Source organism: Cupriavidus sp. GW821-FHT07C08 (assembly GCF_059419025.1).
The window spans coordinates 1-115,343 of sequence record NZ_JBWKQZ010000021.1; the positions used below are offsets into that span (position 1 = coordinate 1).

Here is a 115,343-nt window from a genome sequence, read left to right on the forward strand (position 1 = left end):
CCCACACATGGCCCACGCCGCCGACCACGGCCATGAACAGGTACTCGATGCCGTAGTTCAGGCCAAACGGCGTCGGGTTCACCGCGCGCTGCAGGTGCGCGTACAGGAAGCCGGACACGCACGCCAGCACTGCCGCCACCACGAAGATCACCACCTTCATCCACGCGGTGTTCACACCCATGGCCTCGGCCATCACGCCGCCGCCCTTGAGCGCGCGGATGGCGCGGCCCGGGCGCGAGTTCAGCAGGTTCTGCATCGCCAGCACGGCCAGCAGCACCACCGCCCAGATCAGGTAGAACATCGAGCGGCCCGACTGCAGCTCGATGCCGAAGAACGACAGCACCGGGATCCCGTTCAGGCCGTCATACTTGCCCAGGAACTCCAGGTTGCCGAACAGGAAGAACAGCGACAGGCCCCAGGCAATGGTCGCCAGCGGCAGGTAATGGCCGGACATGCGCATCGTGATCAGCCCGATCACATAGGCCGATGCCATCGTGATCACCAGCCCCACCAGCAGCCCGAACCACGGCGACAGCCCGAACTGCGTGGTCAGGTACGCAGTGCTGTACGCGCCCAGCCCCACGAACGCGGCCTGCCCGAACGAGGTCATGCCACCCACCCCAGTCAGCAGCACCAGCCCGATCGCCACGATGCTGTACAGCCCGACGTAGTTGCCTAGCGTGATCCAGAATTCCGGCGTGGGCAGTACCGGCAGCAGCAGGAGCATCGCCAGCAGCAACCAGCAGACGATGCGCCGTGCGCCGATCGCGTAGGCACGCGTGCCGGGTAGACCACCGACACGCTGGTCTTTGTTCGTCGCGATTTCCATGGTTTATTCCTCCTCCGCCGGCTTGCTGACGACCGATCGCCACAACAGCACCGGGATAATCAGCGTGAAGACAATGACCTCCTTGTAGGCGCTGGCCCAGAACGAGGAATAGGATTCGAGCAGGCCGACCAGCAGCGCGCCGGCCGCCGCCAGCGGATAGCTGACCAGTCCGCCGACGATGGCGCCGACAAAGCCCTTCAAGCCCACCAGGAAGCCCGACTCGTAGTACACGGTGGTCAGCGGTGAAATCAGGACTCCGCACAGTGCGCCGATCGCCGCGGCCAGCGTGAACGACAGCCGCCCGGCCTGCGTGGTGCCGATGCCGACCAGCCGGGCACCCAGCCGGTTGACCGCCGTGGCACGCAGTGCCTTGCCGGGAAGGGTCCGTTCGAAATAGAAGTAAAGCGCCGCGATCAGCAAGCCCGCCACGCCCACCACCCACAGGCTCTGGCCGGAGACGTTGATGGTGCCAAGTTCGAAGAACGCCTCGGAGAATGAAGCGGTGCGCGAGCCCTCCGCGCCGAACATCACCAGGCCCAGCCCCACCAGCGCAAAGTGGACGCCGACCGAGACGATCAGCAGCACCAGGGTGCTGGCTTCGGCCAGCGGCTGGTAGGCGACCCGGTACAGCATCGGCCCCAGCGGGATGATGATCAGCAGCGTCAGCGCGACCTGCACCGCCATCGGTACCTGCTGGCCGCCCCAGGTCTGCGCCGACAGGTGAACCGCGACAGGGAACAGCAGGTACTTCACCGCCAGCACGCCGATGCGGCGCGGCGCCGCCCGGCGCAAATCGTGGCTGCGCATCACGGCCACGACATCGAAGATAAAGGTCAGCACACCCATGCCGACCAGCAGCAGGCTGGTCTGCGGTGCATGCCCCGCCTGCATCGCGGCCAGCGTGAGACCGCCATAGGCAACGAACTCGCCCTGTGGCAGGAAGATGACCCGCGTAACGGAAAACACCAGCACCAGGGCCAGCGCGAGCAGGCCGTACACCGCGCCTGAAGTGATGCCGTCCTGCGCCAGCAGGGCGGCGGTTGTGATATCCATGTTGTCTCCTCGTACCTCGGTCAGGCGCCCGGCATGGGCGCGCTGCTATCGAAAGCTGAGTCCTTCGGCGCCATCCGGGAGCCTGGACTTCTGGTGGTACTTGCTGATGCCCGCGCGGCGGGCTATGGTGCGGGCCTGGGGTCGGTCACCGCGGTAATGAAGGCATCGCTGAAGAAGGACCCGTCCGGCAGGGCATGATCGCGCGTGAAGGTTGCGCGGGCGGCGTCCACCATCAGCGGGTTGCCGCAGGCATAGACCTCCAGGCCACTCATGTCCGGGAAGTCATGCGCGACCGCTTCATGCACGAAGCCGCTGCGCCCCTGCCAGTCGGCATCCGGCTCGGACAGCACCGGAACAAAACGCAGGCGCGCCGCGAGCGCATCCCACTTCTGTGCCTCGTCGATGGCATACAAGTCCTCGCGTCGGCGGCCGCCCCAGTACAACACCGCGCCGCGTGCCTGCAGCGCCTGGCCGTGGGTCTTCATCAGGGATGCGATCGGCGCGTAGCCGGTGCCGGACGCCAGCAGGATGACGGGCTTGTCGGTTTCAGACAGCACGAAGGCGCCGAACGGCCCCTCCACCCGCAACATGTCGCGGGGCTTCAGCGCCTGGTACACATGCGTCGAGAACCGCCCCTTGGGCAGCGCCCTGACATGCCATTCCATCGTCCCGCTGCCGTCCGGCGCGTTGGCCATGGAGTAACTGCGGCGGGTGCCGTCGCGCAGCAGCACGTCACAGTACTGCCCCGCCTTGAAATCGAAGCCCGCGTTTGGCGGCACCTGCAGCCGTACCACGGTGACGTCATGGCTGACGCGGTCCGCCGACAGCACGCGGGCACCGGCCTGCACGACACGCCGTCCGGGGACCGCCGACACCTCAGGCGCCTCGATGACCACATCCCCCTCCGGCCTGGCCATGCAGGTAAGGCAGTGCCCTTCCGGGACGCCTTCCGGCTCGAATCCCTCCGGGTAGGACACGGACCCGCTCTTGATCGGCGCGCAGCAGGCGTGGCATTCGCCGCGCCGGCAACTGTGCTTCGGGAAGAAGCCCGCGCCCAGGGCCGTTTCGAGCACGGACTGGCCCGGTGCGCAGTCGAGCGTGACCCCGGCCGGTGCGAAGGTGATACGGTGTTCCGCGTGGGACCTGGCTTCTGCCGCCACGCCCGGGCGCTCGAGGGTCTGTTCCTGCGACATGGGATTATCCGGCTGCGTTCTGTTGCGACTTCAGGTCGAGGGCCACGTCCACGATCATGTCCTCCTGGCCACCGACCATGCGGCGCCGCCCGAGCTCGACCAGGATGTCGACGGTCTTCAGCCCATAGCGCTCCGCGGCTACCTCCGAATGGCGCAGGAAGCTCGAATAGACCCCGGCGTAGCCCAGCGCCAGGGTCTCGCGGTCCACGCGCACCGGCCGGTCCTGCAGCGGGCGCACCAGGTCGTCGGCGGCGTCCATCAGCTTGTACAGGTCGGTGCCGTGGTTCCAGCCCATGCGTTCCGCCGCGGCGATAAAGACTTCAAGCGGCGCGTTGCCGGCCCCCGCGCCCATGCCAGCCAGGCTGGCATCGATGCGGTTGCAGCCCTCTTCCACGGCGACCATGGAGTTGGCTACGCCGAGGCTCAGGTTGTGGTGGGCGTGCATACCGGTGTGCGTGGTGGGATCGAGCACGTCCTTGAACGCACGGAAGCGCTCGCGCACGCCGTCCATGGTGAGTGCGCCGCCGGAGTCAACGACGTAGATGCAGGTGGCGCCATAGCTTTCCATCAGCTTTGCCTGCTGCGCCAGCACCTGGGGCGTGGTCATGTGGCTCATCATCAGGAAGCCGACCGTGTCCATGCCAAGCTCGCGGGCGTACTCGATATGCTGGCGCGAGATGTCGGCTTCGGTGCAATGCGTGGCCACGCGCACGATGCGGGCGCCGGCGTCATAGGCGGCACGCAGGTCGTGGATGGTGCCGATGCCTGGCAGCAGCAGTGTGGCCACCTTGGCATGCGTAACGGTTTCCGCCACGGCTGCGATCCATTCCAGGTCGGTATGCGCGCCGAATCCGTAGTTGAACGATGATCCCTGCAGTCCATCACCGTGCGCCACTTCGATCGAATCGACGCGAGCATCGTCCAGCGCCTTGGCAATTGCTCGGACCTGCGGAACACTGTACTGGTGACGGATAGCGTGCGAGCCATCGCGCAGCGTCACGTCCGAGATATAGAGCTTGGTAGTCATCTTGGTGTCCTGTCTGGAGTTCAAGCGGCAGCGCCGGTGGCAGCGATCTGGCGCTCCGCCAGCTTTTCGGCAGTGGCGAGCGCGGCGGAAGTCATGATGTCGAGGTTCCCCGCATAGGCCGGCAGGTAGTGCGCGGCACCCTCCACCTCCAGGAACACCGTCGTCTTGAGACCCGGCAGCCTGCCTACGCCGGGGATGTTCAGCGGGCGGTCCGCACCGTAGGTTTCGAACTGCACGCGCTGCTTCAGGCGATAGCCCGGTACATAGCGGTTGACGGCCGCCACCATCGCCTCCACCGCGCGCTCGACCTTGTCGGTATCGGCCGGTTCTGAGAGCGTATAGACGGTGTCGCGCATCAGCAGTGGCGGCTCGGCGGGATTGAGCACGATGATGGCCTTGCCCTTGGTGGCGCCGCCCACCACTTCGAGCGCGCGCGAGGTGGTTTCCGTGAACTCATCGATATTGGCGCGCGTACCCGGGCCGGCCGATTTGCTGGAGATCGAGGCTACGATCTCGGCGTAGTGCACCTTGGTTACCGCAGCGATCGCAGCCACCATGGGGATAGTCGCCTGGCCGCCACACGTCACCATATTGACGTTGTTCGCGTCGAGATGTGCTTCAAGGTTGACGACTGGCACGCAGTAAAGGCCGATCGCGGCCGGTGTCAGGTCGACCATGCGGATTCCGGGCTTGGCTTCACGCAGAAGCTTGTCGTTCTGCACGTGCGCACCTGCCGAAGTGGCGTCGAACACGATGTCGATATCAGCGAACTCCGGCATCTCCTTCAGGCCTGCCGCGCCAGTGGCACACGTCGCCACGCCCATGCGCGACGCCCGGGCAAGGCCATCCGAAGCGGGATCGATACCGACCATGACTCCCATCTCGATATGGCGCCCGTGGCGGAGGATCTTGATCATCAGGTCAGTGCCGATGTTGCCGGAGCCAATAATGGCGGCCTTCAGTTTTCGAGTCATGACTGCTTCCTTATTTGTTCCTGTCTGTTCCAGACCGGTTTCAGAGGGGATAGATGACCGACGTGCAGTCGGAGTAAAGCCGCTCGACGTCATCGGCGCGCAGCGTCAGCACGGCGCGCTGGTTGATATAGCCCTTGTCGGTGATCTCGCCCTGCTCGATCGAGGGCGGCGTGGAGAGCAGCACCGCGCGGGCCGGCCGTTGCGAACTGCCGGCGCCCTTGCACAGGGCGGCCAGGATCTCGCTGAGCACCTGTCGCACGGCCGGATGCTGTCCCAGCGACTTGCCGCACAGGCTGCCTCCGCCGTCGCCGGCCAGCGCACGCAGCGCCGCCGTCGGGAAGATCAGCAGGCCCACCTCCGCCCTGTCATGGCCTGATACGACTGCGTCCTGGGCATAAGGCGTCATGGCCGACACCGCCGCGATACGCAGCGTACCGACCGAAACCCACGTGCCGGTGGTGAGCTTGAAGTCCTCCGATACGCGCCCGTCGAAAATAACCCCGGCGCTCGGGTCCGCTGGATCGACAAGCTTGCCGGCGTCTCCCATGCAATAGAAGCCCTCTTCGTCGAAGGCCTCGCGTGTCTTCGCCTCGTCGCCGATATAGCCGGGAAAGATCGAGGGGCCGCAGACGCGCAGCTCGTACTTGTCCTGGCAGGGAGCGAACTTCAGTTCCACGCCGGGCACCGGAACGCCGATATTGCGGGTCGACGTGGTCTGGAAGTGCGCGCTGGTGACCACCGGCGAGGTCTCCGTTGAGCCCCACTCGGTGGTAAAGAACAGCGGTACGTCGCGAACCCTGGCAGCGACCGCTCGCAGCCGTTCCGCGCATTGCTGAGGCAAGGCCGCGGCGGCGAAGAACAGCATGTCGAGGCGCTCGAACAGCGCCCGGGCCAGCGATTCGTCGGCTTCCAGATACGGCAACAGTACGTCATAGCCGCGCGGGACATTGAAGAACAGCGTAGGCCTGACTTCGCGAATCCCTTTGAGCGTGGCCTCGATTGCCCCCGGTGCCGGACGACCGCTATCGATGTACAGTGTGCCGCCATTGCGCAGCACCAAGTTGAAGTTGTGGTTGGCCCCGAACGTATGGCTCCACGGCAACCAGTCGAGTACAACGGGATGCGCCTTGTCGACGAAGGGCCAGCACTGCGCGATCATTTGCTGATTGGCGCACAGCATGCGGTGGGTGTTCGGCACCAGCTTGGGCACACCGGTCGAGCCGGAAGTCAGCAGGATGCGGGCAATCGCATCGCTGCCGACTGCCGCGAACGCCGCATCGACCGCAATGCCAGGGGGGGTATCGAGCAACGTGCTGAACGGCAGCGCATCGCCTTGTGCCCCATGCGTGAAGACCACCGGGCACGCGGGCTTCCACGAAGAGATCGCCCCACCATACTGCGTGAAATTTTCCGCGTAGAGCATGCCGGGCTGGAGCCGGTCGAGGATGGCGTGCAGCTTTGCATGGTCCCTGGCGACCACGGTGTACGCGGACGACACCACGGCAATGCGCCGACCCACGTGCATGGCGCCCAGCGAGAGCAAGGCCAGGTTGATACTGTTCTCGGAAAGCGCCACGATCGGGGCGTCCTCGGCGATGCCCAGGTCCAGGATCGCCTGGCCGATCCGGCGGACGGCCGCCAGCGCGTCACTGTAGCTCACGCGGCGCCAGTCGTCGCCTTGTCGCTCGGCGAGGAACGTGCGGGTGCCCTCCTCCTGCGCCCAGTATTGCAGCCAGTCGCCGATGCAACGCACGTATGGCTGCAGCGCCTGGGTGGAGCGCAGGACGAAGCTGCCGTCCTCGCGTCGATCGATCGTGATATCGGGGGTGGCCAGCTTCACAGGACTGCGCTGGCCCGTGGCATCAGGCGGGCAGTCGGCCAGCATGCGGCAAGCTACTGCATTCATTTCACGATCCTCCAGCCGCCATCCTGGATTCTGACCACCACGCGGCTCGCACTGTCGTAGACGGAGTGCTCGGTCTTGCTGACGCTGATCACGCCGTGCGTAGCGGGCAGGTTAGTGGTTCCTTCGATGGCGTCGCGCAATGCCTGGCGGAATGCCGGCGTGCCAGGCTGCGCCGCCTTGGCAGCCGCGCCCGCTGCCTTGTCCAGCAGCAAGTAGGCGTCATACGCGTAGCCGGCAAACAGGTCCCGCGTGCCAGCACCGTACTTGGCTTCATAACGGGTGACGAAATCCGCCGCTACCGCTTTGCTTGGGTGCGACGGCGGCAACTGCTCGGCCACCAGCAGTGCGCCCGCAGGCAGCACCACACCATCGGCCGCCTTGCCGCCCACGCGCAGGAAATCGTTGTTGGCGACTCCGTGCGTCTGGTAGATAGCTCCCTTGAAGCCGCGGTCCCGTAGTGCCGACATCGGCAACGCCGCCGGCGTGCCGCTGCCGGCGATCAGCACGGCGTCGGGCCGGGATGCTACGACCTTGATCGTCTGTCCGGCCACCGACTGGTCGGTGCGGGCGAAGCGCTCGGTCGCTACCAGCTTGATGCCGGCTGCTTCGGCGCGCGGCTGGATATCCTTCAGCCAGGCCTCGCCGTAGGAATCGTTGTAGCCGATGAACGCCAGCGAGCGCACCTTCTTCGCAGCCATATCGTCGAGCAGCGCGGCAGACATGAGGCCTACCGGCTGGGGCAACGAAAACGACCATGCCACCCAGCCCGGCTTCGGCACGAACGGGCTGAGTGCGATCGCCGGGGTCTTGCCCTCGGCCGCCACCGTGGCCACGGCGATGGAGGTCGGCACCGTTGACGAACCAATGATCGCGTCAACCTTGTCTTCCTCAATCAGGCGGCGCGCATTCTTCGATGCCGCGGCAGGATCAGTGCCATCATCAAGGATCACATAGCGCACGGGCTTGCCGCCCAAGGTCTTGGGCAGCATACCAATCGCCTGCTTCTCCGGGATGCCCAACGACGCACCTGGACCAGTTGCCGACAGCGTTACCCCAATAGTGATCTCGCCCGATTGCGCTTGCGCCGTACCCGAAAAAAGGGTGAGCGCTGCCGAGGTGGCCAGCACGATGGCTGCCGCCTTGAAGATTGCCTGTTTCATATTGTCTCCAGCGTCCCGCTCTGCGAGGCGGGAACGACGATCGATTTACTCGGTCTGGCAGTTCACCCGCCCGAGCCCCTCCACTTCAAGCTGCAATGCCTCACCCGCCTTGATCGGGAACATCGGCCCCAACGCGCCGGAAAGCACAACATCGCCGGCCCGCAGCGGCGCACCTGCCTTCAACATGGTGTTTGCCAACCACCAGGCTGCGTTCAGCGGGTGGCCCAGGCAGGCAGCGCCGCTGCCCTCCGAACTCGTCTCGCCATTGCGCAGGAAGCGCATGCCGCATTCCGGCAGGATCACGTCGGTCAGGCGCTTCGGGTCTGCACCCAGCACGTAGAGACCACAAGAGGCGTTGTCCGCAACGGTGTCGACCAGCGTGATGCGCCAGTCCTGAATCGCGCTGTCAACGATCTCGATCGCCGGCAGCGCATACTCGATTGCGCTCAGGAAACGGCCCCAGGTCAGGTCGCCTTCGAGGTCTTTGCCCATCACGAAGGCCACCTCCCCTTCCGCCTTGGGCTGGATCAGCGTGGAGACGGGCACGGCCATGCCGCTGACGTACTCCATGTCGGCGAAGAGCACGCCGAAGTCGGGCTGGTCGACGCCGAGCTGCTTCTGCACGGCAACCGACGTCAGGCCGATCTTCTTGCCGCTGATGACTCGGCCCGCGTCGACGCCACGCCGGGTATTGACCTCGGCAACGGCATAGGCGTCGTCAAGGCTGGCAATCCCGTAGGACTCGGAGATACGCGGGATCGGCATGCGGTCTTGCCGGGCCTGGTGCAGCGCGTCGGCTGCCTGTTGGATTCGAGGGGCTGTCATCCTGTGTCTACCTTATGGTTTGATTCCGGGGACGTCGCGCGTGTGCGTCTGTCCGTCCCGCTACTGCACTTCGGGATACGTCAGGCCGGTTCAGGCCGACGCGGGGCTGCCGGTGTAACGGTGCATCAGCGCAGCCGTGGCAGCCTGCTCGCCACGCAGGCAAGCGATATAGTCCGTCTCCAGCTCCGCCACCACCTGTGCGACAGTGGCCACCGTGCGCACCGCGCCGACGCCATGCCCGGCAGACCAGACGTCCTTCCAGGCCTTTGGTGCCGCCACGATATCGCCGGAAAAATCGATCCTGCCTTCCGCCTTGAGTTGCTCGGACGTGAAGCCGGCGGCCTTGAGCGTCGGCTTAAGCCAGTTGGCCGGCACGCCGGAGACGGCGCTGGACAGCGCGAGATCCTCCATGCGGCTTGCCACCAGCAGGTCGCGGTATTGCTGGGGCACCATGCTTTCCGGCGTTGCGATCAGCCGGGTGCCGACCACCACGAAATCGGCACCGAGTAGCTGTGCCGCGCGGATATGTGCGCCGCTGGAGACGGCGCCGGCCAGGCCGATGGGGCCGTCCCAGAACTCGCGCACCTCGGCCAGGAACGAGAACGGGTGGTATTGGCCGGTATGACCGCCGGCACCGCTGCTCACCAGCACCAGGCCATCCACGCCAGCCTCGATGGCCTTGCGCGCCAGCGCCGGCGAAATGACATCGGCCATCACCAGCCCGCCATAGGCGTGCACCCGGTCCAGCACCCGGCGTGGGCTGCCCAGGGCAGTGGTGACGATGCCGGGCCGGTAGCGCTCGACCAGCGCCATCTCGGCGTCGAAGCGGTCGTAGCTGCTGTGCACGATCATGTTCAATGCCCACGGCACGGTCGGGCTATCCTTGGCATGCGCGGAGATCTGCGCAAGCGCTTGGTCCAGCGCCTCGATATTGCGAGCGTTGGGCGCGGCATAGGTGCCGACGATGCCCGCGCTGAGGCTGGCGCACACCAGTTCAGGGCCGGAAACCAGGAACATCGGTGCGGCCATCACCGGCAGGCGCGCAGCGGAGAAGGTCGCGCGCAACGCTGCGTGCGCCGAGGCGGAGTTTGGAATGGGGGCGTTCATTTTTTCGTTGTTTCGTTCAGTCGCGTGGTCGTCGCGCGGGCCGCCCACGCACTTCCCAGCCGCCATCGCTTTGCAGGATGGCTGCCGTGGTGGCCGGCGAATTGGTACGGGAGGCGAGCAGCACGTAGTGCCCGGTGTGGTCCTCCGGCTGCGCAATGAAGCCGAGCGGCACCGCTCCAGCCACGGCATCGCTGAAGCCTGGAATCTCTGACAGCTTTGCGTCCTGCTTGCCCAGCGACTCCGGCCCCTTCAGCGGCGTCACCGTGCCACCTGGCGCAACGCCATTGACGCGCACATCCGGTGCCAGCTCATACGCGAGTTGCTTGATCAGCCCAACGCAAGCATGCTTCGACGCCACGTATGCCGGCCCGCCGCCACCGGCATAGAACGCCGCATTGGAAAGCGTGAAGATCATGCTGCCTTGGCTTTCGCGCAGCGCAGGCGCCGCTGCATAGGCCGCCAGCAGGTAGCCCAGCACATTGATATCGAAGACTTCCCGGTAGGTTTCCGCGGCCTGCTGCCCGTCAGCGAACTTGCGCAGCGGCGCAAAGTAGTCCCACACACCCGCGTTGCCGATCAGCGTATCGAGCTTGCCGAAGGCCTTTAGCGTATTGGCCACGGCTTCGGCGTTGGCCTCCGGCGAGCGCACGTCGCCGACCGTGATGGCCACGCCTTCGCCAAACTCTTCGCGCAGGCTGTCGGCGCCGCTGGCGCTGCGAACCAGCACGCCGATCCCCCTGGCCCCTTCGGCCAGGAAGCGCCGCACCACTGCCAGTCCGATCCCGGAGTTTGCCCCGGTGACCAGCGCCACATCGTCATTTAGCCAGCCCATGGTCACAGGAAGGTGTTGAGATTCTTGGACATGAACAGGGACTGCGTAATCACGATCTTGCGACGCGCGATTCGAAGGTCACCGTCCACCAGACGCAGCAGATCTTCGCGCCGGCCCAGCAGCAGGTCGTTGTCGGCCTCGCCGCGGCTGCGGTAGTTGACGAAGACCGAATGCACGATGAACTCGTCCTCTGCCCCACCGTGCAGCGCTTCGATGTTGCTGATCACGTGCACGTGACGCGTCGGCGGATCCTCGGCCCAGGCCGAAGGCTGCTTGAAGCGCGCCACCCGCCGTTCCAGGTCAAGGTGGTTGTCGTCGAAGAAGGCGCCGCGGCCCGGCGAATAAGCGCCCAGCTTGTCGGCGCGGCGGCGGTTCTCGATCGCCGGCATCCAGTAGTGGATATCGGGGGTCACCAGGGCGAGCCATTCCTCCCAGGCTTCGCTATCCAGCAAGCGCGCCTCGCGGAACAGGAACTGCTCGATGCGGTGCGCGGTCTCGCGATCCACCGGCTGCTCGCCCGTCGCCTCGGGCAGGGATTGCGGCAGCGCGCTCATGCGACCTCCTTGGCGTTGCTCTGGTAGGTATAGGCGCTGTCTTCCAGACTAGCCTGGTCGCGTACCGGCACTTCGGACCAGTTGCGCGAGCGCATCAGGTCGAGCCAGCGCTGGTAGAACGCGCGGTGGTTGGCCTCGTTCACCTGGTTGCGGTAGACGTTGCCCGGCAGTTCGCTATCCTCTACGCGCGAGCCACGGCCCAGGCCCATGTACAGATCCTGCTGGCGCGTCACGAACCCCGCGTTGGTGCGCGTCGAGAACTCGAAGTTCTCGCCATCATCCATCTCGAACACGCCCGACGGCGAGAAGGTCATCATGGTTCCCTTGAGCCAGCGGTCCTTGATGTCCTGCGGCGCGCTCTTGTTGACGATGGTCCAGGTATGCAGCTCGATCTGTCCCGGGCCGCGCGGATGCCAGACCCGGAATGTGTTCTGGCCAGGCAGGAAGGACAGGTTCGGGAACACGCTGACCGACGAGATCGAGCCGATCATCTTGGAGCGGAACTCGCCCAGGCGTTCCGCAACCTTCGGCTGGATGCTGTACAGGTATTTGCGGATTTCCTTGTCGCCCAGCGTCGCGGCGTTCCCCACCACGTCCAGGTTGAACTCCCAGCCATGGCCGTTGAAGTTGACGTGATAGGAATCGGGATCCTTGTAGACCTCTGCAACCGGCCCGCCCAACATGGCGCGCGCGGCCGAGTCGTGCGTCCACAGTGCGTGGTAGATGTCGCCGATGAAGTTCTCGACGGGGACCTTCCAGTTGCAGTTGATCACCGACTTCACGCAACCGCCGACAAACTCCGTGCCCTGCCCGTCCATGTCGAGCATCACATCGAGGTAGTAGCGGAAGTCGCCCAGGTAAGATTCGAGCGAAGGCGCATCGGGATCCATGTTGCCGAAAACAAGGCCCTTGTAGGTCGCTACCTGTGCCACTGGGTGCAGACCGTGTTCGGCCCGGTTCATGCCGCTGTCCTCGAACAGTTCCTGCCCCGCCATGCCGCGCAGCGCGCCATCGATTCCGAAGGCCCAGCCGTGGTAGTTGCAGACAAAGGTCCGGGCGTTGCCGGCGTCGGTAAAGTTCAGCTTGTTGCCGCGATGCGGGCAAGTGTTCAGGAACGCCTTGACCGATCCGTCCTTCTGGCGCACGACGATGACATTGTCTTCCGCCATGTAGGTGGTCACGTAATCGCCGGACTTGGGGATCTGGGACTCATGCGCCAGGAACAGCCAGCTACGCGAGAAGATCTTCTCCAGCTCCTGCTCATAGATTCGGTGGTCCCAGTAGACCCGGCGCGACAGGCGGCCGACGTCGAGGTCGATCAGTCGGTCGAGCCCACTCAGCGGTTCGCTGACGGGGTCTTTTCGCAGGCGTTCGCAGTTGCCCGTGCAGTCGTGTGTCATGTCGCTTTCCTCAGATTGCCGACGTAGCGGCTTCGGACTCCTGCTCCAGGTCAGCGTAGATCTCGTCGCCTTCCTCGATCACCTTGTAGGTGCGCAGGTCCACCGTGCAGGGAAATGCCATGGCCTGGCCGGTGGGAATATGGAACTGCCCGTCATGCAGCGGGCACGCGATCAGGTCGCCATCGACGATCTCGCCTTCGGACAACGATGCGGTCGCGTGGGTGCACACATCGCTGGTGGCATAGAAGGCACCGTCGACGTTATAGACCGCCAGCGGGCAGCCATCGGTCTCGACCTTGCACACCTGGCCAGGCTCTAGCGCTTCGCGCTTCAGGAGGAATACTTTCTTGCTCATGTCTGCTATCCGTCTGCGTGCCTTACTGCCGATGCAGTTGCACGAAACCAAGGCCTGTCACCCATTCCGGGACCGCCTCGTAGGCAATGACCTCGCCGCGCGCGCCCTCGAGGGCGCCCATGGCGCAGGCCCAGTTGCGGATCTCCATGCCGCCGTTGCCGCCATTCGCGAGGATGTATTCGTCGCTGAGTGCGGCCAATGCGGCCAGGTCGCCACGCTGGGCGTAATCCAGGATCTGGTGGTCGAAGTCCGCGTTGACTCGGCCCATTTCTGCCGTGCCAACCCAGTGGCTGATGCCCCCGCTGCCAATCACGGCTACCCGCTCACTGGCGTCGAACGACTCCACGGCTTCGCGGATCTGGCGTCCGACTTCGATGGCTCGTGCAATCCGGATGTACGGGTCCACGCCGGCTGCCAGGTAGACCGGAACGGTGCCGACGCTGCGGCCGGCTTCGCGCATCGGCTGGACCATCAGTTGATTCGGGATGGCGATGGCGTGGTCTACCGTCAAGGCACGCGCCACCGCCCAGTCGAACCCGCGCGCATGGCCATCGGCCGCGATATGCGCAGCCAGGCCTTCGCTGTTGGGGATATGCCCGCGCTTCAGCCCCGGCATCGCGTCCAGCGGGCCGTCAACGTCGCCAGTCCCGATCAGGTAGCTCGGCAGGCAGGTTGTCCCAAACAGCATGTAGTGGTCGGCGCCCACCACGATGACGCTGGTCGGCTCCAGTTCAGCCAGGCGCTGGGCGCAGGTGGCGAACGCCCCCCACATACGATCCTGTACGGCCGGTGCCGGGGCCTGCGGGGCCACGAACATCACCGGGTCGTGCGGCACCAAAAAGCCGCCTACGATTTGTCCCATCTCTGCCTACCTATTGCTTCAGGGCAGCGCTGTGAAGCGCCTCGGACGCGCCCACCGGGCGCAGTTTCTTCATGTAGGCGCGCATGTCGCGCTCGGGCGAGAGCTCCTGCCAGAACCCCATGGTCAGCATCGGGTTCACGCCGGCCCGCTGCAGCCCGAGCACGTCAAAACCGGTCAACATCGCGCGCTCACCCTCAGTCAGCGCAAAGCGCTGCAGGAAGGCTTCCGGGTCATCGCGGAAGCGCTGCTTGGCGGACCGGTCGACGGTCAACTGGTGCAGCACCCGCTCGAGTACGTTGCGGCTCATGGCGTCAGGCGATGAAGTCGGAAACCAGCTTCAGGAAATCGGCCCGTCGCTCGGTTTGCACCCAGTGGCCGCAGCGGCCGAACAGGTGCAAGTCGGCATTCGGAATCGCGCGCGCCAGCAGCTGACCGCACGCCGGCGGCACCACGCGGTCTTCGCGGCCATGCAGGACCAGCGTGGGCGCCTCGATCTTTGCCACCACATGCGCCGGAAAGCCCTTGACCATGGTCGGACCCTCGGCATTCGGCTGCGGAATCAGCTTGCGCAGCGCCTCCTGGGCGCCGGGACGGGCGCTGGCCTCGTAGCGGGACTGCACCATTTCCGGCGTGATGATCGACTGGTCGTACGGGAACAGACGCATGGTCTTTTCCATGTTTTCCAGCGATGGCTCGTATTCCCAGGCCGAGCGCAGCCCCGGGGTCTGCTCGAACTCTCCGGCCGGTGCGCCCAGCAGCACCAGCTTCTCGACGCGCTTCGGGTCGAACACCGCCAGGCCCAGCGACAACGCGCCGCCGAACGAGTTGCCGACGAACGAGGCGCGCTCGATATCCAGCGCGTCCATGATCCCGACCAGGTGGCCGACCCACAGCTTGATGTCGTACTTGGTGCCGTCCTTGAACTCGGTGAAGCCGAAGCCGGCGATGTCCGGCACGATCACGCGGAACGACTGCGCCAGCTCGTTCATCACGCCCTTCCAGTTGCCCCAGCCGGACACCCCCGGACCCGAGCCGTGCAGCAAGAACAATGGCTTGCCAGAGCCCTGGTCGAAGTAATTGGTCTGGTGGCCGGCGGCCACCAGGGTTGAACCCACACCCTCAAACTTGCTCATCGCGTTTCTCCATACACATACGTATGTGTATGGTATGAAGTGAGTTGAGGTAGGTCAAGGCGGAAACTCGTGTATTTCGTGAGGGTATACGCGCAGAACCCACGAAGGAAATTCCATACACAAGTGTATTTTCCCTGAGGAGTAGAATCGTGCACGTTGCTGATGGAGACCCTATGACGAAAGCCACGCCAGGTGGAACAGCCCCTGTGCGCAACCAACTTACACCCGAGGATTGGATCAAGGCCGCCCGCAACCTGCTGGTCAGTCGAAGCGTAGACGCAGTTCGCGTGGAAGTGCTCTCAAAAGAACTCGCCGTTACCCGCGGCAGCTTCTACTGGCATTTCAAGGACCGCGACGATCTGCTGCGCCGGATGCTCGAATCCTGGCGCGACGAAGCCACGGAGCAGATCATCTACCGCTTCGAGCGGCGCAACCTGACCCCGCGCGACCTGATCCGGGACCTGCTATCGCTGCCTTTCCGTGGCGTGTCGGCCCAGGAAGCCGCCTCGACGGAACTAGCCATCCGCGCCTGGGCGCGTCGTGACGAGCGTGTGCGCCAGGTACTGGACGAGGTAGATGCCAAGCGACTCTCTTATATCTCACAATGCTTTAGCGCTTTGGGCTTCGGCATTGCCGAGGCAAGGGCAAGGGCATTCGCACTGTACAGCTATGAATTGTCGGAGTCGTTGCTTTCGCATCAAGGCAATGACGAACAGAAGGCGGAACGTCGGGCCGTCATGGAAAAGCTCTTGTTGACACCGAGCTAGGGGAACGGCTGCTTCCCCAATTGTCGCGACTTCCAACGTCCCAAAATCCACTTGGTTGACGAGCATTCGCGTCCGTTCAGATGGTAGTACCGGAGGTTCACAGGTTGGAGCGAGGGACTGGCCAATGTCCGCTTTTCACGTGAGGATACCCGCGCGGACACAACTGGCAACGTGGCTCGGGAAGTACTATCCTCCCATGGGCACAGGTAAGGAGGCCAAATGTCGCAAGGTTCTCGGCATTTTCGCAAAGCGAATCTCACTGTACTCTGCATGGCAGGCGTGCTCGTTTCGTGTACCACACCGAGGACATCGGCTCCGCCCGAACTCCAACCCACCGACGCGCGTGGAACGATCGCGGTGCTGCACGCATCCGGTGTACAGATTTATCAGTGCAAGCGTGCGAACGACGGCCGGTTGTTATGGAGCTTTTCGGCCCCGGAAGCAACCCTGAAGGATGACACCGGACAACTCGTCGTCAAACACTACGCTGGGCCAACCTGGGAAGCGCCTGACGGCAGCAAGGTGACCGGCAAGGTATTGCGACAGACGCCCAATGCTCAAGAGCCGGACAGCATTCCACTCTTACTGTTGCAGGCAACCAGCACCGGCGGAACTGGCCTGCTTGCGAGGACGCGTTACGTGCAACGGCTGAATACGCAAGGCGGACAAGCCCTCCCTCAGGCCTGCACACAGGAGGGACAGGAGAATCGCATGCCGTATCGGGCGGACTACGTCTTCCTGGAATAGCCAAGGTGACGCTGGCAGATACCGTGCCGGTTTAGTACTCCCCGCTGGCGGTGGCCTGCTGGTGGTAAGGAAAGGCACTCCCCACTCTGGCACAGCGATGCCGTTTCGTGATGGGGGGCACGCCTACCTGCCTCGCTTCCCAGATCTGAATGGAACCGCTCCCGCTTCGTGGGTGCGGGGGCGCGTTCATTCCATCTTTTTCTCCCTCTCAAGTAAGCGGACGATCGGGTAAGTCAGTGGATGCTTGGGCAGCCATCGGAAGGCGGATTTCGTACAACATCGTGTGCCACGAAACTTGGAGAATCGAGCGTGCACACGGTTGTGAAATTTGACTCCGACGGGCTTCGCCTGGCCGGAGCCCTGCATTTACCCCCCGATCTTGCCGAAGGCGAGCGACGTCCCGCTATCGCCGTGCTGCATGGGTTCGGCAGCAACAAGGACGACGGCATGGTGCAGTTGGCAACGCGCCTGTTTTCGTCACTGGGCTATGTGGTCCTGCGCTTCGACATGCGGGGCTGCGGTAACAGCGAAGGCGAGCGCGGCAAGGTACTGTGCGAGGACCAGGTGAGCGACACCCGCAACGCGGTCAGCTACTTGCAGAGCCTGCCCGAAGTGGAGCCTGCGAAGATTGCTGTGATGGGTCACAGCTTCGGTGCGGCCGTGGCGGTCTATGCGGCTGGCGTTGACCCTCGCATCGTGGCCTGCATCTCATCGGCCGGATGGGGCGATGGGGAAGTAAAGCTGCGTCAGCAGCATGCCGGTTCGGCCGCCTGGCAGCGCTTCGAGGCAATGGTGGAAGAAGGCCGTGCCCGGTTGGCCACGGGCCAGTCGATGCAGGTCTCGCGCTTTGACATCGTGCCCATTCCCCCCGAGATGCGCAGCAGTCTGCCCGCGGGAAGCTTCATGGAGTTCCCGTTCGAGGTGGTCGAAAGCATGCTGCGCTTTCGGCCGAACGCAGTGGTCGGCAACATTGCCCCGCGTCCGCTCCTGCTGCTGCATCCGGCGGACGACTCGGTCACCCCTACAGACCAGTCGATCGGGCTGTTCCGCAACGCCAGGATGCCGGCCGAACTGCATCTGTTCTCGGAGATCGATCATTTCATCTTCTCCGATGACAACCGGGCCGTCATGAACCTGGTCACGGACTGGCTGCACAAGTTCTTCCCGGCCCGCCAGGCGTCTTTGGGGGCCGCATGACTGCGCGCCCATCGACCATGATCAGCGCAGCCGGGCTGCAAGCCTTCGCACAGGCACTACTTGCATCGGCCGGGCTGCACGAACCTGGCGCCTCACTGGTGGCGGAGAGCCTGGTGTGGGCTGACCTGCGCGGTTCGCCAGGACATGGGGTTTCGCGCATCCCGCAGTACACTGCGTGGCTGGCCTCGGGCGACATGAATGGCCAGGCACAACCGCGCCCGGGGCTAAGCCTGCCAGCCCTGACCGTGGTCGAGGGCGATCGCTGCGCCGGTGCGCTGGGCATGCGCATTGCCGCCGGGCAAGCTCTCGCCGGGGCGCGCCAGGCCGGGGCGAGCCTGGTGCTCTTGCGGGAGACAACGCATACCGGCGCGCTCGGCTTTCACACCGCGCATGTGGCCAGTGCAGGAATGTTTGCCATGGCAATGGCCGCTTCGGCACCGCTGATGGCCTACCATGGCGCCTCGGTGGCGGGCGTCTCAACTGCTCCGCTGTCCATGGCCTGCCCGGGGCTCGGCGAGCCGATCGTGTTCGACATGGCTTCGGGAGCCGTTGCCTTCGGCAAGCTGATGCAGGCTCGGGCCACCGGCCGGCCGCTCGAGCCGGGCTGGGCCATCGATGCCATGGGTAATCCCACCACGGACGCGCGCCAGGCGACAACGCCGCTGCCACTGGGCGGCCCGAAAGGGTCGGGCCTCGCGCTGATGGCCGAGATCGCCTGCAGCCTGCTGACCAACCATCCGATCCTGGCGCCCGCGCTGCTGGCCCCCACTGCCGGTCATCGCCACACGCAGAACGCGTGGTTGCTCGTGATCGATATCGCCCAGGTGGTGGACCCTTCCCTGTTTCAAGCGCAGTTGACCGAGCTCGCTGGGGCCATCCACAACCTGCCGGCCTCTGTCGAAGGTCCTCCGCGGCTGCCGGGAGAACGCGGCTACGCGGAAGCTCGGGAGCGCGGCGCGAACGGGATTGCCTTGGCGCCTGTGACTGCTGACGCGCTGGAGGCACTTGCCAGCCAGGCTGGCATCCGCGCCCCCTGGGCGTAGCGTGGCCGGAAAGTCACCTTCAGGCGCGCCGAGGAATCGTTAGCAACGCCCTGCCCGTTCCGTTCCCGTGTGGACCTTGTTTCACGTTCGGCCGAATCGACGGGGCTACACTGTCTTTCCCTTGACGGCTGCCACGCGCATGACATAATCCTGACTGACTGCAAACGTTTGCAATTTTTGGGGTTATCGACTGGTTCGCCGAAGCGTGTGGAACTGACGGGTCCTCTGTCTCCTGTACGACTTCTTCGGCATCGATTGGTCGGGCGCCGGTTGACTGAGAGTGAAATCGCACTCCGCCACCTGCAGCGCATCGGCACGATTCCCCTTTGGCTTGCTTGAGGAGACACCTTGCATGGCAAAGGACCGCCAGATACGCATCGTCCACGGCAGCTTCGGCCGTGCCACCCTCCATCGGATATCGGGGCCGCTCGTCGCGCATGCCCATGCGGAGTTCCATCTGATCTTCAAGGTCGGCGGCACGGATGCGACATTCAAGATCGACGGCCAACCGGCGACACTGACCGACGGCTGCGCGCTGCTGATCAATCCGTGGTCGACGCATACGAAGAGCGCTAAGGAGGGCTCGCCTTCGCTGCTGCTCGCCTTGCTACTGGAGCCGGAATGGCTCGGGCGCACGCTCGGCGTCGACAATCCTGCCGGCGGCCTGCGCTTCAGTAAAACACTGGTGCGCATGGATGCGGATACCGTCGCATCGCTGACGGCGCTGGGTACCTGCCTGGCTCGGGATTTGGCCGACGATTCGGCAATTGGCTCGGCAGATTGCGAGGCCGCCGTCGCGAATCTGGCGCGCAGGGTGTCGGCCTGCCATCTTCAGCGGCGGTCGATGACCGAAGTGCTGGCAAACACCAGGCCGCTTGACTACCGGATCAAGCGCGCGACCGAGTACATACGCAGCCACGCCGGGGAAAACCCCAACGTTGAAACGGTCGCCAGCGCGGTGGGCATGTCCCGCAGCCGGCTCTTCCACCAGTTCAAGGCCTGCATGGGCATCTCGCCGCAGCAATACCTCGACTGGATCCGAATCGGCATCGCCACACGCCTGCTGGCGGAACGGCATGCCAGCATCGGGGACGTGGCACACCAACTCGGATTCAGCGCGCAAGGACACTTCACGCGCTTTTTCGTCCAGCACCTGGGGCTTAGCCCGTCGGAGTTCCGCCGCACCGGCATGCCGGGCGGCGCGCACGGCGACTGAGGCGCCCCACGCCGCCCGGCGTCCGCTGCCGGTCAGCCGCGCAGCGAGCGCGACAGCTTGTCCTGGATGACCGCGTCGAATACCGCCTTGGGCAGCATGCCGTGCACGGTCTTGGCCGGAATCGACGTGTAGTTGCTGGCCGTCTGGTTGGAGTACTGCGTGATGCGGAAGTCCGAGGTGATGCTGGCGAGCGAGTACACGTCATGCGGATCCATGCCGGTCGCCGCGCTCACCCAGTTGAGCATCTGCCGCAGGCAGGCGACGAGCGCCTCGTCGAGATTCTTGCCAAAGCCGAGAATGATCCAGTGGCTGGGCGTCTCCGCCATCGGCAGGGCCAAGGGCCGCTGCTTGTGCAGGAAATACTGGATCTGCATGTCCTCCATCGCGGTTTCGATGGCGGTCTGATTGACCACGCCGTCGCCTTGGGCGGCATGCGAGTCGCCGGTCCAGATCATCGCGCCCGGCCGCTGGACTGGTAGGAACAGTGACGTACCCTCAACCAGCTCGCGCAACACGAGATTGCCGCCATACGGACCGCTGAGGATGCCGCTGATCGGTTCGTCGCCGGCGGGCTGCACCGCCATCACGCCCTGGAACGGCGCCAGCTTGATGCGGATACCCGGCGCGAACTCGGTGTACTGCCGGCTCTCGTCAAACTTGAAATAGCGCAGGTACGGCTTCGCAAAGTCGTTCGGCAGTGCACCGACCCCTTTTGGTGCCGAGTTCCATCCCCAGCCGATCGGGCGCAGCCTGACCATCCGGCACTCCACCACGTCGCCGGGCATCGACCCGCGCAGCTCCACTGGCCCGACGTTCGAGTACGGCCCTTGCGGAAATCGCTTGCGCACGGGTTCGCGATCCTCGTAGCTCATGCCGTACGAGGCGCCGTTGGCCCAGTTGACCCAGGTATTGGGATACATCACGAGGTCGCCCGACTCGATGCTGGCGACCGGCGTCGCCTTGGGGTCGAGAATGCCGACGCGCACGGTCTCGGTGGCGGACTCGATCCGGTGGATCTTGCCCGGTTTGACTACGGGGAGCGGAGCGGCGCCCGATGCAGCAAGCGGCGTGTTCCGCCCCGCCGTCACCTGTGCCGCCGCCTTCAGCGACGCGGCCCCCAGGCCGAGGGCGCCGGCAGCCTTCAGCCAATGTCTCCTGTCGATCATCATCTTTTTGGTTCCTTTCGATTGGGCCGTCCGCGGCACCACCCCCCTGGACGGCGAAATGCAGCACATCAGCTCAGTGCATTCTCACAACAAGGCATTGCCCGATCTAGTTCAGGTAGCCACCGGTCTTGGTGACGATCTGGTGCGCGCGCTGCGTTTCGCTGGTCAGACGGGTGCTCAGGCCGGTCACGCCGGTCTGGCTGAAGGCGGTGTCAACACTCAGGCCGGTCAGCTTGGCGCGGATCCCGGCATCGCTCATGATGGCGCGGATCTCGCCGCGCAGCCGCTCGACCACGGGCGCCGGCGTGCCCTTGGGGGCAAACACGCCATACCAGACGGTAGTGTCGTAGCCGGGAATACTCTCGGCCACAGTGGGCACGTTGGGCAGAGCCTTGAGCCGGCTCGCGGTGCCGACGGCCAGTAGCTTCAGCTTGCCGGAGTTCACATGGGGCATGTACTCCAGCAGCGGTCCCGTCGCCAGGTCGATATGGCCGGCGATCATGTCGTTGATCGTCGGGCCGCTGCCCTTGTAAGGAATATTGGTGATGTCGACACCGGCCATCGTCTTGATCATTTCGAGCGGATAGCTGGTCGGGCCGCCATAGTTGATCTTGCCGGGATTCGCCTTGGCATAGGCGATCAGTTCGGGGACGGACTTGTATGGCGTGTGCGGGTTCGTAACCAGCACCAGCGGTGACTCGCCCAGCGGCGCCACAGGTACCAGGTCGCGCGTCACATCGTAGGGCAGCTTGCGGTAGAAGGCGGCGTTGACCGCGTGGATGCTGTTCAGGATGCCGATCGTGTGACCGTCCGGTGCCGCGCGCACGAGCGCCTCCGCGCCAATGTTGCCGCTGGCGCCCGGCCGGTTCTCCACCACGACTGGTTGTCCCAGCGCGTTCGACAGGCGCTGCGCCACGGCCCTGGCCAGCACGTCGTTGATGCCTGCCGGCGGAAACGGCACGATGAAGACGATAGGCTTCGAAGGCTTCCAGTCGGCCTGTATGTTTGTGTCCGTTGCCGCTGCGTTGGCGGCGATGGGCCGCAGGCCTGCGACAGCCACGGCGAGCGTGGCGGTGATGGCCGCAGTGATGGCGGCAATCGTGGCCACCCGCCGAGGGGCGGTCAGGAATGACGGAGGCTTCCGGCTTTGCATTGACTCTTGTCTCCTTGTGAATCGCGATGCGTGGGCGACAGGGTCAGCCCGGGCTCATACTCTACTGATTCGGACACAAGGCGCTTCCCCATTTGGGGAGCCGTTTACCAAAACGTCCTCCGTTCTGCGGCATGGCGGTACGCTGGCCGACGATCGCAGACGCCGCACGGCGCCTGCTTACCGGATTGTCCAAGTACTTGACAGGCACTCCGCTCGCGCCGCAGCTCCTCATGCAATATGGAGCGCCACATCGACGACCGGAGGAAACGCAATGCATTACAACCAAAACGGCGCCGTGGTCACCATCGGCAACGGCCCGAACCATGTCATCGCCTTGCACGGCTGGTTCGGCCATGCACGCGGATGGGGGCCCTTTGTAGACGTGCTCGACGGCGACCGCTTCACCTACGCCTTCATCGACTATCGAGGCTATGGTTCCCGGCGAGGAATCCAGGGCAGATTCGACATGCGGGAGATCGCCGCCGACGTGCTGGCGCTTGGTGACGAACTGGGATGGCAGCGCTTCTCGCTGATCGGGCACTCCATGGGAGGCAAGGCCATGCAGGCCGTCGCCATGCAGGCGCCTGCACGCGTCACGGCCATGGTCGGCGTCACACCAGTGCCGCCTACGCCTGTGCCGTTCGACAAGCCGGCACGCGCTCTGTTCGAACGTGCCGCCGGCGAGCTCGCGGCAAGAACTGCGGTCCTCGACAATTCGACGGGCAAACGCCTGAGCCGGCATTGGGTGGAAAAGATGGTCCGGGCCTCGACGCAGCATGCCGATGCCGACGCGTTTGCCGCCTACTTCCGGGCATGGGCCGACACCGACTTCTCTGCTGAAGTTGCCGGCACCAGTGTTCCCAAGCTGCTGCTGGTCGGTGAGCACGACCCGTCGCTGACTGCTGACGTCATGGAGCAGACGTACGGCAAAGCATTCCTCGATCGGGCCATCGACGTGATCCGCAACGCGGGACACTATCCGATGGACGAGACGCCGGTGGACCTCGCCACGCGGATCGAGCGCTTCCTGTCGGACATCCAGAGCCGTAGTGAGCCCTGACGCCCTGGCGCGCCCCTACAGCGCGCCTGCCGGTGTCATACGCCGGCAGGCGCGACCATGACGCAAGCATGAACGATGCGTCCAGGCGCCTGCACCACTCAGGGTGCCTCAGTCGCACCGATCGCGGCCATGCCGCGGCGCCCGATCTCCTCGTCCACGTCCGATGGCCCTCCGCTGACGCCGACGGCCCCGACCAGCCGGCCACCGACGTAGATGCCCAGGGAACCTTGCGACGGAAAGACCGGCCCGCCATAAACCAGCGAACTCATCTGGCCGAAGACGATGGGATTGGCCTGATAGCGCTTCACGAGCTCGGCGCCGGAGGCGCCTCCCGTTGCCGCCGAGGCGATGGCCTTGCCGCGCGCGACGTCAAAGGTCGCAAACGGGGCGCCATCCATTCTCACGCCGCTGAGAAAGTGTCCGGAGACGTCGACCACGACGATGCTGACGGCAAGTTTTCGGTCCTCGGCAAACCGTCTGGCGGCATCAGTAAGCCGGACCGCGGCGTCCGCGCCCAGGGTCTGCAGCTGTGTTACGCCTGCCGCAGATGCGATCGACGCGCAGAACAGATGCAGCCCGAAGGCCACGGCGAGGGTAGAACGCTTCATGGATTCTCCTATGCTTGACGGGATCGCGGCGGCGCGCCGGCACTTGGCCGGCAACGGCGGCCGGCCGGTGCGCACGTACGTGCGCACATCAGAAGAGATGGCGCATGCCCATCATGACCCCGCGCGGGTCGGACACGCTGCTTGCCGTGACCTCATTGGGGATGTTCGAGAATGTGTAGTTGGCCTTGTTCGTGTTCCAGATCTTGCTGGCGTTGGCATAGAGCGTTGTGCGCTTGGACATCGAGTACTGGTAGCCGATCGAAGCCTGCTGGCCACGATTCGGCGTGCCGACCGATTGCTGCATGCCGTATGCCAGCAGTACCAGTCCGGCGCCTCCCACGGGAATGGTCGTGCCGACATGGAAACCGCGGTCCTTCAGCGTCGCCTTCCCTGGCACCCATCGCGTGGCCTGGCGTACGTTGGCGAACAACTTCACCCAAGGGAATTCGTAGGTGGCGCCGATCGCGCGCTCGTCGCGGTCGGCATCCGTTACCGCGCCGATGCTGTAGGTGCGTTCGTAGGCAAGGCCCAGCCACAGCGGACCGCGAGCATAAGTTAGCCCGCCGGCCGCAAGCCGGTCGGCGTCGCGCGGCGCGCTGGTCCGCTCGGCGCCGAATGAATAGATCACGCTGCCCTGCAGCCCGGCAAAATCGGGACTTTCGTACCGGATGGAATTGTCTGCGCGCGCGGTCAGGCTGCTGCCTGCGGGGCCGCCGTTCTGCAGGCGACCGAGCGGGCCATACGGCGAGAAGCCGAAGGCCGACGCCTGCCCTTCGATGTAGTAGATCGGCGTGTTCTGCCGGCCAAGCGTCAGCGCACCCCAGTCCTTGCTGCTCAGGCCGACCCAGGCCTGGCGGCCAAACAGGCGTCCTCCCTGCTGGGCGGTGCCGCTGTCCAGTGCAAGTCCGGTCTCCAGTGTAAATACCGTGGACAGTCCCGGCGCCAGTTCCTCCTTGCCCCGCAAGCCCCAGCGCGATTGATACAGCCCGCCGTCCTCGAGCCGCGCGACATGATTTGCCCCGGACTTGACATACTCGGTGTAGAGATCGGCTACGCCAAAAATGGTCACCCCCGATTGTGCCGCCGCTATGCCCGGCACCGCTGCCACCGCCACTACCAAGAGTGCTCCCATTCTTTTCATGCGTTTCTCCTCGCTGTTCCGTCCTGTTTGACGATATGGTTCTTGCACGGTCTTGCACCGGCGCAGCAAGGGTATGGGTTCGCGCTGGGAAAGCGCTAACCCAATCGTCCCGCCAATTGGAAAGGTGTCCGGAATGCGGAACCGGGGCGGGTCAGGAGGGCAGGTTTACGAGCAGGGTGCGGGGGGACAGGCCTGGAAGTCCGCAGGGAGCGCTGGCGGATTCGGCAAGCCGATGGAGAGGCGCAGCGGGAAGGTGGTAGGAACGCAGAAGGCTGGCCGGGCTGAACCCGGCCTCGCATGAAATCGCCCTCCCCCAGCGGGCGCCAACCGTCCTGGCAAGTGTCGCGGTCGGCTGGCGGCTGGGACGCCGCGCCGGAAACGCGCTACAGGTTTCGACTGAACTCGTAGTTGTAGGGATCGCTGTTGAAACGATGCGTATTGTCGGCACCCATCTGCGGGCCGGCGCAACCGAACATGCTTAGCGTTAATCCGCAGAGTATTGCGGCAGCCAGGAATCGGATCATGATGCACCTCGCGTCGAAATCGTCCGCCAGGGTACGGCGGAAGCGTGAGTTGAGTCTATACCACCCCACGAAGGTGCCTTTCTGAATCGAACGGGCCATTGCCGGCAAGCGTGGGCGTGGCAGCTTTGCCCGACATGGCGCGTTTCCCGCAGGAAGGCTTGACCTAGGAAACGGTGCTGCTAACGCTGTTTCCAGCGATTCTGGCTCCGCCTTTTCGTCGCTAAGCTCACGATGCTTAGCGGCTGCGAACGTGTAGTTCGCAGCCGCTAATATCGCGCACGCTAGCTCATGATCGGTGCCATCGCAGTTTCGATTCTGGATAGCTGGCTCCCGGTGATCATGCCACTGAGAGCCTGACTGAAGCGGGGCTCCTGCACTCCGGAAATGATGTATTGCCACCTGTATGCGGCAAGCAGGCCGATGCGCACGAAATCTTTGTCAGCCATCGACAGCGATCGTGGGCAGATCATCGCAAAGTAGTCTGCGTCCGCATTAGCCTGAGTTTGCAGAATGCCGTCCACGGCGGCGACCAGTTCGATCAGATCGTTGACAGCTGCGTCACGCTCTTCAGGCGAAAGCCTCGCATCTTCGCGTTGCCATTCGATTTCATCGAGAATCGCATGCTGTGATTCCTCGCGCCAGTGATAGAGAAAGACGTCCTTCCATAGTTCAGAGGAATTCATGTCGCCGTCGATGCTGCCTCGATAGTGCGCGAGCACGAAGAGTTCGATGTGACAGGTTAGAGCGAGCACAGCCCAGGTGGACTTTGCGAGGACGAACGAGGCCACACTATTTGCGTCCGGCAAGAACGAATAACCAGCTGGCATGCCTTCAGCGCACATGCGCTCGATGCGGCGGAATAGCTCCTGATGCTTGATTTCTTCATCACTGAACCGCACAAGTGCTTCAAGCGCGCTCTGATCGCCGAGTCGGTATGGGCCGCTCATCTCCAGTACCTTCGCCGCGATGAAGCGTTCGACGAGACCGAACATGTTCGCGTACGTACGGCCCTGAATCTGGCTGAGCAGACGCTGCTCGTCGTGACTGAGAAAGGCGAGAGAATCGACCTTTGATAGAGCGTCTGGCAAAAACTTCTTCGCGAAATCGAAGCTTCGGCCGCGAATTACGTCGCGGTCGATGTCCCAGCGGACGCGCTTGGATGCAGCGATGCACTTGGCGTAGCGGTTGGTAGTAGCCACCCTATGCCCATCAGTCATGATTTCCATTGAAACGCTCCTTCAATACGTCACACGTCCCGTGGCCGCCGCGAGCGACGACTGTCCTTCCACCTTGCACGGTTCGAACGCCGGGCGGCGGTTTGAGGCACTGGGTACGTGATCTGCCGCCTGGCATACGTGATGGTGCCGCCCGGATTTCCCATCCTTTCGAACGGGTAAGCCAGGTTTGGAGTACGGCAACATCACGATTCCAACTATCGTTGCCTGACGTCATCAATCCGTGAACTGCGGGCGGGGTCGCGTAAAAACGCCGTAAAAAATTCTTTTCAGGACAAGGGAACCTGAAGAAGTGACCTGCAAAAGACGAGTGGGAGGGCAGTCTTCATTGATGCGTGAAAGTCGCGCCGGGCGGACTAGACTTTTTGAGAGCGACGCTTCACCTCACGCACGACATGGCCCGGCTCAAGATAGAAGTCCTCGGAGGCTTGCAAGTCCGGCTTGCCGGACAGCATGGATCGCTCGCTTTTCCCACCAGGAAAAGCAAGGCCATCCTGGCCTACCTTGCCCTGTCGCCGGGGATGCTGCGGTCGCGAGAGCAACTGGCAAGCGTGCTTTGGGAGCGCAGTGCGGAAGAGCAGGCAAGGGCCAGTTTGCGGCAGACTCTGTCGAGCTTGCGCCGGGTCCTGCCGAACGCGCCCCCAATCTTGAACGCGGAGCCGGATGCCATATGGCTTGACGGACAGTTCGTGGAAGTCGACGCGCTGCAATTCACGAGCCTCGCGACTGAACGATCTCCTGACTCCCTGTCGAAAGCTGTTGCCCTCTATCGGGGCGCCCTACTCGATGGTTTCAGCCTTCGTGAGGAACCGTTCGAGCAGTGGATGATCATCGAGCGTCGCTGGTTTCATGAGCGCGCCGTGGAAGTGTTCACCGAACTCGTCGGCCATTACGAACAATCTGGCGAATTTGATCGTGCAATTGCGACGGCAAGCAGAGTATTGGCCTTGGACCCGTCACTCGAATGGGCCCATGCGCTGCTTATGAGGCTGTATGCGAGGATGGGACGCCGGAACGCTGCTGTCCGCCAGTACCAGGAATGCGTCCGAGTGCTCAATACCGAACTCGGCATTGCCCCGGCCGAGAGCACTCAACGTCTGGCTGCTCAAATCCAGCAGGATTCAGGCGGAGCTAGAGAGCCTGCAGGTCCGGCCGTGGCTGTCGGGGAACCGGCTAAGCAGTCCGGGATTTCGTCGCGCGCTGGCTACGCAGCGGATAGCGCAACGGCATTGCCGGCGGAGCGCAAGCACCTGAGTGTGCTCTGCGCCCGCGTGCGCGAACCCATCAGCGTCATCGATCACGAGCCGGCACTTGAGCGCGTCGACGCTGTATTGAAGGCTATGGTCGACTCCGTTCAGCGATTCGGCGGCCTCGTCACCCAACTCAGAAGCGATGGTGTCACAGCACTATTTGGCGCGCCCGTCGCACACGAAGAGCATGCGGTGGAAGCCTGTTATGCAGCGCTCGCGATGCGCGCACGCATTGCGGCGCTCATTGAGCGATCCCTGGATGTGCGGATTGGCGTACATTCCGGCGAGGCTGTCGTCCGGACGATTGGCGACGAGGGGTCGCAGCACTATGACGCGCTCGGCTCCGTACCGCAGATCGCGAATCAGATCGATGTCGCGCTCGCGGCCGGAGAGATCGGCGTGAGCGCAGACACGGCGAGATGTGCCGAAGGGTTCATCGAACTTTCGGATCTTCGCGCGAGATCGCTTCCTGGTGCGACGCCCCCCCTCGAGATCTTCACGCTGGGGACAAAGTCCGAGTTGCGTCTTCGCTGGAACGCTCGTACCGTACGCGGCCTCACGCATTTTGTCGGCCGCGACACAGAGATGGCCAGTTTGCAGGGGATGCTTGCGCGTGCCGGACGCAGCGCTGGCCAGGTATGCGCCGTCGTCGGGGAACCGGGCGTGGGAAAGTCTCGCCTGGTGCATGAGTTTGTCAACTCGGAACAGGCGGCCGGGTGGACAAAATTCGAAACGGGCGCGACATCGCGCGACACGAGCGCGATCTATCTTCCGCTGGCCAACCTGCTCCGGACGTGGTTCGGCATCGGGACGCATGACACACTGGATGAGGCCGCCGAGAAGCTTCGTCGCGGCGTCGACGCAGTCGACCCGGCGCTCGCCTGGACGTGTCCTGCGCTGGCTGCAATGCTGGACCTACCGCCGGATGATCCGCAATGGGACATGGCGACTCCGCCGCAAAGGCGCAAGCGCACACTCGAAGCGATTGCCTCTCTCATGATCCGAGCGAGTGAGCACCGCCCATCGATCCTCGTTGTCGAGGATCTGCACTGGATCGATGAGGGCACGCAGGCCGTGCTCGATCATCTCGTCGACTTCATCGGTGCGTCACGCGTGATGCTTCTCGTGACCCATCGACCCGAGTATCGGCACACATGGTCTGGCAAGAGCTATTTTGCCCAGCTGCACGTGGACAGTCTCGGCACCGAAGGCGCGAAGCAGCTGCTGCAATCGCTGCTCGGCGACGGCAGCGAGCTTTCCGCCCTTAGGCGTCACCTGATCGAGCGCACGGGATGCACACCGTTTTTCCTGGAAGAATCCGTTCGTGCGCTCGCAGATTCGGGCGCACTGGTTGGCCAAAAAGGCGCATACCAGATGGCGCGAACGATAGACACGTTCGATATTCCATCAACCGTGCATGCAGTTCTCGCTTCGCGGATCGATCGCCTGTCCGCGCAGCAGAAGGCCCTTCTGCAGATGGCGGCCGTGATCGGCCATGAATTTCCCGTCGATCTTCTTGAGCCGATAGCCAATCTCGATCGCGAGCGGCTACTCGATCTGCTCGCCGATCTGCAAGCGGCTGAATTCCTCTATCAGACCCGCCTGTTGCCGCATCAGCAATATACCTTCAAGCATGCGCTCACGCATCGAGTCGCATATGCAAGCGTACTCAAGGAGCGAAGACGCCCTATTCACGTGCAGCTTGTGGGTGTCATCGAGCAACTTTACACGCAACGTCTTGACGAGCATGTCGAACTTCTCGCGCATCACGCGCTTGCTGGCGAACTTTGGGACAAGGCTGTTCACTACCTGTACCAATCCGCGGGCAAGGCGCTGGAGCGGTTCGCGTATCAGCAGGCCGTTGATCACCTGAACAGAGGACTCGAGATCATCCGGATGTTGCCTCGTTCTCCTGCGCTGCTCAGGCAAGAGCTCGAGTATCAAAAGGTCCTTGGCGTGACCATGATGGCAGCGAAGGGTTGGGCGGCAAAAGAAGTCCTTGACGCGTATACGCGGGCAAGGGCGCTCTGCGAGGAGCTTGGAGACGAGAGCGAACTGTTCACCGTACTGCGGGGAGAAGGACAGTATCGGATGATCCGTGGTGAGTCAGAAATCGCCCGCGAACTTGGCAACCGGTGCACAGCTCTGACCGCGGGCTCGCATGATCCCGGGATGCAAATCGAGACGCATCATCTTTTCTGGACGAACAGCTTTTTCATGGGGGAATATGCTGCTTCAGAGTTTCATAGCAGAAGCGGAATGGTCCTTTACGAGCGAGAGCGAGACCACGCGCTGACATTCAAATACTCTGGACATGATCCTGGTGTGTGCTGCCGGTGCTTCACCGCGCTGGTTCAGTGCCTGCGTGGGTACCCGGACAAATCACTGTCGATCTGCGACGAGGCGCTGGGGCTAGCGCAAGAACTCTGTCATCCATTGACGACCGCTTTGGCCTATTGGGCACGCAGCTTCGCACATATCTTGCGGGGCGAGCCAGAACTGGCGAAGCAGTGGGCTGCGCGGGAAATTGCAGTTTGCGATGAGTACATGCTGCCCTTGCTGCTGTCGCAAGGTAAGTTTCAGCTGGGTTGGTCGCTGGCGCAAATGGGCGATCTCGACGAAGGCATAGAAAGGATGCGGGAGGGAATTTCAGCAATCAGCGCAACCGGTGCGGAAATGGGGCTGCCATACTTCAATGCGCTGCTTGGCGAGGCGCTTGGCCGCGCGGGCAAACCAGAGGCAGGGCTCGTCGAGATCGATCGGGCGCTCGCCGCTGTCAATCGTCACGGCGGACGCTTCCAGCTATCGGAAATGCTGCGCCTGAAAGGCGAATTGCTAGCGACTCGGCACTCCATGCAACGAAACGAAGCACTAGCAACCCTTCACGAGGCAATCGCCGTTGCACAAAGGCAAGGCGCGCGTCTTCCCGGGCTGCGGGCGGCGATCAGCCTTGCCCGTCAGTTGGCAGCAGCGGGCGACATGCAGCATGCATACGCCGTGCTACAGCCCGCCTGCGACAGCATCAGGGAAGGAAGTGACCTCACCGATGTGCGCACCGCGCAGACGCTCCTGGCTGAACTGACGAATCGCTAGCGCAAGACACTAAACTTCGATACACCGGCTGAACGATTCCATCAAGCTGTTGCATCGACCGGTTGAATCTGCAGCCACAAGCCGCCATTCACATGCGTCGTCATTCGGACGTTCACGCGTCGGCTCCGCCCCGTAACCGGTCATCCGATTGTTAGGAACGCCTCCCTTCGCTTTGGCGTCGGCTTGTCCCGACGTTCGGGAAGCTGAGCAGACGGCGCTGTCTTGAGCGCCGCCTGCGGTAGCTCCCGGCGGCGTGACCGGGAGCGCTTATGAAGCGCTGACCGTACTGGATTCCGCCACGCCGAGGGCAATGTGCCTCAGATCGTCATCGGTAATCACGGCCTTCGTATCCGCCAGTCGCTTGAAGCGGGCGAAGGCAGCGGACAGCCCTTCGTCGTCGGGAAAATGCATCCCGAGTTCCTGAACCCGGTGCTTGAAGGCATTCCGGCCGGAAAGCTTGCCGAGCACGAGCGCGCCCTTGTCCCATCCAACATCTTCCGGCCGCATGATTTCATAAGTCTCACGGGCTTTCAGGATGCCATCCTGGTGGATGCCTGACGCATGTGCGAAGGCATTAGCACCGACCACCGCCTTGTTCGCCGGAACGCTGAATCCCGTGGCCTCGGCAACGGCCCTGGAGGCAGCGACCAGATGCATGGTGTTCACGCCAACGTCAAGTCCGAACAGGTCACGCCTGGTCTTTACCGCCATGACGACCTCTTCCAGGGACGCGTTGCCTGCGCGTTCGCCAAGCCCGTTGATGGTGCACTCGATCTGCCGGGCGCCACCGTACCTGACGGCCGCCAGCGAATTGGCAACCGCCAGGCCGAGGTCATTGTGGCAATGCACCGACCATATGGCCTTGTCAGAGTTGGGAATGCGCTCGCGAAGTTTCCGCAGTCCCTCGGCAAATTCGACGGGCATGGCATAGCCAACGGTATCGGGGACGTTGATCGTGGTCGCCCCTTCCTTGATGACCCCTTCGATCACGCGACAGAGGAAATCGGGGTCCGATCGACTCCCATCCTCGGGGCTGAATTCCACGTCGTTCGTAAACTGGCGCGCGAAGCGGACGGCAGTGCACGCCCGCAGATACACCTCCTCCGCGCTCATGCGCAGCTTCTTCTCCATGTGCAACGCCGACGTGGCGATAAAGGTGTGGATGCGGGATCTTCTCGCGCTCCTCAACGCATTGGCGGCTCGCTCGATATCGCGCTCATTGGCACGGGCGAGCGAGCAAATCACGCTGCCCTTCACTTGCCCGGAAATCTCCCGGATGGCGTCATGGTCCCCATCCGAGCTGGCTGCAAAGCCAGCTTCGATGACATCGACGTTCAGGGCATCGAGATGTTCCGCGACCGCGATCTTCTGCCTGACGGTCATTGCCGCGCCAGGCGACTGTTCGCCATCGCGCAGGGTGGTATCAAGGATGACGAGCTTGTCGCTGGCGCTGGTCGAACTGTGGGGCTTCGGGAATTCGTTCATCGGCTTCCTCCTGGTCGACGTGACGCTCAGTTCGGCCCGATGCCACGCGACAACACCTCGTGCGCCCATGTCACCGCCGCGCGCGCCGGCGCCTGGCCGGTCGACTCCACGCGTTGCGCCAGCCTGAGCACCCGTTCGCGGATGCCTGCCACTTCGTCGTGCAGGGCCGATTCGTCGACACCGCCGAGGTATTCCCGGGCGCAACTCACGATGCCGCCGGCATTGATGAGGAAGTCGGGCGCATAGAAGATGCCGCGCTGGTGCAGGATGTCGCCTTCGGCGAGCGAAGCGAGTTGATTGTTTGCCCCGCCGGCGATGACCCGGAAGCGGCAGCTTTCGGCCACGGCCGGGGTGATGACGGCACCCAGCGCGCAAGGCGCGAATACATCGGCGTCGACGGCCGTGATGGCTTCCGGCGATACGACGCGGGCGCCAAACTGCTGTTGCGCCTGCGTCGTGCGGCCGGCGTCGATATCGGCCACGGTCAGGGTGGCGCCCGCTTCATGGAGACGGCGGCAAAGCTCCCAGCCCACCGAACCCAGTCCCTGGACGGCCACGGACAAGCCGGCGAGCGACTTGCGGTCCAGGCGATACAGCGCCGCCGCCTCGATGCCGACGAACACGCCGTATGCCGTCCACGGCGAGGGATTGCCGCCGAAGCCGCCGTCGCGCGGCATGCCGCTGACGTAGCGGGTCTCGGCCTGGACGGCACGCATGTCGTCCACCGTCGTGCCGACGTCCTCGGCCGTAATATAGCTGCCTTGCAGCGACTCGACCATGCGGCCGAAGGCGCGGAAGAGTTGCTGGCGGTCGGTCTGCGCCGGGGAACGCAGGATCACCGCCTTGCCGCCACCGAACGGCAGCCCGGCGAGGGCGTTCTTGTAGGCCATGCCCTGTGACAGGCGCAGCGCATCGGACAGCGCGTCGGCTTCAGCGGGATAGGCCCAGTACCGGCAGCCGCCGAAGGCGGGGCCCAGTCTGGTGTTGTAGATGGCGATGATGGCCTGCAGGCCGGATTCCGGATCGGTGGCGAGCGTCACGCGCTCGTGGGACAGGCCTTCGCCGGTGCCGAAAAGGCGGACAGCGGCCGCCGCGTGGGTACGGTCGTTCAACTTCTTCTCCATGACGTGGGGAATGCAAAGCTGTAGCTCTGCCTTCCTTGACACACCGCCTGGGTTGCAGTGCGGTGCGGCGTTGATGGGGCGTGGAGCCCCAATCCCGTTCGGCTGCGGGCGATCTTGTCGCGCCGCCGCCGGGTTGGCATCTTACCCAGTTTCTCGGTGCGGGCGGGGCTGGGGTTTTCGCTTACTCCAAGGTCGGCTTCCGCATCCGCTTGCCGTGTCTCGGGACTCTTACGGCTGGCACCTCGTTCTACCTGGTGCCACCGTGCAGCACCGCGTTGCGGCGCGCGTACAGGAAGTAGATCGACAGGCCGATCCCCAGCCAAATGAGGAAGGCGATCCAGGTCAGCGCTTGAAGGTGCGCCATCAGGAACAGGCAGAAGCCCACCGATAGCAGCGGAACCACCGGCACGCCAGGACAGCGGAAAGCTCTCGGCAGCTCGGGACGGGTCCGGCGCAGCACCAGCACCGCGATCGAGATCAGCGTGAAGGCGGAGAGCGTGCCGATATTGATCAACTCGGCCAGCACATTGAGCGGCACCAATGCGGCGATCATCGCGAACACGATGCCGACGGTCCAGGTGGCAAAGAATGGCGTGGCGTGCACCGGGTGGACCGACGACAGCTTGGCGGGCAGCAGGCCGTCGCGAGACATGGCAAAGATGACGCGAGTCTGGCCAAAGGTCATTACCAGGATCACCGTGGTCATGCCGAGAATGGCGCCCAGGTCGACAAAGCCAGCCACCCAGTTCTGTCCCGCGTACTGCAACACCAGCGACACGGGATGGTCGATGCCGGCGAACTTGGCGAAGGGAACGACGCCGGTCATGATGGCTGCGACTATCACGTATAGCACTGTGCAGACCGTCAGCGAGCCGATGATGCCGACCGGCAGGTCGCGGTGCGGATTGCGCACTTCCTCCGCGGCTGAGGTCACCGCATCGAAGCCGATAAAGGCGAAGAACACCAGCGCCGCTGCATTGAAGATGCCGGCAAAGCCGAATGGCGCGAACGGCTGCCAGTTGGCCGGCTGCACATGCCACACGCCCACGGCGATAAACAGTAGCACCACGCCGATCTTGATCGCCACCATCAGGTTGTTGATGCGCGTGGATTCGCGCACGCCGTACGACACCACCCAGGTGATGGCCAGCATGATCAGGCACGCCGGCAGGTTCAGCATGGTCTTCACCCCCGGCACGGAGCCTGGCGCCGCGCTCAGCGCCGCCGGCAGCTTCAGCCCGAAGCCCGCCATCAGCGACTGGAAGTAGCCCGACCATCCCACCGACACGGCGGACGTGGCCAGGCCGTATTCGAGCAGAAGGTCCCAGCCGATCATCCAGGCGATGATCTCGCCCAGAGTCGCGTAGCTATAGGTATAGATCGATCCCGACACCGGGATGGCGGAGGCGAACTCGGCATAGCACAGCGCGGCGAAGCCGCATGCCATGGCCGCGATGATGAAAGACACGGTCAGCGCCGGGCCGGCGGTCAAAGCGCCGGTGCCGGTCAGCACGAAGATGCCGGTGCCGATGATGGCTCCGATGCCCATCAGCACGAGGTCCACCGGACCCAGCACCTTCTTCAGGCTGCCAACGTGTCTGTCCACCAGCATGGCGTCAATGTCTTTGGTTCGGAACAAGCTCATATAGGTGTCTCCTGCATGTGCTGCCGAGCGATCGCACGGGCCCGCGCCGGAGATGGCGACGAGTCATGCGGGCGCGAAGGCATCCGGGCAGCGTGCTGCCGGGGTCGACGGCACGGCTTGCCGGCACGCAGGTCGCGCCCCGGTCCCGGTATTTGTTGGAATTACCCGGACCGGCCAGGCCACGGGGACAGACGTCAAACCGAATCAACGCGGCGCGCACGGCCCTCCGATTCCTTGCACGCCGCTGATGTCAAACACGCCGGTCTCAATCGACGTGATGAACCCATCCGAACGGGTCGGCGATCTTGCCGCGCTGGATGCCGGTCAACAACGAACGGAGGCGTTGCGTAACTTCGCCTTCCCCACCATTGCCGATCGTGAACTCCCCACCAGCGTGACGTACCTGCCCGATGGCGGTGACGACCGCGGCCGTGCCACAGGCAAAAGTTTCCTTAACCTTGCCACTGGCTGCATCTGTGCGCCACGTCTCGAAGTCGTATGGTGTTTCATTGACCGGAATACCCTCGTGCCTGGCCAGTTCGATGATCGAAGCGCGCGTAATGCCCGGCAGGATTGTCCCTGTTAATGGGGGCGTGCGCAGAGAGCCGTCATCCATCACGAAAAAAACATTCATGCCCCCGAGCTCCTCGATCCAGCGGTGCTCCGCAGCGTCAAGGAATACCACCTGGTCGCAGCCATTGGCCGAGCCCTCGGTCTGCGCGATCAGGCTGGCTGCGTAATTGCCGCCGCACTTGGCCGCGCCGGTGCCGCCTGGGGCCGCTCGGGTGTAGCGATCCGAAACCCATACGGTCACCGCCGACTTGCCGGCCTTGAAATACGGGCCGACCGGGCAAGCAATCACGCAAAATACAAATTCGGCCGATGCGCGCACGCCGAGAAAATTCTCCGAGGCGAACATGAATGGACGCAGGTAGAGGCTTCCATCGCCACCTGGAATCCAGGCGCGGTCAATATCGACGAGCGCTTCCACGGCTTGCAGAAATGTGGCCTCGGGCAGGTCGGCCATCGACATGCGCGCAGCAGAGGCGCGAAAACGCCTTGCGTTCTCCTGTGGTCGGAACAGCGAGATCTTGCCGTCCTCGCCGCGGTATGCCTTCATGCCCTCGAAGATTTCCTGCGCGTAGTGCAGTACTGCGCAGGCGGGATCGATTTGGAACGGACGGCGTGCTTCGACCTTGGCGTCATGCCAGCCGCGACCGTCGGTCCACCGGATCGTGACCATGTGATCCGTGAAAATGCGTCCGAACGCCGGATTTGCCAACTTGGCAGCGATCTCATCGGCGGGGGTGGGCCCGGGGGAAGGCTCTACAACGAACTGCAGTTGATTTTCCGTACTCATTTTTCAGTGTTCCGAGGATGTTGGGCCATATGGCCCTGGCCGCCGCGGTAGTGTCGTCGGGGCGGGTGCCTTACAAGGGTGGAGTGCCACTTGCCAAAAAGCGGCGCGCCTTCACAAGCCCCACCACCGCCAAGCCGGACGCGCTCGATCCTGCCACAGGAAACTGTTCTGCCGCGGCCGGAGTCAGGCAGCAGCACTCAGCGCGCCTCTGGCCTATTGCGGCAGTGGCGGTCGCACCAGCGGCTGGGTGCCGCTCATGTAGACGCGGCCTCTTTTGAGGGTGTCCTTGTCGTCCAGGCTGGCCGCGGCCAGGAACTCGCGCAGGTTGGCGATAGTGGGGTATTCACGATGTCTGTCTCCGCATGCTTCTTTTGTCCGGAGGAGTGTAGGAAGCGCCCGCGCCATCGTAAAATCAAAAATTCCAAAACCTGATATCCACAAAACAAATAGCGGAGGGACGGACATGGCCAAGTCTCGCGAGGCACCGGAAAGGATCGCCGACGAGACTACGCTGCTGCAGTTCCGCTACTTCGCCGCAGCCGCCGAGACCAGGCAGTTTTCGAAGGCGGCCACCACCGAGCATGTGTCGCAATCGGCCATCCTCAATGCGGTGCTGACACTCGAGCAGCATCTGGCGGTGCGCCTGTTCGAGTGCCTGCCCCAAGGCGTGGCGCTGACCGCCGAAGGTCACCATTTCTACCAGCACGCACCTGCCCAGCCTGCTGATGCGCTTTCGCACCAAGTACCCGGACAAGGCGTGAATCTGAAATGACGAGTCGTGGACGAAGATGGGGCTGCTGATCGACGCCCCGATGCCAGACCGTCATGGACGAGGACCACTTGGTTCACCAGTATGTGGCAGCCGAACAGGGTAAGAGCAGAGTTCCGCCGCATCGACTAACGCGTCCCCGCTTGAACGGCGGCTAGGCTATGAAAGCGGACTTTGCCGTCACGGAGGCCTGAGCGGCGGCAACGGGTCGGGAACGGCCTGAAGCACGTCGCACCAGCGGCAAGGCCACTTTTACGGGCGTGATGTCATTGGTTATTGGCCCGATCAGGCCAAACTGAAGGAGCTGGGGTACGCCGCGGTCGAGATCGCCATGCCGCGTCCTATTTTTCCCGAAATCGCGAGGCGTCAATCCTGATCAAGGAATTTACTCGTTCGCTGATGGCTGCTGATTCGCCAGCACGGTCACTCGGTCAAGCATATGTCGTCGGGACTTCTCGCCCCTTGCCGGGGCCTGGACCCTGGAAGGCATGCGCAGCAGGTGTTGCGCACGGTTCCGGCCGGAGACCTGACCTGCCGGCCTTTGAAAGGGGGGCCAACATCCAGGCTGAGTTGCCGCGCCTGGACAAGGTATCGATTTGCCAGTCGGGGGGTACGGTACTGCCAGGGCCAGCAAGAAGCACAGACTGGCCGGGGATCCACTCAACCGGGATTGGTGGCGTCCTCATTGGAATGGCCATCCCTGGCAACAGCGTCCGACGTGGCCTGGCCCTCATTGACGAGGTAGCGGCGGCGCTGCAGATACCCGTCGCGCATGAAGCTGTATTTGTCCAGCGCAGCAAGCGAGATCAGGTCCGTCGCCGGCAGCAAGTTGGTCCGCGTATCGACGAAACTCACCCCATACAGGCCAAAGCTGGCCCCCGGATCAAGATACGTGGCAGGTGATAGCGCCGCGTTCACGACCACGCCGGCGCCATCGCGGACAGAACTCGGGCCCAGCACAGGCAGGACGAGGTAAGGTCCGGATGGCACACCCCAGGCGCCGAGAGTTAAACCGAAGTCGGTGTTATGCGTAGAGATTCCAGCGGGTGTGGCGATATCGATCAGCCCACCGATCCCCAGCACCGAATTCACCGCGAGCCGCATACCGGTCTCCGCCGCCGCGCCCCCCCTGCCCTGCAAGAGGTTGTTCACCAGGTTAGAAACCTCGCCTAAATTCGAGAAGAAGTTCTTGACAGCGGTTCGCACTGGGCTTGGCACAGCCTCCCGATACCCTTTGGCAACAGGCGTCGCCACGTACCGATCAATCGTCTGGTTGGCTGAAAACACCGCTCGGTTTACGGGCTCGATAGGATCGGATGGTGTCGCCTGTGGACCGCTTGCGCAGCCAGCGGCAAGAAGCGCAAAGACCAGAGCCGACACAGCGCGGTGAAAACGCGGACGCGTGCAGTCAAGACAGGCCGCGCCAGAGACATATAGGACCACGGTATCTCCGAGGGGAAGGCTTTTTTCCATGTGCCGAGCAATGTTCCAGCCTGAGCAACGCGTTTGTGCGTCGCCTTTCGGCGCACTACATATTTGTGGTCGACGGTATCGGCTTGTGGCCGTTTGATTCTCCATATGATTTCGGAGAGGCCTGTTTCGCAGCGAGAGCTGAAGCGAACTGGCATCAAAACAGGGGAACGTCGGCCTGCGAACCAATTTAGGGTGTACCCAGCGCAGTCGCAATTAGACTTTGGTGTAGGTATGTCACACCATTCCTTCCCGCGGACACGAAGGTACCGCCGATACCGTCGCGCAATGGATCGCCGCGACATCGTCGGCCTAAGCCGGTATCACGGGGCGCCACTACCGTCTATCGGGCACGCGGCTCTAGGTATCGAGCCCATGCACGGAAGCAACATGTCCATACCCTCCGAGCAGCCGCCTGCTCCGCTCAAGGCACAGATTCGGAGATGCATGGTCGCGGCGGGCTGCTAAGGAGCCGCCGCATCGCGCTGGGAACCTGTCTATCTGTGGGTGCGAAGGCGGTGCCGTGGTCCGGTCGGCTTCGCGGCAGGCTTCACTAACTCAGTGGCGCGTCACGACAGAAAGCGCCCGCCCAAGCGAAGAACGACGTTAAACGTGCTGTTTCAGTTCCCTATGATGCGCATGACCAAGGCGTCATACTGCACCATCAATGCCTCGTAGGTGCCATCTCGGAGCTTTGTTGCTCGGATCCACAAGTTCGGTGGTGGCCAGGGCAGAACATCCGCTTCGAGATGGTCGAAGGCAGGAACAATCCGTAGTCGGGAAGCGCCGACCGCAGGCCGGCCGGTGTAGGTCGCTTGTCGGCCATGAAGCGCCATTCGCCCGTCGCGTCGCTCGGACGTTCAGACGTCGGCTTCGATCAGTGAACGGCCGTTCGATTGGCGAAGACGAACGTTGCTTCGTCGGCCTTAAACGCTATTTGCCGAAAATCCTCGAATCCCGGCCAAGCGTCATAGCGGCGGTAGCCAGAATCCGGCCGTAAGCCTGACGCGGGCCGATTCGAGCGGCACGACCGCCTGCGCGAGGCTGACACACACGAAGTGTGTTCCTCGGTAAGGGCGTCTCCCATCCCGGAGTCAAAGAAGCCGCAATACCTCCCACCTGGGGCTGCCCGAGACGATATACGGCTCGAGATCCTTGCTCCATTGTTTGTGCAGTTCGATGGTGGCGAGTTTGTCCCATGCGGCGCTGAGTTCCGCGAGATCGTTAAGCATAACCTCGCTCTGAACCGTCGACTCGTGCATGCCAATCGACCCGGTTAGCAGGCGCGAGTTGTCGGGAGTCCACCCGATCTGGCTACCAATGTCGGTAGACCACTTCTTCAAGGAATCCACCACGACGGACTTGTGGCCGAATTTTGCGTCAATGCTCCAGCGCGCGATGATCATGGCTGTCTCCTCCAGACCCAATGTGCCCCTCGGGCCATCTCAAAAGCGTAACGCGGGGGGCTGAAAATAAAGTGATCGGCAGGCAAAGGAGTGCCGCCGTGTGACGCAGCAGCAATTTGCGCAGACTGCGGACCTTTACCCGCTATTCACAATAGCCGTCTCCACAAGGTTGCCGGCGGCGCCCTGAGTCCCGACGAGCATCGGTCTTTACGCATGCTCAGGGAGTAACAGTCACGCGCAGGAAGGTGGCAGGAATGGAGGTGGCATCCGGTTCCGGACTCTTGTTGTGGTTCGCAAACAGCTCTTCCAGCTCCTTCCTGAGATCCACAGCCCGGCCTCTTTTTTCTGCGGCTTCAAAGGCATTCATCGTCGGGCCATAGAAGCGTATGAAATCAGAGACGAAGTCAGACGGAGGCGTCGGAGCGTTAAAGAAATACGTATCCTTCGCGAAAGCAATCTTGTCGGCCGCGATCCCGCCTTCACCGAACCGCTCGATGACGTTGCTCTCGACACCCCAGGTCATCGGGCTGATAAAGCCCTCCGGTGGTGGCGGCGAATACGAGGCACTGACCTTCAGGAGCTGCGCGACCAGTGTCGGATCGTTGGGGATCCAGTTCCCCATGACAATTCGGCCACCCGGGCGCGTCACCCGCACCAGCTCCCTGGCCACGTCCACGGGCTTTGGCGCAAACATGGCGCCAAAGATGGAAATGACGAGATCAAAGGCGTGATCTGCCAACTCGTGCAGATCGCAGGCATCGCCTTCCCGGAATTTACAGTTCGTCAGGCCCATTTGCCCGACGCGCGCGTTGCCTGCAGCGACCAGATTTCTGGCGATATCGACGCCCAGGACGTCGGCCCCGAGTCTCGCGGCTGGTATGGCGGTGGTGCCGTCCCCGCACCCGAGATCGAGAACCCTGAGCCCCTTGGTGATGCCAAGCCCGCCAACGAGCGCTTCTCCACTCTCCCTCATGCTGCGCGCAATACGGGTAAAGTCCCCCTTCTCCCAAAGGGCCTGATTGGCATTCATTGGGCGCTCCTTTTCGGTACGACGGGGTGGATGCTGGCTTACTCCCGAAAGAATAGCGTCGCGAGGAGGGTTGGCAATCATCCAGATGGACGAGATTTGCTGGTCACCGGGACCCCATATAGATTTGCCCGGCAAACCATCCTCGGATGGGACACTGCCGCGGGCAGCGAACCCGAGCCTGCTTAGTAATTGCTTGCAAACGACCTCCGGAACCGGATCAACGGGCCGGCGCCAGGTTTCATTTCGAACCTCTGCCAGTGACTCGCGAGGCAGCACGATTTGCGGAATGGCCGTTGCTCCATGGAAACCGTCGTTGCGGCACCGCAAGCGCGAACGGCTGTTCGGGGTCGAAAAGCGACGACCGGCTCGCGACTGACAGAGGTCATCTACGATTTCTTTCGGCTCTCCATGCCCCACATCTGCAATGTCAAGGGTGCCAGGTCGACGGCCTTTCAATTTGCATCGCAGGCCGTTGGCTTCCCGCCATGGCATACGAAAGCTTGTTCGCCGCGTCGACGACTGTCTGTGCCAGCTCCAGCAAACGCTCTTCGCTTAGCCGGGAAGTCGGTCCCGAAATGCACATGGAGCCAAGCAGCCGCCAGTGCAATCCGAACACCGGTGCAGACACGCTCGAGACTTCGGCTTCCCGCTCGCCGAGCGACAGATGAAATCCACGGCGGCGGATCATTTCATAAAGCTCGCCCGGCTCACCTGAGAACGCCAGGATGACGCGGCCTGGCGAACCGCTGTCCAGCGGCAGTGCCGCCCCGATCCTGACGTGATGCCGGATGGCCTGCGGTCCTTCGACCCGGACCAGGCAGGTTCGCTGTTGTCCCTCCCGGACGTAGAACGAAGCGCTTTCGCCGGTCTTGATCGTCAGCTCCCGCAGCACCGGCTCCACCACTTCCTGAACGTTGAAGGTTGCCTGGTAGCACGCGCCCAGCCACCCTGCCGCGCGGCCGAGCCGCCAGTTGCCGTCTTCCTTCTGCACCAGATAGTTGTCCGCCGCCAGCGTGCGCGCCAGCCGCAGCACGGTGGTCTTGTGGATGCCGGTCCGCCGGCTCAGTTCGGCAAGTGAGAGCTGGGGGTCGTTCACCCCGAACGCCTCGAGTACGCGCAGGGCGCGGGTGACCGCTATGACGCCCCCCGCGCCATCGTCGCCTCTTGAGGCGCCCTTTGGATCACTATTCGCATTCATAGAACGAAACGAGGTCCACGGTATGAAACGGCATTGTATGCCGTGAAACGGTCGACCACAATCCGAATCACAACGAAACCGAGATTCGGAGACAGTAATGAAGGCAATTTCCCGTCGCTGCATATTCGTGCTTGCCGCAGGTCTGGTTCTGGCGTCCGCCACGACCCAGGCCGCGCCGCAGTACCCCACCAAGCCCATCCGGGTCATCGTGCCTTTTCCCGCCGGCGGGGGCACGGACATCATCGCGCGAGAAGTCACCAATACGGTTGCCAAGTCGACCGGCTGGGTCTTTGTGGTGGAGAACAAGCCAGGGTCCGGTGGCAACCTCGGGGTGGACGCGGCAGCCAAGGCGCCGGCCGATGGCTACACCATCGTCATGGGGCAGACCAGCAACCTTGCCATCAACCCCTCGCTGTATGAACGGTTGCCATATGACCCACTGAAGGATCTGACACCCATCAGCATGGTGGCATCCGCGCCGCTCGTGCTGGTGACCCATGTCAATTCGCCTTACAAGACGCTGAAGGACGTGATCCAGGCGGGCAAGGCAAAGCCCGGCGCCATCAACTTCGCCTCGCCGGGCAACGGAACGGTGGCGCACCTTGGCGGTGAGCTGCTTCAAACGACCGCGAAGGTGAAGTTCACCCATGTCCCTTACAAGGGCGCAGCGCAGGCGGTCAACGACCTGATGGGCGGACAAGTCGATCTCTACATGGCATCCGTGCCTACGTTGCTCGGACATATCAAGAACAACCGGATGCGGCCGCTCGCGGTGACGTCCCCGAAGCGTTTGCAGGACCTGCCTCAGGTGCCGACCGTGGCCGAGCTGGGCTATCCCGGCTTCGATACCGCGACCTGGTTCGGCTTCGTTGCGCCTGCCGCGACCCCGAAGGACATCGTGGTGCGCCTGAATACCGAGTTCAACAAGGCGCTCAAGTCTCCGGCGCTTGCCACCAAGCTGGACGAGCAAGGTGCATCGGTGCTGACTGGCACGCCTGAGGCGTTCAGTACGCTGATCAAGCAGGACATCGGACGCTGGGCATCGGTCATCAAGGCCTCCGGCACGAAGCTGGATTGACGCCCTTATCTACCCATCTATTTCATATTGCCTGGAGTCCATCATGACCTTGCCCAACATCATCAAATCGTTTGAGCGCGTGCCCGCCGAGATCGTGGCGCGGGCCGCCAAGTTCCAACCGGCGATCCTCTCCGATGTCGGCGGACGCCGCGGTGCGTTGCATGGCCGGATCCGGGCCTTGCGCCCGACCATGAAAGTCGCCGGGCCCGCCTTCACTGTCGAGGTTCGCCCCGGTGACAATCTGATGATCCACGCAGCGCTGGCGCTGGCGCAGCCGGGCGATGTTCTGGTCGTCGACGGCAAAGGTGACCAGACCTCTGCGCTGATGGGAACGATCATGATGCATGCCGCTCGCCAGCGCGGCCTTGCTGGTGTCGTCATCGACGGCGCGGTGCGCGACAGCCTTGAGCTGGAGGAAATGCAGTTCCCGGTCTTTTCGGTGGGCACGAACCCTAACGGCCCCACCAAGGAAGTTGGCGGGCGCATTGGACACCCCATTTCTGTTGGCGGCGTCACGGTGAACCCTGGCGACTACATCTGCGGCGATGCCGATGGCCTGGTCGTGGTGGAGCGCGAGAAGATCGAAGCCTTGCTCGATGCCGCGGCAAAGAAGGAGGACGCGGAAGCCCAGCGCATTGCCCAGATCAGGGAAGGCAATACCACCGCGCCCTGGCTGCTGGCATCGCTGGTGACGGCGGGCGTCCTGAAGCAGGGAGATGCACTGTGACGAACAAGCAAGTCATTATCGTCACGGGTGCCGACCTCGCGCCGGAAGCCCTCGCGCTGCTGGGTGACCATGAGATCGTATTCGCGGGGAAAACGCCCCAGACCGCCGATATTGCAGCACTGGCAAGGAAGCACAACCCGGTCGGCATTATCGTGCGCTACGGCAGCATAAGCGCTGAAGTCATGGACGCAGCACCAGCCTTGAAAGTGATTTCAAAACACGGCACTGGAACTGACACCATCGATAAAGCCGCCGCACAGGCGCGCGGCATCAAGGTGGCCGCCGCGGCCGGGGCCAATGCCGCCGCCGTGGCTGAGCATGCGTGGGCGCTGATCCTTGCGTGCGCCAAAGCTGTTCCACATCTCAACGATCGCATGCGCCAGGGTCATTGGGACAAGGCAACTTACAAGGCCGTCGAGCTGAACGGTTGCACGCTCGGTATCGTGGGGCTCGGGGAGATCGGCCGCCGCGCCGCCGTGATTGGTGTGGCCATGGGCATGCATGTCACCGCTTTCGATCCCTATGCGACGACGGTCCCGGAAGGCGTAACGCTTGTCGACCTGCCTCGGCTGTTCAGGGAATCGGACGTGGTGTCGCTGCACTGCCCGTTGACGGAAGAGAACCGTGGCATGTTGAACCGTGAAACCCTGGCGACGTTCAAGGACGGCGCGATCCTCGTCAATACGGCGCGAGGCGGACTCATCGACGAGCCTGCACTGGCCGAAGCCCTGCAGAGGGGCAAACTGCATGCCGCTGGCCTGGACAGCTTTGCCGTGGAACCGATGCCCGTGCCGCATCCGTTCCGCGACATTCCCAACCTGATTCTGTCGCCGCACATCGGCGGCGTCAGCAACGCCGCGTACGTGAACATGGGCGTTGGGGCGGCGAAGAACGTCCTGGCGGTGCTGCAAGGCGTGGCTACGCCGGCCTGACCGACGCACGGCTGCATCATCAACTAGAACAGAAGTGTCGCGGGAAGACCCGACGGACAGTCAGGTCTCTCCCGCAGCACAAGGAGACAAAGATGTTTTCTCGAACAATTGGCTGCCTGGTGGCAGCAACAACGCTGCTTGTCAGCCTGTCCGCCGTGGCGGCGTACCCGGACAAACCGGTCCGCATCATCGTGCCGAACCCTCCCGGCGGGGCCGTCGACGTCGTGACGCGCAAGGTTGCACAGAAGCTCACCGTGCAGACGGGGCAGAGCTTCGTCGTGGAGAACAAGCCGGGCGCGTCCGGCACGATCGGCACGTCCCAGGTTGTCAACGCACCCGCCGATGGCTACACGCTTCTGGCGAACGACAACTCCTACACCACCCTCCCCTATGTCTTCAAGAAGCTGAACTGGGACCATCAGACAGCTCTGGTCCCTATCGCGCCGTTCGCATTTTCGCCGGTGGTGCTTGGCGTCAAGGCCGATTCGCGCTTCAAGGACCTGGCATCCCTCCTCACCTATGCCAAGGCGCATCCTGGAGAGGTGACGTTTGGCACCGGCGGCCCCGGTAGTTCGCCGCATTTTTCTGCCGAGGCGTTCCAGCAGGCCGCAGGTATCAAGCTGATGCATGTGCCGTACAAGGGGGCTGGTGAGGCCATGGTCGGGCTGCTGTCCGGTAGCGTGGATCTGCTGGTTGTATCGACCCCGACCGCGCTGGCGCCGGTCAAGGGTAATCAGATGCGTCTGCTGGGCATCAGTGGAAAGACCAGGGTGGATGTGTTCCCGGGCGTCCCTACGTTCGCTGAAGCTGGTGTACCCAACTTCAGCCTGTTCAACTGGTCAGGCCTTGCCGCGCCAAAGGGCACGCCGAACGATGTCATTACGCGCCTGCAAACGGAAATTCAGAAGGCGCTCCAGGCGCCCGACATGAAGGCATTCCTTGCGCAGATGGGGTCGCAGCCGGGCAACCTGGACAGCCCCGCGTTCGCGCAGCTGATCCAGCGCGAAACCGCGCAATGGGCAACGGTTGCGCAAAAGGCGCATATTGAGAAGCAATAACCAGGAGCGGCGATGTTCCTACTTCAGCAACCGGCCGTACGCGATGCACAGGTCCTCACCCGGCTTCCGGAGTCGTTCCGTCGGCACGACCCCGACAACGCGTGGGCGCATGCCAATCGCGGCGGGGCGACGATCGACTCATTCCTGGAGGGGCCGGTATGGGCCGATGGCCACCTCTGGGTGACGGATATTCCCTACGGCCGCATTTTCCGTGTTTCGATGCAGGGCGACTGGGAGCTTGTTGCCGAGTATGACGGTGAACCGAATGGCATGAAGCGCCTGGCCAGCGGTGATTTCCTGATCACCGACTATCGCAACGGACTGGTGCGTCTGGATGCAAAGTCGGGAACCGTAACCCCGTTTCTTGAGCGTAGGAATTCGGAACGCTTCCGAGGCGTCAACGACCTGACCTTCGATTCGCAGGGCAATCTCTACTTCACCGACCAGGGCCAGACCGGCTTGCACGATCCGACTGGCCGCGTCTATCGGCTGACGCCCGACGGCAAGCTGGACGTCCTGCTGGACAACGCACCGAGCCCGAACGGTGTCGTCCTCTCGCCTGACGAGAAGGTGCTGTTCGTCGCGATTACCCGCGGCAACAGCGTATGGCGCGTACCGTTGCAGGCCGACGGTTCGGTCAGCAAGGTCGGGCAGTTCTTTACCTCTTACGGCCCGAGCGGCCCCGACGGCCTGGCAATGAGATCGGATGGCCATCTGCTGGTGGCGAATCCTGGACTTGGTTATGTCTGGGTGCTCAACCATCGCGCCGAGCCTGTGGAGGTGATCCGCAGCCCCGGTGGCACATCGCTGACCAATCTGTGCTTTGGCGGCACCGAGGGCACCACGCTACTCATGACCGAGTCGACCACCGGGACGATCCTGTGCGCCGACATGTCGGTGGGCGGTGCGCCGGTGCACGGAGGACGGCTGGCATGAACGGAGTATCGCGCGTTCTCGCCATGCCGGTCACACGCCTCCGCCAGAGCGCCGCAGCCGAGCAGCAAGAACGCGGCCTCACCCACGCCGCGTGCCGCGGGACTATCGCGCCTCGGTCGATTCGCGCTCGAACTTACGGATCACCGGGTTGCCAAGGATGGCATCCCTTCCCGCTTCGATCAGGCTATCGACGTCCTTCTCGGGCAGACGAAGTCTGGTCGGCAGATCGTTCAGACTTGCAGCACGCTCCGAGCCGAGGGCCTCAAACGAGATCCGCGTGACGAAGAATTCGACTTCATCGCACCGCCAGCCTGGGCGGCGTGCAACGATCTCCTGTTGCCGGGAATGCGGCATCCCACACCGATACGCCACGAGGTCGTCGCGCCACTGCCGCATCATGGGAACGAAGGCGTCATAGCTCATTCGAACGTTGGTCGCCATTGCCGCGTCGATGGCCGCGCTGGCGACTTCGATTCCGGATGGGCCTCCCTGGCTTCGGTTCCAATCGCCGCGCGGGCCCTGACCGGCGTCAACAGCGATGAAAAGCAGCCGCCGCAAATTGATCGCGTCGTTCTCGCTCATGGGACCGTAAGCCGTGCCCAGCAGCAGGCGCGTTTGCAAAATGGTGGCCAGGCCGTAGTTGTCGGTCACGCCGCCGTCGACCAGCTTGATGTACTTTCCCTTTGAAGTGTCCCGGTGACCGCGAACAGCGGTTGCCAACGCGCCAAGCAGCAGCGATTGCCCAGGCCTCTGGGCGTGGTCAAGGTTCGGCAGCGGTGCACGACAAGCCTCGGGATATTTTTGAAGGACGATCGGTGCGAAGAAGAGCGGGACCGCCATGGATGCGGCGACGGCCTCGGAAACGGGAAAGCTGGCGAGATCACTGCATAGCGCATCGAATGCCAGCTGGCTGAACGGGAACGCGACCCGGTAGTAGACGTTCGTGGCGTTGATCCAGACGATTGGCTTGCCGCGGCGGAACATGTCGGCGTACGTCGCGCCCTTGAACACGTCTTCGTCGAGCCAGGTCCGGAGATCTTCCCGATCGTTGAGCCCCCCCGCGAAGAGGCGCGCAAGGTTGACCGGATTCAGCAGACTGAAGCGAAGTCCCGCCTCTCCGTCCTTCAATAGCACTGATCGAAATGTCGCCAGGCTGGCCTTGCCGTGCAGACCGTAGTACGCCGCGGTGATGGAGCCTCCGGACACGCTGCTGATGAATGCGATGTCGTCGAGCAGGGACGCGCCACCAGGACTTCTCATGGCGTCGAGCCCCTGCAGAGCGCCGAAGGCGAAGGCTGCGGCTCGCGTGCCACCGCCAGAGAACGACATGGCGACGGTTGTCTGGCCGCCGACGTCGGTGGGTTCGCGCATGGCCGCGGATGCGCTGCCAGCCGCGGCCTGTGGCAGATTGCGCGGAGCATTGTGAAGCGACCCGCAGGCACTGAGTCCCGCAAGTAGAAGCAGAATCAGAGCGCGGTAGGCCCTGCCGCAGGCGTGCCGCTCTCTCCCTGCCCCGCCCATTCGCCAAGGCAGGCTGCTCTTGCGGCGAAGGGTATGGTCATGTCGAAACTTCCACATTGGATTAGGTCAGGAACGTGCTCGGCGTGGTGGCGGCCCGCAGGAAGGGAAGGTCGAGTTTCGTTGCCGCCAGGATCCGGTGTGTCCGGGTCCGTCGGAATATTACGGCATCTCCATGGGGGCCGCACGACCCGCAGATGGCGCCTTAGCAGCTGCTCACCGGAGCCAGGGTCTCACATATCACCAGATCATCAAATTTTTTGAATAATATTTACAATCCTGCCCGGCTGTTTCCGCACTTTTCTTCGCTATAGTTCGTCACATGGACGGCACGACAACGCAACAGCGCGAACAAAGCGCCGCCATAGCAGAACTCAAAATCATTGAATAAATTTCATCGGAGAGAGCACCATGTCGAACGCCAAGCTGGAAGTCCTGACCCCGCGCAACAGCCAACTGATCATCATCGACCACCAGCCCCAGATGGCTTTTGGTGTGCAGTCGATGGACCGCCAGACCATGAAGAACAACGTCGTGGGCCTGGCCAAGGCAGCCAAGACCTTCGATGTGCCGACCACCATCACCACGGTCGAAAGCGATTCTTTCTCCGGCTATACCTACCCCGAACTGCTCGACGTGTTCCCCGGCAAGCAAACGCTCGAACGCACCTCGATGAACTCCTGGGACGACCAGAAGGTGCGCGACGCGCTGGCCGCCAACGGCCGCAAGAAAATCGTCGTGGCCGGCCTGTGGACCGAGGTCTGCAACACTACCTTCGCGTTGTGCGCAATGCTTGAGGGCGACTACGAGATCTATATGGTGGCCGACGCATCGGGTGGCACGACCAAGGACGCCCATGACTACGCCATGCAGCGCATGGTCCAGGCAGGCGTGGTGCCCGTGACCTGGCAACAGGTCATGCTGGAATGGCAACGCGACTGGAAGAACCGCGAAACGTACGACGAGGTGATGGCCGTGGCCAAGGAGCACTCGGGCGCCTATGGCATGGGCGTCGACTATGCCTATACGATGGTCCACAAGGCCGCGCAACGCACGGCAACCACGCACGAATCGCTGGCTCCCGTGCACGCGCCGGTCGTCGAGCGCTGATGCATGTCCGCCACCAGTCATCCTTCGGAGCGCACAAGATGATTCCAGGTCGAAGCGTAGCCAAGGGCGCCCTCCTGCTGGGATGCTGGCTGGCCATCAGCACGTCCAGCGTAGCGGCGGCAGCGATCGTCGCCAACGCGCTGATCGCATGATCAGCCCCCTCCGCGGGGGAAACCTTCCCCCGCGGACATGCCCCTGCTACAGGATGGATCTCAGCCATGAGCGCAAACGTCAACGCATCAGACAATACAGAAGCCAACGAAAATCCCAGCCTCTGGGAAATATGCAAGGCGCCAATCCTTCTTACTATTGTGGGCGGCGCCATCGACACCATTGGCTTTATTGCGCTGCTGGGCTTCTTCACCGCGCACGTCACCGGAAACCTCGTGCTCGCGGGAGCGGCATTTGTCAAAGGTGGGGCCGGCTTATGGATTAAGCTTGGCGCCATCCCACTCTTCATTGTCACGGTCATCATCAGCAAGATGCTGATTGACCGCAACCAGCGGACCCAACCGACCCACCAGACCTTAGGCTGGCTGTTTGTTGCTGAAGCGACCTTCTTGCTGGGTTTCATGGTCGCCGGCCTGTATCTCGAACCGTTCGATAATCCGGATGGCGCGGGCCTTGCTTTGACTGGAGGCCTCGGCCTGGTCGCGCTTGCCGTCCGAAATACTGCCAGCAAGACCCTGATCAAGTACATCAGTCCCAGCACCATGATGACCGGGAACACCACCCAGTTGGGTATCGATCTGTCGAATTACCTGCGTGCCAGGACACGCACCAATTTCCTGGATCTTCTCAAAAGCGCAAGTGTTGTGATCGGCTTTGTGATCGGGGCTTTCCTGGGTGCATCCCTCTATGTGACGATCGGATTCTGGAGTGTCCTTCCATTTATACTTCCCGTCGCATATATGGCGCGCATGGCATTCGGCAACCAATTCAGATGAGTGGATGACATCATGGGCATCAGCACAAACAGGCTTGAATCATTCAGCGATGGTGTCATTTCCGTAAGCTTGACACTCATGTTGTTTCAACTACAGGTACCAGAAGGCTTTTCGCTTAAAGACATCCTTAATAATGCCTCCAATTTTTTCGGCTATGTGCTAAGTTTTGTTTACGTCGGAATATACTGGAACAACCATCATCACCTGTTTAAAGTTGCTCGTGGAATTAACGGCAAAATTATGTGGGCGAACCTCCACCTGCTGTTTTGGCTAAGCATGATTCCATTCACCACCACCTGGACTGGAAAATCTGGCTTCGCGCAGACACCGACGGCAATGTATGCATTTGTCCTGTTCATGTGCGCCATCTCTTACTCACTGCTCACAAGACTCATCATCAAGTATGACGGCGACCGTTCCGCACTTGGGCAAGCCATCGGAAACGACCTTAAAGGGAAGCTCTCCATCCCTATCTACGCATTAGCGATCCTGGCCAGTTTTTTCAGCAGCGTAGCTTCGTTTTTCATACTGACCTTGATGGCTTGTGTATGGTTTTTTCCCGATTCTCGCATTGAAAAATATCTGCTCGGTGACAAAGCCCATGAACTCTGACGGTATGGGGATCAGGATTGAGCCTGGCTGCGTTACTGAGCATTTCACCCCTTTCCCATGCCGATCCCAGCATTCAGGTCGGCTTCTCCCCGGAAGGCTCGGCGCGAAAGCTTGACCTGGAGACTATCGGCAGCGCCAGGCACACCATATGAGTTTAGTGGGCATCTTCTTCAACCTCCCAACCACCGCCCGCAGCAGCGAAAATTCGCACGAGGTTCGTCCGCAGGCTCGCATCCGACGTGGCCCGCTGCGACTCCGCGTCGAGAAGATCACGCTCGGCCACCAGCACGTCCAGCAAGCCCACATAACCGAAACGGTACTGCGCTCGCGCCAGTTCCGCCGCGCGCCGATTCTGGACCACGCCCGCAGCGAGCGAGGTGTTTCTCGACTGCTCGTTCAGGTAGGCCGACATTGCGCTTTCCATATCCTCCAGTGCATCGAGCACGGTCTGCTGGTATGCCAGGAAGGCTTGCGTCTGCCGCGCATCGGCAGCGTCAATCTGCGAGCGGATGCGGCCGAAGTTCAGCACCGGCTGCACCAGCCCGATGCCGATCCCCCACGGGGTCGACGAGAACGGCGTCGCGTTCTGCACGCCGAACAGCGCGGTTAGCGAAATGTTCGGGAACAGTTCTGCGACCGCCGCCTTTCGTGCGGAGATCGAAGCGGCGAAGCGTCGCTCTGCCACCCGCACATCCGGCCGCGTGGCGATCACAGAGGCCGGGGCCGAAACCACGATACGCCCGTCGAGCGGCGGCTGCGGCGCTGCGGCCACCTCCTTCAGGTTGCCCGGCGTCCGACCGAGTAGCGCGGACAGCCGGTTAGCCGCGGCGTCCCGCGCTGCCCGGAGCGACGGCACGCGCGACTCGGTCGTCGAAGTCTGCGCGGCCGCGCGCTGCACGTCCAAGTTGCTCACCAGCGCGCCGCGCTGCTGGGCTTCCACCAGCTTCAGCGTCCTGCGCTGCGTCTCCAGGTTGCTGGTCGTCAGTTCGATCTGCCGGTCCAGGTTGCGCAACTCGAAGTAGGTGCGCGCCACCTCCGCCAGCAGCGCCACGCGCACGGCCTGCTCGCTGGCTTCGGTCGATTGGAGGATCGCCGTCGCTTGTGCCGTGCGGGCCTGGTTGCGGCCGAACAGGTCCAGTTCCCATGCCGCCGATAGGGCCACCTGGTTCACCGTGACCGACTTGTCGTTGGTCAGCAGCCCGCGATTTCCGCGCTCGCTGCTCGCCACGGCGCTTACCTCCGGGGCCAACGCAGATTGCGCCTGCAGCCGCGCTGCCCGCGCCTCCTCTACCCGTGCCCGCGCAATTCCCAACGACTTGTTGCCGGCAATTGCCTCACGGATCAGCGACTCCAGCGCGGCGTCGTGGAAATGCGACCACCATTGCTGGTCGACCTGTGCATCGTCGTGGCTGACAATCAGGTCGGCGTTCGCCTGCGCGGGCGCCAGCGTCTGCCAGCGCGGCGCGACGTCGACACCGGAGCTTTGCGGCCCCACCGGGCTCGTGCAACCGGCTACGACAGCCGCAGCGGCAGCAAGGACCGAGGCAGCCAATCGCTCAAGCTTCAACATGCTGCTGCACCCTTTCCTTCCGCGTGATGCGCTTTTCCAGGTTCCGGATCAGGACATAGAAGACCGGCGTCAGGAACAGGCCAAAGAACGTGACGCCGATCATGCCGAAGAACACGGCCACTCCCATGGCGTGGCGCATCTCGGCGCCGGCACCATGTGACAGCACCAGCGGCAGCACCCCCATGATGAAGGCGATCGACGTCATCAGGATCGGCCGCAGGCGCAGGTGCGCAGCCTCGATGGCTGCCGCAAGCGTGTCCTTGCCCTGCATTTCCAGTTCTCGGGCAAACTCGCATATCAGGATCGCGTTCTTGCAGGCCAGTCCTATCAGCACGAAGAACCCTATCTGCGTGAAGAGGTTGTTCTCCTCGCCGGTCAGCCAGACCCCTGCGATGGCCGAGAACAGGCACATCGGGACGATCAGGATGATGGCCAGCGGCACGAACGGGCTTTCGTACTGCGCGGTCAGCACAAGGAACACCAGCAGGATGCAGATGGGGAACACGATCAGCGCGGTGTTGCCGGCCAGGATCTGCTGGTAGGCCAACTCGGTCCATTCAAAGGCCATGTCGCCCGGCAGCGTGTCATTCAGGATGCGCGTGATTGCCGCCTGCGCCTGTCCGGTGGAGTAGCCGGGTGCCGGACGCCCATTGATGTCGGCGGAGCGGTAGGCGTTGTAGCGCGAGGCGTTGTCGGGGCCGCTGGTGTCGCTGAGCGTCACCACGGCTCCCAGCGGCACCATCTTGCCTTCGACGTTGCGCACCTTCAGTCCGAGGATGTCATCCCGCTTCGAGCGGAAGTCCTTGTCGCCCTGCGCGATCACCTGGTATGTGCGGCCGAACTTGTTGAAGTCGTTCACATAGAGCGAGCCAAGGTAGATCTGCATGGTCTTGAACACGTCATCCACATCCACACCGAGTTGCGCAGCCCGGGTACGGTCCACGTCTGCATACAGTTGCGGCGTGGAGACGTTGTAGTTGGTGTACACCCCCGCCAGCTCGGGCGCCTTGCGCGCCTTCTCCAGCACCGTGTTCACTACCTTGCTCAGCGCCAGGTAGCCGGCGTCGCCACGGTCCTCGATCTCCAGCTTGAAGCCCCCCGTGTTGCCGAGCCCTTGCACGGGCGGCGGCGGGAACACGGCGATGAAGGCGTCGCGGATCGACGCGAACTGCTTCTGCAGGCTGGCCGCCATCGCCGGCCCCGACGTCCCCTGCTTGTGCAGTTCCTCGAACGACTGTTCGCCGACGAAGACCACGGCGGAAGACGGGCTGTTGATGAACCCGTTAATTGAGAGTCCCGGCAACTGTACGGCGGTACGTACGCCCGGCGCTTTTAACGCCACATCTACCATCTGCCGTACCACGGACTCCGTGCGATCCAGCGTCGCCCCCTCGGGCAACCGAACCAGGTTGACCAGGTAGCCCTTGTCCTGGATCGGCACGAAGCCGGCCGGCACCCTGACGAAGCCGAGCACCGTGGCCGCCAGCAGCGCCGCGTAGAGCACCATGGACCCGCGCTTGTGCTGCAACGCCCGCTTCACGCCGCCGCCGTAGGACTCCCCACCTCTGCTGAATACGCGGTTGAAGCGGCTGAAGAAGCCACCGAGCCACCGATCCATCAGTCGCGTCAGCCTGTCCTTGGGCGCGTCGTGTGAACGCAGCAGCAAGGCGGACAGCGCCGGCGATAGCGTCAGCGAATTGAACGCCGAGATCACGGTCGAGATTGCGATGGTCAGCGCGAACTGGCGATAGAACTGCCCGGTGAGGCCGCTGATAAACGCAATGGGCACGAAGACTGCGCAAAGCACGAGCGCGATGGCGATGATCGGCCCCGTCACCTCTTGCATCGCCTTGATGGTGGCCTCGCGTGGCCGCAGGCCGGTGGCAATGTTCCGCTCGACGTTCTCGACCACTACAATCGCGTCATCCACGACGATGCCAATCGCCAGCACCAGCCCGAACAGCGACAACGCATTGATCGAGAAGCCAAAGCCGAGCATCACCGCGAATGTGCCGACCACAGATACGGGCACAGCGAGCAGCGGAATGATGGCCGCGCGCCAGGTCTGCAGGAAGACGATCACCACCAGCACCACCAGCACGATGGCTTCGAGCAGCGTATGGATAACCGCCTTGATCGAATCGCGCACGAACGTCGTCGGGTCATAGGCAATGCGGTACTCCAGGCCATCGGGGAAGTGCTTGTTCAGTTCGGCCATCTTGGCGCGGACGTTGTTCGAGATGTCGATAGCGTTCGCGCCCGGGGTCTGGAAGATCACCAGCGCCAGCGCCTGCTGGTTGTCGAGGAGCGCGCGCAGGGCGTACTCGCTCGCGCCCATCTCCACGCGCGCTACGTCCCTGAGGTAAGTGACCACGCCCCCCTCGCGCTTGACGATGATGTTCTCGAACTGGTCCACGTCGGCCAGGCGGCCCTGCACGTTCACGGGCAACTGGATCTCGACGTTGTCCTTGTACGGCGGCCCGCCCACTACGCCAGCCGCCACCTGGATGTTCTGCTTGCGGATCGCGGCCACTACCTCGTCGGGGTTCATGTTGCGCTCGGCGATCTTCTGCGGATTGAGCCAGACGCGCATCGCATAGTTGCCCGAACCGTACAGCTTGATCTGGCCGATGCCGGGAATCTTGGACAGTTCGTCCTTGACGTTCAGCAGCGCGTAGTTGCGCAGGTAAAGATTGTCATAGCGGTCCGACGGCGAGATGAGGTGGACGACCATCGTCAGGTCCGGCGAACTCTTGACCGTGCTGACGCCGAGCTGCCGGGTCACCTCGGGCAGACGCGGGAGCGCTTCGTTGACGCGGTTCTGCACCAGTTGCGTGGCGAGGTCGGGGTCCGTGCCAAGCTTGAACGTGACCGTCAGCGTCAGCACGCCGTCGCTGGCCGCCTGCGAGGACATGTACAGCATGTTCTCGACGCCGTTGATCTGCTCCTCCAGCGGCGTGGCCACGGTTTCGGCGATGACCTTGGGATTGGCGCCGGGGAACTGCGCGCGCACGACCACCGACGGCGGCACGACTTCCGGATATTCGGAAATCGGCAGCTTCGGAATGGCCAGCACACCGGCAAGGAAGATAAGGATTGAGATGACCGCAGCGAAGTTGGGCCGGTCGACAAAGAACTTAGACAAATTCATGCGACTACTCCGCCCCGCGTGGTGCCGTCGTGGCGGCGGTCTTCACTTCGTCTTCAGCCAGTTCCTTCGGCGCAACCGTCGCATCGGGCTTCACGAACTGCAGCCCGCGCGCGATCACGCGCTCGCCTCGCTTGAGGCCGCTCGCGACCACATGCCTGCCGTCGAGCCCCGCGCCGAGCGCGACTTCCCGATAGGCCACCTTGTTGTCCTGGCCAACCACGTACACGAACTTCTTGCTCTGGTCGCTGCCGACGGCCACGTCCGGCACCACCAGGGCCGACGTGTCGCCACTGCCGGCCAGCCCGATCGAGACGAACATGCCCGGGACGAGCGCCCGGTCGCGGTTCTCGAACTTCGCCCGCGCGCGGATCGTGCCACTGCGGGTGTCGATCTTGTTATCGAACGTGTAGATCACGCCCTGGTAGATGCGCTCCGTGTCGCCCTGCACGCGCATTTCCACCGGGATGTGCTGCTCCTTGTTCTGGGTCTCGGCATGGCGGCGGATAGACTGGACGTAGGCCTGTTCGTCGACGTCGAAGTCGGCATAGATGCCGTCATTCGACACGATGCGGGTCAGCACGGGCGCATTCGCGCCGGGCTGGACCAGGTTGCCGAGGGTGACTTCCGCCCGGCTGATGCGGCCGGCAATTGGCGCCTTGACGTAGGCATAGTCGAGATTGATCTCGGCCTGGCGCAACGCGGCTTCGGCCGCCAGGACGGCCGCCTTGGCCATGCGGTCTTCGTTGGTGCGCTGGTCGTGCAGGCTCAGCGGGATCGCCTCGGCGTCGATCAGGCCCTTGGCACGCTCACGCTCGGCGGCTGCGAATTCGGCACGCGCTCGGGTCGACGCCAGTTCGGCGCGGGCACGGGCCACGGCGGCCTCGTAGGGACGCGGGTCGATGACGAACATCACATCGCCCGCCTTCACCGTTTGCCCGTCGCGCACGCGGACTTCCACGATTTTGCCGCCCACTTCGGGCCGGACCAGCGCTTCGTCCACCGCATTGAGGCGGCCGGAGAAGTTGGCCCAGACGCGCACGTTCTCGGGCGCCAGTGTCTTCACGAAGACCTCGGGCGCGGACGCCGCCGGGGCTGTTGCCGCACGCGTGTCCTTCAATGCCATCGTTGCGACCAGCGTGCCAGTCGTCACGACCAGTACCCCACCCGCCAATAGCCACCGCCGCCTAGCGGCCCGGCTTTTCTGTCTGTCTGCCATGCTCTGCTGCCCAATCCATCGATTGATTCATCCGTGATTCGATCCACTCACGCGCCGCGCGCCTGTCGGGGTTCGCTCCTCAGCTTCAGCGCGCCGAACCGGACGTGGCGCCGACCACGCCGGTCGGTCGCACTTCCGGCCGGGCGATCCGCTGTCGCGCCCATTCGGCGACAAACAGCGCCACTACCAGAAAGACCGCACCCACGAGGCCGAGGGCATGACGGTCGAACCAGGCGATAGCCGCGCCGCCGATGACGCCTGACATCGATACGCCGATGTAGATTGCCGCCGAATTCAGCCCCAACAACAGCGGCGCGGCAGCCGGCGTGATACTGATGAGCCGGTGCTGCTGCGGGACCAGCACACCCCAGCCGCACACGCCCCAGACAATGAGTGCGGGAACGGCGCTCACCAGAGATGCCGACGTCAGGGGCAACAGCGCGAAGTCGATGACCAAGGCGGCGATGGCAACGTTGATGATGCGGCGGCTGCCGTAGCGATCGGTCAGGCGGCCGGCGGCGAGATTGCCGGCGGTCGCCGCCACGCCCCACAGCAGCAATAAGGCCGCCAGCACGCGCGAGTCGCCACCAGTGGCGCGGTCGAAGCTCAGGGCGATGTAGGTGTAGACGAGGAAGAGGCCCGCATAGACCATCCAGGTGGTCAGCAGCGTCAGCAGCACGCGAGTGTCCGCCAGCGGTGCGAGCCGGCGCGACAGGCTGATGGCCGGCGGCGTCGGGATCTCCGGCAGGCGCCAGGCCACGCCCAGCCCGGCCAACGTGCCGACGGCGGCCACGAACCACATCGTCGCCCGCCAGTCCAGCGCACCGCCGATGAAGGTGCCCAGCGGCGCGCCTAAAGCCGTCGCGCTGGACAGCCCACCGATCACGATGGCAAGCGCCCGTCCACGCTGCTCTGGCGGCACCAACGACGCCCCTGTGGCCGTCGCGGTCGGACTGAACATCGCCGCGCCGAGGCCCGCGATCAGCCGGCTGGCCAGCACCAATTCGATGTTCGGCGCCAGGGCGGTCACCACATTGCCCACCACGAACACGGCGAGCCCGGCGAGCAGCAACCGCTTGCGCGGCCAGTGGGCTGCCGCCGCGGCGATCACGGGCGACAGCAGCGCATAGCTCATTGCATACAGCGTGACCATCTGCCCGGCCAGCGCCACGGATACGCCGAGCGAGGCCGAGACCTGCGACAGAACGCCGGCAACAACGAAGCTGTCCGTGCCAATCGCGAACATGCCGCTGGCGAGGACGATAAGACGTCTATCCATGTGAGAGTCCTTCGCGGCACACCCGGCCGCCTATTGAGTGAATTGCAGGACCACAGCCCGCGTAAGTTTCTTGATGAAACTTACGATAGCGCATTAAGTTGCATGATGCAACTTAGTCATCTATGATTGCGCTTATGCACCGTAAAACTTTCACAGGAATGAACTGCTCCGTGGCAGGCGCCCTCGAGCAAATCGGCGAATGGTGGAGCCTGCTCATCGTGCGTGAGTGCACGTTGGGGACGACTCGTTTTGACGACTTCCAGCAACGCCTCGGGATCGCGCGAAACGTGCTGACCACGCGACTGAACACGCTGCTCGAGCATGGAGTGCTGGTGAAGGTGGTGGCGGAGGGCAGCGAACGGCGCACCGAGTACCGACTGACGGAAAAGGGAGAGGCGCTTTATCCGATCATCGTGGGGCTAATGCAATGGGGCGACGAATGGTGCAGCTCGCGAAAGCCCATCCGCCTCGTCGAGGACAGCACCGGCAAGCCGGTCGAACCGGTCAGCCTGCGCGTGGGTCCGCGCACGCTGGGCTTGCGCGACGTGCGTTTGGAAGCCGGCGAGGGTGCGACGGCGCGAACGGCCGAGATCATCGACGCCCGCAATAAGGCCATACTCGGCAAATAGTCATCAAGTCACTCACATCTTGGCAAGGCCTCCGGGTCGCGCGGGCCCGGCGGCCGCCGCACACCAACGGCGCGTTTCTCCATGCGGTCCGGGGTTGTGGTACTTCGCGCGCCCGCTGCCCTGCCCCTACTTGCCAGGCACGACGAGTGGGGCGCCCTTCGTGACGATATAGGTCGCGAGTTCTGACGCCTGCCCTGTGCCGACGTTCCTAGCTGAATGTGGCGTGCCTGCGGGAATGAATAACGACTCGCCCGCGTTGAGCCTGACCGGCTGTTGGTCGGCAAGCTGGTACTCAAGTGTCCCCTGCAGCACGTGGGCGATCTCTTCGCCGGGGTGCGAGTGTTTCGGTGCGAACGCGCCGCGGTCGAAATCCACGCGGACCTGAATGCCTTCCCGACCCGGGACGCTAAGGTCGTGGCTGGCCAGATCGGTTCGATGGACTTCAGGCGTCTGTGCCTGCGCGCTGTGGAGATGCGGGGCAAGGCTGGCGACGACCAGGGCACCCATCGTGATTCGGACGATATTCATTTCACTTTCCTTGATTGTCTTTCGAAGCGAGCGAGCGATTCGTGCGGGGCCGGCTGGCTGCATCCGCAACGATTCATCGCGTGTGAGAGATGCTGGAGCGGCCTCGCCTACTCCGCGTCGAATGCGGCGCGCACCTCTGAAATTGTCGCGGCCTTGTCCTGGAGATGCGGGTAATGGCCGATGCCGGGCAACAGCTTCAGATTCAGATGCGCGCGGCTTGCCAGCTCCTCGCCCATCTCCTTGCGAATGTAGATGTCCTTCTCGCCCCAGATCACCGTGACGTGCGTTTTCAACTTGGCCAGGTTCGCTTCGAAATCGTCCTGGTCGCGTGTGAACCGGGTGTAGTACTGATAGAACGCGTCAGCAGAGGTCAGTGCACCGTTCTGCCATCCACGGGCCATGTCTGCCTTGAACTCCGGCGAGACTTCATAGTGTGAGGACTCGGGAAGCCCACGCGTGAATGCGTTCTGCAGGATCTCGTCGCGGGTCCGGTTGAACGCCGCATGCACAGCATCCGCGGTGGCGGGATCCTTGAGCCCCTGCAGTCGCTCCTGCATGAACTGCGGACGGTTGAACGGCGCAAAGTCGCCAACAATGATCCGTCTGGCGATGGCTGGCTCATTGACGGCAGCCATCAGGGCGGGCAGCGCCCCGATATCGGTCGCGTAGATCACCAGCCGCTGCTTATCGATTCCGGTCGTGGAGATGTAATCCACCAGCACCTTGGCATAGTCCCTAGGCGCATAGGAAAACTTGTCCACGCCGGGACGAGACGATTCGCCATAGCCGGGCCAGTCGAAAGCGTGAACCTCATAGTCCTGGCCCAGGGAAGACGCCACGTCTTTCCACGCGTAAAGCGTTTCAGGAAACCCGTGCAGAAACAAGACCGTGCCTTTAGCGCGCGCATTGTGCACAACCAGACGCCTTAGCTTGATATCGGGATTGACTTGCACGAACCCGATCTCGGGCGTCGTGTTCGGCGTTGCCGCGTGTGCGTTGCCGATGAGCAATGTGGCAACCAGGGCGGCTGCAGGACCGGCGGCACCTGTGAACCGAAGCGCGCTGCGAACCGTGGTTTTCATCGTCATGTCTTTCACCATTTTGCTTGACCTGCAAGCACCCAAACCGACGCGGCGGGTTTCTGCTGCATATGCAGCATTGAAGAATGGCTTTGTATCCCTACTGTAGTGAATCGCCGGGGCCAACGTATTTGTTCGTATCTGCCGCTGCCATCGATACATTGGCATACAAAAATCCCTCAGTGCGCAGTTCTACGTCTGCTCAAATGCAAATGCCCATCGTCAAGTTGCACGCGAAGTGGTCGGCCTCATAGTACGCACCTGAAGGCCTCAGGATCCAACTCGGGAATTGAGGCGATTTATGCCGGCCAGTATCGCGTGCCGGCGCTGACACGTTCCGTGACAAATCAGGACAGACCGCAATACAGACGGGACACAAGCCCTGTCTTAAATGGGTTTTGATGAAATTGGCTAGTTGACCGCCAGATTGGCTGCATATGCAACTCAATCACCATGAAGACTTCTGACTCCAGCACCGCAAAGAAGGGACAGCGCAGGCAGTGAAATCCTGTGGAGCTGCCTGCTTACCCGTACCCGTCAGATTTCCCGTGTGCTGACAGCAATCTATGGCCGCCCTGTGCAAACATCGGCATGTCCCGCAGGATATGTTCAAGCAGCTTGAGCGCCGCCGCCGGTAACGGTCGCCCAGCCTTGACCAGCAAGCGCGCCTGGGTGCCCCTGAACAGCGGATGATCGATCGGCACCACCGTGAGCATTCCGGCAGCGATTTCGCGATACGCAGCGAACTCACCGCCGATCAGGGTCATGTAGTTTTCGTAGGCAACAAACTGCTTGAGCGCCGTCAGTGAATTGGTGACCAGCGTCGGCCGGATCCTGATGTTCTCCGCGAATTCGAGCATCTTGGCGGCGTGCCCGACGCCGAATGACGCCGGCATCATGGCCAGCGGCCAGGACAAGATGTCCTTGACGCTGGCTGCGCCGCCACGCAATGCCAAGGGATGGTCGGGCCGCACCAGCAGGCCGACCGGCTGCGACGAGCTCGCCAGATACTCGATGTGCGGATGTGGCGGCGGATTGAAGGCAAGTCCGATGTGCGCGCGACTTTCGGCCACCGTGTCGAGCACCTGATCCACGCCGAGGATCTCCATGCTGATGTCGAGCAGCGGGTACTGCGCGCAGAACGGCGCCAGCACTTCATTGACCAGTGCATCCACGTACCCCTCGCTCAGGACCAGCTGGACCTGCCCCTGCTGCAGGCCCTTGAGGGCATGGAGCTGGTCCTCGAGCTTCTCCTGATGTGACCGGTAGCCATGCCAGAACTCAAGCAGATGCGCGGCGGCCTCGGTCGGTCTGACCCCACGCGCCTGTCGCTCGAACAGTGTCGTGCCAAGTTCGTCCTCGAGCAGCCGGATCTGCCGAGTGATCACGGATGGCGATGTGTTGAGACTCTCCGCAGCGCCGCGGATGGTGCCTTGCTCAAGCACTTCGCGGAAGTAGCGCAGCCGCTGCTGATTGATTTCGCGCATGTCGAACCATCCACTTGGCCGATGACAGACTCACACCATACCTGATGCGTTGCCCGGAAGGCAACGAAGTGTGGACATGGTTGCTGTTGGAGATTGCCATTGCCGCTGCCACTATCCATTCATCCACGCGGTACCTACATAAAAGACATTGGAGACTGGCATGCTGGTGATCTCGAGCGAAAGCGCAGTAGACGACACCTCCACCCTCTACAACAAGATCAACTGGCGACTTCTGCCGTTCCTGCTGATCTGCTACCTGTTCGCCTACCTCGATCGCGTCAACATCGGCTTTGCGAAGCTTCAGATGCAAGGCGACCTCGGCTTCTCCGATGCCGCATATGGCGTGGGCGCGGGGATCTTCTTTATCGGCTACGTGCTGTTCGAGATACCGAGCAACCTGATGCTGCCGCGCATCGGCGCACGCAAGACCTTCAGCCGCATCCTCGTGCTCTGGGGCATCACCTCGGCCTGCATGCTGTTCGTGCGCAACGTGCCGATGTTCTACGCCATGCGTTTCCTGCTCGGCATCTTCGAAGCAGGCTTTGCCCCGGGCATGATCTACTACCTGTCCTGCTGGTACGGGCCTCAGCGCATGGCGCGCGCCATTGCGATCGTGTTCCTTGCCGGCCCGCTCGGCGGCATTGTCGGCGGCCCGGTCTCGGCATGGCTGATCACCGCGCTGTCAGGCACCGGTGGCCTGGCCGGCTGGCAATGGATGTTCCTGGTCGAAGGCCTGCCCTGCATCCTGCTCGGCGTGCTCGCCCTGTACTTCGTGCCGAACCGTCCCGCTGACGCCGCCTGGCTGACCGAGCAGGAAAAGCGCCTGCTCGCCAACGAGATCGGATCCAGCGCGGCGCACAAACATTCCTTCCTGGCCGTGGCCCGCGATGTCCGGGTCTATGTGCTGGCCCTGGCGTACTTTTGCATCATCGCCGCGATCTATGCGATCAGCTTCTGGCTGCCGACCTTCATCAAGGCCCAGGGCGTGAACGACACCGTGCAACTCGGCTGGTACTCGGCCCTGCCCTATGTCGCCGCGGCCTTCGGCATGTACTACATGGGCCGCCGCTCGGACCGGGTCGGGGAGCGCCGCTTCCACAGTGCCGTGCCCGCAACCGCCGGCGGATTGCTGCTCGCTGCGTCCATCCTCGTCGACGGCAATCTTGCGGCATCGCTAGTGTTGCTCACGCTCGGTACCTGCGCGCTGTGGATGGCCTACACGGTGTTCTGGGCCATGCCCTCCGAATACATCAAGGGCCCGGCGGCCGCAGGCGGCATCGCACTGATCAACACCATCGGGCTATCGGGCGGCTTCTGGGGCCCGGCCATCATCGGGTGGGCCAAGACCGCCACCGGCAACCTTCATCTCGGTGTGCTGATCCTGGCCGCGCTGCCAATCATCGCCGCACTGATCATCCTCGCCAACAAGCTGCCCGCAAAGCGGTAACAAGGAGTCGTCATGCTTCTACATCTCTCCACCTGGTCCGAAATCGAGCAGTTCCTCAAGCGCAGCCGCACGATCGTCGTGCCGATCGGCTCCAACGAACAGCACGGTCCGACAGGGCTGCTGGGTACGGACTGGCTGTGCCCCGAAATCATTGCGCGTGAAGCGGAAAAATCCGCCGATATCCTCGTGGCCCCCACGTTTAACATCGGCATGGCACAGCATCACCTCGGCTTTCCCGGCACCATCTCGCTGCGCCCGTCCACGTTCATCGCCGCGATCGGCGACTGGACCCGCTCGCTGGTGGTGCATGGTTTCGAAAAGATCCTGTTCCTGAACGGCCACGGTGGCAATGTCTCATCGATCGATGCCGCGTTCTCCGAACTGTACGCCGAAGCAAGCTTTGCGCGTCGTCGTGCCGGCTTCGCACTGAAGCTCTGCAACTGGTGGGATCTCGCAGGCGTGGGCGAACTGGCACGAGACCAGTTCCCGACCGGCCACGGCGCGCATGCCACGCCTTCGGAAATTGCCATCACGCAGTACGCCTTCCCCGATTCGATCAAGTCGGCCGACTATGCGCCGCCCATTGCCCCGACCGGCCCGATCCGCGAAGCCCTCGACTTCCGTGCCCGCTTCCCGGACGGACGCATCGGTTCCGATCCAGGCCTGGCAACGCGCGAGAAAGGCCGAGCACTGGTCGAACTGGCCGCGCAGTCCCTGGTCCGCGAACTCGAAGCCTTCGGGCGCGAGCCGATGCCGGACTGAAACCGGTCTGCTGGCGCCACATGACTCGCGATGACTCCCCGTGGCGCCAGCCATCTTGCCCTCCATCGACAAACATCATGCAATCACACGATATCCACCAAAGACTGAAAGCACTCGACATCGAACTGTCCCCGGCAGGCGCGCCGGCTGCCGCATACGTAATGAGTGCGCAGAGCGGCAACCTTGTCTACCTCTCCGGCCACATTGCGAAGAAGAACGGCAACGTGTGGGTTGGCAAGCTCGGCGCCACGATGTCGACGGACGAGGGACGCGCCGCGGCCCGTGCGGTCGCGATCGATCTGCTGTCGACGCTTCAGGCCCACACCGGCGATCTGAATCGCGTCAAACGCATCGTCAAGGTCATGAGCCTGGTCAATTCAACGCCCGACTTCACCGGGCAGCATCTGGTCACCAACGGCGCATCGGAGCTGTTCGTCGACGTGTTCGGCGAGGCCGGCAAGCATGCGCGGTCGGCATTCGGTGTCGCACAGATTCCGCTGGGGGCCTGCGTGGAGATCGAAGTCAGCGTCGAACTGGACTGAGGCTTCAGATCGAACCAAATAGTGCGCGCAGACGAACTCTCAAGGTCGGCGCGACAATCTTTAGCGCGGCAACCAGTTCTCACGAAAAGCAAAGCAGCCAGATGAACGCTCCCACTCCTTCCTCCTCTCTTACCTCCGTCGGTCCCCGCATCAACAGCCAGCGGCTCTGGGAACATGTCTGCGCCATGGCAAGGATCGGCGCCACGGCCAAAGGCGGTGTCAACCGCCAGGCGCTCACCGCGGAAGACACGCAGGGCAAGATGCTGTTGCTCCAGTGGGCATCCAGGCGTGGCTATCAGACCTCGATTGACCCGATCGGCAATCTGTTCATCCGCCGCCCCGGAAGGAATCCGGGCCTCAGCCCGGTATTGACGGGTTCTCATCTTGACTCCCAGCCGACCGGAGGCAGGTTCGACGGTGTCTACGGCGTGCTTGCAGGTTTCGAGGTACTCGAGACACTTGACGATCACGGCACTGAGACCGAACGCCCGATCGAGCTCGTTGTGTGGATGAACGAGGAGGGCTCAAGGTTCCCACCCCCCACGATGGGCTCCGCCGTTGCGGCCGGCGCGCTGCCGCTGACCGATGCATTGGCGATCAAGGACGTCAACGGGATCGATGTGGAACGCGCATTGAAGGCCCAGGTCGCCGAGCTGCCGGTTCTGGAGAAGCGCCCGCTTGGCATGAGCGGCTTTGCCTATATCGAAGCCCACATCGAGCAGGGCCCCGTCCTTGAGAACCAGGCATGCGATGTGGGCATTGTCACGGGCATTCAAGGGCTTCATGCCTACGAGATCCAACTGCTAGGCGCCGAGGCCCACGCGGGCACGACGCCGCTGCGGCATCGCAAGGACGCGTTGGTGGCCGCCACCACGCTCATCGGATGCCTTCGCGCCGCGATAGACGACCCCGAGGATATCCTGCGCTTCACCGTCGGAAGGCTGGAGGTTTATCCGGGATCGCCCAACACCGTGCCAGGCAGGGTGACATTCAATATCGATCTGCGGCATCCCGACCCCGATTCCCTCCTGCGTGCCGGCGAGACGATCCTTCAGCTTTGCTCCGGCGAGATTGAAGGCTGCCCGGTGTCAGCGAAGGTTCTGTTGAGGTCCACACCGATAACGTTCGACGATCGCGTGGTGGCAACCGTGCGCAAAGCTGCTGGCGGTCGGGCCATGAAATTCCTGAACATCGTTTCCGGCGCGACCCACGACGCCAAGTACACCGCACAACATATTCCCACCGGGATGATTTTCGTGCCCTGCGAAAAGGGCATCAGCCACAACGAGGCTGAGAACGCGCGCGAAGTCGATGTCGCGGCTGGGGCGCAGGTCCTCTGCGACGCAATGCTTGCGATCATGTCCGAACCACTATAAGCAGTTCCAACAGCCACATCGATTCCGGGCCAACCGCACCCGGGCAGCCATCGGACGCACGGCCACCGTGAAGTATCGGTCGACACGAAGCGAAGTTGCGACGCAATGACGCCAGAACCATTTCAACCACGGATGTCGGCGCCGATGCGCGCCGTGGCGACGCTATACGCACCAACCAAAGGAGAGGTCTGTGTCTCAGAAGGACAAAACTTCAGGGAACGGGACGCACCGTGCGTCCCTCTATCGAAAAGTAGATATACGCCTGCTGCCGCTGCTGTTCATTGGCTTCATGTTCGCTTATCTGGACAGAGTCAACGTAGGCTTTGCGAAGCTTCAGATGCAGAGCGACCTCGGCTTCTCCGACGCCGCCTACGGCATAGGGGCAGGAATATTTTTTGTGGGCTATGTCTTGTTCGAGGTGCCAAGCAATCTCTTGCTGCCCAGGGTTGGCGCCCGGCTTACCTTCAGCCGCATCATGGTGCTCTGGGGTATCACCTCGATGTGCATGGTGTTCGTCAATAGCGTCCCGGTGTTCTACGCCCTGCGCTTTCTGCTGGGCGTCTTCGAAGCCGGCTTCGCGCCGGGCGTCCTCTTCTACCTGTCGCGCTGGTATGGTCCGAGCCGCATCGCCGGCGCAATTTCGATAGTTTGGCTTGCGGGTCCTTTCAGCGGAATTGTTGGAGGTCCGCTGTCGGCGTGGATCATGACGGCTTTCGCCGGTACGGCCAGCCTCGCCGGTTGGCAATGGATGTTTCTCATTGAAGGCGCCCCCACCCTCGTGCTCGGCGTCGCAGCCTACTTCCTGCTCGTCGATGATCCGTCCAATGCGAAATGGCTCAACGACACAGAGAAACGCGCGCTGGCGGCGGAAACGAACACGGCTGCAGACCGGCGGCACGAATCGTTTCTCATGGTACTGCGTGATCCCAAGGTGTATTTCCTGGCGGTAGCCTATCTGTGCATCATCGCGCCGATCTACGCATTGAGCTTCTGGCTGCCGACAATCATCAAATCCGCCGGTGTCACCAGCACACAGACCCTCGGTTGGTATGCGGCCATTCCTTATGTGGCAGCGGCGTTTGCCATCTTCTTCGGCGGCCGCAGCTCCGACAGGCGTCAGGAGCGTCGAATCCACATCGCCGTGCCGGCTGCCATAAGCAGTCTTTGCTTCATTGGCTGGTACCTCGCCGACGGCAATCTCGCAGTGACACTGGTATGCGTTACCGTCGCTACCGGCCTGATGTGGATGGCCAACATCGTCTTCTGGGCCGTTCCGCCCGCGTACATCAAGGGCAACGCACGAGCGGGAGCCATTGCCCTGATCAATACGATTGGCCTGTCTGGCGGCTTCTTCGGCCCAAGCATCATCGGCTGGTCGAAATCCGTGACCGGAACCATCTACCCCGGGTTCCTGCTGATGGCAGCGATGTTGCTGATATGTGCATTCATCATCCTGTTCCTGCGGCTGAAGCCCAGGGGCGATACTGCGCTTCGCCACGAGTCATTGCCGGCCAGTGTGGGTCAAGCGAAGTAAGCTCCTCTGGCCAGTGATCACACATGCCTGTAGGCACTCGACCATGAAGCACCCAGGGGGCCATGCGGGACAAACTGCGGTCAGACCAGACAGGTGTGCAGCTCTTGCGATGCGCGCCCTCCCGATGTCCCTGAAAGAGAACGTCCACATGAGACTCGCCGAATACACCGCCCTTGACGGCATGGGGCTGCATCATCTCATCGCCACGCGAGAAGTGACCGCAATGGAAGTGGCGCAGGCCGCATTGGCTGCCATCGAGGCCGTCAATCCCCAGGTAAACGCTGTGCTCGATTACTGGCCCGAAGAGGTGGAGATACAGTCAGCCGGCATCGTGAGCGCCGATCCGAGACCGCTCGGCGGCGTGCCGTTTCTCCTCAAGGATCTCGGCGTCACCATGCAGGGACGCAGGAGCGAAATGTGCAGTCGTCTGGCGATGGGAACCGTTGCAAAGGAAGACTCGTACGTGATGACGAGCTTCCGTCAGGCAGGCCTGATTACGCTTGGGCGAACAACCATGCCGGAACTGGCGGTTAGCACGACGACGGAACCCGTGCTGTACGGCCCGACGAGAAATCCCTGGAGTCTGCAGCATGGCGCGGGCGGATCGAGCGGCGGTGCGGGAGCGGCGGTGGCCGCCGGTATCGTTCCGATTGCGCATGCGACGGACGGAGGCGGATCGATACGGGTGCCGGCCTCCTGCAACGGGCTCTTCGGTCTGAAACCGACCAGGGGACGCGTGTCGAACGGTCCCTACGTGGACGAAGTGTGGAATGGTCTGGGCGTGCATTTTGCCGTGAGTCGCACTGTGCGCGACAGTGCGGCGCTGCTTGATGGCATCCACGGCGGCGGCGTGGGCGAGCCCTACTACATTGCCCCGCCCAAAGACAGCTATCTGTCGGAGATCCGGCAGCAGCCGGGAAACCTGAAGATCGGGTTCATGATGAATCCATTCAGTGCCGCGCGTACTGACACGGGGGTTGCGGATGCCTTGAGCAAGGTGGCCAGGACACTCGAGTCCCTGGGTCATCATGTCCATGAAGTAGCGCCAGACTTGGGTGTGAACTGGGACGCCTTTGTGCAATGCAACGCGAAAATCTGGGCTGCCAACGCAGCGCTCCGGATCAACGGCATTGCCGCAGCCACCGGACGAACTGTGGATGAAACACACCTTGAACCTGCAACGCTCGCGCTCTATCGATACGGCATTGAGATTGGCGCCGTAGAGCTCCTGTCGGCATTGCAGGTCAGAAATACGGTCACACGGGCGCTGGGTCGGTTCTTCGGCGACTACGACATTATGCTGACACCGACGTTACCCGGACTTCCGCCTCGGATTGGTGAATACAACCGGGTGGAAACATCAGTCGATGGGCTTGGCTGGATCGCGCACGTTTTTAGCCAGTCACCGTTTACCGCGTTATCGAACGTGACGGGAACGCCAGCAATGTCAATGCCGCTTTCCATCGACCCTCAAGCGGATCTGCCAATCGGCTCGCATTTTATGTCTGGCTTCGGGCGGGAGGACACGCTGTTCCGTCTGGCCGCACAATTGGAAGCGGCATGTCCTTGGCGCGAACGGCGGCCACCGGTATGGGCAGGATCAATCGTCAACAAGACGTCGAATCAGTAGCAGCCGCTATCCTGGCACCAAGTGGCGGAATCACAGCGGTGCATGCGGCGGCGCCGTCTTCCGCGCGCCCGCCTGAGACAGGCGGGCGCACAATACATCAATGCTCATGCGGTTTCGAAACTCTCAGATCTGGGACCGTGACGGCAACCACCTCGGTAGCCAGGATCTTGTGGCTCGGATCAGCCAACTCTAGCCGAAGCTTGTGCGGCCCCGGCGTGAGCCCGACGACGATGATCGGGTCTTCACTCGTATGTGCCCAAGTGCCACGAACGTCGTCCACTGTTACGTGCAAATGCCCGATGCGTGGCGAGATATCGACTGCCGGCTTGCCAAATACCGGCATGACGCGGAAATTCTCCGTCCGGAATTGGACGATGACTACGCCGCGCGCAAGCGGCTCGGCAAGTGCCGGGTACGCTATCAGCTTGGGCGCTGGCTCGCCGCTGAGCGGAAGAATGGCAGGTGGCCGCACGGCATCCTGTGCTGTTTGCGCGGATGCGCCAATGCAGAATGTCGCCGCAATCGCGGCCGTCGAAAGGTATTTCAGGTTGGAGCGCATGACATATCCTTTTTCGCAGATGGGTTGCCTCGATGCGCGGGCCATGCAGAGCGATCGCGCGCAGTTTGAGGGCAGTCTCCACATTTCATCACACGGCGGTCGACCGTTGTGGTGATGTTGTATGGGAAGGTATCGCTTGCCATTCCTGATACATAGCAATACACCATTCGTCGGTATTCCTGCCGGTAGGCTTCAAGTTGAACTGAGCTTCCCTCTGTTTTTCGCCTTCCAGAGGCCGCCGGTTATGCAGCCGCATCCTCGGTCTGTTGAGCCTTGAGCCAGTTTTGGAGGAACTGAACCGGTGATACAAAGCCCAGCGATGAATGACGGCGACTGCGGTCATAGAACACTTCGATGTACTCGAACAAGTCCGCCATTGCCTTCCTGGTGCGTTCGGTAGCGCGTGGCGTGTACTCGCTCGTTCTTCAGGCTATTGAAGAAGCTCTCCGTAGAGACGTTGTCCTGACAATTTCCTTTGCGGCTCATCGAGCAGCGCATGCCATCCGACAGGACCTCACACAGCGCCAACAACGGATAGTGTCCGCCTTTCAACGGCTACGCATAGCTGTTGGCTTAGCGCAACTCGAAATCGGACAGATCAAGTGGGTGGACCCGCCTGCGACTCGGAAAGCGGATGCCCTGCATTGCGACGAAGTCATGCACATACTGGGCCACCGCCAAGCCACCAGTCACTTCTAGCTCATAGTCGTGGCGGCGCAGCAGGAAATCAGGCCCAAAGTAGAAATCATGAACGGCACTGTGGCTGGCGATAGTCGGGGGGAACTTCGCACGCAGAACCCGCCAGATTTCACCGTGGCCGGAACGCCCGGTGCGCCAGGGACTGCCTCGCCTTGTGGCCGGTGTGCGCCGCAAAGCGCAAACGGCTCTTCACTCGCGCGGCCAAAAAAGAGACAGCCCTGCACGTCCGGTCGGCTATCATGCGAATCCTCTCTGAAGTAGCTCCCTATGATTTCCGTCCGTAATGTCACGCTGCGTCGCGGCGTCAATGTCGTACTCGACCGCGCGTCCGTCACCTTCAACCCCGGCGAAAAGATTGGCCTTGTCGGCCGCAATGGCGCCGGCAAGTCATCCTTCTTCGGCCTTCTCAACGGCACGCTGCACGAAGACAGCGGCGAGTTCTCAATTCCCGCTGCATGGAAGATGGGCCAGGTCGCGCAGGAGATGCCGGAGACCGAGCAGAGCGCGACCGACTTCGTAGTCGAGGGGGATACCGTGCTGTTGGCCGCGCAGGCAGAAGTAGCCGCCGCCGAGGTCAGCGACGACGGCATGCGCATGGCGCACGCCTACATGGACCTGCACGACGCCGGTGCGCACGATGCCCCCGCACGTGCCCAAGCGCTGATCCTCGGCCTTGGCTTCAGTGCCGCGCAGCTTAGTCAGCCGGTCAACAGTTTCTCCGGCGGCTGGCGCATGCGACTGCAACTGGCACGCGCGCTCATGTGCCCGTCGGACCTGCTGCTGCTCGACGAGCCGACCAATCACCTCGACCTCGACGCGCTGGTCTGGCTGGAAGCCTGGCTCAAGCGCTATCAAGGAACCCTGGTAGTGATCAGCCACGACCGCGAATTCCTCGACGCGGTGACGCAGGTGACGGTGCACGTCGACAACACCAAGCTCGTGCGTTATGGCGGCAACTACAGCAAGTTCGAAGACATGCGCGCTGAGCAGCTCATATTGCAGCAGGCCGCGATGGCCAAGCAGGCGGACAAGATCGCCCACCTGCAGAAATTCATCGACCGTTTCAAGGCCAAGGCCTCGAAGGCGAAGCAGGCGCAGAGCCGGGTCAAGGCGCTCGAACGCATGGAGAAGATCGCACCGGTACTTGCCGACGCAGAGTTCAACTTCGAGTTCAAGGAGCCGCTCAACGTCCCGAACCCGCTGTTGTCGATGCTGGACGCGAGCTTCGGCTACCCGGCGCCGACCGGCGCACTGCCGGGCACGCCGCCCACGGTCATCGTGCGGGGCATCAACCGTTCCGTGCTGGCCGGGCAGCGCATCGGCATTCTCGGTGCCAACGGCCAAGGCAAGTCCACGCTGGTAAAGACGGTGGCGCACGCGCTGGCGCCGATTGCCGGCGAAATCAGCGAAGGCAAAGGCCTGAATATCGGCTACTTCGCACAGCAGGAACTCGACGTGCTGCGCCCGCTCGACACTCCGATGGAGCACATGATCCGCCTTGCCAAGGACACGCCGGCGCACATGCGCGCTCCCGGCCAGAGTGGCACCGAACAATCGCTTCGCACCTTCCTCGGCACCTTCAACTTCAGTGGCGACATGGTCCATCAGGCGGTTAGCACGATGAGCGGCGGCGAAAAGGCGCGCCTCGTGTTGTGCATGATCGTGTGGCAGCGTCCCAACCTGCTGCTGCTCGACGAGCCTACCAACCACCTCGACCTGGCCACCCGCGAAGCGCTAGGCATGGCGCTCAACGAATTCGAAGGCACAGTGATGCTGGTCAGTCACGACCGGGCCCTGCTGCGCGCCGTATGTGACGAGTTCTGGCTCATCACCAAGGGCGGCGTCGAGCCCTTCGACGGCGATCTGGACGATTACCAGCAGTTCCTGCGCGATGAAACCCGTCGCATGCGCGAGCAGGCGCCCACACAATGAATGGATTGTGTGGGCTCCAGCTCCGGGTCGAGTTTATGCTTCGAAGACCTCGCGATTGGCCTCTACAAATTCAGCGACCGTCTGCGGCGCCTTGCCCGTGATCTCCTTGATGACGCCGTCAGTACCGGAGAAGATGCCGTTCTGATAGTCGACCGCGGTAGCCAGGAAATGCTGGATCACGAATTCCGGCAGGTTGTACTTCTCCAGATGCTCACGATATTGCTCAAGGGTCGACGGCGCATAGGTGATCTTGCGTCCCAGCACCTTGCCAATCTCATCGGCGATTTCTTGCTGGTTCAGCTCGACAGGACCAAAGAGGGAATAGGTCTTGCCGATATGATTCGAAGGCTCAGCAAGGATATTTGCGATCAGACGGGCCTGGTCCTCGGCGGCGATCGGTGCATGACGACCGGCACCATAGGGCAACGTGATCTTGCCTTCCTGCACGAGAGTGTCGAGTACCCACGGAAAAATCAGCCATTCGGAGAAGTAGGTCGGGCGAATATGGACGGCCGGCACACCGGACCAGTCGAGCACGCGCTCGGCGATCCAGTGGTCGCGGGCGGCATGGCTCTCCGAATCGTCCCGCGCCGAGATTTGCGACATCTCGATGACGACCTCTACGCCGGCGCGCTTTGCGGCATCGGCAAAGTATGAGGTGGCCTGAATGTAGCCCGGGCGAACCGGATAGCAGAGATACGCTCCCGCAACGCCTTCCATGGCGCGAATCACGTCGTCATGCTCGAGAAGGTCACCCACGAAGATCTCGGCGCCTTCATTGCGCAGCGCAGCGCTGCGCTCATCTTCCTGGTGTACGAACGCGCGAACCGCGTGCCCAGCGTTGAGCAGAAATCGGGTGGTGTAGACCCCGGTCTTGCCGGTGGCGCCAGTGATGAGATATTTGCGCTGTTCCATGTATTGCTCCAATCTGTGAATGTGTCCGACAGGTTTACATCGCCCCGAGGTGCTGCTTCACATCCTCCAGAATCGCCGCTGAAGCGTCGGAATCTTCAACGACTCTTGACATCGTTACGGCCCCAATCATGGCCGCCGCTGCGAACACAGCCGAGGACCTGGCCGCCTTTGGCGACTTGCCGTCCATTCGCTTCGCCAGTACATCGACCAGTTCTTCAAAACCTTGCGTGGCTGCCGCCCGCGTCTGCGCATCAGCCCTGGCGAGTTCGCTCCCCATAGCCGCCAGCGGACATCCGCCTGTCTGTGTGTCGCGGTGGTGCTCAGACACATAGGCATTGACGACGGCGGCAAATCCGTTGTCCGCATCGCTATCTCGCGCGGCGGCTTCCAGCCCGTCGATGACCTCGGTCATCGCCTGGGAACACGCTTCTGCGATCAGTTGATCCTTCGAAGAGAAATGCCGATAAAAACCGCCCTGCGTGAGGCCTAACGGCGACATCACGTTGTTCAATCCCGTCGCCTGGATGCCATGGATCCGGAACTCTCGCGCCGCGACCTCCACAATGCGTCGACGGGTATCCGCTGTTTCAACCTTTGATTTCCGCATCACCTTTCTCCGTACCTTTGTGTGTGGTCGCTAACCATCTTATTTAGATGGTAGGCAACATCTAAATGGAAGTCAAGGAAGAGAATTGCGGGTGCCGATGGGCTTTTCGGCAGAAAAAAGTTACCCCTGCGGCGCTTCTGCTACGTCGCGGGCAGCAAGATAGGGCCGCAAGTGAGTCCTTATTCGAATGCCTTCAGTCCCTTCACTACGGCGGGACGTTGTGCGGCTGCCTGAAACCACCGCATAAGGGCCGGGTGATCCGGCCACTGAATATTGCCGCTGAAGGTACTTGCGATGGTGAATGCCGCAATGTCGGCAAGCGAAAACGTATCGCCAGCCATGAACTCTGTCGACGCCAGGAATTGCTCCGCTTCGATGAGTGAGGCTCTTGCCAGTTCATGGATGTGCGAGGCCTGAGCGCCTGCGCCGATCTGCTCAAGCCGGAACGCACAGTGACTTACCGCGATCACGTCAGTCAGAAAATAGAAAAAGCGCTCATAGACCTTGGCGCATGCCACCGGATCGGCGGGCAGGAGCTTGTTCCTGGAGCGCTCGGCCGCAAACAGCATGATGGCATTCGACTGCGTCAACACGAAATTGCCGCCGTTCCGGTACTCGACAAGTACCGGAACCTTGCCGAAAGCATTCAGGACACGATGTTGCTCGCTGCGCTGTTCACCCGCAGCCAGATTGACCCGCCTGACCGTATAGGGGATGTCCGCCTCGTCAAGCGCGATCGCGGCACGGATACAGTTGCCAGTCAACGCTCCATACAGTTCGATCGAACCTTGCATGCGTCCTGCCTCATCCATGCGCGCCTCACACTAGGCTACCGGTAGATACGGGCGACCGCCGCAGCCGTCGTCTCCTGAAGCACCAATCGGACGTTCGTCTTCGTTACCAAGTTGTCGACGTCTAATAGTAGTCGGTGGATCTACCGGTCGCTCGTGACAACTCGCCGTCCATGCCCTGGCGTGCCCGGCTCGGTACGCCCGAGGCGGTGACCTGGATATCTGCGGGCCCCGAGCAAAGCATCAGCCCATTAGACGCCTGGTTCCTTCAACCGAGCCATCAATCGTGGCCCGGCGAAATCAAGAAATGCGCGCAACTTCAGCGGCAGAATCCCCTGTCCAGGGTGAACCAGGCTGATGGGCCACGGCGCTGGCTCGAACGCTTCGAGCGTGGTCTTGACCGCACCGGCACGGATCGCGTCCGCCATCTGGTAGGACAGCACGCGAGTGAGGCCGACCCCGGCCACCGCCGCGTCGATTGCGGCTTCGGCAGTGCTCACGACAAGCCGCGAGCGGATGGGCACCTCCACCTCCGCCTTGCCCGACAGGAAAGTCCAGACTTGCCTGGATGCAATCTGATCCATGGTGATGCATGCATGGCCGGTTAGCTCAAGGGGGTTCGTCGGCGTGCCATGTTCATCGAAGTAGGCTGGACTCGCGCATACCACCCGACGCGTTGTGCCAATCCGCGTCGCTATGAAACTGCTGTCGGGTAGTTCAGCGATCCGCACTGCGACGTCGACTTGCTCTTCAAGAAGATGCATCACACGGTCGGTCAGCACCATCCGCACATCGATGTCCGGGTAAGTCTTGAGGAATTCCGCGACCACCGGCAACAAGTGCAAGCGTCCGAAGACAATGGGCGCCGTCATGACAAGTTCACCTTTAGGCGCCGCGTATTCCCCCGATGCGGCACGCTCTGCTTCTCCAACTTCATCGAGAATGCGCCGGCACGCGGCGACATAGGACTGTCCGGCTTCTGTGAGCGCAAGTTGCCGGGTAGAGCGATGCAGGAGTCGGGTTTTCAGGTGTGACTCCAGTTCTGCGACCTTGCGGCTGACCGTTGCAAGCGGAATCTCGAGCTGCCGGGCAGCTGCAGAAAAACTGCCTGCGTCGACCACGGCCACCAGAATCGACATGGATTCGAAACGATCGGCCACGTTCTCATTTTTTGGGAGGATGATTCTTAATAATGGCAGATTATCTTTCTGGGTGGAAGCGCCTACTATCCAGGCATTCCTCGGCGAACGCGTCGAGAGTCTGGAGAATGTGCTGTGTCAACACTATCGAGTACCCAACCGCAGGCTTTGCAACGGAACGCTTCCATCAAAAACTTGCCCGTCAACCTGTTTGCGTCCGTGATGGGCATTGCCGGGCTCTCGATCGCGTGGCGCCAGGCCAGCCAGGAATTTGGGGTAACGCCACTGATATCCGCGGCAGCCGGGATCCTCGCTATCGTCGTGTTCCTGGCGCTGAGCGCGGGGTATCTCGTCAAGGCAATGCAACATCCGGACGCGGTCCGCGGCGAGTTCCGACATCCCGTCGCTGGCAACTTCTTCGGCACCATCACGATCGCTATCCTGCTGCTCTCCTCGGTCGTTGCTCAACTTAGCCAGCCGCTCGCCGAAGTCATCTGGATAGTGGGCACAATTGCGACGATCGCGCTCTGTTTCACGATTGCGAGCCGGCTGCTGCAAGGCAAGATTGACGCCGCACACGCGGTTCCTGCCTGGTTTATCCCCGGAGTCGCCACTTTGGATATTGCGGTTACAGGTGGAAGCATGCCTATGCCGTGGGCTCATGAAGTCAACATGTTCGCACTGGCCGTTGGGACGATGATTGCCCTCTTGTTCTTTACGATGATCATGTCGCGAATGATTCATCACGAGCCCCTGCCCGCGGGCATGATTCCTTCCCTGTTGATCCTGATGGCACCCTTCGAAGTGGGCTTTCTCGCCTACACCAACTTTACGCAACGCGTCGACACATTCTCCGGCATGCTGTTCTACTTCGGCCTCTTCATATTCCTTACGCTGGCGCCTAAAGTCTTTCGCAAGGGAATTCCGTTCGCTTCCGGTTGGTGGGCCATCAGCTTTCCGATGGCGGCCCTCGCGAGTGCCGCGCTGAAATACTCGATGTTCGCCCAGGCCTGGCCCGTGACGGTGATTGCGATCCTCCTCCTCGCCATGCTGAGCATCGCGATCGTGGTCCTTCTTTTCAGAACCCTGCACATGCTTATTAATGGGAAGCTGCTCGCCGGTTGAGGCAGTGACTGGAAACGTCGGTCAGTTGCTGGGACGATCGCCAGCCCGGGGAAAAAGCGGCCACGCCGTCGCCGCGCAGGCCCCCGCCAGGAGCCAGACGCCGGCCCAGCCGCCGCGATCGAGCAGTAGCGGAATCGCCGCAGGGGCAGCGAAGTACGCGGCGAAGACCAGCGTATTGGCCAGGCCGAGGGCCGTACCCGCCCGCTCCGCGCCCGCCTGCGTCGCCAGTTCGGTGTAGGCAACCCCATGCCAGGCCGAAACCGCGATGCCAGCCAGCACGACCGCGACCATGGTCAGCGTCGCAGGAACACTCTGCCCGACCGCCGCGCAGAGGGCCAGCGGCACGAACATCAGCGCGGCGATCAGCGTGCAATGGCGCAGCCATACACGGCGGTTGCCACGCCGATCGGTATGGCGGCCGCTCCAGATCCGCATCGCCATCGCGCCGAGCTGCACAGCGCAAAGGGTGGCGGCGATGCCCGACACACCCACATGGGCCGCATCGTGCAGGAACACCGAGGCGAAGCTCAAAACCGCGAATTGGGGTGCGCACAGGATGCCGATGGCCACGGCAATGCGCCAGACCCGCAGGCTGCGCAACGGGCTGGCATTGTCGTGCGCATGGCGTCGTGCCGACGTGGGGGAAGCGAGATGCGTGGGTTCGTGCAGCCATCGCCAAGTCAGCCAGGCAGAGGCAAAGCAGAACGCGGCCAGGACTGCGTACACCCAGCGAAAGCCCATGGCAAAAGCCAGCCACGGCAACACGAGCGCTCCTAGCCCGCCGCCCAGGGGCACCGCCGTCTGGCGGATACTCATCGCCAGGCCGCGCTCGCCTTCGGCGAACCATCGCATCACCGCCCGCCCGCTGGCCCCGTTGACGCTGCCGCCCGCCAGTCCCAGCAGCGCCATGCAGGCCATCGCCACCGGCAAGGGCGGCACGCGATCCGGCCTTGGGGCAAGAAACAGTGCCATCACGGCCAGTATGAGAGCGGTGGCGCCGAGCCCATACAGCAGGACGCGACGATCGCCCCACCGGTCGGCCGCTGCGCCCCATGGCAGTTCGGACAACGCGGCGCCGATGCCCAACGCACCAAGCAGCAGGCCAAGCCCCCCATTGTCGATCTGATAGGCGCTGCGCAGCCACACGGCGGTGGCGGGCAACCCGTTGGCGGCAGCGATGAAGCTGGCGTTCGCGGCAACGCCGACGCCCAACACTTTCCAGCGATGCGAAGCGGCGGAGGCGGCGAGGGAATTACCACCAGGGCGGGAAAAACAGACGGACTCGGCCACGACGGCCCTCCGATAAGGCAGTTGACAGAGCGTCAGTATTGCAATCAATATTCGTCTTGAAAATCAGAAAGTTTTGGACCAATTGTTTCGTTTTTCCGCACGATTGCCATGGCGTCGAATCTTGATATTGCCGCGCTGCGCAGCTTGATCGCCGGCATCGACCTCGGCAGCTTCGCGCGCGCTGCAGAGCAGGTCGGCCGCTCCACTTCGGCCGTCAGTGCGCAGATTCACAAGCTCGAGGACATGGCCGGCACGCCGCTGTTTCGCAAGGCCGGCAGGACCCTGGAACTCACCGAGGCGGGGAGTCTGCTGCTTGGCTACGCGCGCAGAATCGTTGCCCTGAACGACGAAGCTGCCGCGGCCGTGCGAGGGGTGGACCTGTCCGGCGGCGTGCGATTGGGACTGCAGGAAGAGTTCGGCGAGGCAATGTTGCCAGAGGTGTTGGGGCGGTTTGCCCGAGCGCATCCGAAGGTCCGGGTCGAAGCCATGGTGGCGCGCAATCACGATTTGTTCGCCCGCATCCAGGCGCGGACGCTGGATCTCGCGCTGGTCTGGGGTGGCGCGGATGGCCCTCGGACGGCCAGAGAGCCCGGCGCCGATTTCGCCGTGGTCGGCGAACCGCCGATGTGCTGGGTCGGACCGGCTGCGCTGCCGTGGCGCATCGAACCCGGCCAGCCGATACCGCTGGCGGCGTTCGACCGGCCCTGCCATTTCCACGATGCCGCCACGGCGGCATTGGACCGCGCCGGAATTCCCTGGCGCGTCTCGTTCACCAGCCCCAACCTTGGCGGCCTGTGGGCCGCAGCGGCAGCCGGACTTGGGTTGGTGGTCCGCACGCCCTACGGCTTGCCGGCATCGCTGCGGCAACTTGGGGCGGCCGAAGGATTGCCGCCGCTCGGCAAGATGCCCCTGATGCTGCTGCGCGCACCGGGGCCCGCGTCCGAGGTATCACAGCGCCTGGCCGACATCATGCTGGAGGCGTTGCGTCCGGTGTGATGGCGGCAGTGTGATGGCTTGTCACGCCCTATCGGATCGGCGCCCGGGCAGATCGCCATCCACGGCAACGGCGATGCCGCCATTGACGACATCCTGTTCGCTTTCAGCGACGGTTGCAGGTCCCTACTTGCCGCCGACGCCGACCTTGCCGCGCCCGACCTTTCGATGCGGCACACTGGGGCGCAGCCTCTTCCTGGAGTCAGCCGTCAACGTGACGTGCTCAGCAGGGTAGCGGGTCGCCCTGTGCGGCGCGCCCTGATAGGCGGAATTGCCCGGATCGATGCGCTTGATAGCTGACATGACTGACACCTCCTCAGAGGATTCTAGTCCGAAACGGCACGGCGCTTATGCCGCCCGTCGCTCGCAGCCCAGGCTGGCTGAACGCCTACCCTCGGCGCGGCAGCACCGATAGCGCAGGCCAATGGCGCTACCCCGCCCGCAGCGCCCACAGGGCCTCCAGTACGTATTCCGTGGCACGTTCTACCCGTTCCCCGCTGTGCGCCAACCCCAGTCGCCGCCACAACGCCGGCCGCAGCGGCCGCATCACTACGCGCGCATCCGGCGCCGGCGTGGTGACCTCGTGTGGCAGCAGGGCCGCGCCATAGCCGGCCGCCACCAGGCTCTTGATGGCGTCGTTGTAGTTGAGCTGAATACGCGGCGCCGGCCTGTGGCCACCGCTGGCGAACCACTCGGCGGTCAGGCGCGACAGGCGCGTGGTGCCGTCATTCAGGATCAGCGGGCGCGTTGCCAGCCAGGCCGGCGTGATGCGCGCCGGGCAGGGCCAGCTCGCTGGCAGGAAAGCCCGTACCGGATCGCGCCGCCAAGGGCGGATGGTCAGCCCCGCCACGCGCGCCTGTGGCAGTGCCACCAGACCGACCTCCAGCGTGCCGGCGGCCAGCCGCGCCAGCGTCTCCTGTGAGGTAAGCACGGCCACCTGCACGTCGATATCGGGATGCCGCTCCGCCAGCATGGCCAGCGCCTGTGGCAGCAGGTGGGCGATGGCCCCGGTCGAGGCGCCGAGGCGCACGCGGCCGGTCAACCCCTGCACCTGACGCTGCACGTCGTCCAGCGCAAGGTCGGCATCGGCCAGCAGGCGGCGGGCGCGATCGACCAGTGTCTCGCCAATGGACGACGGACGCACCTCGCCGCGCCTACGCGTCAGCAGTACCGCACCGACGCGGGCTTCCAGCTCGGCAATGTGAAGGCTGACGGTGGGCGGCGCCAAGTGCAACGCGCGCGCAGCTTCGGCGAAGGAACCCAGATCGGCGATGGCGACGAGGGTACGCAGGCGGTCCAGGCTGATCTCGCGCATGGGGCGGAACTCCGGTTAAGGGCGTATCTGCTGAAGAGGATATCGTTCAGGAAACATGAATTTCATCGTCATGAAATTCAACTTCTTCGATTCTATCCGGTGGCGCAAGATGGCGCTTCCTGTACCGGCCGCACCAACGCAGCGCTGATGCTGCACCGGCCGGGGCTGCCACTTTCACGCCACTGCCAAGGATCCATCCCATGCGCTACCCTCTTGTTTTCATCGACGGCGACCAGGGCACCACCGGCCTGCAGATCCACGAACGCCTCCGCGGACGCGACGATCTGCGCCTGCTGACACTGCCCGCCGGCCAGCGCAAGGATGCGCGCGCCCGCGCCGACGCCATCAACGGCTGCGACATCGCCATCCTGTGCCTGCCGGACTCCGCCGCACGCGAGGCGGTAACGTCCATCGTCAACCCTGCGGTGCGTGTGATCGACGCCAGTTCGGCACACCGCACGCAGCCCGGCTGGACCTATGGCTTTCCGGAGATGGCCGCCGGCCAGGCGCAGCGCATCGCGGGCGCGCTGCGCGTCAGCAATCCGGGCTGCTATCCCACCGGGGCGATCGGCCTGCTGCGTCCCTTGGTGGCGGCCGGCCTGCTGCCGCACGACTACCCCATCGCCATCCACGCGGTGTCGGGCTATTCGGGTGGCGGCCGCACCGCGGTCGATACCTACGAGGGACCGGAGGCCACCCGGGCCCTGCCCTTCCAGGTCTATGGCCTGGACCTGGCGCACAAGCACACGCCTGAAATCCAGCAGCACGCAGGCCTGGCACGGCGCCCCGCCTTCGTGCCGGCCTACGGCGCCTTCCGGCAAGGTATCGTACTGACGGTGGCGCTGGAGTTGGACCTGCTGGCATCCGGCACCGACGTCGGCAGGCTGCACGCCTGCCTGCTCGACCACTACGCCGACGCCCGCCATGTCGAGGTGATGCCGCTCGCCGAATCGGCCGCTGCTACTCACCTCGACCCGCAGGCACTGAACGGCACCAACAACATGCGCCTGGGCGTGTTCGCCAACCGCGAGCACGGGCAGGTGCTGTTGGCAGCGGTGTTCGACAACCTCGGCAAGGGTGCTTCGGGGGCGGCAGTGCAGAACCTCGACCTCATGCTGGCCGGGGTGGCGGCGGAGGTTCGCCGGGCCGCCTGAGGCCTACCCAGGGTAATGGCGGTCGTCGCAGCCGGGCAGTCCCGAGTTCACCGTATCGCCCTCCAGGCGCGTTACTTAAGGCGGCGCAAGCTTCGGCGTCGAAACAAGAAGCGGGCCAGTAGCTTGTCGGCTTCCGGCCCGCCTGGTGCGATCGGGTCAATCAGGCGTGATTCGGCGCATCAGTGAATCTGCATGCCACGCATGGCGTGGATGCGTTCGTGATAATTCTGCATGCCCTCGTACTGAACGCAGTAGCACCGGGCGAATTTCCTCTGGCATGTCTTTCGTCAGCGCCGAGCGGTACTCGCGCGCCTGGCGGCCTCTTCCTCGCGCTCGCACAACTGCAGCACCGCATCGGCGGCAACGTCACTCGGCCTTATAGCCCGATGCCTTGATGGGCCGTTCCCAGCGCCTGAGCTCGGCGACCTGGGTCTCGCCGAGCTGCTGCGGGCCGGCGTAGTTCGCATTCAGGCCGATCTCGCGGATGCGCGCCTGGAGATCGGGCGCCTTGAGCACTTCGGCGATCGCGTCGGACAGGCGCTTGACCTTGTCGGCCGGCAGGCCTGCCGGGGCGAACAGGCCGACGAAGGCCTCCGCTGTGGCGTCGATTCCGGACTCCTTGAGCGTGGGCACATCGGGCAGCGCCGGCGATCGCGCGTTACCCGTGACCGCGAGGATGCGCAGGCGGCCCGCGCGGTGATGCTCGATGGTCTCCGATATCGTGTCCACCATGATGGGAATCTGTCCGCCCAGCAGATCGGACACCGCCGGCGCGCCGCCCTTGTAGGCCACGTGCGTGAGCGGCACGCCTGAGGCCTGCGACAGCAGCACGCCCGCAAAGTGCGGCACGGTGCCCGCGCCCGAAGTGCCGTAGTTGGCGCGGGCCGGGCTGGCCTTGAGCCAGTTCAGCACCGCGCGGATGTCGCCGGCCGGCGCCGCCGGACCCGCCGTCACCGCGAAGTCGAAGGTCACCACACGCGCGATGGGCGTGAAGTCCTTCACCGGGTCGTAGTTGAGGTGGTAGAGCCATGGCGAGATCACCAACGCGCCGCTGGGCGAAATGACCAGCGTGTTGCCGTCGGCCGGCGCGCGCTTGACTTCCCCAAGCACCAGGCGACCGCCGGCGCCGGGCTTGTTCTCGACAATCACCTGCTGGCCGAGCGGCAGGCGCAGGCGCTCGGCCAGCAGCCGCGCCACGACATCGACCGAGCCGCCGGGCGCGAAGCCGACCAGCAGCTTGAGGGGCGGCTTGTCCTGGGCGAGGGCGCCCATGGGCAGCGCGGCGGCCAGCGCCATGGTTGCAGCCACCCGATTGAAAACGCGTCGCTTCATCATGGTGATGAGTCTCCTTGGTCAGCCGAAGTCGATCAGAAACCGAATACTCGCATGGCATTGCCCGAACGCACGGCATCGCGCTGCGCGGCGGACAGCCGCTCGGTATTGGCGAAGGACCCAAGCGTGTCGTGAACCTGGTGCGGCCAGTCGGTGCCGAACATCACGCGGTCGGCGCCGACGACCGAAATCAGGAACTCCAGCGAAGCCGGACTGTACGAGATGCAGTCGTAGTGGATGTGGCGCAGGTAGTCGATGGGCGTGCGCTGCATCTTGCGCCGCTGGGGGATCTCGACCTCGTGGCCCTTCCCGAAACGGCCGGCCAGGTAGGGCAATGCACCACCCGCATGCGAGGCGATGATCTTGAGGTTGGGGTATTGGTCGAAGAAGCCCTCGAAGATCATGCGCGTGATGGCGAGCGTGGTGTCGAACATGAAGCCCACGGACCAGCTCAGGTCGAACTTCGTCATGTCCATCAGGTCGGCGCCCGGCGGGTCCGTGGGGTGCACCAGCACCGGCAGCGCGCGACGGTCAATTTCGGCCCAGATGGGTGCGAAGGCCGGGTCGGTCAGGCTGCGGCCGGCGATGTTGGCCAGGACCATGACGCCGCTCGCACCGTTGTCGCAGGTGCGCTTGAGCTCGTCGAGCGCGCGCTGCGGGTATTCCCAGGGCAGCGAGGTGAACCAGCGCAGCCGGCTCGGGTGAGCCGCCTGCGCCTGCGCCTGCGAATCGTTGGATTCGCGCGCCGCTTCGCAGCTGGTTTCCTCGTCGCCCCAGAACACATTGGGGCAAGTCAGCGACATGACTGAGATGTCGATGCCGGCCGCGTCCATGTGCTGGATGCGTAGATCGTAGTCGAAGTGACCTTTCTGTGGGATGACCACGGGTGTGTCACCGCGGAATATCTCGTGCTGGCCGTCGGGGCGCTGCTGGATGTTGTAGAGGCCGCCCTTGCGCTTGAGCAGCTCCAGCCAGGGTTTTGTGAAGATGTGGGTGTGAACATCAATGACAGGCATCAAGGGGCTCCTGTGGTGTGTGAGTGACGGATGTTCGATCGAGGCCTAGACGCTACTGTAGCGATCTGGCATAAACGTATTGACAGATATCTTGATACCAGGATAAGTAAATACTTATGCCAGATCGACTCACCGCCCTGGCCCTTGAAACGCTGGGCCGCATGCGCTCGCGCCTGAAGGCACGCCAGCTCAACCTGCTGGTCGCGCTGAGCGAGTACGGCTCGCTCTCCCGCGTGGCGCAGGAATGGGGGGTGACCCAGCCCTACTTGACGCAGATGCTGGCCGAGATCGAATCCATGATGGGCACGGCTCTGTTCACGCGGCAACGCGGTGGCGTCACGCCCACGCCCGTGGGGCGCATCGCGATCTCGCGCGCATCGCGCCTGCTGGTCGACCTGCAGGACTGGGCCAACGACATGGCCGCAGCCCGCCTGGGCTTCACCGAGCGGCTCAGCATCGGCGTGATCCACTACCTGTCAGGCCAGTTGCTGTGCGACACGCTCTCGCACACGCGCGAGCAGGTCGGGCCGTTCGTGTTCTCGGTGGAGGAAGCCAGCAGCGACCGCCTGCTGGCCCTGCTTCGCGAGCACAGGCTCGAAGGCGTGGTGGCACGCGCGCGCGGTGCGGCGCAGGTGCGTGACCTGCGCTGCGACATCCTGTTCCGCCAGCGCCCCGCGCTGGTGTGCCACCTCAAGACTGCCAAGCATCTGAGCAAGCGTGCGCTGGACTGGCACGAGCTCGCCACCATGGACTGGGTCCTGCCGCCCGCGGGCACGGCACTGGGCGCCTCGGTGCTGGACCTGTTCCTGCACGTGGGCGAAGAGCCACCGGTGCCGGCCATCGAAACCCATTCGCTCAAGATCGTCGGCCGCATGATCGAGCGCAACCCGTCGATGGTGGCCATCGTGCCCGCCGACGTGGCGCACGATCTCTCCACCCGCGCGCGCGTGGCCAGCGTGCCCTGTGATTTGGAGTGGCCGCTGCCGCCGGTGGCGCTTTACCGGCGCCAGGGTGCGGGTGACTCACCCACCATGGCGACCTTTGTGCGCACGCTGAAGACCCTGTGCAAGGAACGGTTCTGATGACCTCCAGTCACCTGTTCTCGACCTCTCCAATGTCCGCATCTCCCGAACGAACACCATCCCAACAACTCTCCGACCAGCAACTCGTGCAGGAAATCTGTTCAGCTCCCAATGCGCTGGAAGCCCACCGCCGGTTCGAGAAGAACGCGGCCGCATTGGAAGAATGGCAGATCATCTTTGCGGAGGAGAGCGACGCCGGATCCATCAAGCTGCTGGATCAGGCACTAGGCCCCTCCGGCGTTGCGACGTCTGTATTCCGCGGGAAATCGCTATGGCTGATGGACGCGCCATTTGTCTCGCAATCCGGGCCAATGGGCTTTCACGGCGGCTCGGCCATGTTCGTAGACTCCAATGCGGCCACCTATATTCGCAAGATCGCCTACCAGGACGACCCATCTCCGGAAGCGTTGAACTGGGCTGATCTGATCAACCAGATCGGACCAAGGCTGCAACAGCTCAACCCCTATCTCTATCTGTGGGAGTCGCTCCGGTCCTGGAACGATGAGACGGTCGCCAGATGCAAAGAGTCAGTAGCCGCGATCCATGCGCTGTCGTCGTCCGGCAGCAGGCTGACTGCGGAATGGGGTCGGCGCTTCCGCGCGGAGTTCCGTGAGAGTGCAGAGAATTTCGCCACCGGCCTGATTGCGGAATTCGAACGGGGCCTGAAGGCTGGGCTTTTCGCGGGCCTGGAGGACCAGCTCGATCTGATGGAGGCCATCCTGGTTCGGAGCCAGATCATCGAGCTGAGTTCCAAGAAGGCCAAGGAGCACAAGCTGGCGCAGTTGGTCGACTACATGCACGAAAAACTGTCCACGATCATGCTACGGGAGTTGATCGTCTGCGGTGACATCCTGCTTCGCAGCAACCGATCAAGAATTTCCAAGAAGCTCAATTCCATCCAGAACCATGCCGATCCCCTGGCGTTGATCAGAAACTGCGCTTGGGACATGTACATTCCTCGCGCCCTGGATGCCTTGACCTCCGTCACTCCTGACCAGGCTCCTCACGTGGACTTCTATGTGGCGGAGGTGCTCAGCTTCGACGGCGACGTATCAGACATCATCAACACCACGAAGTTGAGGGCGATCGCCGTGCATCGGCCTTCGAAGAAGAACTTCCCGTTCTTCGATAGCGATGTGGCCGAATGGTTGGGCAACCGCCTCGGGCCGAAACGCATGGACGCTCTGTCTGACTACTTCCTGCCGGAAGCGTTCCTTGATCGAGCTAGGCGCCGGCCCTCAACGTCGGTCCGGTCCATTCTGGAAGCAAACCGCGAGGAGCTGATGCAGTTGATCCGGCAAAGGAAGGGTTGAACTCGAAGCCGGGCCGCAGCAGAACCTCAAGCCCTGCCAAGTAGTACTGCCGCTGATTGCGAATCATTATTGGGTGCACTATGCTGATTGCTCCCACGATACGGAGACGTCTCATGCTTAGAATTGGCGCGCTGATGGCAATGATCCTGGTGTCCGGTTCCGCGCTGGCCAGCGCGAAATGTCCCGCGCACCCCAAGAGCGATTGGATGAAGGAGAGCGATGCCCGCGCCAAGATTGAAGCGCAGGGCTACAACATCAAGAAGTTCAAGGTCGACGGGAATTGCTACGAGATCTACGGCACGACCAAGGAAGGAAAGAAGGCGGAGATCTACTTCGATACCAAGACGCTGGACATAGTCAAGGCGGAAATCGAGAAGTAACGCCGCACCTCCCCGCCGCCGCGCCATGAAGCCTTCGCGCCAGTCTGTCCAGGTCTGGGATCCCATTGTCCGTTTCACGCACTGGGGCGTGGCGGCACTGGTGCTCTGGGACCTGTACGAGGATTCCGGCGGGCCGCTGCACCGCAACCTTGGCTACGCGGCCGCGTGCCTGGTGCTTGTCCGCGTGGCGTGGGGCATGGTGGGCAGCGGCGCCGGGAATATCCGCGAATGGGTTCCCGGCCGCGGCGGCGTGGTTGCCTACGTCAAGGCTGCCATTGCCGGGCGTCCGCCCCGCCACCTTGGCCACAATCCACTTGGCGCGCTGATGATGCTGGTGCTGTGGATCCTCATCCTTTCACTTGCCGCCACCGGCTGGATGTCGAGACTGGATATGTTCTGGGGCGAAGACTGGCCCAAGGACCTCCATGGCGTCCTCGCCGACGTGCTGTTGGCGCTGGTGAGCGTGCATGTTGTCGCCGCGATTCTGATGAGCCGGTTGCACAGGGAGAACCTGATCCTGTCCATGGTGACCGGAAGGAAACCGGCGGATCAACGCAAGCCATCTGCCGCGGACGGCGAACCGGCCAGCTCATCGGACCCGCCTGCTATCTCCGATCCCCGTGCCGTCTCACCGGGCGGCCGCCCGTAACGCCGCCATGAACTGCAGCATGGCCTCCGACGGCAGCTCATTCTTGCGGGTGACAATGCCGTAGCTCGACATGGCGCGCCGGATCGGCACCGGCACGTGCGCCAGCATGCCTTCCGCGACGAAGCGCTCGACCACGGCGCGCGGCTGCAGCGAAAGCATATCCGTCGCCTGCAGCAGTTCCAGCGTGGAAAAGATTGACGGTGTTTCCACCATGCCGACCAGGCCCTGGATGCCTGCCGCCGCAATGGTTTCATCGAACAGTTGCCGGATGGCGGTGAGCTGCGGGTAAAGGATCCACGGCCATGCGCCGATGTCGGCAATTTCCAGCCTGGGCCTGTCCAGCAGGGGATGTCCGGGCCGGCAGACGACCCATACCGGCTCTGGTGACAGTGCCTCGAAATCGAAGATCGCCTGGTGCCGTGGCTCGGTCAGGCGCCCGACCATGATGTCCAGCTTCCGGTCTTCCAGCCAGACGGCGAGCTGGTCACTGCTCTGCTCGATCAGCTTGACGACCAGCCGCGGGCGCTGCTGCAGGATCTCGCGGATCGCCGTGGTCACCACCTGCGCGGCCGACGCCGAAATCGCGCCAACGGTGAGATGGCCGTGCCCGCCGGCCCGCAGCGCTTCCAGCTCGCTCACAAACTTGCCGAGCTCGGCCAGCGCCGTCGACGCGTAGCGCAGCGCGAACTCGCCCAGTTCGGTCGGGCGCATATCCCTTGGCAAGCGATCGAACAGCCTGGCCTGCAGGGTGTCTTCAATGTCGCTCAATATCTTCGTGGCAGCCGGCTGGGTGATATGCAACTGTTCGGCCGCGATGCGCAGGTTGCGGCTGCGTCCCAGCACATCCAACAGCTGCAGGTGCCGGAAGCGGAGCTTGGCGAGCACGGCGGAAGGGGCGGAAGCGGTTTGTCTGGCCATGAAGGGGGTAAACCCGGCTGAATCAATAACTAAACGGAATCGATTCTACCCAATAATCGATTGGATGTTTATCGGACTGCCACGTAGAGTTCCACCCAACGCTGCGGTGGTCGCGGCGCTCATGACAACAACATCAGTGGAGACAATCGATGGCATTGCCGCTCACGCTCAGCGCTACGCAAACGCTTCCTGCCGACGGGCTGGCGGGGACGCTGGTCGGCCGCGCATGGATCCCGGCCGGTGACGGCGTTCCGGCCGGCCCGGCTGTCGTGGTCCTGCGGCCGGATGGGGTATTCGACATATCGGATGTCGCCCCGACCATGAGCACCCTGCTCGAACAGGGTGACCCGGTGGCAGTCGTGCACAATACGCCCGGCCGCTGGATCGGCAAGCTCGACGACTTGCTGGCCAACACGGCCGATCAGCGCGGCAGCGACGGCGTGGCCCGCCTGCTGACGCCATGCGACCTGCAGGTGATCAAGGCGGCAGGCGTGACCTTTGCCGGCAGCCTGGTCGAGCGTGTCATCGAAGAGCAGACCAAGGGAGACCCGCAAGGCGCCGCCGAGGCCCGCAACCGGGTCCAGGCGCTGGTGGGCGAGCGCCTGTCCCGGATCCGGCCGGGTTCCCGCGAGGCGGGCGAACTCAAGGCCTTGCTGATCGAGCATGGCATGTGGTCGCAATACCTCGAGGTGGGCATCGGCCCGGACGCCGAGATCTTCACCAAGGCACCGCTGCTTTCGGCGCTTGGCACCGGCACGGAAATCGGCCTGCATCCCGGCTCGGCATGGAACAATCCGGAACCGGAGATCGTGCTGGCCATCAACAGCCGCGGTGATGTGCTCGGCGCCACGCTGGGCAATGACGTCAACCTGCGCGACTTCGAGGGCCGCAGTGCGCTGCTGCTGGGCAAGGCCAAGGACAATAACGGCTCCTGCGCGATCGGTCCGTTCCTGCGCCTGTTCGACCAGAGCTTCTCGCTCGACGACGTGCGGCGGGCGACGGTGGATCTGCGCGTCGATGGCCTGGACGGCTTCGTGTTGTCCGGCACCAGCTCGATGGACCAGATCACGCGCGACCCGCTGGAGCTGGCCGAGCAGGCAATGGGGGCGACCCACCAGTATCCCGATGGCGCCATGCTGTTCCTCGGTACGCTGTTCGCGCCGGTGGAAGACCGCGACACGGCGGGCGGCGGTTTCACCCACAAGGATGGTGATCTTGTCACCATCTCCAGCCGCCAGCTTGGCAGCCTGGTCAACCGCGTGGGCCGCAGCGACCGTATCGCTCCGTGGACGTTCGGCGTACGCGCCCTGATGGCCAACCTGGCCGCACGTGGCCACACCACTTTCTGAACGGCGATTTCTGAACGGGCGCCACGGCGCCCCGCCCTGAACACCGCAGCTACCCTCGCGCAAGCAAAAGACGGGGATGCCGCAATCCATGACATGAGGCCGCGACGCGCGGCTTCGTACCGGAGACAAACCCATGCAGACTCAAGCTGCCAACCGAGATCCGCTCGCAAGCGCGGTAAGCAAGGCCCGCCTGCGCCTCGCGCCTTTCCTTGCACTGATGTTCGCGCTGTCAATGCTCGACCGCTCCAACGTCGGCTTCGTCAAGCAAGCCCTGATGGTCGATTCCAATATCGGCAACGCGGCCTATGCGCTTGGCGCCGGCATTTTCTTCATCGGCTATGCCGTCTTCGAAATCCCCAGCAACCTGATCCTGCACCGGGTCGGCGCCAGGGTCTGGCTCAGCCGCATCATGGTCACCTGGGGGCTGGCGTCGGCGGCCATGATGTTCGCGCATGACGAGACCTCGTTCTACGTGCTGCGCTTTATCCTTGGCGTCGCCGAAGCGGGCTTCTCGCCGGGCGTGATCCTGTTCTCGACCTACTGGTTCCCTGCCAGCCAGCGCGGCAAGGCGCTCGGCGTCTACTACTTCGGCTTGCCGGTGGCACTGGTGCTGGGCGGGCCGGTCTCGGGGCTGCTGCTCGATGTGATGGGTGGCCAGCTGGGCCTGCGCAACTGGCAATGGATGTTCATCATCGAAGGCCTGGCAGCGTCGGTTGTGGGCGTGATCGCCTTCTTCTATCTGGTCAGCAAGCCGCGCGATGCCAAGTGGCTGGACGCCGACGAGAAGACTGCGCTCGAAGCCGCTATCGCCGCGGAAGACAGCCAGAAGACCGCGCATGGCCCGGCAACCGCACTGAGCGCGCTCGGCAACTGGCAAGTGCTGCGTTTCGTCGCCATCTACTTCGCCATCCAGGTCAGCGTTTACGGCGTCATCTTCTACCTGCCGACGCGTATTTCCGAGCTGACCGGCACGGCGATCGGTGCCAAGGTCGGCCTGCTCACCGCGATTCCGTGGCTGTGCGCGCTGGTTTCCCTGCGCCTGATCACCGGCATCGCGGATGCCAGGGGCAAGCAACGGGAATTCGCCATGGCCATGCTCGCGATGGCGGCCACCGGCATCGCACTGTCGACGCTGGGGCATGAACTGGTGCCCGTGCTGATGGCTTTCTGCCTGGCTACCGTCGGCTTTGTCGTGGTCCAGCCGCTGTTCTGGACGCTGCCCACCGCGTACCTGAGTGGCACCGCCGCAGCCAGCGGCATCGCCCTGATCGGTGCGCTGGGCAATCTCGGTGGCTTTATCGCGCCGACGCTGAAGACCGCGGTTGAATCCGCATTCCATAGCCAGCAAGCGGGCATGCTGGCCCTGGCCATCGCGGGCGTGGTCGGTGTGCTGCTGCTGATGAGCATCGGCGCACGCGCCCGCCGCGCTTCGACGTTGCGGCTTGGCTCCTCCGAGGCGGCCTGACTGCGTCCCGTATTCCCTGCATTCAAAACACCTGACATGACCATCCTCGGACTTCACTACATCGGCGGCGAACGCCGTGCCGCCGGCACCCCGCTGTTCAGCATCGACGCCGTGACCGACGAGCGGCATCCGGTCAGCTTCCACGAAGCCACCGAAGCCGAAGTTGCAGCAGCCGCGCTGGCCGCGCACCAGGCCTTCCCCGCATTCCGCGCCACCAGCCCGGCCGAACGCGCCGCGCTGCTGGAGACCATCGCCGATGAAATCGACGCGCTGGACCAGGCGTTCATCGCGGCAGCCAGCCGCGAGACCGCTCTGCCGCCGGCGCGGCTGGAAGGCGAGCGCAAGCGCACCAGCAATCAGCTGCGCATGTTCGCGGCCACGGTACGGCGCGGCGACTTCCTCGATGTCCGCATCGACCGCGCGCAGCCTTCGCGCCAGCCGCTGCCGCGACCCGACCTGCGGCAGTACCGCGTCGGCGTGGGTCCGGTGGCGGTCTTCGGCGCAGGCAATTTCCCGCTCGCATTCTCGGTGGCCGGCGGCGACACGGCTTCGGCGCTGGCAGCGGGCTGCCCGGTGGTGGTGAAGGCACATCCGGGCCACATGGTCACGTCTGAATACGTGGCCAATGCAATCCAACGCGCCATCGCGCGCTGCGGTGCGCCGGCGGGCGTCTTCAACATGGTGTTCGGCACCGCAGCCGCCGGCGCGGCACTGGTACGGGCGCCGCACATCAAGGCAGTGGGCTTTACCGGATCACTGGCTGCGGGGCGGGCTTTGTTCGATCTGGCGCAATCGAGGCCGGATCCGATCCCGGTGTTTGCGGAGATGTCGAGCGTGAACCCAGTGTTCCTGATGCCCTCGGCACTGTCCGCGCGCGGCGCGCAGATTGCGCGCGAACTGGCGGCCTCGGTCACCTTCGGCTGCGGCCAGCTTTGCACCAACCCGGGATTGGTGCTTGGCATCCGCTCGCCGGCATTCGATGCGTTCCTCGCCGAACTCGGCACGGCACTGGCGCTGGCCGAGCCGCAGCCCATGTTGGGCGCCGGCATCCGGGACAACTTCCAGCGCGGGCTGGCCGGCTTGCGCGAAGTCCCCGGCGTGGAAGTCCTGGTGTCAAAGCAAGCGGACGGCCGCATCGGCGGGCATTTGCTGAAGGCCGATCGCAGCGTGCTGTTTGCGGAAAATCGTCCGCTGGAGGAGGAGGTATTCGGCCCGTCGACGGTGATCGTCGCGCTGGATTCCGAAGACGACTTCCTGGCCTTTGCCGAACGGATGCGCGGCCAGCTTACGGCCACGCTGATGGCCGATGACGGTGACCTTCATCACCACGCCGCGCTGATCGCGCTATTGGAAAGCAAGGTCGGCCGTTTGCTCTTCAACGGTTACCCGACCGGCGTGGAAGTCAGCGACGCCATCGTCCACGGCGGCCCTTACCCGGCTACCACCGATGCGCGCGGCACCTCCGTCGGCAGCGCTGCCATCGAGCGCTTCCTGCGCCCGGTGTGCTACCAGAACTATCCCGATGCCGTGCTCCCACCGGCCTTGCGCGACCGTAACCCGTGGCAGCTGGCGCGCCTGGTCGACGGCGTGCCGACACGCGCCGCGCTGGAAGGCGCGCACGATCTGGAGGCCGCAGCATGAACATCGCCCTGGAACAGGAAGCAGCAACCGCCGCCGAACCCGTCATATGGCTGCATCCGGATGACGATGTCGTCATCGCGCGTGCGCAACTGGTGGCAGGCGCGCGCCTCGGCGCAGGCCTGGTGGTGCGCGGCCTGGTGCCCGCCGGGCACAAGCTGGCAGTGCGCGCACTCGAGGCCGGCGCGCCGGTGCGCCGCTACGGACAGGTCATCGGCTTCGCCACGCGCCCGGTTGCGCCAGGCGAGCACGTCCACACCCACAACCTGGCCATCGGCGCGTTCGAGCGCGACTACGCGTTTGGCGCCGGTAAGCGCCCTGCCCCGGTCGCGGCGCAGCGCGCGCAATTCATGGGCATCGTCCGCGCCGATGGGCGGGTCGGCACGCGCAACTACATCGGCATCCTTACCTCCGTCAATTGCTCTGCCACCGCGGCACGCGCCATCGCCGAGCATTTCCGGCGCGAGCTCAATCCGCAGGCGCTGGCAGACTACCCGAACGTGGATGGCGTGGTGGCCCTGACGCACGGGCAAGGCTGCGCGGTGGATGGCGAAGGCCAAGGCCTGGCGCTGCTGCGACGCACGTTGGCGGGCTATGCGCGCCACCCCAACTTTGCCGCCGTGCTGATCGTCGGGCTGGGCTGCGAAACCAACCAGATCGACGGCCTGCTCGACAGCGAGGGACTGACGCGCGGCGCCGCGCTGAAAACCATGACCATCCAGGCCACCGGCGGCACGGCCCGTACCGTGGCGGCAGGCATCGAGCAGATCAAGGCGATGCTGCCCGACGCCAACCGGGTGCGACGCGAGCCCGTCGATGCCAGCCACCTGGTGGTCGGACTGCAATGCGGCGGCTCCGACGGCTATTCCGGCATCAGCGCCAATCCCGCGCTTGGCGCAGCCGTCGACCGGCTGGTGGCGCACGGGGGGACCGCCATCCTGTCGGAGACGCCGGAGATCTATGGCGCCGAGCATTTGCTGACGCGCCGTGCCGTCTCGCCGGAAGTCGGGCACAAGCTGCTCGACCGGATCCGCTGGTGGGAAGCCTACTGCGCGCGCATGAACGCCAGCCTGGACAACAACCCGTCCGCCGGCAACAAGGCGGGCGGGCTCACCACCATCCTGGAGAAATCGCTCGGTGCCGTGGCCAAGGGCGGCACCACCAACCTGGTCGACGTATACCGCTACGCAGAGCCGGTGGAGGCGGCTGGCCTGGTCTTCATGGACACCCCTGGCTACGATCCGGTCTCGGCGACCGGACAGGTAGCTGGCGGCGCCAACCTGATCTGCTTTACCACCGGGCGCGGCTCCGCCTATGGCTGTGCACCGTCCCCGTCCCTGAAGCTCGGCACCAATACCGCCTTGTGGCAGCGCCAGCAGGAGGATATCGACATCAACTGCGGCACCGTGATCGATGGCTCGCAGACGATCGACGCGCTTGGGGAAGAGATTTTCCGCCTCATGCTGGCGGCAGCGTCGGGACAGCGCTCAAAGAGCGAATTGCATGGCTATGGCCAGAACGAGTTCGTTCCCTGGCAGCTTGGCGCGATCACCTGACGGGGCATCGGCGCGGCAGGCGTCATTCGCCACTGGCCTTTGCATTCGACCCCACGCTGAGCGTGCCTGTCATGGTCGGATGCAAGGTACAGGTGTACGGGAACACGCCGGTCTTCCTTGCCGTGTATTTCCACGACTTACCCGGGGCGATGGACTTGGAATCAAAGCCGCCGCCCGACGCGGTCACGGTATGCGGAAACGGGTCCTTATTGACCCACACGACAACGTCACCGCGCCGGACGGCGAGTGTCCGCGGTACATATGCAGTACCGTCCATCAGCACGGTATGGGTAGCCGGCCGGCCAAGCGCCGGCCAACTGGCGCAGCTCCCCGCCACCATAAGCAGCGGAATCCAGGCAGCAAGCCGATGCCGGCTCCCGGTGCGATCCACGCGCTCTGTCACTTCTTGCCCAGCGAACCCTGGATTTGCTTGGCATGCTCAAGATGCGCCACGAAGGCCGGACGAACCTTCACCAGCAACGCCTTCAGCTCATCGTTCTTGGCGCCGGGAATCAACGTCTTGTCCATCGCGTCGATCACGGCCTGGTGATAAGTCACCTCATTGTCGATATAGGCGCTATCGAACTCCGCACCCTTGAGACCTTTGAGCTTGCTGAGATTCTTGTCGCCATCCGACTTGAGGCTTGTGCTGGTCGGATTGCCCTCTGGCTTCACCTTCAGCTTCTTTACCAGGGCGGTGGCCGACTTGTTGACACCGGTGTGATCCGTGATCATCTGTTGCGCGAACGCCTTCACGTCCTTGCCAGATGCCTTCCTTTTTGCCAATTTCCCGGCGTCGATATCGACCTGATTTGCTGTGACCACGATCGAGGCGATCTGCGCGTCGTTGACAGCATCCTGGGCAAACGTCGTGCCTGCCGAAAACAATATGGCCGCAGCCAAGGCGAAATTTGCAAGTTTCATGGCGTCATATCCTATTGTTCAAATCGAATTGGCAATAAGGAGTATAGAAAACTCTGTCACGTTGTGAACTATTTGTGTCGCGATCGCCTGCCCGGCGGTTGACGTCACGCCGCCCGCCTTGGCGCACGCGCTTCGCGGCGGTCTTCATGGTGTCTCGACACTTCCGCATCGTGGTCGGCTACCTGTTCGATTGGGATCCGGGCAAACGTATCGGCCGCCTTATCTGCGCAGAAGATCAATCAATCAAAAAATGCGGATTCTCGGATAGGTTCGCCCTCCCTATACTTCGGCAGGCACCCCAAGACGCCGTCAAGCGGTCAGCAGATCCGCAACACGGCAGGGATACGACCATAACCGAGGTGGAGAGATATCTATGAAGAGCAGACTGGGACCTGCTTGCGCAGGCCTGTTGCTGGCATTGGCCGCAAACGTCGTGGCGGCGGCGGATGCCTACCCGTCCAAGCCCATCCATTTTGTCGTGCCCTATCCGCCGGGCGGGCCCACTGATCTGATGGCGCGGCTGCTGCAGGCCAGCCTTCAGTCGCGGCTTGGCGTGCCGGTAGTGGTGGAGAACCGTGCCGGTGCGGGCGGCAATATCGGAACGGATGTCGTTGCCAAAGCCGCCCCTGACGGCTACACGATCCTGCTTGCCGCAAGCGGGCCCATGGCCGTGAACCCGACCCTGTACAAGCGCTTGCCGTATAACCCGCAGGCAGATCTTGCGCCAGTCATCCAGATTTCCGCGTTCCCGCTGGTGCTGGAAGTCCATCCGGACAGGTCGGCCAAGGATGTGAAATCCTTCATCACATCGCTCCGGAACAAGCCGGGCGACTACAGCTTTGCATCGGCCGGCAATGGCACGCCGCAGCACCTGGTCGGAGAGTTGTTCAATACGGAAGTCGGCACGAAGATGCAGCATGTCGCCTATAAAGGCGCTGGGCCAGCGCTAAACGACGTGCTGGCTGGTCAGGTGCCGGTCATGTTTGACATCCTGGCGAGTTCCCTGCCCTATATCAAGGCTGGCAAGCTTCGCCCGCTCGCGGTGACGACGAAGACTCGCGTGCCGGCGTTGCCCGACGTACCGACGCTGGCTGAGTCGGGCATGCCAGGGTTCGACTTCGTAGCATGGCATGGCATCGCCGTGCCGGCCGCGACGCCGCGTGACATAGTGATCAAGCTCAATACCGTGATCAACGCGAGTTTCAAGGATCCCGAGTTCCGCAAGCGCTGGGAGGCGATCGGAACCCCGGCGGTTGGTGGCACCCCGGAGGCCTTTGGCGCGCTGATCCGCAGCGAAACCACGCGACTGGGGAAGATCGTTCGGGACACAGGCGCAACGGTTGACTAAGAGGGTATGAACTTTAGTCGGGGGCGACCGCCACGCGTACCTGCTTCAATGCCTGGAACGGTTCCAACTGCTCGGCCGTGGCCGCCGCATCAGTAATCAACGTCCATGCGCGGTCGAGCGGCGTCCAGTGCTGCTGCTGTGCCCGGCCCAGCTTCGTAGCGTCGGCCAGCACAAAGATATCGGCCGCCTGGCGGATGATGCACTCCTTCAGGTAGGCCTGCTCCGCGCTGGCTTCGCACAGCCCCACGCCTGCGACCACGCCGTCCGCGCCAAGGAACGCCTTGTCGACGCTGATGCGCGACAGCGTTACCTGGGCCAGCGGACCGAAGGTGCCCATGCTGGAGGGGCGCACGTCGCCGCCAATCAGCGTCACGCGGATGCCGGGCAGGCCGGTGAGCGCGGTGACGGCCAGCAGGTTAGTCGTGTAGACATGGAGGTCCTCGCGCGCCCCCAGCTGCCGAGCCAGCGCAGCGGCCGTGGTGCCGCTATCGAGCAGCACGGCGTCGCCGTCCTGCACGAAGCTCGCCGCCAGGCGGGCAATGGCTTCCTTCTGCTCACGCTGCAGCGACTTGCGCTCCTCAAGCGAAGCCTCGGGCTCGTGGCCGCCCACCTGCATCAGCGCGGCGGCGCCGCCGTAGGTCCGCACAATGCGACCCTCGCGAGCCAGCGCGGTAAGATCGCGGCGCACCGTGGCCACGGAAACCCCGAGGCTGCCGGTCAACTGTTCGACATTGGCGACCTCGCCCGAGAGCACGAGTTCGAGAATGGCGCGGCGGCGGTCGGCGGCTTTCATGGCAGGCGAAATGAAAATGGGGGATCCTCAACGATCCCCGATCTTACAGGAGCCGCCAGCCCCGGCGCGCGCCGATGGCTCAGGCGCGGCGCGTGGCCAGCTCAGCGCCCTGGCGCAGCGCCTCCAGCAGGCTGCGTTCGTCGGCGATCCCCTTGCCGGCGATGTCGAAGGCGGTGCCGTGATCCACCGACGTGCGGATGACCGGCAGGCCCACCGTGATGTTGACGCCGGCCTCCAGGCCGAGCACCTTGACCGGCCCGTGGCCCTGGTCGTGGTACATCGCCACCACCAGATCGAAGTCCCCGCGGCCGGCGCGATAGAACAGCGTGTCGGCGGGCAGCGGACCTTCCACGTCCCAGCCGCGCGCGCGCAAGGCCTCGACCGCCGGGATGATCTTTTCCTCCTCCTCGCCGTGGCCGAACAGGCCGTTCTCGCCGGCGTGCGGATTGATGCCGCACACGCCGATTCGCGGCGATGCAATGCCAGCGCGCTGCAGCGTCTGATGGCCGCGCTCGATCGTGCGCTGGACCAGGCCCGGCTCGATCTTGCGGATGGCGTCGAGCAGGCCGATGTGCGTGGTGACGTGGATCACGCGCAGCTTCGGCGCCACCAGCATCATCGACACCTCCGGGGTGCCGGTCAGGTACGCCAGCATTTCCGTGTGGCCGGGAAACTTGTGACCACCCGCGTGCAGGGCTTCCTTGTTCAGCGGCGCTGTGCAGATCGCATCGATCTTCTCGTCGCGGGTCAGCGCCACCGCGCGCTCGATGTAGCGGAAGGCGGCATCGCCGGCGACGGCGGACAGCTTGCCGAAGGGCAGGTCTTCCGGGATCAGGCCCAGGTCGATGCAGTCGATGGTGCCGGACTGGAAGCGCGCTTCCTCCGGGGCCTGGATGGCGTGCACCTTGAGCGGCGAGCCGACGAGCCGGCCGGCCAGTTCCAGGCGGCGCGCGTCGCCGATGACGAGCGGGCGGCATTGCGCACGAACGCTGTCATGCGCAAGGCTCTTGACGATGACTTCGGGGCCGATGCCCGTGGCATCGCCCATGGTGATACCGATGACGGGGAGGTAGTCGCTCATTTATGTGTCTCTTGTTCAGTGTGGCGCGGCGCGCCGTCAGGCTGACGGCGCGCGGGATTCAGTCATAGCCTGCCACGCAAGCCACAGGGCGGCCTCGGAGCCGAATGCACCGGCCTTGGTAGCAACGCGGCGCGCGGGCACGCCGGGCAGCGCAGGCGTGTCGGACAACGGCACACCGGGCTCGACTTCGCGCCGCAGCATCAGGGCGCCGATGCCGGCCGCCGTGAGCATGGCCCGGGCTGTCTCGCCGCCAGTGGCGATCAGGCCGCGCGTATGCTGGAAGCCGGGCAGGGACAATTGCGCCAGTGCGGCGCTCAGGCGCGGCCCTTCGCCCGGGTCGAACGCGTCGTCGCGACCTATGCTGACCAGCAGGTCGCCGCCTGCCCGCAGGCACTCGGTGATCAATTGCTGCACGGCGTCCCACTCTGCGTGGCCCGCGCCTTCACGCAAGATCCGCGGCGAAACCACCAGCGACTGCATCCCGGTGCGTTCGCGCAGGCACGCGGCCTGTCGCCCGGAGATGCCTGAGAGGCTGCCGACCAGCGTCAGGACCGGGCCGCCCTCAGGGGCAGGCAGCGGCTGCGGCGCACCGCCCTCGAACAGGCATGGTGCAGCCAGCGCACGAGCCAGGCCGCCCGAGCCGACCCAGAATGCGGGGACGTCGAGTTGCGCCGTGGCCGCGGCCAGCGCTGCCAGGTCTTGCTCGGTCTGCGCATCGCATACGACGGCCTGCACGCCTTCGCGCCCCAGTCCGGCGATGGTTAGCCGCAGGGCCGCGTCACCCGCGCGCACCGCGCCCAGCGGCAACAGGGTCGCCCGCAGCCCCTGCGCGGCCAGTAGCGCGACAAGGTCGGCACGTCCGGTAAGCGCTTCCAGGCGCCAGATGTCGGAGTCTTCCAGCGGCTGGCCGTTCACGAACATGCAGCCGCCGGACGTGGTGCGGCCAGTGGCCGGAAAGGCCGGCGCGACGATGGCGAGGCCTGCCAGTGGCGCCAGCGCCGCGGTTTCGGCAGCCCAGTTGCCTCGCAACGTGGAATCGATCTTCTTGTACAGCCGCCGGCTGGCGCCCTGGCCGCGATGCCAGGCTTCGAGATTGCGGGCCGCCGCCTGCTGGGGCGCCAGGCGGCGGCTGTCGACATCGCAAGCCACTACGTCGGCCTGCGACAGGTCCACGCCCGCGGGCGCCGCCTCCAGCGTTACGACGGTCCGGGCTTCAGACATGGCGTAGCCGATCGCGCAGTCGGCAGCGCCTGACAGGTCGTCGGCGATGATAAGCCAGCTCATGCGGCGGTCCTCACCAACGCCTCCGCCTCCTTGCCCGCCACGCGGCGGGCAACCCAGGCGGTCACCAATGGCGTCAGTACGGCGGTGACCACCACGCAGGCGGCCACCAGGATCGTGGCGCTCTTGGCCGATTCCGCGTAGACCGGATTAGCCGCTGCTACCAGCGTCGGCACGGCGGCGGCATTGCCGGCGGTGCTGGCGGCCGCGACACCTGCCACACCCGTGCCGCCGGTGAGGCGGTCAGCGAAGTACAGCGCGCAGCCGGTGACAGCCACCACGGCAACACCAAGGCCGAGACCCAGCATGCCCGCCTGCCAGACCTTGTGCAGGTCCAGGCCAGCGCCCAGCGCCAGCGCGAAAAAAGGGATCATGACCGGCACCGCCTTACCCAGGAAATCGCGCATCTCCCGATCCAGGTTGCCCAGCAACATGCCGAGCATGAGCGGAAGGATGCTGCCGACCATCGTCGGCCATGGGAACGCGGACAAACCCGCCACGCCCAGTGTCACCATCGTCAGGAACGGGCCGGACTCCAGCGACATGATGCTGTAGGCGCCCACGTCTTCAGGCTTGCCGTACTGGCCCATCAGCGCCATGTACAGGCCGCCGTTGGTGTCGTTCATCGCTGCCACCACGGCAAGCGTCGACAAGCCGGCAAACATTCCGGCACTGATCGGCGCCTCGCCCAGGAAGTGCCCCATGATCACGCCCAACACCATGGCCGTGCCGACCTTGGTGCCGAACAACACGCCGCCCTTCTTGAGAATGTAAGGCGTGGCTTTGATGTTGATGCTTGCGCCCATGCAGACATAGAACACCGCGAGGATGGGCAGGGCACCCGTAAAGAGCGCGCCGGTAAACGATCCAAAGAACTTCGGCCCATCCGGCGCGAACGTGGCAACGAGCGAACCGATCAGCAGCGGCACGATCATCATGCCGCCGGGCACGCGCTCGATGGCGCGTTTGATAGAAATCTGCATGGTTGTCTCCTGCCGCTGAGGATGCGGCCTTGTATGTTTCGAGCAAACATTTGATTGAAACGATCAAATGTCGTCGAAGTGTAGTGCAGCGGATTGAATTTGACCAGTTCAATCATTTATGTGATCGAATGGATCACATGCGCGGCCAAATGCTGGCGTTCAGTCGGCTTGGAGCAACCGACCAGGGTAGCGAGCTCAGAAAGGCACCACAGGTCACTCCCTTGTGTCCTGCAACATGCGGGGTGGACACCTCGCTGCATGGGCACGAGGGGCGCTCATTGAGCCGCCTCGCTACGGCATTGAGCTTGGCATCCGGCTACGTGGGCGAGCGGCCTGCTCGAGCCCGCGCAGCGGCAAGCCAACGGCTATCGCGAATACGCACCGGAAACGTTGACCAGGCTGGAGATCATCACGTGCGCGCAAGGCTCGGGCTTCTGTCTGGAAGAGATTCGAGCCATCCTGCCACCAGACCTGGACAAGTGGCCGCATGACCAACTCCTCCAGGCCCTGCGGCGCAAGGTCGATGAGATCGAGTTGCTGGAGCAGCGCCTGGCGCAGAGCAGGCACCGCCTCGTCGCACTGATCGAAGAGATCAACGGCACCAGGGAAGGCGAAGATTGCGAGGGCAAGGCCAGGAGGGTCCTGGAGCGAATGAATCAGGATGGCAACAGTGGCGCCCCGGCGAGTCTCCCAGGTCGTAGGACGAGGACGTCAAGAAAAGGAATTCCTCTGTAACGAGGCGTCAGGTTCGCCTATGCTGTCCAAAGCGGCAGATGCAAAATCCGCACAGGTCCCACGGATCTGAAAACAAGAAGGGGGAAGTCCCCGGAACGGAAAGCGCCATCAGGATTGCGCTTTCCGTGCGCTTGCTTAGCCGAGTCACGGGGTGGTGACCCATCGCACACGAGGCATGTTGCCAGCTCGTGGGCGGGATACTCCGTTGACGACAATATGACAGACGCCTTCCTGTTTAGTAAGCCGTTCACGTTTCTCGCCTGCGCCGGCATGTCGGAAGTCAGGGAGGGGGTTGATGTACTGGAAGCCCTCCCCGGCCACTTGCTCTGGCTCGAGAATGAGGACTACATCCGCCGGGTCTACGTGCCCGATTTCCTGGAACAGAGCCGCGCCGCCCTTGAGGCGGTGATGCCGGGCGGGCCAGCGCAGATCGATGCCATGGCCGACGAGATCCGGCACAGCCCCCGCCTGCTGCCGGATCTGCAGCGCCTCTCTCCGGAGGTGGCCGCTGCCGCCCACTCGTACTGCTATTGGCGCTACAGCGCAGACGTGGTCGGGCGCGCGCAGGGCATCCCGCGCAGCACCATCGAGCGCCAGTTCGACCGCGCAGCGCGGCCTCGGGACGGCGCGCACAAGCTGCAATGGATTTGCCCGTGCTGCGACGGACTGGCGCACTATCAGGTCGACGGGCTGCTCGCCTCGCAGCGGCCGGCACGGCAAGGCGGCTTCTCACTTGAATGCGCACACTGCGGACACCAGGAACGGCTGTATGCCGGTTTCCTGCATGCGGGCCGCCTGGAATGCCGCTGCGCGCATTGCACGGGTTTTATCAAGACGCTGGCCGGCCAGCTGGCCCGGCCCGCGCGCAGGCTGTGCGCAGCGCTGGAGGACTATGCATGGATGCATGCCGTGGATACTGCGGCAGAAATCCGCGAACTCTGGGAAGCGTCATTGCAGTTGCTGGCAAGCGGTGCCAGGCCGTCCGACAACGCGATGGCATTCGCCCTGGCCATCCAGTCAGACGAGGCGCGCCCCATCCCGGAAATTCTCAGCCAGATCGACCCGACCCTCGAAGGCCGGTTCGACAAGAATCCAAGGGCCTGGGTACTGCTGTGCGAGCTGCTGCGCGAAGGCGTACTGGATGCAGACTGCGCGATCTATGACCAGGACGGCCGCCAGCACGTGGCGCTTGAGCTTGCCCTGCTGGAAGACGACCAGGCAGCCGACAGCGCCACTGCGCAGGACAGCCTGGCTACCTTGCTGAAGGGCTACCAGCCACCGGAGCGCGATGCCTTCGTCAACTGGCTGAAGGCGCTGAAGCGCTTGCGGCTTTGCACCGCCAGGTTCAATGCCGCCGTGGACGTCGCCTGGAAGCCCAACCTGGAGCATTGCCGCATCCTGACCGCGCGATGGCCTGACGGCCAGCCAGCGCCCGCCGCGCAAGCCAGCGCCGTATGGCTGCCGGCCGCGCCGCGCCCGCGCCGTCCGGAACGGCCGGTGTACCTGGACGCAGAGCTGGAGGCGGTGCAGTTGCTGAAGTCGCTGGGCTATATCGTCCTGAGCCCCGAGGAGATTCGCTCGCAACGAGATCCCATCGAGGATATGTTGTGAACCGGCAAGCGCAGTCCCAGGGTGTAGGGAATTTTGTCCGCACTCCGATCATCTGCGAAACGTAGTTCGACTGCCTGAACCGCGAATGTGTGTGGTTGCCAACAATCGCGTCCTGCCGGCGCCGCACCCTGCCTTGGCGGCAGAAAACGTGCTTGCTAGACTGCCTTACGCATGCCTGGGCGGGCCTGCAGCAGCACAGCATCCACCCGCCATGGGCCGCGCAAACAGGCAGGGAGAAGCCAATGAGCAACGACAACAAGCCTGGCGGCACATTGACGCGGCGCGATTTCCTCCTGACTGCCGGGGTTGGCACCATGGCATTGGGGCTTGGCGCAGGCGCGGATGCCAAGGATGCGCCAGCCGGGGCAAGCGACGCGGCCCAGGCCGCCGGGAACCCGGCATCGGGACCGTACAACATCCTGTTTATCCTTGTTGACCAGGAACGCTACTTCCGACCTGGCGAGTTGCCCAAGGGCTATGGCCTGCCTGCACATGAACGCTTGATGAAGCGCGGTACGACCTTTGTCAATCACCGCATAAATTCATGTGTTTGCACCCCGTCCCGCTCAGTTCTTTACACGGGCCAGCATATCCAGCACACCCGGATGTTCGATAACACGAACTTCCCGTGGATTAGCAGCATGTCAACAGAGATACGGACACTCGGTGACATGCTTCGTGACGCCGGCTATTACACCGCGTACAAGGGCAAGTGGCACCTCACCAAGGAATTCGAGACCGTCAACAAGCTTGGCACGCCAACCAAGATCTTCACTCAGGAAATGGAAGCCTATGGCTTCTCCGACTACATCGGAATCGGCGACATTATTGCCCACACCAGCGGTGGGTACCTGCACGACGGGGTGATTACTGCAATGGGTGTGAGCTGGCTGCGCGGAAAAGGGCGTGAGCTGGCGGCACAGGGAAAGCCATGGTTCCTTGCCGTCAACCTGGTCAACCCGCACGACGTGATGTTCTACGACACCGACGCGCCCGGCACCGAGGTTCAGGCAATGCGCGGCCTCGCACATGTCGCGCGCGACCCGGCCGACCCGCTATACGGCAAGCAGTGGCAATTCATGCTGCCGGCAAGCCGGAAACAGGCGCTTGACGCGCCGGGGCGCCCTGCGGCACACCGCGATTTCCTGCGCTCGCATGACGCCCTGGTCGGCGCCATTCCAAATGAAGACGCGCGCTGGCACCGGCGTCACAACTATTACCTGAACTGCATGCGGGATGTCGACCGGAACATCGCTGCCCTGTTGGGCGAGCTTGATGCTGCAGGTCTCTCCGACAAGACCATCGTAATCCTGACATCGGATCATGGTGACATGGACGGTGCCCACCAGCTCCACGCAAAAGGGGCCGTCTCCTATCGGGAGCAGAACAACGTGCCGTTGGTCATTGCCCATCCCGCCTATCAAGGTGGAAAGCAGTGTCGCGCCGTCACCTCACATCTGGACCTCGCGCCCACCCTGGTTGCATTGACTGGCGTCTCGATTGACAAGCGCGCAACCATCGCCAAGGGATTACCGGGAAAGGATTTTTCCCGCTTGCTTGCGAAGCCTGACGCAGCCGAAGCGAATGCGATTCGCGATGGTGCGCTGTTCTGCTACAACATGCTGGCTTACCTGGATGGCGATTATCTTTTCAAGGCTGTTGCCCATCTGCAGGGCGGTGGCAAGCCCGACCAGCTCAAGCAGGCCGGTATCCGCCCGGATCTGATGAAGCGCGGCGCGGTGCGTTCGGTCTACGATGGACGCTACAGCTTTGCACGGTATTTTTCTCCCAGGCAGCATAACAAGCCGAAAACCGTGGAGGAGCTCTACCGGTTCAACGACGTGGAGTTGTACGATCTGCAGACCGATCCCTTCGAGATGAACAACCTGGCGGCAGGCGAAAAGCAACGGGAACTACTGGTCGCCATGAACGAAAAGCTGAATCAGCTGATTGATGCCGAGGTTGGCGAGGACCGTGGCCAGATGCTGCCCGGTGGCATTGACGCAGGATGGGATGTCACTGCGGAAACGATGGCGGGAGCCTGACCGCACCGGCCCGACGCCGGCCATCAAGGCACGCAACGGGTATCGTTCTGGCGGGATGAGAGGACCACAGACTCACCTCGAAACTTTGGCCCGGCCCGCGGTTCTAATTTCGTATGGTGAGCAAATTGTCTGTTAATCGGCGCGCCATCTGGTTCTGGCTTGCGGGCGTCGCCGTGGCGGTGCTGATCGGCCTGCTGTCGCCTCCGTTCAAGGGCTTCACCGACCAGGCCATCGCCTGGGCGCGGGCAACGATGGAACAGCACCCCGAGGCAGGCGCGCTGGTCTTCTTTCTGTTCTCGGCCGTGTCCGCCATGCTCGCTTTCGCCTCGAGCGTGGTCCTGGTGCCGCTGGCCACCGAGGTGTGGGGCAAGCCGCTCACCGTTGTTCTCCTCTGGGGCGGCTGGCTGCTGGGCGCTGCTGCCGCCTTCGGCATCGGCCGCCTGGCCTATCCGTTGCTCGCCCGTAGTGGTTACGCGGACAAGCTGGCGAAGTACCGGGACTACGTGTCGCAGCGCATGAAGTTCTGGGCGGTGCTGCTGTTCTGTATCGCAGTTCCGTCGGAAATTCCCGGTTATCTGTTCGGCTCCATGCATTACCCCTTACGCAAATTCCTGGCCGCGATGGCCATCGCCGAAGCGGGCTATGCGTTTGGGATCGTCATCGCCGGCGAAAGCCTGGCAATCGATCGGCCCTTACCTTTTCTTATCGCCGTCGGCATCCTGGCGGTCGTCGCGGTGCTGGCGGGCCTGGTGCTTCGTGCGGTCAGGAAGCACAGGTCGGGCGGCCTGCAGCGGCACTGAACGGTGCTGCCAGAGGTCTGCGGGAGACTACTTCCGCCCCATGGCCGGTCAACCGACGTTTGTGCCGAATCGGTCATTCAAGGCCCTATCCGACGCCACTGGAACCGCCGACAACTAGCGTAAGATAAGTTCTCAAGCGTGCATTTCCGGGGCTTGCTCAGTTGCTTCAGGAGGAGACGTGCGACTAGCTGACTTCATCTTGCGGGATACAGGGCGCATTGTGGCGGCGTGGGAGGAGTTTGCGACCACCCTGCTGCCAGCCGCAAGAAACATGGACTCCCTCGCGCTGCGTGACCACGCACCGCAGATCTTGCAAGCCGTGGCGAAGGATTTGCTGACCCCGCAAACGAGGGAAGCTCAACGCGAAAAATCAATGGGGCAGGCTCCCAAGCTACTCGGTGCGCCGGAGACCGCTGCACAAACACACGCCCTCTTGCGCGCGCGCGGTGGCTTCAACATCAATCAATTGGTCGCTGAGTACCGGGCGCTGCGCGCCAGCGTGCTACGTTTGTGGATTGACGAGTGTCAGCCGGCCGCCCCGGATCTGGACGACGTGATGCGGTTCAACGAGGCTATCGATCAGGCAGTCGCGGAATCCGTGGCATTTTTCCATTCGCAGGTAGAGCAGGCTCGCGACCTGTTGCTCGGAATGGTTGGGCACGATATGCGCAGCCCACTGCAGACCATCCAGACGACCGCCTCATATCTGGCGGCGCTGAACGCTGGGGAGAAGGTATCGGAAGCTGCAGCGCGACTGATTCGAAGTGGTTCCCGCATGAATTCTCTTCTGGATGATCTGTGCGATTTCAATCGAACGAAACTCGGCTTGGGCATCAACATCACGCCTTACGACGTCGATCTGGCTGACCTGGTTGCCGATACCGTGGACCAGTTGCGTGCAGCTCATCCGACCCGCCGCATCGAGCTTGAGGTGAAGGGCAACGTGCAGGGTATTTGGGACGGTCCGCGCCTGCAGCAACTGCTTTCCAATCTGGTGCTCAATGCGATAAGGTACGGCGCGCCGGACGAGCCGGTCTGCGTTGCAGTCACCGGCCATGACGCGGAAGTCAGTCTCGAGGTCAGGAACAGTGGTCCCGCCATTGACCCGCTGTCACTGGAGCGCCTTTTTGATCCGCTGCGGAGAGGCCCGGATCAGGAGAACAAAAACGCGGAGGGCCTCGGACTCGGGCTGTACATAGTGAGCGAGATTACCAAGGCCCATCAGGGATCGATCGAGGCGCGCTCCGACCAGACAGGGACCACGTTTGACGTGCGTCTGCCGCGTCGCACGTAAAGGGCGCGGGCAGCCTGTTCTCTATTGCCGACAGCTGGATTGACCGCATCGCCAACCCCCGTTCACCACCTCACCCCCTGCTTTCGCGCCTGAAGCGCGTCGGCGCATGCCCGGTCCAGCGCTGGAACGCCCGCCGAAACGCTTCCTCGCTGGCAAAGCCAAGCTGCTCCGCGATTCTCCCTACCGACCAGTTGGTCGTGCACAGGCATTGTTCGGCGTACTCCTGCAGGCTGTGTTCGCGCAGTACCCGGTAGCTGCTGCCGTCGGCAGCGAGATGGCGGCGCAGGGTCGGTTCGCTCACATCAAAGCGCATGGCCAGCTCAGCCAGCGTCGGCAGCCGCGCGCCATGCACCAGCGCTGCATGCAGGATGCCGTGCACCTGCTGGCTCAGTGATACGACTTCGACCGGCGCACCGATCAGCCGGTAAGGAAAGTCTTCCAGGAAGGCATCGAGCTCAGCGGCCTGGCGCACGACCGGCCGGTCGAGCAAGGCCTCATCGAATTCGAAGCCGTAGGTCTGGGCGCCAGACGTCACCGCGGCATGGAACAAGCCCAGGAAAGGCATGGCGTCCTCGCGCCGGGGATGTGCCAGGTAGACGTGGGTCGGGCGCAGCGGCTGGCCGATCAGCCAGCCGAACAGCAGCATATAGAAGAAGAGCCCGGTCAGGTCCACCAGGCAAGCCGCGGAGGAGTTCGCACGCCGCAGCGAATCCATGCGGAACACCGCCTGCCCTGCGCTTTGCCCGAGGCTGAGCGCGCCGGCGCGCGGATACAGCATCGCGCAGAAGTCGGCCGCGCAGCGGACCGCCTCCCTCAGCGTCTGGCTGCTCAATACGCAACGGCACAACAAGTCCACTTCCTGCTTGCGCATCGGGGGGTGGCCGTTGCCTTTGGCGACCAGGGCTTCCAGCCGCTCGATTGCGGCGCGATAGAGCGCGGTGAACCGGGCGGGCGGCGCATGCCCGGATGCGCTGGCGGCAGGTGGAACCTCTACGCCCTGCCGCTTCAGCTCGTCCAGCAGGCGCTGCACCATGCCGTGCGGAACAGGTACGGGATTCCCCGGTATGTGGGCATTCATGGTCGCTAGTTCTGATTGCTTCGGTAGCGATGGTTGATCGTTCGGGTGGGGATTCGGTGCGGCCTGGCCTCCCATAATCATCCCGGCACTTCCACCCGCGCAGCAGCTTGCGCACGGCCTGGGCGATGGAGGTTGCCATGCGATGAACACCATGCCTATACGGGACAACCCATGACCGCGCTTCCCTCCCGCAAACCCCCGGCTCCGGCATCGCAGCCCTGCTGCCCTGCCTGCGCCGCGTGATACACACCATGATCCACATCCTCGATGAAATCGTGCTCGCGCCCGGGCACCTGCCCACTGTGCTGAGCCTGCTGGAAAGCCAGTACCTGCCCGGCAGCGCCGCCAGGGGCCTGGCGCTGCTGCAGCGCTGGGTGTCGCCACCCGTGGCGCTGGAAGATGCACCCAATACGTTGTGGCTGCTGTGGCAAGTGGCGGATGCGCCGGCTTACTACGCCATGCGCGCCAGCATCGATGCCGCGGTGCTCGCCTTCTGGTCGACAGTCGACACGCTGTGTGAAGCCCGCCGTCGCCATGTGATGGCCGATGCGACAGCTGCGCTGCCCCGGCGCAAGGAGCTTTGCGATGCGGCTTGAAACAGCACAGGTCCGATTGCACGCCGGCTTCTGCGCCGGGACGTGCACACAGGAGCAAGCCCTGCTTGCGCGGATTGAAACGCTGCCGGGCCTGCGCCGTGTGGCGATTGGCAGGAACCTGGCGGGAAGCTGGGGCGCTGGCGACTACACGCTCGACCTGCAATTCGACCCGACTGCATCCGGCTCGCCCGGTCAAGGCACCGGCCTGGTTGCCGCGCTGGACGGCATGGCAGAGGTGGATAGCGTCGCCTATCGCCCGATCTCGGGCGGACTGCGCGCCCCTCAACTGCGCCACGGGATCTGGCGCACGCTGATGTTCCGGGTCCGGCCTGAAGCGCCGGACTGGCAGGTCCGCGGCCTTGAGCAAGACCTGCTGCGGATGCCCGAGTACATGCCCGGCATCCTCAACTGGCGGCTTGCCCGCGTCCTGTCGCCCGGCACCTGGACCCATGTCTGGCAGCAGGAGTTCGCCAGCGCGGACGACCTGCTGGGCGAATACCTGATGCATCCCTTCCATTGGGGCCGCGTCGACCGATGGTTCGACCCCGAGTTTCCCGAATGGACAGTCCAGGCAATCTCCCATGCCTTCTGCCCGCTCGCGACAAGCCTGATTGCCAACCACAACCGCACAGAGGAATACGCGCCATGACCGCACACGGAAAACTGACAGGAAAGATTGCGGTGGTGACCGGCGCCAGCCGCGGCATCGGCCGCGCCATCGCGCAGCGCTTCGCGGCGGAGGGCGCGCTAGTGGTTGCCACGGCACGGCGCGCAGGAGAGTCCGAGGACGAACCCGGCACGCTGGCCGAGACGGTTGGCCAGATCCGGCGGCAAGGGGGCAGTGCCATCGCGCTGGCGGCGGATCTCGAAGATCCCGCGCAGCGCGACGACCTGGTGGCGCAGGCGGCAAGGGTTGCGGGCGGTCTCGACATCCTGGTCAACAATGCCGGCATGGCGGAATACAGCCGCATCGAATCGATGCCGCTGGGAATCTTCGACAGGACGGTCGAGCACTACCTGCGCATCCCCTTCGTGCTCAGCCGCGCAGCGATCCCGCTGATGCGCACGCGCGGCGCGGGGTGGATCCTGAACCTGGGCTCCGTCACCGCACTGTCGCCTTCGCGCCCGTATCAGGACTTTGACCGGGCTGGCGGGGTCACGGCCTACGCCGCGGTCAAGGCCGCCATCAACCGGTTCACCGAGGGCCTGGCAGCGGAACTGGAGGCCGACAATATAGCGGTCAATTCGGTAGCGCCAAGCACCGCGATCCGCACGCCAGGCAGCGAGCGCTATATCCCGGACGGCTATCCCACCGAGCCAGTGGAGTACCTGGTGGAAACGGCGCTTGCACTCTGCAGCGTGCCGGCCCGGCTGCGCACCGGCCACATCGCCCATAGCCTGCACTTCCCGCTGGCGCACGGGCTGAGCGTCCGTACGCTTGATGGCCAGGGCATGCTGCCGCCGCCCGTGATCCCGTCCTGGGCACATCCCGGTTTGAACCACGAACTGTCCGCAAAGTAGGCCTATGGAGAAGAGCATGCGCGCTGTCGTCATTGATCGTACCGGCGGACCCGACGTACTCAGGCTTGGAGACCTCCCGACGCCGGAACCCGCTGCCGGCGAAGTCCTGATCCGCGTGGCCTGTGCCGGCGTGAATCCCGCGGACTGGAAATGCCGCGAAGGCTATCTGAGCCACTTCATGCAATACAGCTTCCCGTTCGTGATCGGCTTCGATGCCAGCGGCGTCGTGGCAGCGGTGGGGACCGGCGTCAAGGACTTCGTCCCGGGACAGCGCGTGTTCGCGCAAACCGCGGTCGGCGCAGGCAAGTGGGGTTCCTATGCCGAGTACGTGGCGGTCAGCCAGGATTGCGTGGTGCCGATTCCCGACAACCTGGGATTCCCCGAAGCCGCGGCAGTCCCGACTCCGGCGCTGGCCGCCTGGACGGGACTCTTCGACGAAGGCGGACTCACGCCAGGCCAGACGGTGCTGGTTCATGGCGGTGCCGGCGCGGTCGGCACGTTTGCCGTGCAACTGGCAAAGGCGGCCGGGGCAACCGTCGCTGCCACCTGCAGCGCGGCACGCCGCGACGATCTGATGGCGCTCGGGTGCAATCTGGCAATCGACTACCGGGGCGGCGGTATCGCTGCCGCGATGCAGGCATGGGCGCCGGCTGGCGTCGACCTGATATTGGACGCGGTTGGCTGCGGCACCCTGCCGAACGGCATGGACCTGCTCAGGCCCGGCGGCATCCTTGTCGCCATTCTGACGCTGGTCAGTGGCGACAACGGCCCGGATCCTGCCGCAGCCGCGCAGCGTGGTGTCCGCACCGCCGTGGCGTTCAGCAAGATGCCCAGCGGCGCGCGGCTGCGCGAGATCGCAGCGCTGCTCGGCAGCGGGCGCCTGCGACCGCCCCGCATCGAATGCCTGCCGCTAGAGCAGGCCGGGTGCGCACTCGATCTGGTCCAGTCGGGCAAGGCGGCAAGCAAGCTGGTGCTGCGTATCGCCGAGCCAGCCAATGTTGGCGCATGACCATAACACCATTGAAATCGGAGGAGATACAATGAAGCGCAAAGCCTTGCTGCTATGCACGATCGCCGGTGCGGTGCTAGCCGCCTCACAAATCAACGCGCCTTCCCTTGCCGCGATGACGCCTGATGAAGTCAAGCGCCTGGACGGCCCGCTCACGCCCATGGGCGCCGAGCGGTCCTCCAACAAGGACGGCAGCATCCCCGCGTGGAGCGGCAAGTGGCAGGCCGCGCCCGCCGGCCTTGCGTTCCGGCCGGGCGATGCGTATCCCGACCCCTACGCGTCGGAACAACCGCTGGCAATGATCACGGCCCAGAACCTGGAGCAGTACCGTGCCCGCCTGAGCGACGGGCAGCTCGCCATGTTCAGGCTGTACCCGGCAACTTTCAGGATGGCGATCTATCCCAGCCATCGCGACTTTCGCTATGGCGATGCCGTCTACAAGGCGATCCAGCACCACGCCCCCGGCACGCAGCTGACGAGCGACGCGAACGGCCTCAAGGACTATCCGCCGACCGCGCCGTTTCCCGTTCCCAAGAATGGCCTGGAGCTGATGTGGAATCTTCGCTTCTCTTCTGCCATTGCCGATGAGGCCGCCGTCTATGACCAGGCCGTCGTGTATCGCGACGGCAAGATCGCGTGGGGCAAGTGGAAATATGACATCTGGTCGCCGGTCAACGGCACCGCATTTGAAAAAGGCTCGCCCCTGATCAACCGGACCTTCGCCCGCGTTGAAACCGAGCTGCCTTTACGCGAACGCGGCAATATCATCGTCTCCCACAATTTCTGGGATCGCGAAGGTTCGGATACGGCCAGGACCTGGCAATACAATCCCGGCACGCGCAGGGTGCGGCAGGCACCCGAGTTCGGCTTCGACCAGCCGCTTGGGCCGGGCGGCTTCCGCACCGTGGACGATGATCGCCTGTTCAATGGCTCAGGTGAGCGCTACGACTGGAAGATTGTCGGCAAGCGGGAGATCTATATTCCCTACCACAACTACAAGCTGGCCGATCCCGCCGTCAAGTACGCCGAGCTGCTGGGCCCCAACCATGCGGCCCCCGACCTGATCCGCTACGAACTGCACCGCGTCTGGGTGCTCGAAGCCAAATTGAAGCAAGGCTTCCGGCATCAGTACGCGAAGCGCGTCCTGTACCTGGACGAGGACACCTGGATGGCCGTGCTTGCCGACAACTACGATGCCCGCGGCCAGTTGTGGCGGACCAATATGCAATCGTCTCTCTTCGCCTACGATGCACGGCGCTACTACCCGGCGGTGGCGTTCTACCATGACCTCACCGCTGGTTCCTATCTGGCGGACCGGCTGACCAATGAAGGCAAGCCGGTACGCCTGAACAGCAGTCCGCAGTTCAGTGAAGCGTATTTCTCGCCGGATTCGATCCGGGGGTCGGGGCACTGACTCTCGCACCCATGCGGGCATCCGGATGACTGAGGGAGGATGCCTGCCGTTGGGGCTTGTGGTCGTGCATTGATTCCCTCGCTGGATGTTCCCCATGCATAAGTGCTGAGATCGACTGCTCCAGTGGCTTGCGCGAGCGCTTGCTTCAGCGCGAGCTCGATTATCGCGTTCATGGGCGACGAGGCGGAAACCAGCGGCGTGACCTCTGCCCGAAGTCGCAGTACTCCCCTAGCCCCGCCGTTAAGGCGTGCCGCCCGACACATCGATCCGATACACGCGCCCGCTCGTCGCCGACGTCCCCGGATCGGCCAGCACGTACAGCGCCTGCCCGTCATCCACGCCAAAGGAGAACACACTGCCTGGGACAGTGACCTTCCAGTCGACCTGTTCGACGACAACGCCGTCGCGATACATGAAGCTCAGCAGCTTGCCCGTGCAAAGGTCGGTATAGAAGTACCGTCCATGCAGCGCCGGACTGGCACTGCCCCGGTACACATAGCCGCCGACGATGGCACAAGCGCCCGCGTCATGGCCGTATTCGAAGACCGGCATGGTCAGCCCGGTCTTGTCGCACCCGGCCGCACCCACGCAGGCGGTGCCCTCGGTCCGGTTCCAGCCGTAGTTCAGGCCCGCGCTGGTGGCCGGCGCCACGTCGACTTCCTCGCGCTGGTCCTCGCCGACATCGGCGATATACAACAAGCCGGCGTCGAACGAGAACCGCCACGGGTTGCGCAGGCCGAGAGCCCAGATTTCGCCGCGGCTGCCGGACTGGCCGACGAACGGATTGCCGGCAGGCAAGCCGTAGCCGGACGCGCCGCTGACGTCGATGCGCAGCATCTTGCCGAGCAGCGTTCCCGGGTTCTGGGCGTTGCCCGAAGGATCGCCACCGCCGCCGCCGTCGCCCGTGCCAATATAGAGCATGCCGTCCGGGCCGAACGCGAGCTGGCCGCCGTTATGGTTGGAGAAGGTGCCGTGGGGGATCGACAGCAGCACGGTGCCGGATGCATTGGCGATATCCGGATTTGCAGCCGACACGCTGTAGCGGGCGATGGTGATGGCGCCATTGGCGTCGGTGTAATAGACGTAGAAGCGGCCGTTGGTCCCATAGTTGGGATCGAACGCCATCGACAGCAGCCCGCGCTCGCCATCGGTCGTCGTCAGCGCTGCGATATTGAGAAATGGTGTAGCGACCAATGCGCCGTTGCGCACGATCCGGATGCGGCCGGCCCGCTCGACCACGAACAGGCGCGAATCGCCGTGGGGCGCGGTCAGGAAGATAGGCGCTGATAACCCGCCGGCAACCTGCGTCAGCGACAACTGCACGGTTTCCGGCGAGCCGTAGGACACGCTTGCCGAAGCACGGCCGCCCGCGGTCACCGCCACGGTCTGCGAAGGCGGCTGCGGCTTGAGGAGCGTGCTGCCCGTCAGCACGCTGGCGGCACTGATGGTGTAGCTGCCAGCAGCCAGGTTGGACAGCGTGGTCGACTGGGTCACGGTCTGGCGGAACTGGCCAGGCCCCGATACCGTGATGGCCGCCGACGTCCCGGACGGCAGGCCGGAGATGGAGA

At 63.5% G+C, this 115,343-nt stretch carries 99 protein-coding genes and 5 pseudogenes (1 of these 104 running past the window's edge); 46 read left to right on the plus strand and 58 right to left on the minus strand.

The window, feature by feature from the left end:
* The 16 genes from AC07UK_RS24000 to AC07UK_RS24075 form a co-directional block, all read right to left on the minus strand.
* The coding region (locus AC07UK_RS24000; RefSeq protein WP_494693892.1) for a branched-chain amino acid ABC transporter permease at positions 1-727 on the minus strand (727 nt) is incomplete at its 3' end.
* 105 nt (positions 728-832) lie between these two features.
* A complete protein-coding gene (locus tag AC07UK_RS24005) occupies positions 833-1,882 on the minus strand; it encodes a branched-chain amino acid ABC transporter permease (RefSeq protein WP_494686381.1) in 1,050 nt (349 codons plus the stop codon).
* 122 nt (positions 1,883-2,004) lie between these two features.
* The gene (locus AC07UK_RS24010; RefSeq protein WP_436224126.1) at positions 2,005-3,075 is read right to left on the minus strand and encodes an FAD-binding oxidoreductase; all 1,071 of its coding nucleotides are present in this window, start codon (positions 3,073-3,075) and stop codon (positions 2,005-2,007) included.
* Positions 3,076-3,079: 4 nt separating this feature from the next.
* On the minus strand, positions 3,080-4,102 hold the full coding sequence (gene dmpG / locus AC07UK_RS24015) for a 4-hydroxy-2-oxovalerate aldolase (protein ID WP_436224127.1): 1,023 nt from the start codon (positions 4,100-4,102) through the stop codon (positions 3,080-3,082).
* Between the two features lie 20 nt (positions 4,103-4,122).
* The gene (locus AC07UK_RS24020; RefSeq protein WP_436224128.1) at positions 4,123-5,076 is read right to left on the minus strand and encodes an acetaldehyde dehydrogenase (acetylating); all 954 of its coding nucleotides are present in this window, start codon (positions 5,074-5,076) and stop codon (positions 4,123-4,125) included.
* A 40-nt stretch (positions 5,077-5,116) separates the two neighbouring features.
* Complete coding sequence (locus tag AC07UK_RS24025; protein WP_494686380.1) at positions 5,117-6,982, minus strand: feruloyl-CoA synthase; 1,866 nt, start codon at positions 6,980-6,982, stop codon at positions 5,117-5,119.
* Positions 6,979-8,142 carry an ABC transporter substrate-binding protein gene (locus AC07UK_RS24030; protein WP_436224130.1) on the minus strand — a complete coding sequence of 388 codons (1,164 nt, stop codon included), beginning with the start codon at positions 8,140-8,142 and terminating at the stop codon, positions 6,979-6,981. Before AC07UK_RS24030 ends, AC07UK_RS24025 begins: the two co-directional genes overlap by 4 nt.
* Positions 8,143-8,187: 45 nt before the next feature.
* Positions 8,188-8,967, minus strand: a complete 780-nt coding sequence (locus AC07UK_RS24035; RefSeq protein WP_436224131.1) for a 2-keto-4-pentenoate hydratase — start codon at positions 8,965-8,967, stop codon at positions 8,188-8,190.
* 90 nt (positions 8,968-9,057) lie between these two features.
* Positions 9,058-10,074, minus strand: a complete 1,017-nt coding sequence (locus tag AC07UK_RS24040; RefSeq protein ID WP_494686379.1) for an NAD(P)H-dependent flavin oxidoreductase — start codon at positions 10,072-10,074, stop codon at positions 9,058-9,060.
* 16 nt (positions 10,075-10,090) lie between these two features.
* Positions 10,091-10,906, minus strand: a complete 816-nt coding sequence (gene hcaB / locus AC07UK_RS24045) for a 3-(cis-5,6-dihydroxycyclohexa-1,3-dien-1-yl)propanoate dehydrogenase (protein ID WP_436224133.1) — start codon at positions 10,904-10,906, stop codon at positions 10,091-10,093.
* Positions 10,907-10,908: 2 nt separating this feature from the next.
* Positions 10,909-11,460, minus strand: coding sequence for a 3-phenylpropionate/cinnamic acid dioxygenase subunit beta (locus AC07UK_RS24050; protein WP_436224134.1), 552 nt, complete (start codon positions 11,458-11,460; stop codon positions 10,909-10,911).
* Complete coding sequence (locus AC07UK_RS24055) at positions 11,457-12,860, minus strand: aromatic ring-hydroxylating dioxygenase subunit alpha (protein ID WP_494686378.1); 1,404 nt, start codon at positions 12,858-12,860, stop codon at positions 11,457-11,459. Before AC07UK_RS24055 ends, AC07UK_RS24050 begins: the two co-directional genes overlap by 4 nt.
* Before the next feature lie 10 nt (positions 12,861-12,870).
* The gene (locus AC07UK_RS24060) at positions 12,871-13,215 is read right to left on the minus strand and encodes a non-heme iron oxygenase ferredoxin subunit (protein ID WP_436224136.1); all 345 of its coding nucleotides are present in this window, start codon (positions 13,213-13,215) and stop codon (positions 12,871-12,873) included.
* Positions 13,216-13,237: 22 nt separating this feature from the next.
* Positions 13,238-14,077 carry a DODA-type extradiol aromatic ring-opening family dioxygenase gene (locus AC07UK_RS24065; protein ID WP_436224137.1) on the minus strand — a complete coding sequence of 280 codons (840 nt, stop codon included), beginning with the start codon at positions 14,075-14,077 and terminating at the stop codon, positions 13,238-13,240.
* Between the two features lie 10 nt (positions 14,078-14,087).
* Positions 14,088-14,384, minus strand: a complete 297-nt coding sequence (locus AC07UK_RS24070; protein WP_114131520.1) for an extradiol ring-cleavage dioxygenase — start codon at positions 14,382-14,384, stop codon at positions 14,088-14,090.
* A gap of 4 nt (positions 14,385-14,388) precedes the next feature.
* Entirely contained in the window at positions 14,389-15,210 is an 822-nt protein-coding gene (locus AC07UK_RS24075; protein ID WP_436224138.1) for an alpha/beta fold hydrolase, read from the minus strand.
* A gap of 173 nt (positions 15,211-15,383) precedes the next feature.
* On the opposite strand from AC07UK_RS24075, the gene AC07UK_RS24080 reads away from it, so the two are divergent.
* The 5 genes from AC07UK_RS24080 (at position 15,384) to AC07UK_RS24100 (ending at position 20,180) form a co-directional block, all read left to right on the plus strand.
* On the plus strand, positions 15,384-15,977 hold the full coding sequence (locus AC07UK_RS24080; RefSeq protein ID WP_114131518.1) for a TetR/AcrR family transcriptional regulator: 594 nt from the start codon (positions 15,384-15,386) through the stop codon (positions 15,975-15,977).
* Positions 15,978-16,196: 219 nt separating this feature from the next.
* Positions 16,197-16,724 (plus strand): DUF3455 domain-containing protein, encoded by a 528-nt coding sequence (locus AC07UK_RS24085; RefSeq protein WP_436224139.1) that lies wholly within the window; start codon positions 16,197-16,199, stop codon positions 16,722-16,724.
* 309 nt (positions 16,725-17,033) lie between these two features.
* Entirely contained in the window at positions 17,034-17,921 is an 888-nt protein-coding gene (locus AC07UK_RS24090) for an alpha/beta hydrolase (RefSeq protein WP_436224140.1), read from the plus strand.
* Positions 17,918-18,964, plus strand: a complete 1,047-nt coding sequence (locus AC07UK_RS24095; protein ID WP_436224141.1) for an Ldh family oxidoreductase — start codon at positions 17,918-17,920, stop codon at positions 18,962-18,964. Before AC07UK_RS24090 ends, AC07UK_RS24095 begins: the two co-directional genes overlap by 4 nt.
* Positions 18,965-19,316: 352 nt before the next feature.
* Entirely contained in the window at positions 19,317-20,180 is an 864-nt protein-coding gene (locus AC07UK_RS24100) for a helix-turn-helix transcriptional regulator (protein WP_436224142.1), read from the plus strand.
* Positions 20,181-20,212: 32 nt separating this feature from the next.
* Here the strand turns inward: AC07UK_RS24100 and AC07UK_RS24105 are convergent, their stop codons facing one another.
* Both AC07UK_RS24105 and AC07UK_RS24110 read right to left on the minus strand, forming a co-directional pair.
* On the minus strand, positions 20,213-21,349 hold the full coding sequence (locus tag AC07UK_RS24105) for an acetamidase/formamidase family protein (RefSeq protein ID WP_494686377.1): 1,137 nt from the start codon (positions 21,347-21,349) through the stop codon (positions 20,213-20,215).
* A 103-nt stretch (positions 21,350-21,452) separates the two neighbouring features.
* Positions 21,453-22,499 (minus strand): Bug family tripartite tricarboxylate transporter substrate binding protein, encoded by a 1,047-nt coding sequence (locus AC07UK_RS24110; protein ID WP_436224144.1) that lies wholly within the window; start codon positions 22,497-22,499, stop codon positions 21,453-21,455.
* 271 nt (positions 22,500-22,770) lie between these two features.
* Here AC07UK_RS24110 and AC07UK_RS24115 point away from each other — a divergent pair, with 271 nt between their 5' ends.
* On the plus strand, positions 22,771-23,559 hold the full coding sequence (locus AC07UK_RS24115; protein ID WP_494686376.1) for an alpha/beta fold hydrolase: 789 nt from the start codon (positions 22,771-22,773) through the stop codon (positions 23,557-23,559).
* Between the two features lie 98 nt (positions 23,560-23,657).
* On the opposite strand, the gene AC07UK_RS24120 is transcribed toward AC07UK_RS24115, so the two are convergent.
* From AC07UK_RS24120 to AC07UK_RS24130, 3 genes are all read right to left on the minus strand, one after another.
* The gene (locus AC07UK_RS24120) at positions 23,658-24,167 is read right to left on the minus strand and encodes a GlcG/HbpS family heme-binding protein (protein WP_436224146.1); all 510 of its coding nucleotides are present in this window, start codon (positions 24,165-24,167) and stop codon (positions 23,658-23,660) included.
* A gap of 88 nt (positions 24,168-24,255) precedes the next feature.
* Positions 24,256-25,308, minus strand: coding sequence for a porin (locus tag AC07UK_RS24125; RefSeq protein ID WP_436224147.1), 1,053 nt, complete (start codon positions 25,306-25,308; stop codon positions 24,256-24,258).
* 805 nt (positions 25,309-26,113) lie between these two features.
* Positions 26,114-27,058, minus strand: a complete 945-nt coding sequence (locus AC07UK_RS24130) for a hypothetical protein (RefSeq protein WP_436224148.1) — start codon at positions 27,056-27,058, stop codon at positions 26,114-26,116.
* 344 nt (positions 27,059-27,402) lie between these two features.
* Here AC07UK_RS24130 and AC07UK_RS24135 point away from each other — a divergent pair, with 344 nt between their 5' ends.
* On the plus strand, positions 27,403-31,410 hold the full coding sequence (locus AC07UK_RS24135) for an AfsR/SARP family transcriptional regulator (protein WP_494686375.1): 4,008 nt from the start codon (positions 27,403-27,405) through the stop codon (positions 31,408-31,410).
* Between the two features lie 282 nt (positions 31,411-31,692).
* Here the strand turns inward: AC07UK_RS24135 and AC07UK_RS24140 are convergent.
* The 5 genes and pseudogenes from AC07UK_RS24140 to AC07UK_RS24160 form a co-directional block, all read right to left on the minus strand.
* Positions 31,693-32,895 (minus strand): annotated as a pseudogene (locus tag AC07UK_RS24140) (2-isopropylmalate synthase); the annotation flags it as partial.
* 26 nt (positions 32,896-32,921) lie between these two features.
* Positions 32,922-34,019 carry a Leu/Phe/Val dehydrogenase gene (locus AC07UK_RS24145; RefSeq protein ID WP_436224150.1) on the minus strand — a complete coding sequence of 366 codons (1,098 nt, stop codon included), beginning with the start codon at positions 34,017-34,019 and terminating at the stop codon, positions 32,922-32,924.
* A 247-nt stretch (positions 34,020-34,266) separates the two neighbouring features.
* Positions 34,267-35,664 (minus strand): branched-chain amino acid transporter BcaP, encoded by a 1,398-nt coding sequence (gene bcaP / locus AC07UK_RS24150; protein WP_436224151.1) that lies wholly within the window; start codon positions 35,662-35,664, stop codon positions 34,267-34,269.
* 265 nt (positions 35,665-35,929) lie between these two features.
* Positions 35,930-37,024: a branched-chain amino acid aminotransferase gene (locus AC07UK_RS24155; protein WP_436224152.1), complete on the minus strand. Its 1,095-nt coding sequence runs from the start codon at positions 37,022-37,024 to the stop codon at positions 35,930-35,932.
* Between the two features lie 213 nt (positions 37,025-37,237).
* A complete protein-coding gene (locus tag AC07UK_RS24160; protein ID WP_436224153.1) occupies positions 37,238-37,489 on the minus strand; it encodes a LysR family transcriptional regulator in 252 nt (83 codons plus the stop codon).
* Here AC07UK_RS24160 and AC07UK_RS24165 point away from each other — a divergent pair.
* Positions 37,488-37,733, plus strand: a pseudogene (locus AC07UK_RS24165) (LysR family transcriptional regulator); the annotation flags it as partial. The gene AC07UK_RS24160 and the pseudogene AC07UK_RS24165 overlap by 2 nt on opposite strands.
* A 720-nt stretch (positions 37,734-38,453) precedes the next feature.
* Here the strand turns inward: AC07UK_RS24165 and AC07UK_RS24170 are convergent.
* The 4 genes from AC07UK_RS24170 to AC07UK_RS24185 form a co-directional block, all read right to left on the minus strand.
* The gene (locus AC07UK_RS24170; protein WP_494686374.1) at positions 38,454-39,266 is read right to left on the minus strand and encodes an MlaA family lipoprotein; all 813 of its coding nucleotides are present in this window, start codon (positions 39,264-39,266) and stop codon (positions 38,454-38,456) included.
* 1,091 nt (positions 39,267-40,357) lie between these two features.
* Positions 40,358-40,669 carry a hypothetical protein gene (locus tag AC07UK_RS24175; RefSeq protein WP_435385269.1) on the minus strand — a complete coding sequence of 104 codons (312 nt, stop codon included), beginning with the start codon at positions 40,667-40,669 and terminating at the stop codon, positions 40,358-40,360.
* Between the two features lie 217 nt (positions 40,670-40,886).
* Complete coding sequence (locus tag AC07UK_RS24180) at positions 40,887-41,699, minus strand: class I SAM-dependent methyltransferase (protein ID WP_436224159.1); 813 nt, start codon at positions 41,697-41,699, stop codon at positions 40,887-40,889.
* Between the two features lie 427 nt (positions 41,700-42,126).
* Positions 42,127-42,897, minus strand: coding sequence for an IclR family transcriptional regulator (locus tag AC07UK_RS24185; RefSeq protein ID WP_013952100.1), 771 nt, complete (start codon positions 42,895-42,897; stop codon positions 42,127-42,129).
* Between the two features lie 97 nt (positions 42,898-42,994).
* Here AC07UK_RS24185 and AC07UK_RS24190 point away from each other — a divergent pair, with 97 nt between their 5' ends.
* From AC07UK_RS24190 to AC07UK_RS24210, 5 genes are all read left to right on the plus strand, one after another.
* Positions 42,995-43,975, plus strand: a complete 981-nt coding sequence (locus AC07UK_RS24190; RefSeq protein WP_436224160.1) for a Bug family tripartite tricarboxylate transporter substrate binding protein — start codon at positions 42,995-42,997, stop codon at positions 43,973-43,975.
* 43 nt (positions 43,976-44,018) lie between these two features.
* Complete coding sequence (locus AC07UK_RS24195) at positions 44,019-44,702, plus strand: RraA family protein (protein WP_436224161.1); 684 nt, start codon at positions 44,019-44,021, stop codon at positions 44,700-44,702.
* On the plus strand, positions 44,699-45,634 hold the full coding sequence (locus tag AC07UK_RS24200) for an NAD(P)-dependent oxidoreductase (protein WP_436224162.1): 936 nt from the start codon (positions 44,699-44,701) through the stop codon (positions 45,632-45,634). Before AC07UK_RS24195 ends, AC07UK_RS24200 begins: the two co-directional genes overlap by 4 nt.
* A 92-nt stretch (positions 45,635-45,726) precedes the next feature.
* A complete protein-coding gene (locus AC07UK_RS24205) occupies positions 45,727-46,692 on the plus strand; it encodes a Bug family tripartite tricarboxylate transporter substrate binding protein (protein ID WP_436224163.1) in 966 nt (321 codons plus the stop codon).
* 12 nt (positions 46,693-46,704) lie between these two features.
* Complete coding sequence (locus AC07UK_RS24210) at positions 46,705-47,628, plus strand: SMP-30/gluconolactonase/LRE family protein (protein ID WP_436224164.1); 924 nt, start codon at positions 46,705-46,707, stop codon at positions 47,626-47,628.
* 102 nt (positions 47,629-47,730) lie between these two features.
* On the opposite strand, the gene AC07UK_RS24215 is transcribed toward AC07UK_RS24210, so the two are convergent.
* A complete protein-coding gene (locus tag AC07UK_RS24215) occupies positions 47,731-48,999 on the minus strand; it encodes a patatin-like phospholipase family protein (RefSeq protein ID WP_494686373.1) in 1,269 nt (422 codons plus the stop codon).
* A 558-nt stretch (positions 49,000-49,557) separates the two neighbouring features.
* Here AC07UK_RS24215 and AC07UK_RS24220 point away from each other — a divergent pair.
* The 3 genes from AC07UK_RS24220 to AC07UK_RS24230 all read left to right on the plus strand — a co-directional run bounded on the left by AC07UK_RS24220 (position 49,558) and on the right by AC07UK_RS24230 (position 51,815).
* On the plus strand, positions 49,558-50,256 hold the full coding sequence (locus tag AC07UK_RS24220) for a hydrolase (protein WP_494686372.1): 699 nt from the start codon (positions 49,558-49,560) through the stop codon (positions 50,254-50,256).
* Positions 50,257-50,474: 218 nt separating this feature from the next.
* A complete protein-coding gene (locus tag AC07UK_RS24225) occupies positions 50,475-51,203 on the plus strand; it encodes a YoaK family protein (protein WP_436224167.1) in 729 nt (242 codons plus the stop codon).
* Positions 51,204-51,215: 12 nt separating this feature from the next.
* On the plus strand, positions 51,216-51,815 hold the full coding sequence (locus tag AC07UK_RS24230) for a TMEM175 family protein (protein ID WP_494686371.1): 600 nt from the start codon (positions 51,216-51,218) through the stop codon (positions 51,813-51,815).
* A 154-nt stretch (positions 51,816-51,969) separates the two neighbouring features.
* Here AC07UK_RS24230 and AC07UK_RS24235 read toward each other — a convergent pair whose 3' ends face one another.
* The 4 genes from AC07UK_RS24235 to AC07UK_RS24250 form a co-directional block, all read right to left on the minus strand.
* The gene (locus AC07UK_RS24235) at positions 51,970-53,385 is read right to left on the minus strand and encodes an efflux transporter outer membrane subunit (protein WP_436224171.1); all 1,416 of its coding nucleotides are present in this window, start codon (positions 53,383-53,385) and stop codon (positions 51,970-51,972) included.
* Positions 53,372-56,536: an efflux RND transporter permease subunit gene (locus tag AC07UK_RS24240; RefSeq protein ID WP_494686370.1), complete on the minus strand. Its 3,165-nt coding sequence runs from the start codon at positions 56,534-56,536 to the stop codon at positions 53,372-53,374. The genes AC07UK_RS24235 and AC07UK_RS24240 overlap by 14 nt, the downstream gene beginning before the upstream one ends.
* Before the next feature lie 4 nt (positions 56,537-56,540).
* Positions 56,541-57,686, minus strand: coding sequence for an efflux RND transporter periplasmic adaptor subunit (locus AC07UK_RS24245; RefSeq protein ID WP_494693891.1), 1,146 nt, complete (start codon positions 57,684-57,686; stop codon positions 56,541-56,543).
* Positions 57,687-57,837: 151 nt separating this feature from the next.
* On the minus strand, positions 57,838-59,031 hold the full coding sequence (locus tag AC07UK_RS24250) for an MFS transporter (protein WP_114134114.1): 1,194 nt from the start codon (positions 59,029-59,031) through the stop codon (positions 57,838-57,840).
* Between the two features lie 170 nt (positions 59,032-59,201).
* Here AC07UK_RS24250 and AC07UK_RS24255 point away from each other — a divergent pair, with 170 nt between their 5' ends.
* Positions 59,202-59,660, plus strand: coding sequence for a winged helix-turn-helix transcriptional regulator (locus tag AC07UK_RS24255; protein ID WP_436224174.1), 459 nt, complete (start codon positions 59,202-59,204; stop codon positions 59,658-59,660).
* A gap of 126 nt (positions 59,661-59,786) precedes the next feature.
* Here the strand turns inward: AC07UK_RS24255 and AC07UK_RS24260 are convergent, their stop codons facing one another.
* The 3 genes from AC07UK_RS24260 to AC07UK_RS24270 all read right to left on the minus strand — a co-directional run bounded on the left by AC07UK_RS24260 (position 59,787) and on the right by AC07UK_RS24270 (position 62,754).
* Entirely contained in the window at positions 59,787-60,188 is a 402-nt protein-coding gene (locus AC07UK_RS24260; RefSeq protein WP_436224175.1) for a cupin domain-containing protein, read from the minus strand.
* A 107-nt stretch (positions 60,189-60,295) separates the two neighbouring features.
* Entirely contained in the window at positions 60,296-61,276 is a 981-nt protein-coding gene (locus AC07UK_RS24265) for an alpha/beta fold hydrolase (RefSeq protein ID WP_436224176.1), read from the minus strand.
* Between the two features lie 515 nt (positions 61,277-61,791).
* Complete coding sequence (locus tag AC07UK_RS24270) at positions 61,792-62,754, minus strand: LysR family transcriptional regulator (RefSeq protein ID WP_436224177.1); 963 nt, start codon at positions 62,752-62,754, stop codon at positions 61,792-61,794.
* Positions 62,755-62,914: 160 nt separating this feature from the next.
* On the opposite strand from AC07UK_RS24270, the gene AC07UK_RS24275 reads away from it, so the two are divergent.
* The 6 genes from AC07UK_RS24275 to AC07UK_RS24300 all read left to right on the plus strand — a co-directional run bounded on the left by AC07UK_RS24275 (position 62,915) and on the right by AC07UK_RS24300 (position 70,045).
* Positions 62,915-64,201 (plus strand): MFS transporter, encoded by a 1,287-nt coding sequence (locus AC07UK_RS24275; protein ID WP_114134111.1) that lies wholly within the window; start codon positions 62,915-62,917, stop codon positions 64,199-64,201.
* Positions 64,202-64,213: 12 nt separating this feature from the next.
* Positions 64,214-64,963: a creatininase family protein gene (locus tag AC07UK_RS24280; RefSeq protein ID WP_436224178.1), complete on the plus strand. Its 750-nt coding sequence runs from the start codon at positions 64,214-64,216 to the stop codon at positions 64,961-64,963.
* Positions 64,964-65,040: 77 nt separating this feature from the next.
* Entirely contained in the window at positions 65,041-65,505 is a 465-nt protein-coding gene (locus tag AC07UK_RS24285; protein ID WP_436224179.1) for a RidA family protein, read from the plus strand.
* 101 nt (positions 65,506-65,606) lie between these two features.
* Entirely contained in the window at positions 65,607-66,881 is a 1,275-nt protein-coding gene (locus AC07UK_RS24290; protein WP_436224180.1) for a M20 family metallo-hydrolase, read from the plus strand.
* Positions 66,882-67,071: 190 nt separating this feature from the next.
* Complete coding sequence (locus tag AC07UK_RS24295) at positions 67,072-68,415, plus strand: MFS transporter (protein ID WP_436224181.1); 1,344 nt, start codon at positions 67,072-67,074, stop codon at positions 68,413-68,415.
* Between the two features lie 148 nt (positions 68,416-68,563).
* The gene (locus tag AC07UK_RS24300; protein WP_494686368.1) at positions 68,564-70,045 is read left to right on the plus strand and encodes an amidase; all 1,482 of its coding nucleotides are present in this window, start codon (positions 68,564-68,566) and stop codon (positions 70,043-70,045) included.
* A 97-nt stretch (positions 70,046-70,142) separates the two neighbouring features.
* On the opposite strand, the gene AC07UK_RS24305 is transcribed toward AC07UK_RS24300, so the two are convergent.
* Positions 70,143-70,604 (minus strand): DUF6130 family protein, encoded by a 462-nt coding sequence (locus AC07UK_RS24305; RefSeq protein WP_013952071.1) that lies wholly within the window; start codon positions 70,602-70,604, stop codon positions 70,143-70,145.
* 242 nt (positions 70,605-70,846) lie between these two features.
* Positions 70,847-71,120, minus strand: a pseudogene (locus AC07UK_RS24310) (IS3 family transposase); the annotation flags it as partial.
* A 450-nt stretch (positions 71,121-71,570) separates the two neighbouring features.
* On the opposite strand from AC07UK_RS24310, the gene AC07UK_RS24315 reads away from it, so the two are divergent.
* Positions 71,571-73,235, plus strand: coding sequence for an ABC-F family ATP-binding cassette domain-containing protein (locus tag AC07UK_RS24315; protein WP_436224183.1), 1,665 nt, complete (start codon positions 71,571-71,573; stop codon positions 73,233-73,235).
* A 33-nt stretch (positions 73,236-73,268) separates the two neighbouring features.
* Here AC07UK_RS24315 and AC07UK_RS24320 read toward each other — a convergent pair whose 3' ends face one another.
* The 4 genes from AC07UK_RS24320 to AC07UK_RS24335 form a co-directional block, all read right to left on the minus strand.
* Entirely contained in the window at positions 73,269-74,150 is an 882-nt protein-coding gene (locus AC07UK_RS24320; protein ID WP_436224184.1) for an NmrA family NAD(P)-binding protein, read from the minus strand.
* Positions 74,151-74,184: 34 nt separating this feature from the next.
* Positions 74,185-74,757 (minus strand): TetR/AcrR family transcriptional regulator, encoded by a 573-nt coding sequence (locus AC07UK_RS24325; RefSeq protein ID WP_436224185.1) that lies wholly within the window; start codon positions 74,755-74,757, stop codon positions 74,185-74,187.
* Positions 74,758-74,936: 179 nt separating this feature from the next.
* A complete protein-coding gene (locus tag AC07UK_RS24330) occupies positions 74,937-75,551 on the minus strand; it encodes a glutathione S-transferase family protein (RefSeq protein ID WP_494686367.1) in 615 nt (204 codons plus the stop codon).
* Positions 75,552-75,799: 248 nt separating this feature from the next.
* Positions 75,800-76,687, minus strand: a complete 888-nt coding sequence (locus tag AC07UK_RS24335) for a LysR substrate-binding domain-containing protein (protein WP_436225334.1) — start codon at positions 76,685-76,687, stop codon at positions 75,800-75,802.
* Between the two features lie 135 nt (positions 76,688-76,822).
* Here AC07UK_RS24335 and AC07UK_RS24340 point away from each other — a divergent pair, with 135 nt between their 5' ends.
* Positions 76,823-77,812, plus strand: coding sequence for an SLAC1 anion channel family protein (locus AC07UK_RS24340; RefSeq protein ID WP_494686366.1), 990 nt, complete (start codon positions 76,823-76,825; stop codon positions 77,810-77,812).
* A 21-nt stretch (positions 77,813-77,833) separates the two neighbouring features.
* On the opposite strand, the gene AC07UK_RS24345 is transcribed toward AC07UK_RS24340, so the two are convergent.
* A complete protein-coding gene (locus tag AC07UK_RS24345; RefSeq protein WP_436224188.1) occupies positions 77,834-79,102 on the minus strand; it encodes an MFS transporter in 1,269 nt (422 codons plus the stop codon).
* Between the two features lie 108 nt (positions 79,103-79,210).
* On the opposite strand from AC07UK_RS24345, the gene AC07UK_RS24350 reads away from it, so the two are divergent.
* Complete coding sequence (locus tag AC07UK_RS24350) at positions 79,211-80,098, plus strand: LysR substrate-binding domain-containing protein (protein ID WP_436224189.1); 888 nt, start codon at positions 79,211-79,213, stop codon at positions 80,096-80,098.
* A gap of 123 nt (positions 80,099-80,221) precedes the next feature.
* Here AC07UK_RS24350 and AC07UK_RS24355 read toward each other — a convergent pair whose 3' ends face one another.
* A complete protein-coding gene (locus AC07UK_RS24355; RefSeq protein WP_436224190.1) occupies positions 80,222-80,398 on the minus strand; it encodes a hypothetical protein in 177 nt (58 codons plus the stop codon).
* Between the two features lie 127 nt (positions 80,399-80,525).
* Positions 80,526-81,410 carry a LysR family transcriptional regulator gene (locus AC07UK_RS24360; RefSeq protein WP_013952059.1) on the minus strand — a complete coding sequence of 295 codons (885 nt, stop codon included), beginning with the start codon at positions 81,408-81,410 and terminating at the stop codon, positions 80,526-80,528.
* A 200-nt stretch (positions 81,411-81,610) separates the two neighbouring features.
* Between AC07UK_RS24360 and argC the strand changes: the two genes are divergently transcribed.
* Positions 81,611-82,564, plus strand: coding sequence for an N-acetyl-gamma-glutamyl-phosphate reductase (gene argC / locus AC07UK_RS24365; protein WP_436224191.1), 954 nt, complete (start codon positions 81,611-81,613; stop codon positions 82,562-82,564).
* A gap of 366 nt (positions 82,565-82,930) precedes the next feature.
* Here the strand turns inward: argC and AC07UK_RS24370 are convergent, their stop codons facing one another.
* Both AC07UK_RS24370 and AC07UK_RS24375 read right to left on the minus strand, forming a co-directional pair.
* Positions 82,931-83,899, minus strand: a complete 969-nt coding sequence (locus AC07UK_RS24370; RefSeq protein WP_436224192.1) for a Bug family tripartite tricarboxylate transporter substrate binding protein — start codon at positions 83,897-83,899, stop codon at positions 82,931-82,933.
* A gap of 32 nt (positions 83,900-83,931) precedes the next feature.
* Positions 83,932-84,912, minus strand: coding sequence for an amidohydrolase family protein (locus AC07UK_RS24375; protein ID WP_494686365.1), 981 nt, complete (start codon positions 84,910-84,912; stop codon positions 83,932-83,934).
* A 116-nt stretch (positions 84,913-85,028) separates the two neighbouring features.
* On the opposite strand from AC07UK_RS24375, the gene AC07UK_RS24380 reads away from it, so the two are divergent.
* The 4 genes and pseudogenes from AC07UK_RS24380 to AC07UK_RS24395 form a co-directional block, all read left to right on the plus strand.
* Positions 85,029-85,994, plus strand: coding sequence for a LysR family transcriptional regulator (locus tag AC07UK_RS24380; RefSeq protein WP_436224194.1), 966 nt, complete (start codon positions 85,029-85,031; stop codon positions 85,992-85,994).
* The gene (locus tag AC07UK_RS24385) at positions 85,994-87,307 is read left to right on the plus strand and encodes a hypothetical protein (protein WP_494686364.1); all 1,314 of its coding nucleotides are present in this window, start codon (positions 85,994-85,996) and stop codon (positions 87,305-87,307) included. Before AC07UK_RS24380 ends, AC07UK_RS24385 begins: the two co-directional genes overlap by 1 nt.
* A gap of 113 nt (positions 87,308-87,420) precedes the next feature.
* Positions 87,421-87,687 (plus strand): PepSY domain-containing protein, encoded by a 267-nt coding sequence (locus AC07UK_RS24390; RefSeq protein WP_041228530.1) that lies wholly within the window; start codon positions 87,421-87,423, stop codon positions 87,685-87,687.
* Positions 87,688-87,712: 25 nt separating this feature from the next.
* Positions 87,713-88,237: pseudogene (locus AC07UK_RS24395) on the plus strand (cytochrome b/b6 domain-containing protein); the annotation flags it as partial.
* Positions 88,238-88,315: 78 nt separating this feature from the next.
* Here the strand turns inward: AC07UK_RS24395 and AC07UK_RS24400 are convergent.
* A complete protein-coding gene (locus tag AC07UK_RS24400; RefSeq protein ID WP_010812605.1) occupies positions 88,316-89,254 on the minus strand; it encodes a LysR substrate-binding domain-containing protein in 939 nt (312 codons plus the stop codon).
* 149 nt (positions 89,255-89,403) lie between these two features.
* On the opposite strand from AC07UK_RS24400, the gene AC07UK_RS24405 reads away from it, so the two are divergent.
* The 4 genes from AC07UK_RS24405 to AC07UK_RS24420 all read left to right on the plus strand — a co-directional run bounded on the left by AC07UK_RS24405 (position 89,404) and on the right by AC07UK_RS24420 (position 95,262).
* The gene (locus AC07UK_RS24405; RefSeq protein ID WP_494686363.1) at positions 89,404-90,603 is read left to right on the plus strand and encodes a fumarylacetoacetate hydrolase family protein; all 1,200 of its coding nucleotides are present in this window, start codon (positions 89,404-89,406) and stop codon (positions 90,601-90,603) included.
* Between the two features lie 133 nt (positions 90,604-90,736).
* Positions 90,737-92,068 carry an MFS transporter gene (locus tag AC07UK_RS24410; protein WP_436224199.1) on the plus strand — a complete coding sequence of 444 codons (1,332 nt, stop codon included), beginning with the start codon at positions 90,737-90,739 and terminating at the stop codon, positions 92,066-92,068.
* A gap of 36 nt (positions 92,069-92,104) precedes the next feature.
* Positions 92,105-93,709, plus strand: a complete 1,605-nt coding sequence (locus tag AC07UK_RS24415; protein ID WP_436224200.1) for an aldehyde dehydrogenase (NADP(+)) — start codon at positions 92,105-92,107, stop codon at positions 93,707-93,709.
* Positions 93,706-95,262: a UxaA family hydrolase gene (locus AC07UK_RS24420; RefSeq protein ID WP_436224201.1), complete on the plus strand. Its 1,557-nt coding sequence runs from the start codon at positions 93,706-93,708 to the stop codon at positions 95,260-95,262. The genes AC07UK_RS24415 and AC07UK_RS24420 overlap by 4 nt, the downstream gene beginning before the upstream one ends.
* Before the next feature lie 22 nt (positions 95,263-95,284).
* Here AC07UK_RS24420 and AC07UK_RS24425 read toward each other — a convergent pair whose 3' ends face one another.
* Together AC07UK_RS24425 and AC07UK_RS24430 are read right to left on the minus strand one after the other, a co-directional pair.
* Positions 95,285-95,602 (minus strand): cupredoxin domain-containing protein, encoded by a 318-nt coding sequence (locus tag AC07UK_RS24425; RefSeq protein WP_436225335.1) that lies wholly within the window; start codon positions 95,600-95,602, stop codon positions 95,285-95,287.
* 59 nt (positions 95,603-95,661) lie between these two features.
* Positions 95,662-96,186 (minus strand): DUF4142 domain-containing protein, encoded by a 525-nt coding sequence (locus AC07UK_RS24430; protein ID WP_436224202.1) that lies wholly within the window; start codon positions 96,184-96,186, stop codon positions 95,662-95,664.
* Between the two features lie 373 nt (positions 96,187-96,559).
* Here AC07UK_RS24430 and AC07UK_RS24435 point away from each other — a divergent pair, with 373 nt between their 5' ends.
* Positions 96,560-97,534, plus strand: coding sequence for a Bug family tripartite tricarboxylate transporter substrate binding protein (locus AC07UK_RS24435; protein WP_436224203.1), 975 nt, complete (start codon positions 96,560-96,562; stop codon positions 97,532-97,534).
* 13 nt (positions 97,535-97,547) lie between these two features.
* Here AC07UK_RS24435 and AC07UK_RS24440 read toward each other — a convergent pair whose 3' ends face one another.
* The 4 genes from AC07UK_RS24440 to AC07UK_RS24455 form a co-directional block, all read right to left on the minus strand.
* Entirely contained in the window at positions 97,548-98,327 is a 780-nt protein-coding gene (locus AC07UK_RS24440) for a DeoR/GlpR family DNA-binding transcription regulator (protein WP_436224204.1), read from the minus strand.
* Between the two features lie 79 nt (positions 98,328-98,406).
* Positions 98,407-99,408 carry a 4-hydroxythreonine-4-phosphate dehydrogenase PdxA gene (gene pdxA / locus AC07UK_RS24445; RefSeq protein ID WP_042875749.1) on the minus strand — a complete coding sequence of 334 codons (1,002 nt, stop codon included), beginning with the start codon at positions 99,406-99,408 and terminating at the stop codon, positions 98,407-98,409.
* Positions 99,409-99,444: 36 nt separating this feature from the next.
* Positions 99,445-100,692 carry a D-threonate kinase gene (gene dtnK / locus AC07UK_RS24450; protein ID WP_494686362.1) on the minus strand — a complete coding sequence of 416 codons (1,248 nt, stop codon included), beginning with the start codon at positions 100,690-100,692 and terminating at the stop codon, positions 99,445-99,447.
* The gene (locus AC07UK_RS24455; RefSeq protein WP_436224206.1) at positions 100,689-101,672 is read right to left on the minus strand and encodes a 2-keto-3-deoxygluconate permease; all 984 of its coding nucleotides are present in this window, start codon (positions 101,670-101,672) and stop codon (positions 100,689-100,691) included. Before AC07UK_RS24455 ends, dtnK begins: the two co-directional genes overlap by 4 nt.
* 324 nt (positions 101,673-101,996) lie before the next feature.
* Between AC07UK_RS24455 and AC07UK_RS24460 the strand changes: the two are divergent.
* The 5 genes and pseudogenes from AC07UK_RS24460 to AC07UK_RS24480 form a co-directional block, all read left to right on the plus strand.
* Positions 101,997-102,407: pseudogene (locus AC07UK_RS24460) on the plus strand (MerR family DNA-binding protein); the annotation flags it as partial.
* 216 nt (positions 102,408-102,623) lie between these two features.
* On the plus strand, positions 102,624-104,018 hold the full coding sequence (locus AC07UK_RS24465) for a hypothetical protein (RefSeq protein WP_436224207.1): 1,395 nt from the start codon (positions 102,624-102,626) through the stop codon (positions 104,016-104,018).
* A gap of 242 nt (positions 104,019-104,260) precedes the next feature.
* The gene (locus AC07UK_RS24470; RefSeq protein WP_494686361.1) at positions 104,261-106,063 is read left to right on the plus strand and encodes a sulfatase family protein; all 1,803 of its coding nucleotides are present in this window, start codon (positions 104,261-104,263) and stop codon (positions 106,061-106,063) included.
* Between the two features lie 113 nt (positions 106,064-106,176).
* A complete protein-coding gene (locus tag AC07UK_RS24475) occupies positions 106,177-106,863 on the plus strand; it encodes a TVP38/TMEM64 family protein (RefSeq protein WP_436224209.1) in 687 nt (228 codons plus the stop codon).
* A gap of 178 nt (positions 106,864-107,041) precedes the next feature.
* Positions 107,042-108,157 (plus strand): sensor histidine kinase, encoded by a 1,116-nt coding sequence (locus AC07UK_RS24480; protein WP_436224210.1) that lies wholly within the window; start codon positions 107,042-107,044, stop codon positions 108,155-108,157.
* A gap of 70 nt (positions 108,158-108,227) precedes the next feature.
* Here the strand turns inward: AC07UK_RS24480 and AC07UK_RS24485 are convergent, their stop codons facing one another.
* Positions 108,228-109,235, minus strand: a complete 1,008-nt coding sequence (locus tag AC07UK_RS24485) for an AraC family transcriptional regulator (RefSeq protein WP_494686359.1) — start codon at positions 109,233-109,235, stop codon at positions 108,228-108,230.
* A gap of 251 nt (positions 109,236-109,486) precedes the next feature.
* Here AC07UK_RS24485 and AC07UK_RS24490 point away from each other — a divergent pair, with 251 nt between their 5' ends.
* The 5 genes from AC07UK_RS24490 to AC07UK_RS24510 are packed head-to-tail and all read left to right on the plus strand — an operon-like array spanning position 109,487 to position 113,775.
* Positions 109,487-109,831 carry a hypothetical protein gene (locus AC07UK_RS24490; RefSeq protein WP_436224212.1) on the plus strand — a complete coding sequence of 115 codons (345 nt, stop codon included), beginning with the start codon at positions 109,487-109,489 and terminating at the stop codon, positions 109,829-109,831.
* A complete protein-coding gene (locus AC07UK_RS24495; protein ID WP_494686358.1) occupies positions 109,821-110,480 on the plus strand; it encodes a Dabb family protein in 660 nt (219 codons plus the stop codon). The genes AC07UK_RS24490 and AC07UK_RS24495 overlap by 11 nt, the downstream gene beginning before the upstream one ends.
* Entirely contained in the window at positions 110,477-111,352 is an 876-nt protein-coding gene (locus AC07UK_RS24500) for an SDR family NAD(P)-dependent oxidoreductase (RefSeq protein ID WP_494686357.1), read from the plus strand. Before AC07UK_RS24495 ends, AC07UK_RS24500 begins: the two co-directional genes overlap by 4 nt.
* Positions 111,353-111,368: 16 nt before the next feature.
* Positions 111,369-112,361: an NADP-dependent oxidoreductase gene (locus AC07UK_RS24505; RefSeq protein WP_494686356.1), complete on the plus strand. Its 993-nt coding sequence runs from the start codon at positions 111,369-111,371 to the stop codon at positions 112,359-112,361.
* A gap of 31 nt (positions 112,362-112,392) precedes the next feature.
* Positions 112,393-113,775: a DUF1329 domain-containing protein gene (locus AC07UK_RS24510; RefSeq protein WP_436224216.1), complete on the plus strand. Its 1,383-nt coding sequence runs from the start codon at positions 112,393-112,395 to the stop codon at positions 113,773-113,775.
* 240 nt (positions 113,776-114,015) lie between these two features.
* Here AC07UK_RS24510 and AC07UK_RS24515 read toward each other — a convergent pair whose 3' ends face one another.
* A protein-coding gene (locus AC07UK_RS24515; protein WP_436224217.1) for a PQQ-dependent sugar dehydrogenase crosses the window boundary here: on the minus strand, positions 114,016-115,343 show its 3' portion. 136 nt of this gene lie beyond the right edge of the window; 1,328 of the gene's 1,464 nt are visible here — the last part of the coding sequence; its start codon lies off the right edge, out of view; its stop codon occupies positions 114,016-114,018.

Bases quoted from the DNA above. Each gene is read 5' to 3' on its own strand.
- AC07UK_RS24005 (WP_494686381.1), bottom strand. From the start codon at position 1,882: ATGGATATCACAACCGCCGCCCTGCTGGCGCAGGACGGCATCACTTCA.
- AC07UK_RS24010 (WP_436224126.1), bottom strand. From the start codon at position 3,075: ATGTCGCAGGAACAGACCCTCGAGCGCCCGGGCGTGGCGGCAGAAGCC.
- dmpG (WP_436224127.1), bottom strand. From the start codon at position 4,102: ATGACTACCAAGCTCTATATCTCGGACGTGACGCTGCGCGATGGCTCG.
- AC07UK_RS24020 (WP_436224128.1), bottom strand. From the start codon at position 5,076: ATGACTCGAAAACTGAAGGCCGCCATTATTGGCTCCGGCAACATCGGC.
- AC07UK_RS24025 (WP_494686380.1), bottom strand. From the start codon at position 6,982: ATGAATGCAGTAGCTTGCCGCATGCTGGCCGACTGCCCGCCTGATGCC.
- AC07UK_RS24030 (WP_436224130.1), bottom strand. From the start codon at position 8,142: ATGAAACAGGCAATCTTCAAGGCGGCAGCCATCGTGCTGGCCACCTCG.
- AC07UK_RS24035 (WP_436224131.1), bottom strand. From the start codon at position 8,967: ATGACAGCCCCTCGAATCCAACAGGCAGCCGACGCGCTGCACCAGGCC.
- AC07UK_RS24040 (WP_494686379.1), bottom strand. From the start codon at position 10,074: ATGAACGCCCCCATTCCAAACTCCGCCTCGGCGCACGCAGCGTTGCGC.
- hcaB (WP_436224133.1), bottom strand. From the start codon at position 10,906: ATGGGCTGGCTAAATGACGATGTGGCGCTGGTCACCGGGGCAAACTCC.
- AC07UK_RS24050 (WP_436224134.1), bottom strand. From the start codon at position 11,460: ATGAGCGCGCTGCCGCAATCCCTGCCCGAGGCGACGGGCGAGCAGCCG.
- AC07UK_RS24055 (WP_494686378.1), bottom strand. From the start codon at position 12,860: ATGACACACGACTGCACGGGCAACTGCGAACGCCTGCGAAAAGACCCC.
- AC07UK_RS24060 (WP_436224136.1), bottom strand. From the start codon at position 13,215: ATGAGCAAGAAAGTATTCCTCCTGAAGCGCGAAGCGCTAGAGCCTGGC.
- AC07UK_RS24065 (WP_436224137.1), bottom strand. From the start codon at position 14,077: ATGGGACAAATCGTAGGCGGCTTTTTGGTGCCGCACGACCCGGTGATG.
- AC07UK_RS24070 (WP_114131520.1), bottom strand. From the start codon at position 14,384: ATGAGCCGCAACGTACTCGAGCGGGTGCTGCACCAGTTGACCGTCGAC.
- AC07UK_RS24075 (WP_436224138.1), bottom strand. From the start codon at position 15,210: ATGAGCAAGTTTGAGGGTGTGGGTTCAACCCTGGTGGCCGCCGGCCAC.
- AC07UK_RS24080 (WP_114131518.1), top strand. From the start codon at position 15,384: ATGACGAAAGCCACGCCAGGTGGAACAGCCCCTGTGCGCAACCAACTT.
- AC07UK_RS24085 (WP_436224139.1), top strand. From the start codon at position 16,197: ATGTCGCAAGGTTCTCGGCATTTTCGCAAAGCGAATCTCACTGTACTC.
- AC07UK_RS24095 (WP_436224141.1), top strand. From the start codon at position 17,918: ATGACTGCGCGCCCATCGACCATGATCAGCGCAGCCGGGCTGCAAGCC.
- AC07UK_RS24100 (WP_436224142.1), top strand. From the start codon at position 19,317: ATGGCAAAGGACCGCCAGATACGCATCGTCCACGGCAGCTTCGGCCGT.
- AC07UK_RS24105 (WP_494686377.1), bottom strand. From the start codon at position 21,349: ATGATGATCGACAGGAGACATTGGCTGAAGGCTGCCGGCGCCCTCGGC.
- AC07UK_RS24110 (WP_436224144.1), bottom strand. From the start codon at position 22,499: ATGCAAAGCCGGAAGCCTCCGTCATTCCTGACCGCCCCTCGGCGGGTG.
- AC07UK_RS24115 (WP_494686376.1), top strand. From the start codon at position 22,771: ATGCATTACAACCAAAACGGCGCCGTGGTCACCATCGGCAACGGCCCG.
- AC07UK_RS24120 (WP_436224146.1), bottom strand. From the start codon at position 24,167: ATGAAGCGTTCTACCCTCGCCGTGGCCTTCGGGCTGCATCTGTTCTGC.
- AC07UK_RS24125 (WP_436224147.1), bottom strand. From the start codon at position 25,308: ATGAAAAGAATGGGAGCACTCTTGGTAGTGGCGGTGGCAGCGGTGCCG.
- AC07UK_RS24130 (WP_436224148.1), bottom strand. From the start codon at position 27,058: ATGGAAATCATGACTGATGGGCATAGGGTGGCTACTACCAACCGCTAC.
- AC07UK_RS24145 (WP_436224150.1), bottom strand. From the start codon at position 34,019: ATGGAGAAGAAGTTGAACGACCGTACCCACGCGGCGGCCGCTGTCCGC.
- bcaP (WP_436224151.1), bottom strand. From the start codon at position 35,664: ATGAGCTTGTTCCGAACCAAAGACATTGACGCCATGCTGGTGGACAGA.
- AC07UK_RS24155 (WP_436224152.1), bottom strand. From the start codon at position 37,024: ATGAGTACGGAAAATCAACTGCAGTTCGTTGTAGAGCCTTCCCCCGGG.
- AC07UK_RS24160 (WP_436224153.1), bottom strand. From the start codon at position 37,489: ATGTCCGTCCCTCCGCTATTTGTTTTGTGGATATCAGGTTTTGGAATT.
- AC07UK_RS24170 (WP_494686374.1), bottom strand. From the start codon at position 39,266: ATGGAAAAAAGCCTTCCCCTCGGAGATACCGTGGTCCTATATGTCTCT.
- AC07UK_RS24175 (WP_435385269.1), bottom strand. From the start codon at position 40,669: ATGATCATCGCGCGCTGGAGCATTGACGCAAAATTCGGCCACAAGTCC.
- AC07UK_RS24180 (WP_436224159.1), bottom strand. From the start codon at position 41,699: ATGAATGCCAATCAGGCCCTTTGGGAGAAGGGGGACTTTACCCGTATT.
- AC07UK_RS24185 (WP_013952100.1), bottom strand. From the start codon at position 42,897: ATGAATGCGAATAGTGATCCAAAGGGCGCCTCAAGAGGCGACGATGGC.
- AC07UK_RS24190 (WP_436224160.1), top strand. From the start codon at position 42,995: ATGAAGGCAATTTCCCGTCGCTGCATATTCGTGCTTGCCGCAGGTCTG.
- AC07UK_RS24195 (WP_436224161.1), top strand. From the start codon at position 44,019: ATGACCTTGCCCAACATCATCAAATCGTTTGAGCGCGTGCCCGCCGAG.
- AC07UK_RS24205 (WP_436224163.1), top strand. From the start codon at position 45,727: ATGTTTTCTCGAACAATTGGCTGCCTGGTGGCAGCAACAACGCTGCTT.
- AC07UK_RS24210 (WP_436224164.1), top strand. From the start codon at position 46,705: ATGTTCCTACTTCAGCAACCGGCCGTACGCGATGCACAGGTCCTCACC.
- AC07UK_RS24215 (WP_494686373.1), bottom strand. From the start codon at position 48,999: ATGCGCGAACCCACCGACGTCGGCGGCCAGACAACCGTCGCCATGTCG.
- AC07UK_RS24220 (WP_494686372.1), top strand. From the start codon at position 49,558: ATGTCGAACGCCAAGCTGGAAGTCCTGACCCCGCGCAACAGCCAACTG.
- AC07UK_RS24225 (WP_436224167.1), top strand. From the start codon at position 50,475: ATGAGCGCAAACGTCAACGCATCAGACAATACAGAAGCCAACGAAAAT.
- AC07UK_RS24230 (WP_494686371.1), top strand. From the start codon at position 51,216: ATGGGCATCAGCACAAACAGGCTTGAATCATTCAGCGATGGTGTCATT.
- AC07UK_RS24235 (WP_436224171.1), bottom strand. From the start codon at position 53,385: ATGTTGAAGCTTGAGCGATTGGCTGCCTCGGTCCTTGCTGCCGCTGCG.
- AC07UK_RS24240 (WP_494686370.1), bottom strand. From the start codon at position 56,536: ATGAATTTGTCTAAGTTCTTTGTCGACCGGCCCAACTTCGCTGCGGTC.
- AC07UK_RS24250 (WP_114134114.1), bottom strand. From the start codon at position 59,031: ATGGATAGACGTCTTATCGTCCTCGCCAGCGGCATGTTCGCGATTGGC.
- AC07UK_RS24260 (WP_436224175.1), bottom strand. From the start codon at position 60,188: ATGAATATCGTCCGAATCACGATGGGTGCCCTGGTCGTCGCCAGCCTT.
- AC07UK_RS24265 (WP_436224176.1), bottom strand. From the start codon at position 61,276: ATGACGATGAAAACCACGGTTCGCAGCGCGCTTCGGTTCACAGGTGCC.
- AC07UK_RS24270 (WP_436224177.1), bottom strand. From the start codon at position 62,754: ATGCGCGAAATCAATCAGCAGCGGCTGCGCTACTTCCGCGAAGTGCTT.
- AC07UK_RS24275 (WP_114134111.1), top strand. From the start codon at position 62,915: ATGCTGGTGATCTCGAGCGAAAGCGCAGTAGACGACACCTCCACCCTC.
- AC07UK_RS24280 (WP_436224178.1), top strand. From the start codon at position 64,214: ATGCTTCTACATCTCTCCACCTGGTCCGAAATCGAGCAGTTCCTCAAG.
- AC07UK_RS24285 (WP_436224179.1), top strand. From the start codon at position 65,041: ATGCAATCACACGATATCCACCAAAGACTGAAAGCACTCGACATCGAA.
- AC07UK_RS24290 (WP_436224180.1), top strand. From the start codon at position 65,607: ATGAACGCTCCCACTCCTTCCTCCTCTCTTACCTCCGTCGGTCCCCGC.
- AC07UK_RS24300 (WP_494686368.1), top strand. From the start codon at position 68,564: ATGAGACTCGCCGAATACACCGCCCTTGACGGCATGGGGCTGCATCAT.
- AC07UK_RS24305 (WP_013952071.1), bottom strand. From the start codon at position 70,604: ATGCGCTCCAACCTGAAATACCTTTCGACGGCCGCGATTGCGGCGACA.
- AC07UK_RS24315 (WP_436224183.1), top strand. From the start codon at position 71,571: ATGATTTCCGTCCGTAATGTCACGCTGCGTCGCGGCGTCAATGTCGTA.
- AC07UK_RS24320 (WP_436224184.1), bottom strand. From the start codon at position 74,150: ATGGAACAGCGCAAATATCTCATCACTGGCGCCACCGGCAAGACCGGG.
- AC07UK_RS24325 (WP_436224185.1), bottom strand. From the start codon at position 74,757: ATGCGGAAATCAAAGGTTGAAACAGCGGATACCCGTCGACGCATTGTG.
- AC07UK_RS24330 (WP_494686367.1), bottom strand. From the start codon at position 75,551: ATGCAAGGTTCGATCGAACTGTATGGAGCGTTGACTGGCAACTGTATC.
- AC07UK_RS24335 (WP_436225334.1), bottom strand. From the start codon at position 76,687: ATGTCGATTCTGGTGGCCGTGGTCGACGCAGGCAGTTTTTCTGCAGCT.
- AC07UK_RS24350 (WP_436224189.1), top strand. From the start codon at position 79,211: ATGGCGTCGAATCTTGATATTGCCGCGCTGCGCAGCTTGATCGCCGGC.
- AC07UK_RS24355 (WP_436224190.1), bottom strand. From the start codon at position 80,398: ATGTCAGCTATCAAGCGCATCGATCCGGGCAATTCCGCCTATCAGGGC.
- AC07UK_RS24360 (WP_013952059.1), bottom strand. From the start codon at position 81,410: ATGCGCGAGATCAGCCTGGACCGCCTGCGTACCCTCGTCGCCATCGCC.
- argC (WP_436224191.1), top strand. From the start codon at position 81,611: ATGCGCTACCCTCTTGTTTTCATCGACGGCGACCAGGGCACCACCGGC.
- AC07UK_RS24370 (WP_436224192.1), bottom strand. From the start codon at position 83,899: ATGATGAAGCGACGCGTTTTCAATCGGGTGGCTGCAACCATGGCGCTG.
- AC07UK_RS24375 (WP_494686365.1), bottom strand. From the start codon at position 84,912: ATGCCTGTCATTGATGTTCACACCCACATCTTCACAAAACCCTGGCTG.
- AC07UK_RS24380 (WP_436224194.1), top strand. From the start codon at position 85,029: ATGCCAGATCGACTCACCGCCCTGGCCCTTGAAACGCTGGGCCGCATG.
- AC07UK_RS24385 (WP_494686364.1), top strand. From the start codon at position 85,994: ATGACCTCCAGTCACCTGTTCTCGACCTCTCCAATGTCCGCATCTCCC.
- AC07UK_RS24390 (WP_041228530.1), top strand. From the start codon at position 87,421: ATGCTTAGAATTGGCGCGCTGATGGCAATGATCCTGGTGTCCGGTTCC.
- AC07UK_RS24400 (WP_010812605.1), bottom strand. From the start codon at position 89,254: ATGGCCAGACAAACCGCTTCCGCCCCTTCCGCCGTGCTCGCCAAGCTC.
- AC07UK_RS24405 (WP_494686363.1), top strand. From the start codon at position 89,404: ATGGCATTGCCGCTCACGCTCAGCGCTACGCAAACGCTTCCTGCCGAC.
- AC07UK_RS24410 (WP_436224199.1), top strand. From the start codon at position 90,737: ATGCAGACTCAAGCTGCCAACCGAGATCCGCTCGCAAGCGCGGTAAGC.
- AC07UK_RS24415 (WP_436224200.1), top strand. From the start codon at position 92,105: ATGACCATCCTCGGACTTCACTACATCGGCGGCGAACGCCGTGCCGCC.
- AC07UK_RS24420 (WP_436224201.1), top strand. From the start codon at position 93,706: ATGAACATCGCCCTGGAACAGGAAGCAGCAACCGCCGCCGAACCCGTC.
- AC07UK_RS24425 (WP_436225335.1), bottom strand. From the start codon at position 95,602: ATGGTGGCGGGGAGCTGCGCCAGTTGGCCGGCGCTTGGCCGGCCGGCT.
- AC07UK_RS24430 (WP_436224202.1), bottom strand. From the start codon at position 96,186: ATGAAACTTGCAAATTTCGCCTTGGCTGCGGCCATATTGTTTTCGGCA.
- AC07UK_RS24435 (WP_436224203.1), top strand. From the start codon at position 96,560: ATGAAGAGCAGACTGGGACCTGCTTGCGCAGGCCTGTTGCTGGCATTG.
- AC07UK_RS24440 (WP_436224204.1), bottom strand. From the start codon at position 98,327: ATGAAAGCCGCCGACCGCCGCCGCGCCATTCTCGAACTCGTGCTCTCG.
- pdxA (WP_042875749.1), bottom strand. From the start codon at position 99,408: ATGAGCGACTACCTCCCCGTCATCGGTATCACCATGGGCGATGCCACG.
- dtnK (WP_494686362.1), bottom strand. From the start codon at position 100,692: ATGAGCTGGCTTATCATCGCCGACGACCTGTCAGGCGCTGCCGACTGC.
- AC07UK_RS24455 (WP_436224206.1), bottom strand. From the start codon at position 101,672: ATGCAGATTTCTATCAAACGCGCCATCGAGCGCGTGCCCGGCGGCATG.
- AC07UK_RS24465 (WP_436224207.1), top strand. From the start codon at position 102,624: ATGACAGACGCCTTCCTGTTTAGTAAGCCGTTCACGTTTCTCGCCTGC.
- AC07UK_RS24470 (WP_494686361.1), top strand. From the start codon at position 104,261: ATGAGCAACGACAACAAGCCTGGCGGCACATTGACGCGGCGCGATTTC.
- AC07UK_RS24475 (WP_436224209.1), top strand. From the start codon at position 106,177: ATGGTGAGCAAATTGTCTGTTAATCGGCGCGCCATCTGGTTCTGGCTT.
- AC07UK_RS24485 (WP_494686359.1), bottom strand. From the start codon at position 109,235: ATGAATGCCCACATACCGGGGAATCCCGTACCTGTTCCGCACGGCATG.
- AC07UK_RS24490 (WP_436224212.1), top strand. From the start codon at position 109,487: ATGATCCACATCCTCGATGAAATCGTGCTCGCGCCCGGGCACCTGCCC.
- AC07UK_RS24495 (WP_494686358.1), top strand. From the start codon at position 109,821: ATGCGGCTTGAAACAGCACAGGTCCGATTGCACGCCGGCTTCTGCGCC.
- AC07UK_RS24500 (WP_494686357.1), top strand. From the start codon at position 110,477: ATGACCGCACACGGAAAACTGACAGGAAAGATTGCGGTGGTGACCGGC.
- AC07UK_RS24505 (WP_494686356.1), top strand. From the start codon at position 111,369: ATGCGCGCTGTCGTCATTGATCGTACCGGCGGACCCGACGTACTCAGG.
- AC07UK_RS24510 (WP_436224216.1), top strand. From the start codon at position 112,393: ATGAAGCGCAAAGCCTTGCTGCTATGCACGATCGCCGGTGCGGTGCTA.